Annotated in this window: 109 protein-coding genes (1 of these 109 cut by a window edge); 54 read left to right on the forward strand and 55 right to left on the reverse strand. The window is 64.9% G+C overall.

Features of this window, described 5'->3' with window-relative positions:
- Positions 1-238: 238 nt before the first annotated feature.
- The 3 genes from DFR48_RS16800 to purD all read right to left on the reverse strand — a co-directional run bounded on the left by DFR48_RS16800 (position 239) and on the right by purD (position 4,250).
- Positions 239-2,071 (reverse strand): methyl-accepting chemotaxis protein, encoded by a 1,833-nt coding sequence (locus DFR48_RS16800; protein WP_114364374.1) that lies wholly within the window; start codon positions 2,069-2,071, stop codon positions 239-241.
- A gap of 317 nt (positions 2,072-2,388) precedes the next feature.
- Positions 2,389-2,856, reverse strand: a complete 468-nt coding sequence (locus DFR48_RS16805; RefSeq protein WP_114364375.1) for a plant virulence effector HPE1-like domain-containing protein — start codon at positions 2,854-2,856, stop codon at positions 2,389-2,391.
- 122 nt (positions 2,857-2,978) lie between these two features.
- Positions 2,979-4,250, reverse strand: a complete 1,272-nt coding sequence (purD, locus tag DFR48_RS16810) for a phosphoribosylamine--glycine ligase (RefSeq protein WP_114364376.1) — start codon at positions 4,248-4,250, stop codon at positions 2,979-2,981.
- 146 nt (positions 4,251-4,396) lie between these two features.
- Between purD and DFR48_RS16815 the strand changes: the two genes are divergently transcribed.
- The 5 genes from DFR48_RS16815 to ubiA all read left to right on the forward strand — a co-directional run bounded on the left by DFR48_RS16815 (position 4,397) and on the right by ubiA (position 9,888).
- Positions 4,397-4,591 carry a type II toxin-antitoxin system HicA family toxin gene (locus tag DFR48_RS16815; protein ID WP_114364377.1) on the forward strand — a complete coding sequence of 65 codons (195 nt, stop codon included), beginning with the start codon at positions 4,397-4,399 and terminating at the stop codon, positions 4,589-4,591.
- A 25-nt stretch (positions 4,592-4,616) separates the two neighbouring features.
- Positions 4,617-5,015 carry a type II toxin-antitoxin system HicB family antitoxin gene (locus DFR48_RS16820; protein ID WP_114364378.1) on the forward strand — a complete coding sequence of 133 codons (399 nt, stop codon included), beginning with the start codon at positions 4,617-4,619 and terminating at the stop codon, positions 5,013-5,015.
- Between the two features lie 65 nt (positions 5,016-5,080).
- Positions 5,081-7,393, forward strand: coding sequence for a Tex family protein (locus DFR48_RS16825; RefSeq protein ID WP_114364379.1), 2,313 nt, complete (start codon positions 5,081-5,083; stop codon positions 7,391-7,393).
- 144 nt (positions 7,394-7,537) lie between these two features.
- Positions 7,538-8,794, forward strand: a complete 1,257-nt coding sequence (locus DFR48_RS16830) for a cyclopropane fatty acid synthase (RefSeq protein ID WP_114364380.1) — start codon at positions 7,538-7,540, stop codon at positions 8,792-8,794.
- Between the two features lie 140 nt (positions 8,795-8,934).
- Positions 8,935-9,888, forward strand: coding sequence for a 4-hydroxybenzoate octaprenyltransferase (ubiA, locus tag DFR48_RS16835; RefSeq protein WP_114364554.1), 954 nt, complete (start codon positions 8,935-8,937; stop codon positions 9,886-9,888).
- Positions 9,889-9,998: 110 nt separating this feature from the next.
- Here ubiA and DFR48_RS16840 read toward each other — a convergent pair whose 3' ends face one another.
- The gene (locus DFR48_RS16840; RefSeq protein ID WP_112691608.1) at positions 9,999-10,565 is read right to left on the reverse strand and encodes a DUF6101 family protein; all 567 of its coding nucleotides are present in this window, start codon (positions 10,563-10,565) and stop codon (positions 9,999-10,001) included.
- A 270-nt stretch (positions 10,566-10,835) separates the two neighbouring features.
- Between DFR48_RS16840 and DFR48_RS16845 the strand changes: the two genes are divergently transcribed.
- From DFR48_RS16845 to modC, 4 genes are all read left to right on the forward strand, one after another.
- Positions 10,836-13,022: a DUF1217 domain-containing protein gene (locus DFR48_RS16845; protein ID WP_170141911.1), complete on the forward strand. Its 2,187-nt coding sequence runs from the start codon at positions 10,836-10,838 to the stop codon at positions 13,020-13,022.
- A gap of 109 nt (positions 13,023-13,131) precedes the next feature.
- A complete protein-coding gene (modA, locus tag DFR48_RS16850) occupies positions 13,132-13,926 on the forward strand; it encodes a molybdate ABC transporter substrate-binding protein (RefSeq protein WP_114364382.1) in 795 nt (264 codons plus the stop codon).
- 26 nt (positions 13,927-13,952) lie between these two features.
- Positions 13,953-14,645 (forward strand): molybdate ABC transporter permease subunit, encoded by a 693-nt coding sequence (gene modB, locus DFR48_RS16855; RefSeq protein ID WP_114364383.1) that lies wholly within the window; start codon positions 13,953-13,955, stop codon positions 14,643-14,645.
- Positions 14,642-15,727 carry a molybdenum ABC transporter ATP-binding protein gene (gene modC / locus DFR48_RS16860; RefSeq protein WP_114364384.1) on the forward strand — a complete coding sequence of 362 codons (1,086 nt, stop codon included), beginning with the start codon at positions 14,642-14,644 and terminating at the stop codon, positions 15,725-15,727. The genes modB and modC overlap by 4 nt, the downstream gene beginning before the upstream one ends.
- Positions 15,728-15,754: 27 nt before the next feature.
- Here the strand turns inward: modC and DFR48_RS16865 are convergent, their stop codons facing one another.
- From DFR48_RS16865 to DFR48_RS16875, 3 genes are read right to left on the reverse strand one after another with little or no spacing between them, the layout of a single operon-like run.
- Complete coding sequence (locus DFR48_RS16865; protein ID WP_114364385.1) at positions 15,755-16,138, reverse strand: winged helix-turn-helix domain-containing protein; 384 nt, start codon at positions 16,136-16,138, stop codon at positions 15,755-15,757.
- Positions 16,135-17,559 (reverse strand): FAD-binding oxidoreductase, encoded by a 1,425-nt coding sequence (locus DFR48_RS16870; RefSeq protein ID WP_114364386.1) that lies wholly within the window; start codon positions 17,557-17,559, stop codon positions 16,135-16,137. The genes DFR48_RS16865 and DFR48_RS16870 overlap by 4 nt, the downstream gene beginning before the upstream one ends.
- A gap of 15 nt (positions 17,560-17,574) precedes the next feature.
- On the reverse strand, positions 17,575-18,552 hold the full coding sequence (locus DFR48_RS16875; protein WP_114364387.1) for an L-threonylcarbamoyladenylate synthase: 978 nt from the start codon (positions 18,550-18,552) through the stop codon (positions 17,575-17,577).
- Positions 18,553-18,782: 230 nt separating this feature from the next.
- On the opposite strand from DFR48_RS16875, the gene DFR48_RS16880 reads away from it, so the two are divergent.
- Complete coding sequence (locus DFR48_RS16880) at positions 18,783-19,868, forward strand: diguanylate cyclase domain-containing protein (RefSeq protein WP_114364388.1); 1,086 nt, start codon at positions 18,783-18,785, stop codon at positions 19,866-19,868.
- A gap of 18 nt (positions 19,869-19,886) precedes the next feature.
- On the opposite strand, the gene DFR48_RS16885 is transcribed toward DFR48_RS16880, so the two are convergent.
- Positions 19,887-20,489 carry a DUF6656 family protein gene (locus DFR48_RS16885; RefSeq protein ID WP_114364389.1) on the reverse strand — a complete coding sequence of 201 codons (603 nt, stop codon included), beginning with the start codon at positions 20,487-20,489 and terminating at the stop codon, positions 19,887-19,889.
- 386 nt (positions 20,490-20,875) lie between these two features.
- Here DFR48_RS16885 and DFR48_RS16890 point away from each other — a divergent pair, with 386 nt between their 5' ends.
- The 3 genes from DFR48_RS16890 to DFR48_RS16900 all read left to right on the forward strand — a co-directional run bounded on the left by DFR48_RS16890 (position 20,876) and on the right by DFR48_RS16900 (position 23,837).
- On the forward strand, positions 20,876-22,120 hold the full coding sequence (locus DFR48_RS16890) for an aromatic ring-hydroxylating oxygenase subunit alpha (RefSeq protein WP_114364390.1): 1,245 nt from the start codon (positions 20,876-20,878) through the stop codon (positions 22,118-22,120).
- 1 nt (position 22,121) lies between these two features.
- Positions 22,122-23,207, forward strand: coding sequence for an FAD-binding oxidoreductase (locus DFR48_RS16895; RefSeq protein WP_114364391.1), 1,086 nt, complete (start codon positions 22,122-22,124; stop codon positions 23,205-23,207).
- Positions 23,208-23,402: 195 nt separating this feature from the next.
- Positions 23,403-23,837 carry a BA14K family protein gene (locus tag DFR48_RS16900; RefSeq protein ID WP_114364392.1) on the forward strand — a complete coding sequence of 145 codons (435 nt, stop codon included), beginning with the start codon at positions 23,403-23,405 and terminating at the stop codon, positions 23,835-23,837.
- Positions 23,838-23,971: 134 nt separating this feature from the next.
- On the opposite strand, the gene DFR48_RS16905 is transcribed toward DFR48_RS16900, so the two are convergent.
- The gene (locus tag DFR48_RS16905; protein WP_114364393.1) at positions 23,972-25,864 is read right to left on the reverse strand and encodes a PhoX family protein; all 1,893 of its coding nucleotides are present in this window, start codon (positions 25,862-25,864) and stop codon (positions 23,972-23,974) included.
- A 244-nt stretch (positions 25,865-26,108) separates the two neighbouring features.
- Between DFR48_RS16905 and DFR48_RS16910 the strand changes: the two genes are divergently transcribed.
- Together DFR48_RS16910 and dxs are read left to right on the forward strand one after the other, a co-directional pair.
- Complete coding sequence (locus DFR48_RS16910) at positions 26,109-27,035, forward strand: pirin family protein (protein WP_114364394.1); 927 nt, start codon at positions 26,109-26,111, stop codon at positions 27,033-27,035.
- Positions 27,036-27,148: 113 nt separating this feature from the next.
- A complete protein-coding gene (dxs, locus tag DFR48_RS16915) occupies positions 27,149-29,068 on the forward strand; it encodes a 1-deoxy-D-xylulose-5-phosphate synthase (RefSeq protein ID WP_114364395.1) in 1,920 nt (639 codons plus the stop codon).
- Between the two features lie 84 nt (positions 29,069-29,152).
- On the opposite strand, the gene DFR48_RS16920 is transcribed toward dxs, so the two are convergent.
- Both DFR48_RS16920 and DFR48_RS16925 read right to left on the reverse strand, forming a co-directional pair.
- Entirely contained in the window at positions 29,153-31,126 is a 1,974-nt protein-coding gene (locus DFR48_RS16920; protein ID WP_114364396.1) for a methyl-accepting chemotaxis protein, read from the reverse strand.
- Positions 31,127-31,349: 223 nt separating this feature from the next.
- The gene (locus DFR48_RS16925; RefSeq protein WP_114364397.1) at positions 31,350-32,348 is read right to left on the reverse strand and encodes a DUF4424 domain-containing protein; all 999 of its coding nucleotides are present in this window, start codon (positions 32,346-32,348) and stop codon (positions 31,350-31,352) included.
- 163 nt (positions 32,349-32,511) lie between these two features.
- Between DFR48_RS16925 and DFR48_RS16930 the strand changes: the two genes are divergently transcribed.
- Both DFR48_RS16930 and DFR48_RS16935 read left to right on the forward strand, forming a co-directional pair.
- On the forward strand, positions 32,512-33,261 hold the full coding sequence (locus tag DFR48_RS16930; protein ID WP_170141912.1) for a TlyA family RNA methyltransferase: 750 nt from the start codon (positions 32,512-32,514) through the stop codon (positions 33,259-33,261).
- Positions 33,258-34,508 (forward strand): class I SAM-dependent RNA methyltransferase, encoded by a 1,251-nt coding sequence (locus DFR48_RS16935; protein ID WP_114364399.1) that lies wholly within the window; start codon positions 33,258-33,260, stop codon positions 34,506-34,508. Before DFR48_RS16930 ends, DFR48_RS16935 begins: the two co-directional genes overlap by 4 nt.
- Before the next feature lie 7 nt (positions 34,509-34,515).
- Here the strand turns inward: DFR48_RS16935 and DFR48_RS16940 are convergent, their stop codons facing one another.
- The 4 genes from DFR48_RS16940 to DFR48_RS16955 form a co-directional block, all read right to left on the reverse strand.
- Positions 34,516-34,821 carry a hypothetical protein gene (locus DFR48_RS16940; protein ID WP_114364400.1) on the reverse strand — a complete coding sequence of 102 codons (306 nt, stop codon included), beginning with the start codon at positions 34,819-34,821 and terminating at the stop codon, positions 34,516-34,518.
- A gap of 124 nt (positions 34,822-34,945) precedes the next feature.
- Positions 34,946-35,707, reverse strand: coding sequence for a crotonase/enoyl-CoA hydratase family protein (locus DFR48_RS16945; protein WP_114364401.1), 762 nt, complete (start codon positions 35,705-35,707; stop codon positions 34,946-34,948).
- Between the two features lie 186 nt (positions 35,708-35,893).
- The gene (locus tag DFR48_RS16950; protein ID WP_114364402.1) at positions 35,894-37,672 is read right to left on the reverse strand and encodes an acyl-CoA dehydrogenase family protein; all 1,779 of its coding nucleotides are present in this window, start codon (positions 37,670-37,672) and stop codon (positions 35,894-35,896) included.
- Positions 37,673-37,969: 297 nt separating this feature from the next.
- Positions 37,970-38,428: a GyrI-like domain-containing protein gene (locus tag DFR48_RS16955; RefSeq protein WP_114364403.1), complete on the reverse strand. Its 459-nt coding sequence runs from the start codon at positions 38,426-38,428 to the stop codon at positions 37,970-37,972.
- 260 nt (positions 38,429-38,688) lie between these two features.
- Between DFR48_RS16955 and DFR48_RS16960 the strand changes: the two genes are divergently transcribed.
- The gene (locus tag DFR48_RS16960; protein ID WP_114364404.1) at positions 38,689-39,495 is read left to right on the forward strand and encodes a sulfite exporter TauE/SafE family protein; all 807 of its coding nucleotides are present in this window, start codon (positions 38,689-38,691) and stop codon (positions 39,493-39,495) included.
- Between the two features lie 87 nt (positions 39,496-39,582).
- Here DFR48_RS16960 and DFR48_RS16965 read toward each other — a convergent pair whose 3' ends face one another.
- The 3 genes from DFR48_RS16965 to DFR48_RS16975 all read right to left on the reverse strand — a co-directional run bounded on the left by DFR48_RS16965 (position 39,583) and on the right by DFR48_RS16975 (position 43,182).
- Entirely contained in the window at positions 39,583-41,523 is a 1,941-nt protein-coding gene (locus DFR48_RS16965) for a HAMP domain-containing methyl-accepting chemotaxis protein (protein WP_114364405.1), read from the reverse strand.
- Between the two features lie 466 nt (positions 41,524-41,989).
- Positions 41,990-42,244 carry an exodeoxyribonuclease VII small subunit gene (locus DFR48_RS16970; RefSeq protein ID WP_112691572.1) on the reverse strand — a complete coding sequence of 85 codons (255 nt, stop codon included), beginning with the start codon at positions 42,242-42,244 and terminating at the stop codon, positions 41,990-41,992.
- Between the two features lie 2 nt (positions 42,245-42,246).
- Complete coding sequence (locus DFR48_RS16975) at positions 42,247-43,182, reverse strand: histone deacetylase family protein (protein ID WP_114364406.1); 936 nt, start codon at positions 43,180-43,182, stop codon at positions 42,247-42,249.
- A 216-nt stretch (positions 43,183-43,398) separates the two neighbouring features.
- On the opposite strand from DFR48_RS16975, the gene DFR48_RS16980 reads away from it, so the two are divergent.
- A complete protein-coding gene (locus DFR48_RS16980; RefSeq protein WP_114364407.1) occupies positions 43,399-43,800 on the forward strand; it encodes an acyl-CoA thioesterase in 402 nt (133 codons plus the stop codon).
- A gap of 24 nt (positions 43,801-43,824) precedes the next feature.
- On the opposite strand, the gene DFR48_RS16985 is transcribed toward DFR48_RS16980, so the two are convergent.
- A complete protein-coding gene (locus tag DFR48_RS16985) occupies positions 43,825-45,156 on the reverse strand; it encodes a PQQ-dependent sugar dehydrogenase (RefSeq protein ID WP_114364408.1) in 1,332 nt (443 codons plus the stop codon).
- Between the two features lie 63 nt (positions 45,157-45,219).
- Positions 45,220-45,564 carry a winged helix-turn-helix transcriptional regulator gene (locus DFR48_RS16990; protein WP_114364409.1) on the reverse strand — a complete coding sequence of 115 codons (345 nt, stop codon included), beginning with the start codon at positions 45,562-45,564 and terminating at the stop codon, positions 45,220-45,222.
- A 116-nt stretch (positions 45,565-45,680) separates the two neighbouring features.
- Between DFR48_RS16990 and DFR48_RS16995 the strand changes: the two genes are divergently transcribed.
- On the forward strand, positions 45,681-46,091 hold the full coding sequence (locus DFR48_RS16995; protein ID WP_114364410.1) for a YybH family protein: 411 nt from the start codon (positions 45,681-45,683) through the stop codon (positions 46,089-46,091).
- A 51-nt stretch (positions 46,092-46,142) separates the two neighbouring features.
- Here DFR48_RS16995 and DFR48_RS17000 read toward each other — a convergent pair whose 3' ends face one another.
- From DFR48_RS17000 to DFR48_RS17010, 3 genes are read right to left on the reverse strand one after another with little or no spacing between them, the layout of a single operon-like run.
- Complete coding sequence (locus DFR48_RS17000) at positions 46,143-46,703, reverse strand: biotin transporter BioY (protein ID WP_114364411.1); 561 nt, start codon at positions 46,701-46,703, stop codon at positions 46,143-46,145.
- 34 nt (positions 46,704-46,737) lie between these two features.
- Positions 46,738-47,340 (reverse strand): CbiQ family ECF transporter T component, encoded by a 603-nt coding sequence (locus DFR48_RS17005; protein WP_114364412.1) that lies wholly within the window; start codon positions 47,338-47,340, stop codon positions 46,738-46,740.
- Positions 47,337-48,017: an energy-coupling factor ABC transporter ATP-binding protein gene (locus DFR48_RS17010; protein WP_114364413.1), complete on the reverse strand. Its 681-nt coding sequence runs from the start codon at positions 48,015-48,017 to the stop codon at positions 47,337-47,339. Before DFR48_RS17010 ends, DFR48_RS17005 begins: the two co-directional genes overlap by 4 nt.
- A gap of 360 nt (positions 48,018-48,377) precedes the next feature.
- Here DFR48_RS17010 and DFR48_RS17015 point away from each other — a divergent pair, with 360 nt between their 5' ends.
- Positions 48,378-49,565 (forward strand): winged helix-turn-helix domain-containing protein, encoded by a 1,188-nt coding sequence (locus DFR48_RS17015; protein WP_114364414.1) that lies wholly within the window; start codon positions 48,378-48,380, stop codon positions 49,563-49,565.
- A gap of 249 nt (positions 49,566-49,814) precedes the next feature.
- Here the strand turns inward: DFR48_RS17015 and DFR48_RS17020 are convergent, their stop codons facing one another.
- Positions 49,815-50,429 (reverse strand): HNH endonuclease, encoded by a 615-nt coding sequence (locus DFR48_RS17020; RefSeq protein WP_114364415.1) that lies wholly within the window; start codon positions 50,427-50,429, stop codon positions 49,815-49,817.
- A gap of 179 nt (positions 50,430-50,608) precedes the next feature.
- Between DFR48_RS17020 and DFR48_RS17025 the strand changes: the two genes are divergently transcribed.
- Positions 50,609-52,042, forward strand: coding sequence for a hypothetical protein (locus DFR48_RS17025; RefSeq protein WP_114364416.1), 1,434 nt, complete (start codon positions 50,609-50,611; stop codon positions 52,040-52,042).
- An 89-nt stretch (positions 52,043-52,131) separates the two neighbouring features.
- Here DFR48_RS17025 and ribB read toward each other — a convergent pair whose 3' ends face one another.
- The 3 genes from ribB to DFR48_RS17040 form a co-directional block, all read right to left on the reverse strand.
- Entirely contained in the window at positions 52,132-53,232 is a 1,101-nt protein-coding gene (gene ribB, locus DFR48_RS17030) for a 3,4-dihydroxy-2-butanone-4-phosphate synthase (protein WP_114364417.1), read from the reverse strand.
- A gap of 9 nt (positions 53,233-53,241) precedes the next feature.
- Complete coding sequence (gene aroC / locus DFR48_RS17035; RefSeq protein WP_114364418.1) at positions 53,242-54,336, reverse strand: chorismate synthase; 1,095 nt, start codon at positions 54,334-54,336, stop codon at positions 53,242-53,244.
- Between the two features lie 125 nt (positions 54,337-54,461).
- Positions 54,462-57,596 carry a sensor domain-containing protein gene (locus DFR48_RS17040; protein WP_245415640.1) on the reverse strand — a complete coding sequence of 1,045 codons (3,135 nt, stop codon included), beginning with the start codon at positions 57,594-57,596 and terminating at the stop codon, positions 54,462-54,464.
- Positions 57,597-57,952: 356 nt separating this feature from the next.
- Between DFR48_RS17040 and DFR48_RS17045 the strand changes: the two genes are divergently transcribed.
- Positions 57,953-58,216, forward strand: coding sequence for a DUF1344 domain-containing protein (locus tag DFR48_RS17045; protein WP_114364419.1), 264 nt, complete (start codon positions 57,953-57,955; stop codon positions 58,214-58,216).
- A gap of 51 nt (positions 58,217-58,267) precedes the next feature.
- Here DFR48_RS17045 and DFR48_RS17050 read toward each other — a convergent pair whose 3' ends face one another.
- The 4 genes from DFR48_RS17050 to DFR48_RS17065 form a co-directional block, all read right to left on the reverse strand.
- Positions 58,268-58,858: a histidine phosphatase family protein gene (locus DFR48_RS17050; protein WP_114364420.1), complete on the reverse strand. Its 591-nt coding sequence runs from the start codon at positions 58,856-58,858 to the stop codon at positions 58,268-58,270.
- 25 nt (positions 58,859-58,883) lie between these two features.
- Positions 58,884-59,702, reverse strand: coding sequence for an enoyl-ACP reductase FabI (gene fabI / locus DFR48_RS17055; protein WP_114364421.1), 819 nt, complete (start codon positions 59,700-59,702; stop codon positions 58,884-58,886).
- 123 nt (positions 59,703-59,825) lie between these two features.
- Positions 59,826-60,986, reverse strand: a complete 1,161-nt coding sequence (locus DFR48_RS17060) for a DnaJ C-terminal domain-containing protein (RefSeq protein WP_114364422.1) — start codon at positions 60,984-60,986, stop codon at positions 59,826-59,828.
- 221 nt (positions 60,987-61,207) lie between these two features.
- Positions 61,208-61,657 carry an RT0821/Lpp0805 family surface protein gene (locus tag DFR48_RS17065; RefSeq protein ID WP_425359265.1) on the reverse strand — a complete coding sequence of 150 codons (450 nt, stop codon included), beginning with the start codon at positions 61,655-61,657 and terminating at the stop codon, positions 61,208-61,210.
- A 39-nt stretch (positions 61,658-61,696) separates the two neighbouring features.
- Here DFR48_RS17065 and pdxH point away from each other — a divergent pair, with 39 nt between their 5' ends.
- On the forward strand, positions 61,697-62,344 hold the full coding sequence (pdxH, locus tag DFR48_RS17070) for a pyridoxamine 5'-phosphate oxidase (protein ID WP_280956437.1): 648 nt from the start codon (positions 61,697-61,699) through the stop codon (positions 62,342-62,344).
- 5 nt (positions 62,345-62,349) lie between these two features.
- Here pdxH and DFR48_RS17075 read toward each other — a convergent pair whose 3' ends face one another.
- From DFR48_RS17075 to DFR48_RS17085, 3 genes are all read right to left on the reverse strand, one after another.
- Positions 62,350-63,387 carry a polysaccharide deacetylase family protein gene (locus DFR48_RS17075; RefSeq protein WP_114364424.1) on the reverse strand — a complete coding sequence of 346 codons (1,038 nt, stop codon included), beginning with the start codon at positions 63,385-63,387 and terminating at the stop codon, positions 62,350-62,352.
- A 136-nt stretch (positions 63,388-63,523) separates the two neighbouring features.
- Entirely contained in the window at positions 63,524-64,315 is a 792-nt protein-coding gene (locus DFR48_RS17080; protein WP_114364425.1) for a sulfite exporter TauE/SafE family protein, read from the reverse strand.
- A 67-nt stretch (positions 64,316-64,382) separates the two neighbouring features.
- The gene (locus DFR48_RS17085; RefSeq protein ID WP_114364426.1) at positions 64,383-65,840 is read right to left on the reverse strand and encodes an MFS transporter; all 1,458 of its coding nucleotides are present in this window, start codon (positions 65,838-65,840) and stop codon (positions 64,383-64,385) included.
- A gap of 320 nt (positions 65,841-66,160) precedes the next feature.
- On the opposite strand from DFR48_RS17085, the gene DFR48_RS17090 reads away from it, so the two are divergent.
- Together DFR48_RS17090 and DFR48_RS17095 are read left to right on the forward strand one after the other, a co-directional pair.
- Complete coding sequence (locus tag DFR48_RS17090) at positions 66,161-67,447, forward strand: D-alanyl-D-alanine carboxypeptidase (protein WP_114364557.1); 1,287 nt, start codon at positions 66,161-66,163, stop codon at positions 67,445-67,447.
- 101 nt (positions 67,448-67,548) lie between these two features.
- On the forward strand, positions 67,549-67,884 hold the full coding sequence (locus DFR48_RS17095) for a pyrophosphohydrolase domain-containing protein (protein ID WP_114364558.1): 336 nt from the start codon (positions 67,549-67,551) through the stop codon (positions 67,882-67,884).
- Here the strand turns inward: DFR48_RS17095 and DFR48_RS17100 are convergent.
- The 4 genes from DFR48_RS17100 to DFR48_RS17115 all read right to left on the reverse strand — a co-directional run bounded on the left by DFR48_RS17100 (position 67,853) and on the right by DFR48_RS17115 (position 71,073).
- Positions 67,853-68,530 (reverse strand): HAD family hydrolase, encoded by a 678-nt coding sequence (locus tag DFR48_RS17100; protein ID WP_114364427.1) that lies wholly within the window; start codon positions 68,528-68,530, stop codon positions 67,853-67,855. The genes DFR48_RS17095 and DFR48_RS17100 overlap by 32 nt on opposite strands.
- Before the next feature lie 33 nt (positions 68,531-68,563).
- Positions 68,564-68,998 carry a bleomycin resistance protein gene (locus DFR48_RS17105; protein WP_114364428.1) on the reverse strand — a complete coding sequence of 145 codons (435 nt, stop codon included), beginning with the start codon at positions 68,996-68,998 and terminating at the stop codon, positions 68,564-68,566.
- A complete protein-coding gene (tldD, locus tag DFR48_RS17110; RefSeq protein WP_114364429.1) occupies positions 68,995-70,410 on the reverse strand; it encodes a metalloprotease TldD in 1,416 nt (471 codons plus the stop codon). Before tldD ends, DFR48_RS17105 begins: the two co-directional genes overlap by 4 nt.
- 141 nt (positions 70,411-70,551) lie before the next feature.
- A complete protein-coding gene (locus DFR48_RS17115) occupies positions 70,552-71,073 on the reverse strand; it encodes an invasion associated locus B family protein (RefSeq protein WP_114364430.1) in 522 nt (173 codons plus the stop codon).
- 322 nt (positions 71,074-71,395) lie between these two features.
- On the opposite strand from DFR48_RS17115, the gene coxB reads away from it, so the two are divergent.
- From coxB to DFR48_RS17175, 11 genes are all read left to right on the forward strand, one after another.
- Positions 71,396-72,286, forward strand: coding sequence for a cytochrome c oxidase subunit II (gene coxB / locus DFR48_RS17125; RefSeq protein WP_114364432.1), 891 nt, complete (start codon positions 71,396-71,398; stop codon positions 72,284-72,286).
- A gap of 18 nt (positions 72,287-72,304) precedes the next feature.
- The gene (gene ctaD / locus DFR48_RS17130; protein WP_114364433.1) at positions 72,305-73,987 is read left to right on the forward strand and encodes a cytochrome c oxidase subunit I; all 1,683 of its coding nucleotides are present in this window, start codon (positions 72,305-72,307) and stop codon (positions 73,985-73,987) included.
- Between the two features lie 83 nt (positions 73,988-74,070).
- Positions 74,071-75,027 carry a heme o synthase gene (locus DFR48_RS17135; protein ID WP_114364434.1) on the forward strand — a complete coding sequence of 319 codons (957 nt, stop codon included), beginning with the start codon at positions 74,071-74,073 and terminating at the stop codon, positions 75,025-75,027.
- A complete protein-coding gene (locus DFR48_RS17140) occupies positions 75,027-75,164 on the forward strand; it encodes a hypothetical protein (protein WP_114364435.1) in 138 nt (45 codons plus the stop codon). The genes DFR48_RS17135 and DFR48_RS17140 overlap by 1 nt, the downstream gene beginning before the upstream one ends.
- A gap of 17 nt (positions 75,165-75,181) precedes the next feature.
- Positions 75,182-75,790, forward strand: coding sequence for a cytochrome c oxidase assembly protein (locus tag DFR48_RS17145; protein ID WP_114364436.1), 609 nt, complete (start codon positions 75,182-75,184; stop codon positions 75,788-75,790).
- Positions 75,791-75,848: 58 nt separating this feature from the next.
- Complete coding sequence (locus tag DFR48_RS17150; RefSeq protein WP_114364437.1) at positions 75,849-76,727, forward strand: cytochrome c oxidase subunit 3; 879 nt, start codon at positions 75,849-75,851, stop codon at positions 76,725-76,727.
- Positions 76,728-76,884: 157 nt separating this feature from the next.
- Positions 76,885-77,268 (forward strand): DUF983 domain-containing protein, encoded by a 384-nt coding sequence (locus DFR48_RS17155; protein ID WP_114364438.1) that lies wholly within the window; start codon positions 76,885-76,887, stop codon positions 77,266-77,268.
- Entirely contained in the window at positions 77,261-78,001 is a 741-nt protein-coding gene (locus DFR48_RS17160; protein ID WP_114364439.1) for an SURF1 family protein, read from the forward strand. Before DFR48_RS17155 ends, DFR48_RS17160 begins: the two co-directional genes overlap by 8 nt.
- A 77-nt stretch (positions 78,002-78,078) precedes the next feature.
- Positions 78,079-78,444, forward strand: a complete 366-nt coding sequence (locus tag DFR48_RS17165; RefSeq protein ID WP_114364440.1) for a DUF1304 domain-containing protein — start codon at positions 78,079-78,081, stop codon at positions 78,442-78,444.
- Positions 78,444-79,451: a 4-hydroxy-3-methylbut-2-enyl diphosphate reductase gene (ispH, locus tag DFR48_RS17170; RefSeq protein WP_114364441.1), complete on the forward strand. Its 1,008-nt coding sequence runs from the start codon at positions 78,444-78,446 to the stop codon at positions 79,449-79,451. Before DFR48_RS17165 ends, ispH begins: the two co-directional genes overlap by 1 nt.
- A gap of 1 nt (position 79,452) precedes the next feature.
- Positions 79,453-80,136: an alpha/beta hydrolase gene (locus tag DFR48_RS17175; protein WP_114364442.1), complete on the forward strand. Its 684-nt coding sequence runs from the start codon at positions 79,453-79,455 to the stop codon at positions 80,134-80,136.
- 103 nt (positions 80,137-80,239) lie between these two features.
- Here DFR48_RS17175 and DFR48_RS17180 read toward each other — a convergent pair whose 3' ends face one another.
- From DFR48_RS17180 to DFR48_RS17195, 4 genes are all read right to left on the reverse strand, one after another.
- Positions 80,240-80,464, reverse strand: a complete 225-nt coding sequence (locus DFR48_RS17180; protein ID WP_114364443.1) for a hypothetical protein — start codon at positions 80,462-80,464, stop codon at positions 80,240-80,242.
- A gap of 64 nt (positions 80,465-80,528) precedes the next feature.
- Entirely contained in the window at positions 80,529-80,768 is a 240-nt protein-coding gene (gene rpsU / locus DFR48_RS17185; RefSeq protein WP_114364444.1) for a 30S ribosomal protein S21, read from the reverse strand.
- A gap of 28 nt (positions 80,769-80,796) precedes the next feature.
- Positions 80,797-81,084 (reverse strand): cold-shock protein, encoded by a 288-nt coding sequence (locus DFR48_RS17190; RefSeq protein ID WP_114364445.1) that lies wholly within the window; start codon positions 81,082-81,084, stop codon positions 80,797-80,799.
- A gap of 110 nt (positions 81,085-81,194) precedes the next feature.
- A complete protein-coding gene (locus tag DFR48_RS17195; RefSeq protein ID WP_114364446.1) occupies positions 81,195-81,404 on the reverse strand; it encodes a cold-shock protein in 210 nt (69 codons plus the stop codon).
- Positions 81,405-81,808: 404 nt separating this feature from the next.
- Here DFR48_RS17195 and DFR48_RS17200 point away from each other — a divergent pair, with 404 nt between their 5' ends.
- From DFR48_RS17200 to DFR48_RS17215, 4 genes are all read left to right on the forward strand, one after another.
- On the forward strand, positions 81,809-82,777 hold the full coding sequence (locus tag DFR48_RS17200) for a homoserine kinase (protein WP_114364447.1): 969 nt from the start codon (positions 81,809-81,811) through the stop codon (positions 82,775-82,777).
- On the forward strand, positions 82,774-83,217 hold the full coding sequence (gene rnhA, locus DFR48_RS17205; protein ID WP_114364448.1) for a ribonuclease HI: 444 nt from the start codon (positions 82,774-82,776) through the stop codon (positions 83,215-83,217). The genes DFR48_RS17200 and rnhA overlap by 4 nt, the downstream gene beginning before the upstream one ends.
- Before the next feature lie 115 nt (positions 83,218-83,332).
- A complete protein-coding gene (locus DFR48_RS17210; RefSeq protein WP_114364449.1) occupies positions 83,333-83,641 on the forward strand; it encodes a Dabb family protein in 309 nt (102 codons plus the stop codon).
- A gap of 186 nt (positions 83,642-83,827) precedes the next feature.
- Positions 83,828-84,175 carry a DUF3088 domain-containing protein gene (locus DFR48_RS17215; RefSeq protein WP_114364450.1) on the forward strand — a complete coding sequence of 116 codons (348 nt, stop codon included), beginning with the start codon at positions 83,828-83,830 and terminating at the stop codon, positions 84,173-84,175.
- Between the two features lie 178 nt (positions 84,176-84,353).
- On the opposite strand, the gene DFR48_RS17220 is transcribed toward DFR48_RS17215, so the two are convergent.
- Positions 84,354-84,839 carry a peroxiredoxin gene (locus DFR48_RS17220; RefSeq protein ID WP_114364451.1) on the reverse strand — a complete coding sequence of 162 codons (486 nt, stop codon included), beginning with the start codon at positions 84,837-84,839 and terminating at the stop codon, positions 84,354-84,356.
- A 64-nt stretch (positions 84,840-84,903) separates the two neighbouring features.
- A complete protein-coding gene (locus tag DFR48_RS17225) occupies positions 84,904-85,743 on the reverse strand; it encodes a protein-disulfide reductase DsbD domain-containing protein (RefSeq protein WP_114364452.1) in 840 nt (279 codons plus the stop codon).
- 164 nt (positions 85,744-85,907) lie between these two features.
- Between DFR48_RS17225 and DFR48_RS17230 the strand changes: the two genes are divergently transcribed.
- Entirely contained in the window at positions 85,908-86,513 is a 606-nt protein-coding gene (locus tag DFR48_RS17230; RefSeq protein ID WP_114364453.1) for a YqgE/AlgH family protein, read from the forward strand.
- 42 nt (positions 86,514-86,555) lie between these two features.
- Here DFR48_RS17230 and DFR48_RS17235 read toward each other — a convergent pair whose 3' ends face one another.
- From DFR48_RS17235 to thrC, 4 genes are all read right to left on the reverse strand, one after another.
- Complete coding sequence (locus DFR48_RS17235; RefSeq protein WP_425359266.1) at positions 86,556-89,420, reverse strand: EAL domain-containing protein; 2,865 nt, start codon at positions 89,418-89,420, stop codon at positions 86,556-86,558.
- Between the two features lie 47 nt (positions 89,421-89,467).
- Entirely contained in the window at positions 89,468-90,079 is a 612-nt protein-coding gene (locus tag DFR48_RS17240; protein ID WP_114364455.1) for a GNAT family N-acetyltransferase, read from the reverse strand.
- A gap of 66 nt (positions 90,080-90,145) precedes the next feature.
- Complete coding sequence (locus DFR48_RS17245) at positions 90,146-91,444, reverse strand: M16 family metallopeptidase (protein ID WP_114364456.1); 1,299 nt, start codon at positions 91,442-91,444, stop codon at positions 90,146-90,148.
- Positions 91,445-91,470: 26 nt separating this feature from the next.
- Complete coding sequence (thrC, locus tag DFR48_RS17250; protein WP_170141913.1) at positions 91,471-92,871, reverse strand: threonine synthase; 1,401 nt, start codon at positions 92,869-92,871, stop codon at positions 91,471-91,473.
- A 184-nt stretch (positions 92,872-93,055) separates the two neighbouring features.
- Between thrC and DFR48_RS17255 the strand changes: the two genes are divergently transcribed.
- Together DFR48_RS17255 and DFR48_RS17260 are read left to right on the forward strand one after the other, a co-directional pair.
- Positions 93,056-93,607 carry a hypothetical protein gene (locus DFR48_RS17255; RefSeq protein ID WP_114364559.1) on the forward strand — a complete coding sequence of 184 codons (552 nt, stop codon included), beginning with the start codon at positions 93,056-93,058 and terminating at the stop codon, positions 93,605-93,607.
- Between the two features lie 103 nt (positions 93,608-93,710).
- The gene (locus DFR48_RS17260) at positions 93,711-94,628 is read left to right on the forward strand and encodes a diacylglycerol/lipid kinase family protein (RefSeq protein WP_114364458.1); all 918 of its coding nucleotides are present in this window, start codon (positions 93,711-93,713) and stop codon (positions 94,626-94,628) included.
- A gap of 6 nt (positions 94,629-94,634) precedes the next feature.
- Here DFR48_RS17260 and DFR48_RS17265 read toward each other — a convergent pair whose 3' ends face one another.
- The 4 genes from DFR48_RS17265 to DFR48_RS17280 form a co-directional block, all read right to left on the reverse strand.
- Positions 94,635-95,324: an HAD family hydrolase gene (locus tag DFR48_RS17265; protein ID WP_114364459.1), complete on the reverse strand. Its 690-nt coding sequence runs from the start codon at positions 95,322-95,324 to the stop codon at positions 94,635-94,637.
- Between the two features lie 107 nt (positions 95,325-95,431).
- On the reverse strand, positions 95,432-96,010 hold the full coding sequence (locus DFR48_RS17270) for a TetR/AcrR family transcriptional regulator (protein WP_114364460.1): 579 nt from the start codon (positions 96,008-96,010) through the stop codon (positions 95,432-95,434).
- Positions 96,007-96,351, reverse strand: coding sequence for a DMT family transporter (locus tag DFR48_RS17275; protein WP_114364461.1), 345 nt, complete (start codon positions 96,349-96,351; stop codon positions 96,007-96,009). The genes DFR48_RS17270 and DFR48_RS17275 overlap by 4 nt, the downstream gene beginning before the upstream one ends.
- A 155-nt stretch (positions 96,352-96,506) precedes the next feature.
- Positions 96,507-97,304 carry a helix-turn-helix domain-containing protein gene (locus DFR48_RS17280; RefSeq protein ID WP_114364560.1) on the reverse strand — a complete coding sequence of 266 codons (798 nt, stop codon included), beginning with the start codon at positions 97,302-97,304 and terminating at the stop codon, positions 96,507-96,509.
- Positions 97,305-97,501: 197 nt separating this feature from the next.
- Between DFR48_RS17280 and DFR48_RS17285 the strand changes: the two genes are divergently transcribed.
- The 3 genes from DFR48_RS17285 (at position 97,502) to DFR48_RS17295 (ending at position 99,500) form a co-directional block, all read left to right on the forward strand.
- Positions 97,502-97,831, forward strand: a complete 330-nt coding sequence (locus DFR48_RS17285; protein WP_114364561.1) for an NIPSNAP family protein — start codon at positions 97,502-97,504, stop codon at positions 97,829-97,831.
- Positions 97,828-98,172: an antibiotic biosynthesis monooxygenase family protein gene (locus DFR48_RS17290; RefSeq protein ID WP_114364462.1), complete on the forward strand. Its 345-nt coding sequence runs from the start codon at positions 97,828-97,830 to the stop codon at positions 98,170-98,172. Before DFR48_RS17285 ends, DFR48_RS17290 begins: the two co-directional genes overlap by 4 nt.
- A gap of 197 nt (positions 98,173-98,369) precedes the next feature.
- A complete protein-coding gene (locus DFR48_RS17295; protein ID WP_114364463.1) occupies positions 98,370-99,500 on the forward strand; it encodes a site-specific DNA-methyltransferase in 1,131 nt (376 codons plus the stop codon).
- A 135-nt stretch (positions 99,501-99,635) separates the two neighbouring features.
- Here DFR48_RS17295 and DFR48_RS17300 read toward each other — a convergent pair whose 3' ends face one another.
- Genes DFR48_RS17300 through mutY form a run of 3 tightly spaced genes read right to left on the reverse strand, consistent with a single transcriptional unit; the run spans position 99,636 to position 101,660 of the window.
- Positions 99,636-99,929: a putative quinol monooxygenase gene (locus tag DFR48_RS17300; protein ID WP_114364464.1), complete on the reverse strand. Its 294-nt coding sequence runs from the start codon at positions 99,927-99,929 to the stop codon at positions 99,636-99,638.
- Positions 99,930-99,947: 18 nt separating this feature from the next.
- Positions 99,948-100,562, reverse strand: a complete 615-nt coding sequence (locus DFR48_RS17305; protein ID WP_114364465.1) for an HAD family hydrolase — start codon at positions 100,560-100,562, stop codon at positions 99,948-99,950.
- A 3-nt stretch (positions 100,563-100,565) separates the two neighbouring features.
- Positions 100,566-101,660 (reverse strand): A/G-specific adenine glycosylase, encoded by a 1,095-nt coding sequence (gene mutY, locus DFR48_RS17310; protein WP_114364466.1) that lies wholly within the window; start codon positions 101,658-101,660, stop codon positions 100,566-100,568.
- Between the two features lie 98 nt (positions 101,661-101,758).
- Here mutY and DFR48_RS17315 point away from each other — a divergent pair, with 98 nt between their 5' ends.
- The 7 genes from DFR48_RS17315 to ppdK form a co-directional block, all read left to right on the forward strand.
- Positions 101,759-102,280 carry a DUF721 domain-containing protein gene (locus DFR48_RS17315; protein WP_114364467.1) on the forward strand — a complete coding sequence of 174 codons (522 nt, stop codon included), beginning with the start codon at positions 101,759-101,761 and terminating at the stop codon, positions 102,278-102,280.
- Positions 102,281-102,434: 154 nt separating this feature from the next.
- Positions 102,435-103,214, forward strand: coding sequence for a DsbA family protein (locus tag DFR48_RS17320; RefSeq protein WP_114364468.1), 780 nt, complete (start codon positions 102,435-102,437; stop codon positions 103,212-103,214).
- A 168-nt stretch (positions 103,215-103,382) separates the two neighbouring features.
- The gene (locus DFR48_RS17325) at positions 103,383-106,850 is read left to right on the forward strand and encodes a chromosome segregation SMC family protein (protein WP_114364469.1); all 3,468 of its coding nucleotides are present in this window, start codon (positions 103,383-103,385) and stop codon (positions 106,848-106,850) included.
- Between the two features lie 44 nt (positions 106,851-106,894).
- Positions 106,895-107,296: an Ivy family c-type lysozyme inhibitor gene (locus tag DFR48_RS17330; RefSeq protein ID WP_114364470.1), complete on the forward strand. Its 402-nt coding sequence runs from the start codon at positions 106,895-106,897 to the stop codon at positions 107,294-107,296.
- 133 nt (positions 107,297-107,429) lie between these two features.
- A complete protein-coding gene (locus tag DFR48_RS22010) occupies positions 107,430-107,588 on the forward strand; it encodes a hypothetical protein (protein WP_170141914.1) in 159 nt (52 codons plus the stop codon).
- Between the two features lie 71 nt (positions 107,589-107,659).
- Positions 107,660-109,300, forward strand: a complete 1,641-nt coding sequence (locus DFR48_RS17335; protein WP_114364471.1) for an asparagine synthase-related protein — start codon at positions 107,660-107,662, stop codon at positions 109,298-109,300.
- A 132-nt stretch (positions 109,301-109,432) separates the two neighbouring features.
- Positions 109,433-111,541: the 5' portion of a pyruvate, phosphate dikinase gene (gene ppdK, locus DFR48_RS17340; protein WP_114364472.1), read on the forward strand. Its footprint extends 567 nt past the window's final position; the window shows 2,109 of its 2,676 coding nt (coding positions 1-2,109); its start codon is at positions 109,433-109,435; its stop codon lies off the right edge, out of view.

Consider the following 111,541-nt stretch of genomic DNA (forward strand, 5'->3'; position numbering starts at 1 on the left):
ATGGCAGGCGCGGAAAGCAGCGAGGAAGTGGAAGCGGCGAGAAGGGCGGCGAATACTGCGATGTAGGTCTTCATTGGTCAGTCCTCCGTGTTGAAGATGGGATTATGTATATTCAACACTGGCTGACGGTTGCCTGACCGGTATCTGACGGGAAGCTGACGGGGACAAGAAAAGCGCCCCGCAACGAAAAAAGCCGCCGGATCGCTCCGGCGGCCGTTTGACGTGATCTGGACAGCCGTCAGCTCGCCATGCGCATCTGTTGTGCGACGCGCTGCAGGCCGTAGCCCTGGCTGCCGGAGACCTTGAAGCTGCGGATGAGGGTCAGCAGCTCTTCGGTGTCGTTGGCGAGCGCCTCGGCCGATGCGGTGGTTTCCTCGGCCATGGCGGCGTTGTGCTGGGTCGCCGCGTCGAGCTGGTTCATCGCCGACGAGATCGAACGCAGCGTTGTGTCCTGTTCGACCGCCGAATGGGCGATCTTCGAGACGATGTCGCTCGCCGTCTTGATCTGGTAGGAGATCCGCTTCAGCGCCTCGCCGGCCTGGCCGACGAGCTGCACGCCGTTCTGCACCTGGCCGGTCGAATGCGAGATCTGGTCCTTGATCTCCTTCGCCGCGGCGGCCGAACGCTGGGCGAGTTCGCGCACTTCCTGGGCGACGACGGCAAAGCCCTTGCCGCTTTCGCCGGCACGTGCTGCCTCGACGCCTGCGTTGAGCGCCAGCAGGTTGGTCTGGAAGGCGATCTCGTCGATGACGCCGATGATCTTGCCGATCTCGATCGAGGACTTCTCGATGCCGCTCATCGCGTTGATCGCCTCGGCGACGACGGCGTCCGAGCGGGATGCTTCGCTGGAGACCGTATTGACCCGCTTGGCGGCCTCCTGTGCACCGTCTGCCGTTTGGCGGACGGCGACGGTAAGCTCGTCGAGGGCTGCCGAGGTTTCCTCGAGGTTGGCGGCCTGCCGCTCGGTGCGCTGGGAGAGTTCGTTGGAGGCACGACGGATTTCCTCCTTCGAGCCGCCGATGTCGACGCCCTTGGCGTTCACCTTCGACATCGCCGCTTCGAGATGCGAGAGCGCTTCGTTGAAGTTGTCGCGAAGCGTCGCGTATTTCGGGCCGAGATCACCGCAGCGGATGGTCAGGTCACCGCCGGCAAGCTCTTCCAGGGCCACGCCGATCGTCGCGACGACGTGTGCCTGCTGCTCGCTTTCCCGATGCTGCAGGGCGGCGTTCTGCTGCCGCTCGCTGTCGAGCTCGCGGTCCTGTGCCTCCTGACGCTCGGCCATGGCATGGCGCTCGCGCACCTTGTCCTGCAGTGAAAGCGTGGCCTTGGCCATCATGCCGACCTCGTTGCGCATGTCGGTATGCGGGATCGTAACCGTGACATTCTCGTCGGCGACGGCTTCCAGCGCGTCGTGGATGGCCGTGAGCGGCCTTGTAATGCCGCGGATCACGAAGAACGCTGCGGCAGAACCGAGACCGAAGACGGCCATACCGATGAACAGAGCGTCCATCACGCTCTTCATGACCGTTGCATCGAGATCGTCCAGATAGGCGCCGGTGCCGATCATCAGGCCCCAGGGTTCGAATGTGGTCGAATAGGCGGCCTTGGGGGAGAGCTGGTTCTCGGCCATGCCCGGCTTCGGCCATTCATAGGTGGTCCAGCCGCCGCCCTGGCGGGCCTTCTGCACCATTTCGACAAGGAACTTGTTGCCCGACTTGTCGGTCACATTGGCGAAATTCTTGCCGATGCCCTTTCCATCGAGATAGATCACGCGGTTGACGTCGTAGTCGTAACCGAAGATGTAGCCGTCGGGCTCGTAGCGCATCTTGGCGACGACGTCGTAGGCCTGCGCCTTGGCTTCCTCGGTCGTCAGCTCGCCCTTCACCTCGAGGTCGTGATAGCGCTTGAGAACCGAGACCGCTGCCTCGGTCTGTGTCCGCAGCATCTCGTAACGCTCGCTGTAGATTGCGTCACTCGATGCGCGGATCTGAAAAAAGGTGGCGATAGCGAAGGCGAGCATCAGCCCGCCGATCAGCACCATAAGTTGGCTGGAAATTCTAAGGTTCTTCATCGTGCCTCTCAGACAGGGGCCGGTTCCGCTGCCTGGATGGGGATTGCAGCTTCGACCGACGGTCAGTCGGCGCCTCCTGCGCCCGTCATGTGCTGCATCGCACTCGATATCGACAAATATCGATGTAACTATGAAATTTCCCCTAATTCGCGACGGACTTATACCTTTGGATGATCAACGTGTTGCATCGGGTTTCCGGAAGGCTGGAAAGCAATGCGCCCGGACGGCTGTCCGGGCGCATTTGTCCGCAGTCGCTGCGGCGGATGCCCTTCAACCTGGATCGTGCGGTTGTGGGGCGGGGGATCTCGTAGCAGGCGTCAGGGCAGCCTGAGTTCGAAACCCGACGTGTCGAGCATGGCAGGTCCGGTCGTGGTTGCGGCGCCGGCCTCACCGCCGACGGCAGCCGTGGTGGCTGTCACGTCGATGCCGACGTCGCTTCCGCGGTCCTCGCCCGGTATGGCGGCGGTGACGATCGAGCCGTTCGTTGCCCATCCGTCGGCCTTGTTGACGAAGACGACGGGGGAGCCGCCCATCCAGGCTTCGGTGCGGATGAGCTTGCGTTCGCCGTCCACGTCCCTGATTTCCGCCTTCTGTTCTCCGGCGGGAAGCGTCGGCACGACATAGGCGTTCTTCTTGACGGCGGCCGGCGGCGGGCAATCCTGACAGTGCATCACCTCGACGCTGTGGCTCTCCGCGCGCGGAACGGCGTGGATGACTTCGACGGACGATGCCATGGCCGGGCCGGTGGCCAGGATGGCGGCTGCGGTCAGGATCAGACGACGCATGGTACAAGCACTCCCCGAGCTGTTATCGGGGAGGCTAGACCGGCTTTGTTGATATCCGGTCAGGAGGAATGGTAAATATTGACCGAATTTCGCGTTTTCCGTCCTGAAAACCGCGAAATGGATCAGTTCTTCTCGCGTGCGATCGCCCGCCAGCCGATGTCGCGGCGGCAGAAGCCGTTTTCCCACGCCACCTGGTCCACCAGCGCATAGGCCCGCGCCTGCGCCTCGGCGACCGTCCTGCCGGTCGCCGTCGCGTTCAGCACGCGCCCGCCGGTCGCAACGAGCTTTCCGTCCTTCAGCGCCGTGCCGGCATGGAACACCTTGGCGCCAGCCGTCTCCGCGGGCATGGCTTCGATCGGCGTGTTCTTGTCGTAGGCGCCGGGATAGCCCTTCGAAGCCAGCACCACGGTGAGCGCCGGATCGTCGATCCATTCGACCGAGACCTGGTCGAGCGTGCCGGTCGCGGTGGCGTAAAGCAGCGGCAGCAGGTCGCTCTTCAGCCGCATCATCAGCACCTGGCATTCGGGATCGCCGAAACGGACATTGTATTCGATCAGTTCCGGTCCGTTCGCGGTGATCATCAGGCCGGCGAAGAAGACGCCGCTGAAGGGCGTGCCCATCTCGGCCATGCCGCGCATGGTCGGCTCGATGATCTCCTTCATCGTGCGCTCGACCATTTCGGGCGTCATCACCGGGGCCGGCGAATAGGCACCCATGCCGCCGGTGTTCGGGCCCGTGTCGCCGTCGCCGACACGCTTGTGGTCCTGGGCAGTGGCGAGCGGAAGCGCGTGCTTGCCGTCGCAGAGGCAGAAGAAGCTCGCTTCCTCGCCGTCGAGGAAGGCCTCGACCACGACCTCGGCGCCGGCTGTGCCGAAAGCGCCCTCGAAGCAGTCGTCGATCGCCGCCAGCGCCTCGTCGAGCGTCATCGCAACCGTCACGCCCTTGCCGGCGGCGAGCTCGTCCGCCTTGATGACGATCGGCGCGCCCTGGGCCCGGACATAGGCCTTCGCCTTCGGCGCATTGTTGAAGCGCTGATAGGCGCCGGTCGGAATATCGAAGCGGGCACAGAGATCCTTGGTGAAGCCTTTCGAGCCTTCGAGCTGGGCGGCGGCGGCGGACGGCCCGAAGACGGCGATGCCGGCGGCGCGGAGCACGTCGGCAAGTCCCGCCACCAGCGGCGCTTCCGGTCCGACGACGACGAAGTCGATCGCCTTCTCCTTGCAGAAGGCGGTGACGGCGCCATGATCGTCGATGTCGAGGGCGACGAGCACCGCATGCTCGGCGATGCCCGGATTGCCGGGTGCGGCGTAGAAGGCCTCCATCAGCGGCGACTGCGCCAGCTTCCATGCCAGCGCATGTTCGCGCCCGCCCGACCCGATCAACAGAACCTTCATCGCTCGTCTCCGAAATCCTTTGATAGCCGGGCGTTAAGGGCAGGGGGGCGAAAGGTCAAGCATCCACGTCCCGGTGGCGGTAGATTTCGCGTTTCCTTGACGGTTGAAGCCAATGTACGTATAAATACATACATTGGAGGCGAGCCTTGAACAGTGGCGATGTGATCAGGCGACTGCAGGTGGAGGGCTGGCTTGAGGTTGCGCAGAAAGGCAGCCACAAGCACTTCAAGCATCCGACCAAGCCCGGACGCGTGACGGTGCCACATCCGAAACGGGATATTCCGGTCGGCACGCTTCGCTCGATCTGTCGGCAGGCCGGCTGGGAGTGGCCGCCAAGGTGACAGCGATGATACAGGGACATTGAAAATGCAGATAGTTGCGCTGGTACATAGAGAGGACGGCAGCTACGGGCTCTCTTTTCCCGATCTTCCGGGGTGTGTTTCGGCGGCGACCTCGCTGGACGAGCTTCTGCTGGACGGCAAGGAGGCGCTTGATCTTCACATCGAGGCAATGCTCCGGGATGGTGAGGAGCTTCCGGAGTTCCGTAGCCTGCAGCAACTGCAGGCCGAGCCTGCCTTCGGGGAGGACTTCGCCACAGCCGAACTCGTGACGCTTCTGCCTGTGGATATTCCTGGCCGCTCCGTGAAGGTCACGATCACGATGGAAGAACACTTGCTGGCCCGGCTGAACAAGGCAGCCGAGCGGCAGGGCTATACTCGCTCCGGCTTCATTGCCGAGGCCGTGAGGCGGAAACTGGCAAGCTAGCGAGGCTTGCATTGCCGCATTCCCTCGCTATGGTCCCGCCTCCATCGAGACGAGACGGAAGACCCATGGCCGACGACATCAAATCCATTTCCGCGATCATCGCCGCCGAGATCAGTGCACGCCCCGACCAGGTGGTGGCGGCCGTCGGCCTGCTGGACGAAGGCGCGACGGTGCCCTTCATCGCGCGCTACCGCAAGGAAGTGACCGGCGGCCTCGACGACACCCAGCTGCGCAACCTTTCCGAACGGCTGATCTACCTGCGGGAGCTCGCCGCGCGTCGCAAGGCGATCGTCGAGTCGATCTCCTCGCAGGGCAAGATGACTGACGAGCTTGCCGTGAAGATCGCAGGCGTCGCCACCAAGGCCGAGCTGGAGGACATTTATCTCCCCTACAAGCCGAAGCGCCGCACGCGCGCCGAAATCGCCCGCGAACGCGGCCTGGCGCCGCTCGCCGAAGCGATATGGGCGGACCGCACGGCCGATCCGGCGAAGCTCGCCGAAGCCTATCTCGGCGACGAGGTGCCGGACGTGAAGGCGGCGCTCGAGGGCGCGCGTGACATCGTCGCCGAAGGGATCGCCGAGAACGCCGACCTGCTCGGCCGGCTGCGCAACGACCTCAAGGACCGGGCGCTGCTCTATTCGAAGGTGGTCGAGGGCAAGGAACAGGCGGGCGAGAAATTCGCCGACTATTTCGATCATTCCGAACGCTGGGCGACGGTTCCCGGCCACCGGGCGCTCGCCATGCTGCGCGGCTGGAACGAGGAAGTGCTGACGCTCGCAATCGAGGCTGATCGCGACGACCCGTCGCCGGTCAAACCGGCGCAACGGATGATCGCTGCCGCCTTCGCCATTGCCGACAAGGGCCCCGCTGATCGCTGGCTGATGGAGGTCGCCGGCTGGACCTGGCGGGTGAAGCTGTCGATGTCGCTCTCCCTCGATCTCATGCGCGAACTCCGCGAGCGGGCTGAGGAAGAGGCGATCCACGTCTTTGCCCGTAACCTGAAGGATCTGCTGCTCGCTGCACCCGCCGGCTCGCGCGCGACCATGGGGCTCGATCCGGGCATCCGCACCGGCGTGAAGGTCGCTGTCGTCGACGGCACCGGCAAGGTCGTCGACACCACCACCGTCTACCCGTTCCCGCCGAAGAACGACGTTCGCGGCACGCAGGCGGAGCTGGCGAGCCTCATCCGCAAGCACAAGGTCGAGCTGATCGCCATCGGCAACGGCACCGGCAGCCGCGAGACGGAGAAACTGGTCGCCGACATGCTCGCCCAGATGCCGGCGCCGAAGCCGACCAAGGTGATCGTTTCCGAGGCGGGCGCCTCGGTCTATTCGGCCTCCGAGACGGCGGCGCGGGAGTTCCCGAACCTCGACGTTTCGCTGCGCGGTGCCGTCTCGATTGCGCGCCGCCTGCAGGACCCGCTCGCCGAACTGGTGAAGATCGAGCCGAAGTCGATCGGTGTCGGCCAGTACCAGCACGACGTCGACCAGGCGAAGCTCGGCCGCTCGCTCGACGCCGTGGTCGAAGACGCGGTGAACGCCGTCGGCGTCGACTTGAACACAGCTTCCGCGCCGCTGCTCGCGCGCGTTTCGGGCCTCTCCAATTCGATCGCCGAGGCGATCGTTTCCCACCGCGACGAGACCGGCCCGTTTGAGAGCCGAAAGGAACTTCTCAAGGTGTCCCGTCTCGGTGCGCGCACCTTCGAACAATGCGCCGGCTTCCTGCGCATCCCGAACGGCAAGGAGCCGCTCGATGCCTCCTCCGTCCACCCGGAGGCCTATGGCGTGGCAAAGAAGATCGTCGCCGCCTGCGGCCGCGACCTGCGCACGCTGATGGGCGACAGCGCCACCTTGCGAAACCTTGACCCGCGGACCTTCATCGACGAGCAGTTCGGCCTGCCGACCGTCAAGGACATCATCGCCGAGCTCGAAAAGCCCGGCCGCGACCCGCGTCCGAGCTTCAGGACCGCGACCTTCGCCGAGGGCGTAGACGAGATCACCGACCTGAAGCCCGGCATGCTGCTCGAGGGAACGGTGACGAACGTCGCCGCCTTCGGCGCCTTCGTCGATATCGGCGTGCACCAGGACGGCCTCGTCCACGTCTCCCAGCTCGCCGACCGTTTCGTCAAGGATCCGCATGAGGTGGTGAAGGCCGGCGACGTCGTGAAGGTCCGTGTCGTCGAAGTCGACGTCAAGCGCAAGCGCATCGCGCTCACCATGCGCAAGGACGGAGGCGAGGCGCCGCCGCCGTCTGCCCGTGACAACCGCGGATCGGGCCCGTCGCGTCCCGGCGGCGGCAAGCCGCAGACCCGGCAGGAGGCACGCCCCCAACAGGGCAGCCTCGGCGCAGCACTGGCGGAAGCCTTCCGCAAGAAGTGAGGCAGAGGGCGGCGCAAAGGTGCCGCCCGTCCCCGGCTTCAAGAAATATGAAGCATCGATAATAATCTCGCGCTTGTCCAAGCCGATAAAAGCGTTAGATTTTTTCTCGTTTCATATTCGTTGATAGCAGATTGGGGGCATGGAATGACCTCGAAGCTTGAGGGATTACTGAATCGCATAATCAGAACCGGTACACTGACCGCTACCACCGCAGACGGGCAATCCAGGACGTACGGAGACGGGACGGGCGAACCGGTCGCCATCCGCTTCACCGACGAGAAGGCCGAGGACGAACTCGTCGATGATCCGCAGCTGAAGCTCGGCGAAATCTACATGGACGGCCGCATGGTCATGGACGCGGGGGACATCTACGATCTCCTCGCGCTCGTGAAATCCAACACGCTTGCCGAGGACTTGAGTTTCGGCATGATCTGGCGCGGGGTAGCCCGGCTGGCGCTCACCCGCCTGCAGCGCCTCCTTCCCGTCAACCACAACCGGCGCAACGTTGCGCATCATTACGACCTCTCGGCCAAGCTCTTCGACCTCTTCCTCGACGCCGACTGGCAATATTCCTGCGCCTATTTCGAAACGCCGGAGACTTCGCTGGAAGAGGCTCAGGTCGCCAAGAAACGCCACATCGCCGCCAAGCTGCTGCTCGGCGAAGGTCAGCGCGTGCTGGAAATCGGCTCCGGCTGGGGCGGCATGGCGATGTATCTCGCCGAATCCTCCGGCGTCGACGTGACCGGCATCACGCTGTCCACGGAACAGCTGCGCGTCTCGCGTGAACGGGCCGAGAAGCGCGGGCTCTCCTCCCGCGTCCGCTTCGAGCTGCAGGACTATCGCACGATGAAGGCGAAGCCCTTCGACCGCATCGTCTCGGTCGGCATGTTCGAGCATGTCGGCCCCTCCAATTACGGCCGGTTCTTCCGCAAGGCGGCCGAGCTGCTGGACAAGGACGGGGTCATGCTGCTGCATTCGATCGGCCAACCGACACCGCCGCTCGTCAACAATGCCTTCTTCGAGAAGTACATCTTCCCGGGAGGTTACATTCCCTCGCTCGCCGAGGTGCTGCCGGCGGTCGAGAAGGCGGGTCTCTTCATCCGTGACATCGAGATCATGCCGCGCCACTACGCCCGCACCCTGCGGCACTGGCGGGAGCGGTTCCTCGCTCGCAAGGAGGAGGCGGTCCGGCTCTATGACGAGCGGTTTTTCCGCATGTGGGAATTCTATCTCGCCGGTTCGGAGATGGCGTTCACGCATCAGGGCTTTTTCATCTTCCACATGCAGATCGTCAGGAACACGTTCGCGGTTCCCGACACGCGCGGCTACATGGCCGAACGCGAGGCGACCCTCGCGGACTTCGACGCCGCCCGTCCTCCCTTGGAGAAGGTGATGTACTGAGGAGGACGGCCGGGCCGCCATCCCGTAAACAGCCCAGTGCCGGCCGACGCACCGCCGGCCGGCACGGGGAAGGGCAGGGAGTGTGCGAACGGCGGAGCGCTCTTGTTTCCTTCCGCCGGGCTTTGGTTTATCAATCCGGCATGAACACGTTCGCCGACAATACCGGGCGCGTCGCGGATGCGCCCTCCGACAACTGGGTCTACCGCATCCTGCCGCGCGCAGCCTGGCCCTATGCACAGCTTGCGCGCTGGGACCGGCCGATCGGCTGGCAGCTCCTGATGTGGCCCTGCTTCTGGTCGTCGGCGCTCGCCGCCAACGTCCTGCAGGCGGAGGGGCGGCTGAGCGTCTCGCTCTTCGTCTTCCACCTCGCGCTCTTCTTCATCGGTTCGGTCGCGATGCGCGGGGCAGGCTGCACCTATAACGACCTCGTCGACCACGAGATCGACATGGCGGTCGCCCGCACCCGGTCGCGCCCGCTCCCCTCCGGCCGCGTCAGCCGCCTGCAGGCGAAGCTCTTCATGGCGGCGCAGGCTTTCACCGGTCTTTTCGTCCTCCTGTGCTTCAACGGCTTTGCGATCGGCCTCGGGGTGCTTTCGCTTGCGGTGGTCGCGATCTATCCCTTCGCCAAGCGCTTTACCGACTGGCCGCAGTTCTTCCTCGGGCTCGCCTTCTCCTGGGGCGGATTGATGGGTTGGGCCGGGCTCTTCGGATCGCTGTCGCTGCCGGCGGTGCTGCTTTACGCCGCCGCCGTCGCCTGGACGATCGGCTACGACACCATCTACGCCCATCAGGACAAGGAGGACGATGCGCTGATCGGCGTGCGCTCCACCGCCCGGCTCTTCGGCGAAAATACCCGCGCCTGGCTCGTCGGCCTCTACGGCCTGACCCTTCTCCTGCTTGCCGCCGCCTTCTTCGCGGCCGGGGCCGGTTTCCTCGCCTTCGTCGGCCTCCTCGTTGCGGGCGGTATGCTCGCCTACCAGATCGCCGTGCTCGACATCGACGATGCGGCACAGTGCCTCGCGCTCTTCAAGTCCAACAGCCGGGTCGGCGCGATCATCTTCATCGGGCTCCTTGCCGCGCTACCCTTCGCCTGACGGGAGTCGCTGGCCCGAAACGAAACAGGCCCCGTATCGTGACGAGCGGGGCCTTGTGTCCGGGCGGTTGCCTGATTGTCTCGAAAAGAACCGGATGACCGGTCCTTCGCTCAGTTGCGGGCGATGATTTCCTTACCGGAGATCTTCATGGCCACGCCGAGGCTGCCGGTCGAGCGGCGGACCAGGAAGCGCGGGCGGCGCTGGGCGAAATAGGAATGGCGGCGGCGCGGCTGGGTGGCGCGGGCCTTGACGTCCCCGAGATGCTCTTCGAGCGGGCGGGCAACGCCGTCGGCCTCGACCATCAGCATCGGGATCCGGAAGGCGTCCGCCCATCCGCGCCAGTCGGCCGCGATATCGCAGAGGTCGTGTGCCACCAAAAGCGGGATGCACAGGTCCGGATCGTCGTGATGCAGTTCCAAGGTTACCGTTACCTCTCCGTCTCCATGGTCGATTGCCCGCGCTGCAACGCCCTTGAAAGCGCGAGCCGGCAGGGCGAAGGAGAGCGGCAATCCGCTCGAAGGCAAGACCTTTCGCAGAATGGCGCCGCGTTCGTCAATGGTGATCGTGACATCGCCGGCCGCTTCGCGCAATGCGTAAGTGATCTGATGCGGGAAACGGGACGGATCCAGTCTCAGCGTCGCACCTGCCCAGGCAGGCTTCATAACCGTGTTCGTCATCATCATTCTACCCTTGTTCTACCTCGAGAGCCGTCATGGCCATCGCTTCGGGACTTTGCGTCCTCTGATCGGGAAGATAGTCGCACCCCCTTCCGGGCAACTTAAAAATTGCGGTTAAGAAAACTTTGCATCCTCAGATGGTTAGCGAAGTCCAACGGCTCAGGGTTTCGAGAACGTGAACGCAAGTGGCCGCCTGTGTGCGCCTAAAGCCCGGGGCAAGGCTCGGCAGGCATGGTGGCCGCGCCAGTGTTCTCGTCCGGGAGTTGCGCCGTGGTTTCCACCTATCTCAGCTACGACCTCGTCACCAGGGATCTGAAGTCGAGTCTCAACCGTGTCGCCTCGGATGCCGAGACGGAGCGGCTCGCCGCCTATTACAAGGACAACATCGACAAGGTGACGTCGGTCGACGAGTTCCTCGACGACTACCGGCTCTACAGCTATGCGATGAAGGCCTACGGCCTCGAAGACATGACCTATGCCAAGGCCTTCATGAAGAAGGTGCTTGAAAGCGACCTCAACGATTCCGAGAGCTATGCGAACAAGCTCACCGACGAGCGCTACCGGAATTTCGCGCTCGCCTTCCAGTTCGTCGGGCAGATCAAGGATGTCCAGACGGATGCGCAGGAAACGGCGATCATCGACGGATACAAACAGGCCCAGGTCGATCTCGCCGGGGACGTCGAAACGGAGACGAAATACTACGAGACGGCGATCGATACCGTCACCAGTGCGGACCAGCTGGTCAAGTCGAAGCGCCTCTTCGATTATGTCCTCGAAGCCTACGGCATCGACCGCGGCTATTATACCAACGACCACTTCGTCAAAATCCTGACGAGCGACACGTCCGACCCGAACAGCTACGTCAACCAACTGGTCGCCAACAACGCCGCCAACTCGGCCGCATTTCTCAAGATGGCACAGGCATTCAATTTCAATGCCGACGGAAGCCTTTCGGCTGCAACCGCCCAGACGGCGGACCAGAAGGAAGCGACCGTCTACCTCTATGTCGACGGAACACAGAACTATGTGTCCGAATACACGCTCGCGCGGGAGAAAAAGTATTACGCCGCCAAGATGGCGACCATCACCTCGGTCACCGAACTCACCTCGGATCCGCGCCTCTTCGACTACGTGAAGACGGCCTTCCAGTTCGACGCCACCATGACCTCGTCGGTTTTCAAGTCGATCGTCACCAGCGATCTCACCGACCCGAACAATTATGCCGTCACCAACGGCGGCGCGGCCTGGGTGGCGGTCGCCCAGAAGTTCAACTTCGACACGTCTGGCAACGTCAAGGCCGGCTACGCCGCCCAGCAGGACGTCCAGCTCATCGAGACGAATTCGGCCTATGCCGAGTTCTACGACGACAAGGACGTCGAGCGGATGAACAGCATGATCGACTATTACAAGAAGAAGCTCTCCGATCTCACCGACGTCGACGTCCTGCTCGGCAATGCGGCGCTGCGCCCGATCCTGCTCAAGCCCTTCGGCATCGAGGCCGGTGAATTCACCGACGCCGAACTGCGCAAGGTTCTGACCAGCGACGCCACCGATCCGACGAGTTATGCCAACAGGTCGCGGGACGAGCGTCTGGTGAAACTCGCCGAGGCTTTCAATTTCGACGGTAACGGCGATGCCGACGTGCCTCTTCTCGCACAGAACCAGCTGACCATCACCCGTACGGCGAAGGACTATATCGTCAACAAGATCCGCTTCCTCGAGGGTGACGACAAGACGAAGGCGAAGACCGCTGCCCAGGAGGAGACCACGTACTATCAGGAGAAGATCCAGAGCATTCGCACCGTCGGCGATCTCCTAGCCGACCGGCGGGTCATGGATGTCGTGCTCGGTGCCTACGGCTTCGATCCGGCCAACGTGTCCAACGACTTCCTGAAGCAGATCTTCTCGTCCGACCTCGAGGACAAGAAGAGTTTCGTCAACCAGCAGACGGACGAGAACTGGGCCGAGCTCCTGGCCTCCTTCAACTTCGATGGCGACGGCAATCTGACGCGCGAGACCGTCGGGACCGTGCAGCAGCGCGGTACGGCGCTCGAAACCGCCCACAAGTACCTGCGGCAGAGTCTCGAAGAGAGTGAAGGCGAGAGCAACGAGGGTGTGCGCCTTGCCCTCTATTTCGAGCGGATGGCGCCGACGCTCACCGACGCCTACGGGCTGATTGCCGACAGCGCGCTGCTTGAGGTCTTCCGTGTGACCTACGGCTTCTCCTCCGAGTTCTCCAGCATGGATGTCGACGTGCAGGCGAAGATCGTCAAGAAGAACCTGGATCTCTCCGAGATGCAGGATCCCGACAAGGTCAAGCGTCTGCTGCAGCGCTTCACCGCCATGTACGACATGGAGAATTCCACGACCGATCCGGTGCTCGGGGTTTTCGGCGACGGCAGCGCCGGCATCAGCGGCGATCTCCTGATGTCTCTCGCTGCCTTGAGGCCCGCCTGATCCCAGCTTCGGGTCGCGCGCCGCCTGTGGTGCGGCCCTTGCGCGTCGACCTTTGATCAGTTACCGATATATCCACCGGAATATATCGATGATCAGAGGGGTTTCACAAATGAAAGTCTTTGCAAGGGCATCTCGTCTTCTCGGTGCAGCGGTCGTCGCCGGTGCCGTCTTCCTTTCGCCGCTTGCCGCGTCGGCGGCCGATGCCGTGACGGTCTTTGCGGCGGCGAGCCTCAAGGATGTGCTCGGTGAAATCGCCGCCGACTGGAAGGCGGAAACGGGCGGGGAGGTCACGCTCTCCTTCGCCGGCAGCTCCGCACTTGCCAAGCAGATCGGGGAAGGGGCGCCCGCCGACCTCTTCATCTCGGCCGACCTCAAGTGGATGGATTACGTCGAGAAGGCGGGTCTGCTCGCCGAAGGCACCCGCGTGAACCTGCTCGGCAACCGGATCGTGCTGATCGCTCCTTCCGACAGCACAGTCTCGCTTTCGATCGGCAAGGACTTCCCGCTTGCAAGCACCCTCGGCGACGGACACCTCGCCATGGCCAATACCGATGCCGTGCCGGCCGGCGTCTACGGCAAGGCGGCGCTCGAAAATCTCGGCGTCTGGGACAGCGTCAAGGATCGCGTCGCCCAGGCGGAAAACGTCCGCGCCGCGCTCCTCCTCGTTTCGCGCGCCGAGGCGCCGCTCGGCATCGTCTACGAGACGGACGCCAAGGCCGATCCGAAGGTGAAGGTGATCGACCGCTTCCCCGAAGGCAGCCATCCGGCGATCGTCTATCCGGCCGCCGTGCTCAAGGATGCGGAAAACGCCGATGCGGCGGCATTTCTCTCTTACCTTCAGTCGCCGAAGGCCTATGATCGCTTCACGGCTGCCGGTTTCACGGTGCTTGCCAAGACGAACTGACACCGGAGACCGAGGGTAACGCCGCCGTGACGCTATCGCCGGAAGAACTGACGGCCATGCTTCTCAGCCTGAAGGTCGCGGCGACAGCCGTGGCCTTTTCCGTGCCGGCCGGCGTGGCTGTCGCCCTTCTGTTGTCGCGCGGCAAGTTCTTCGGCAAGGCGCTCCTGAACGGCATCGTCTACCTGCCGCTCATCCTGCCGCCGGTCGTCACCGGCTACCTCCTGCTCTTGACCTTCGGGCGCAAGGGGGCGGTTGGCGCCTTTCTCGACCAGTGGTTCGGCCTCGTCTTTTCCTTCCGCTGGACCGGGGCGGCGCTCGCCGCCGGCGTCATGGGTTTTCCGCTGCTGGTGCGTTCGATCCGCCTCTCGCTCGACAATGTCGACCGCAGGCTGGAGGCGGCCGCCTCGACGCTCGGCGCCAGCCGCGCGTGGGTCTTTGTCACGGTGACTCTGCCGCTGATCGTGCCGGGCATCGTCGCCGGCGCGGTGCTCGCCTTCGCCAAGGCGATGGGCGAGTTCGGCGCGACCATCACCTTCGTCTCCAACATTCCCGGTGAGACCCAGACGCTCGCCTCGGCGATCTACACCTATACCCAGGTGCCCGGCGGCGAGTTCGCGGCGATGCGGCTCACACTCGTGTCGATCGTGATCTCGCTCACCGCCGTGATCGCCTCCGAGCTTCTGGCGCGCCGCCTCGCCGCCGGCACGGGGGCGCAATGAGGCTGCGCATCGACGTCCGCCATCGCCGCGATGGCTTCGCACTCATCGCCGATCTCTCAATCGGCGCCGGCCTGACCGCCCTTTTCGGTCCCTCCGGCTCGGGAAAAACCACATTGGTCAATCTCGTCGCCGGGCTCGAAAGGCCGCAGGAGGGGCGGATCGCCTTCGACGGCGAGATCTGGAGTGATGCGGAACTGGGGCTTTTCGTACCGCCGCACCGGCGGCGGATCGGCTATGTCTTCCAGGAAGGACGGTTGTTCCCGCACCTGACCGTCCGGCAGAATCTCGCCTACGCCCGGCGCTTCACGCCGGCCGCCGAGCGCCGCGAGTCGCTGGAGCGCGTCGTCGATCTCCTCGGCATCGGCCGCCTGCTCGACCGCCGGCCGGCCAATCTATCGGGCGGGGAAAAGCAGCGCGTGGCGCTCGGGCGCGCCCTGATGACGAGCCCGCGGCTGCTCCTGATGGACGAGCCGCTCTCGGCGCTGGACAATGAACTGAAGGCGGCGATCCTCCCGGACATCGAGCGCATCCGCGACGAGGTCGGCATCCCGATCCTCTATGTCAGCCACGCGATCGAGGAGGTCGCCCGCCTCGCGACCCGAGTGGTCGTGCTCGCCGGCGGCCGGGCCACCGCGATCGGAGCGCCGGACGAGGTGCTCAACATCGTTCCCTCGGCGACGGGCGTCCTGCAGCCGGGCAACTTTCTCCACGCCGTCGTGACCGGCCACAGCCCCGACGAGGGGCTGACGCTCGCCGACAGTCGCGCCGGACCGCTTTTCCTGCGTCAGGCCGATATGGCGGTCGGCACGCATATCCGCGTCTTCGTGCCGACCAGCGAGATCGTTCTTGCGACGACGCTGCCGGACGGCATATCGACCCTCAACCGGCTTTCGGGGCATGTGGCGGCGCTTACTGATTCCGGCCATTCCGTCATGGTGACGGTCGATTGCAATGGTGAGCGGCTCGTCGCCGAAGTCACGCGCCGCTCGGCTGCAGACCTCGAACTGGAACCGGGAAAGCCCGTCCACCTTCTCTTCAAGGCGGTGTCGATCGCCACCGAAGGCCTGTTCCGTCAGGCGTGACGAATGTCGGGGACCGCGTGCCGCCCCTCAATCGTCGCCGTCCACGTCGGCGGCACCATGCGGACGATAGGCCATGTCGAGCGCGCCTTCTACCCAGGCGAGATCATGTTCGAGCGCGCGCCGGCTCTCTTCCTCCATGCGCCGGCAGCAGGAAAGCAGCCTCTCCCCGAAAGGGGTCAGCTCGGCGCCGCCGCCGCTTTTTCCCCCGTGCCGGGTGACGATCGAGGGTTCCTGGAACATGCGGTTGATCTCGTCGGCGAGCAGCCAGGCCCGGCGATAGGACATGCCCATGGCGGCACCGGCGGCGCGGATCGATCCATGCTCGACAATGTTGGCGAGAAGCTGTGCCTTGCCGGGGCCGAGCCGCGTGCCGTTCGGCAGGTCGATCCGGAGCGTCAGCCGCGCGGTCATTGCGGCAGCACCATCTTGCCGGGGTTCATGACGCCGGCGGGATCGAAGGCCTGCTTGATGCGGTTCATCAGCTCCGTCTCGATTGCCGGGCGCGTGGCGATCAGCTCGTCGCGCTTCAGCTGGCCGACCCCGTGTTCGGCGGAGATCGACCCACCCGCCTTGCGGACGATTGCATGCACGATCGCGTTGATCTCCCGCCAGCGGGCGATGAAGGCGGTCTTGTCCGCCCCGACCGGCTGGCTGATGTTGTAATGGATATTGCCGTCGCCGAGATGGCCGAAGGCGCAGATGCGGGCGCCGGGCATCGCCGCCATTACCGCCGCGCCGGCCTCCTCGAGGAACTGCGGAATCCGGGCGACCGGCACCGATACGTCGTGCTTGATCGAGCCGCCCTCCGGCTTCTGCGCCTCCGACATGCTTTCGCGCATGTGCCAGAGCGCGTCCTGCTGGGCGAGCGAGGCGGCGATCACGGCGTCCTGAACGAGGTCCACCTCGAAGGCCTGTTCCATCAGCGTGGTGATCATCGCCTCGGCGGTCTCTGCCGAGTCAGACGTCGAGATGTCGATCAGCGCATACCAGTCATGGGCGGTGTCGAGCGGATCGCGCACCCCCGGAATATGCCGTGTGGTGAATTCGACGCCGATGCGCGGCATCAGTTCGAAGCCGGTGAGTGCCGTGCCGCAGAGAAGCGAGGCACGCTCGAAGAGTGCCAGCGCATCGGCGGGAGACTTCAGTCCGGCAAAGGCGACCTGCCGCCCGCGCGGCCTTGGGAAAAGCTTCAGCACCGCGCCGGTGATGATGCCGAGCGTGCCTTCGGCGCCGATGAAGAGGTCGCGCAGGTCGTAGCCGCTATTGTCCTTCTTGAGCCGCCGCAGCCCGTCCCAGATCTCGCCGGTCGGCAACACCACTTCAAGCCCGAGGCAGAGCTGGCGCATGTTGCCGTAGGCGAGCACGGCGGTGCCGCCGGCATTGGTGGAGAGATTACCGCCGATGCGGCAGCTTCCTTCCGATCCGAGGGAGAGCGGGAAGAGCCGCTCATGCGCCTCCGCTGCCTTCTGGACGTCGGCGAGGATGCAGCCGCCGTCGACGACGATCACGTCGCCCACGGTGTCCACCTCGCGGACGCGGTTCATGCGTTCGAGCGACAGCACGACGTCGCGGCTTTCCTCCCGCGGCACCTGCCCGCCGACGAGGCCGGTGCGTCCGCCGGCCGGGACGATCGGTGTGCCGGTCGCGCTTGCAAGCTTCAGGATCGCCGCGACTTCTTCCGTCGAGCCGGGCTTGAGGACGAGCGGCGAGGTGCCGTGGTAGAGGCCGCGACCCTCGACGAGATAGGGCTCGATGTCTGCGGCCGCCGTCAGCGCATGGGCGGGGCCGACGATGTCGATGAACTGCCGCAGGAGGGCATTTGCTGAATCCATCTTTCCTCTCCCTGGCTAGCTCTCTCTGGGGGCGGCCGCCCGCTTCAGGCGGTCGTTGATCGCCTCGCCGAGCCCGCGGTTCGGAACGGGCGTGACGGCGATGTGCGCAGCCCCGCTCGCATCGGCCTTCTTCATGTAATCGAAGAGATTGGCGGCTGCTTCCGCAAGATCGCCGCGGGGGCTGAGGTCGAGCACCAGCCTTGCGTCGTCCTCGCCCTCGACAGACACGCCGGCGAAGCGGATCAGCGCATCGCCCGGTGCGATGCGCCGTGCCTCGAGCTGCATCGCGGCATTCGGCGCGTAGTGGGAGGCGAGCATGCCCGGCGCTTCGATGGCCGCGCCGGCGCCGGCCGGGCGTTCAACCGGCAATCCGCTTGCCTCTTCGAGCGCGTCGACCGCGATCCCGCCCGGACGCAAAAGCCGGAGCCTGTCGGGTTCGACGCGCACGATCGTCGATTCGACCCCGACCCGGCACGGGCCGCCGTCGAGCACGAGTTCGATCCGCCCGCCGAGATCGTCGAGCACATGGCGCGCGGTGGTCGGGCTGATCTTCCCGGAGGAGTTGGCGCTGGGTGCGGCCAGCGGGTGGCCGAAGGCGCGGATGAGGTCGCCGGCAAAGCCCTGCGGCACGCGCACGCCGACCGTGTCGAGGCCCGCGGTCGCCAGCGGATGGATGCCGCTTTCCGGCTTCAGTGGCAGAACGAGGGTCAGCGGGCCGGGCCAGAAGCGTTCGGCGAGCCTGCGCGACACCGGATCGAAGACGGCGTAGCGCTCGGCCATCTGAAGGTCTGCCATATGGCAGATCAGCGGATTGAAGCGAGGACGTCCCTTGGTCTCGTAGATGCGGGTGATCGCGGCGGGATCGGTGGCGTCGGCGGCGAGTCCGTAGACCGTCTCGGTCGGCACCGCCACGGGCAGGCCACGCGACAGCACCGCCACCGCCTCGGTGATCGCCTCCTGCCGGGCGGTTTCGATTGAGATGCATCTTGCCATGTCGCCGCTCGCAACGTCCTGTTTTCCCGTCAATAGCGTGTCTTGCATGCCGGGACCAACCTCTTTTTGCCCTTCCGGGCGGAGCCTGCGCGGCCTTTGTCCACAGGTGGGAGAACCGCCTCGCGGACGGTCGCTAAAACTTTATCCATCGGCGTAACCGAAAGAAAGAATTCTGCCTCTTATAGTCGGCTCGAACGACAGATTCGCCTCGAAATGCCGGAACAACAAACATGCTTCCTCCGAAGAACCCCGCCTCCAGTATTGCCCTGCGCGTCGCCACCGCAATGCACCAGATGGGCATCGACGGCCTGCCGCGGAACTACGAACTGGTCTACGAGGCCTATGCCGGCAGCAACCCCGAACTCGTCCGGGAATTCGTGGCGCTCGGCAAGAACAAGACACAGGACGCGCTCGATGCGCTGGGGCGGAAATACCTGCCGCACCACCACGAAGCAGGTCTTCTGAGCCGCCAGAACGGCCATGTCCGCGCCGAGATGAGCAATTTCATCAGCCTGCTGAACGAGGAGAAAGTCTCGCTGACCGATTACGGCCGCCTGATCGGCGATGCCTCGCGGGTGATCCTGGCCGACGGCGACATCGACCACGTCGAGCTCGGGCAATCGATCACCGCGCTCAAGGTCGCGACGGAGAAGCGGGCGACCCAGAACAGCACCGTCGTGCGCGCGGTCGTCAACAAGACGGCGGCGCTTGCCGACCTGCAGCGCGAGGCGGAAGAGGCGGAAACGGCGAAGTTCGTCGACGCGCTTACCGGGCTCGGAAGCCGCCGCGCCTTCAACAAGGCGCTCGCCAAGGTCTATGCCAATCCCAACATGCCGGTACTGTCCGGGCTCGCCGTCGGCGAGATCGACGACTACGGCCGTATTTCCGAACAGATGGGCGCCACCGTCGCCGAGCGCTTCCTGAAGCAGGTGTCGAAGATCGTGCAGGCGGTGACGAACGGCGGCGACCTCGCCTGCCGTTTCGACGGTGCGCGCTTCGGCATGCTCTTCTATACCTCCGAACAGGAGGAAGTGAGCCGCATTGTCGATCTGGTGCGGGCGAAGCTTGCCTCGACGGCGGTCGTCAATAGTGGCTCCGGCCGTTCGCTCGGCCAGGCGCAGATGTCCTTCGGCATCTGTTTCTCCGAACAGGCGCCGAACGCCTTCGACCTCACGAGCTATGCGGAGCGGGCACTCGCCACTTCGAAGGCTGCGGGTGGTAACACCGTCACGGTCTATGGTGCGGGCGAGGGCGGCTTCGTTCCGAAGGATTGGCTGATCTACAGGAAGCAGTCCGTCGGCGGCTTCGGCGGGTGACGATCACAAGCGCCGTCGTCAGAGGGCGGCGATGATCTTGCGCAGTTCGACGTCGCGGGCACCCAGCATCAGCACGTTCTTCAGGGCTTCCTTGGGGTCCCGGGTGCGGAAGAGCACGCCGTTGTCGCGGACCGAGCGGTCGATTGCCATCGAGCGGCTGTCGCGATCGGGCTGGATCGCGACGGCGAAATACATGCGCGAGAAATCCGGACGGATGCGCTCGAAGAACTGTTCGGTGCCGCCGATGTCGGCGAAGAAATTGGTGAGGTAGAACGCCCACTTCACATCGGCAAAGCGGGCGAAGCTGGTGCGTGCCGACGTCACGTGGCAGTAGCCGAGATGCGGCTGGTTCTCGAGCGTGCGGTGAAAGATGAGTTTCGGGAAACGGATCGACCGGTGAAAGGCGTTGATCCGTTCGTGGGTCGTCTCGCCCGCGGCCTCCAGCTTGCGGCCGGTGCGTTCGGCGACCTCCGCGTGGGTGAGGTAGCGGCGCTCTTCCGGCACCCAGTCCTCACGCCGCCGCGAGATTCGCCCCGTGCGCAGGAATTCGCTGTGCACGGCCTTGAGCGCCGACGGCGGGGCATCGCTTTTCTTCAGTGCGAAATATCTGAACTTCGGCATGTTCCAACTTCAGCAGCAAGGGCGAGGCTCTGAACGAGCCTCCGGCAAGTCGCCATTATGGAGCGCATTCGTTACGCGAAGCTTGCGTCGCCATTGGCTGCCATTGCCCGTTTCCGCGCCGTCGCCCGCTTGCCAATTTGCGCCAATCCGCTTCTTCGAAAGAACTTTGATTGATGGTTTAAGTGCAGGTTTAAAAACGGTTATTCGCGAAATCTCGATTTGCTTCCAGGGCCGGTTTGCGATGTCGTGATTGCTTGAGGCGATGTCGTTTCGCAGCGCAGCAGAGACATGTCGCCTGTGGTTAGATAATCGAAGGACGGCGTCAGCATCCAGTCTGTACCGCCGGCCAGCACCTTTCTACCCACGCCCGTCGAACGAGGACACCAATGGATCTGCACGGTTCCGTGTTGCGTCAACTCAAGAGCCGCCGCGAAGGCTTCAGCCTCGCGCAGCCCTTCTACATCGATCCCGACTACTTCAAGCTCGACATGGAGATGATCTGGTATCGCGACTGGCTGTTCATCGGCCACGACTGCGAGGTCCCGCGGGCGGGCAATTATTTCACCGCCCAGATCGGCGACTATCCGGTGGTGGTCGTGCGCGGCAAGGACGGCGCGATCCGCGCCTTCCACAACACCTGCCGCCATCGCGGCCACCGCGTCTGCACCTCCGATCGCGGCGCCTCCGCCAAGCTCGTCTGCCCCTATCACCAGTGGACCTACGATCTCGACGGCTCGCTCGTTTTCGCCCGCCAGATGGGCGAGACCTTCGACAAAAGCGAGTTCGGCCTGAAGTCCGTTCATTGCGAAAGCGTCGGCGGCTACATTTTCGTCTGCCTCGCCGACGATGCGCCGGATTTCGCGCCGGTGCGCGCCACCATCGAGCCCTACCTGAAGCCCCATCGGCTGTGGGAGGCCAAGGTCGCCCATCGCAGCACGATCATCGAGAAGGGCAACTGGAAGCTCGTCTGGGAAAACAACCGCGAGTGCTACCACTGCGCCGGCAACCATCCGGAGCTTTGCCGCACCTATCCGGAAGCGCCGACGGCGACGGGCGTACAAGGCGCCAAGGACGATCCCTTCATCACCGCGCACTGGGCGCGCTGCGAGGGGGCCGGCCTGCCGAGCGAGTTCCGGATGGATCCGACCGGCCAGTTCCGCGTCGCCCGCATGCCGCTGATCCAGGAAGCCGAAAGCTATACGCTGAGCGGTAAACCGGCCGTCCGCCGTCCGCTCTCCGCCGACGTGCCGATCAGCCATGTCGGTACCATGCTGCTCTTCCACTATCCGACGACCTGGAACCACATCCTCGGCGATCACGCGATTTCCTTCCGCGTGCTGCCGCTGTCGGCGGAGGAGACCGCCGTCACCACCACCTGGCTCGTCAACAAGGACGCCGTGGAAGGGGTGGACTACGATCTCGACGAACTGACCCATGTCTGGACCATGACCAACGACCAGGACCGGGCGATCGTCGAGGAGAACGCCTTCGGTATCCGCTCACCGGCCTATGAGCCCGGCCCCTATTCGCTGGAACACGAAGGCGGCGTCATGCAGTTCGTCGAGTGGTACTCGAACTTCATGGTCAACCGTCTCCAGGGCGACAAGGCCCGTCTTTCCGCGGTCGCCTGACATGAACATCGCCGTCACCAATTACCGCCACGTCGACGAGATGCGCCCCTGGTCGGATCGGGAGCACAAGCTCACCTGCGTCGCCGTCACGCCGGAAGCGCCCGACGTGATGACCTTCACCTTCCGGCCGGATCGCGCCGGCCTCTGGTTCCGTTATCTGCCCGGCCAGTTCGTCACGCTCGAACTGCCGGTCGGCCAGGAGCCGGTGCTGCGCACCTATACGCTCTCCTCCAGCCCGTCGCGGCCCTACACGGTCGCGGTGACGGTGAAGGCGCAGAAGGATTCGGTCGGCACTCGCTGGATGTTCGACCACCTGAAGCCGGGTATGGTGCTGAAGGCGATCGGCCCGCTCGGCGATTTCTCCTATGTTCGGCATCCCGGCCGCAAATACCTCTTCATTTCTGCCGGCTCCGGTATCACGCCGATGATCTCGATGACCCGCGACCTGGGTGACCGCGCGCCCGACAGCGACGTTACCTTCGTGCACTGCGCCCGCACGCCGGACGACATCATCTTCCGTGCGGAGCTGGAGGCCAAGGCCCGCGAGATGGAGAATCTCACCCTCGGCTTCATCGTCCGGCAGACCGCCCGCGGCCAGCTGTGGTCCGGCCTCAAAGGGCGGATCGACAAGGCGAAGATCGCGCTGCTCGCGCCCGATTTCCTCGACCGAACCGTCTTCTGCTGCGGACCGGAGCCGTTCATGGCAACGGTGCGGGAATCGCTCGCCAGCGCCGGCTTCGACATGAAGAACTATCACGAGGAGGCCTTTCAGCCGGTGAAGCCGGAGCCTCCGGTGGTGGTTGCCGATCCCTCGGGCGAGGTCGTGCCGACGAAGGTCACGTTCGCGATGTCCGGCAAGGAGGGCACCTGCGAGCCCGGCCACACCCTCCTGCAGGCGGCCCGTGCCGCAGGCGTGCGCATCGGTGCGGCCTGCGAATCCGGCCTCTGCGGCACCTGCAAGGTGATGAAGCTCTCCGGCGAGGTGGAGATGAGCCACAATGGCGGCATCCTCGACGACGAGGTCGACGAGGGTTACGTGCTCGCCTGCTGCTCGCGCCCGAAGGGCGACGTCGAAATCGAGGCCTGAGCGTCGCCGTTCCGGAACAACATGGCGCGCCCGGACGTTTTCCCGACGTCCGGGTGGCAGAACGCGCATGAACGCGTCGTTCAGGATGCCTTTTCTATCCCGGCGGGTATCTTGTTGCGACAATACTACGCTTTCGTTTTCCCGGCAAAGTCGTGGTATGATGTCGAACGTGAACTAGGATGGAGTGAGAGTGTCATGAATACGACCGTTAAGCGCTGGGCCGCGCTTGCTCTGGCCTCCGCCCTGACGATGGGCGTATATGTACCCGCCGAGGCGGTGACCATGCCCGTGCCCGCTCCGAAGGTGGAGACCTCGGGCGACGTGCTCCAGGTCCATTACCGCGTCTACTATCGCGCGCCTTACTACTACTATCGCGGCTATCGCGGCTATCGTCACCCGCGCCCCGGCTATCGTTACTATAACGGCTACTGGTTCCCGCTCGCCGCCTTCGGCGCCGGTCTCATCATTGGCGGTGCGCTTGCCACGCCGACCGTCCCGCGCGCCGGCATGGGCCTCAACCCGCGGCACTATCAGTGGTGCCGGGCACGCTACCGGTCGTACGACCCGTACTCCAACACCTTCCAGCCTTATCACGGGCCGCGCCGCCAGTGCTTTTCGCCGTACTACTGAGCAATTGGCGCTCGCATCGACTTCGAAACATGCCCGGCTTCGACCGGGCATTTTCGTCGGCGGACATCTGACCTGCGACGAAAAAGGGGCACCGGCCTGAGCCGATGCCCCTCCAGAAGCGGTGAGCGTGTCCGTCAGCCGATCATCGCGTTGTCGTCGCGCTTGATCGCGATGACGGTCGAGCGCGGCAGCTTGCCTTCGCCGTCCGGGAAGGGCGCGTCGGGATGCTGGATGCCGACGAAGTGGGTGCGCTTGTCGGACGACCAGGTCTGGCCGGTGACTTCCGATCCCTTCGGCGCCGTCAGGAAGCGCTCGATGCGGCCCGTGGCCGGATCGCCCGCAAGCATCTGGTTGTTGCCCTGGCCGGCGAAGTCGCCTTCGTTCGAATCCTCGCCGTCCGTCTGGATCCAGAGGAGGCCGGTGGTGTCGAACATCATGCCGTCCGGCGAGTTGAACATGTTGCCGGAATTGATGTTCGAGGAGCCGGCATAGGCGTCCTTGTGAACATCCGGGTTGCCGGCCATGCAGAACAGGTCCCACTTGAACTTGCCGTCGGCATGGTCGTCGTTTTCCGGATACCAGCGGACGATCTGGCCGTATTCGTTCTCGGCGCGCGGGTTCGGGCCGCCGACCGGCATCTCGTCGCCGCCGGCATTCTTCTTGATGCCGCGCTTGCTGTTGTTGGTCAGCGCGCAATAGGCCTCGATGGCCACCGGGTTGATGGCAACCCATTCCGGACGGTCCATGGTGGTCGCGCCGACCTTCGAGGCGGCCTGGCGGGTGAAGACGCAGATCTCGTCCATCTTCATGCCGGTCGTCTCCGGCGTCAGCGCCAGCCATTCGCCGTTGCCGTCGTCGGAAAACTTCGCGACGAAGAGCGTGCCCTCGTCGAGCAGCTTCGAGGTGTCGCCGCCCGGAACGTAGATGCCGTTCGAGACATACTTGTAGAGGAATTCGCCGCGCTCGTCGTCGCCCATGTAGACGACCACGCGCCCGTCACGGGCGATCACCACGGCGGCGTTCTCGTGCTTGATGCGGCCGAGCGCCGTGCGCTTGACCGGGGTCGACGTGGCGTTCGACGGATCGATCTCGACCACGTAGCCGGCGCGGCGCGGCTCGTTCGGGTTCTTCGAGAGGTCGAAGCGCTCGTCGAACTTTTCGTAGGCGTAGCGGGTCTCGGCCGTGATGCCGTAGCGGGCATAGTCCTCGGGCAGGGCGAAGTTCGCATCCGTCGAGCCGAAGTAGCCGTTGAAGTTCTCTTCGCAGGTGAGATAGGTGCCCCACGGCGTCCGGCCGGCGCCGCAATTGTTGAAGGTGCCGAGACTGTCGGTGCCGTTCGGATCGGCCGCGGTCTTGACGAGGTCGGAACCGGCGGCCGGACCCGAAAGCGTCATCGGCGTGTTGTGATGGATGCGGCGATTGAACGGGCTGTCGAGCACGATCTGCCAGCCGTCCTCGCCCTCGGCGACTTCCATGACGGTCACGCCCTGCATGTTCTGCAGGATCTTCACGTCGTCGGCCGATTGCGGAACGCCCTTTTCGGTGTGCGGAAGGTTGATTTCCGGGTTCACGTATTCGTGGTTGATGGCGATCACCTGATGGCCGCCGATCACGAAGAGCTCCATGCCGTCGGTATTCTCGCCGAAGACCTTGTCGGAGTTTTCGAGGCTGACGCCCTTCGCCGGATCGACGTCCGGAACGTTTGAGAACAGCGGCTGGCCCCACTTGGCGAGCGGCTGCCAGCTATAGCCTTCCGGAACGTGCACGGTATTGTCGGTCGCGATCGGAAGCGGCTTGAACTGGAAGCGGGAGGCTGCTTCCTGGGCTTCCGCCGAGGTCGAGCTCATCAGGTTGCCGAGCGTGCCCATGGCGGCGGCGGCCGAACCGAAGGCGAGAACGCCGCCGAGGAAACCGCGGCGCGAGATCGCCCGCTCGACGACGCGGTCGAAGTCGGTTTCGGCCGGCGGCGGGTTCTGCAGTTCGTCCCATTCGTCCCAAGACAGCTTGCTGGTGTCGACATCAGTCATGGCTTGCTCCTGTGTTGGCGCTGTTCACGTGTCCGAACTGCGGGTTACCGGGCTGCCGTTACAGTTCTGTGACGGGTCGGGGCTGCGGCTGTCGAAATCGCCGGAGAGGCGGCGAGCCATCCCCTCGGCAGTTTCTAGGTTGAACGGTGTGTCACCCGCCGATGCCGCGGGTGAACCGGATTTTTCCTGTCATCGTGCGGTCTTCGCGCGTAGGTTGGCAAAAGCCAGTCGATCGGAGACCCTCATGTCGTTCTTTCCCGGAATCGATCCAGCCGCCGGCGACGCACCGGCCTGCGACGCCATCGAGCACCTGATCATTCCGCGCACCAGCGACATCGGCGGGCTGGCCGTGCGCCGCGCCTTGCCGACGGCGAAGCGCCGTCTGGTTGGGCCCTTCATCTTCTTCGACCGCATGGGTCCCGCGGTGCTGAAAGCCGGCGAGGCGCTCGACGTCTGCCCGCATCCGCATATCGGCCTCTCCACCGTCACCTATCTCTTCGACGGCGAGATCAAGCACCGCGACAGCCTCGGGACGACGCTCGTCATCCGTCCCGGCGACGTCAACCTGATGACCGCAGGCCGCGGCATTGTCCACTCCGAACGCACGCCGGAGAACCTCCGCGGCAGTCCGCTCTCGATCTCCGGCCTGCAAACCTGGATCGCTCTTCCCGACGAGAAGGAGGAGATCGATCCCGCCTTCGCCCATACGGGGCGTGACGCGATGCCGGTCTTCGACGACCGCGGCGCCAGCGGGCGGGTGGTGATCGGCAGTCTTTCCGGCATGACCTCGCCGGTCGGGGTCTTCTCCGACACGCTTTATGTCGACCTGGCGCTCGTGCCCGGCGCCAGCTTCCCCTTCGACGCCGGCCACGAGGAGCGCGCCGCCTACGTCCTTTCCGGCGAGGTCGAGATCGCCGGGGATCGCTTCGGCGCCGACCAGTTGCTGGTTTTCCGCCCCGGCGACGCGATCACGCTGAAGGGTGGTGTCGAAGGCTGCCATGTCATGCTTTTCGGTGGCGCGGCGCTTGCCTCCCCGCGCCACGTCTGGTGGAACTTCGTTTCCTCATCGAAGGAACGCATCGAGAAGGCCAAGGAGGAATGGCGCACCGGCAGATTCGACATCGTTCCCGGTGACGAAGACGAGTTTGTCCCTTTGCCCGAAGGCCGTTAACTTCTATATAAGAAAGGCATGGGCTGTTCTGCGGCATTGCCGGGCCGGACATTTCGGCTTCGGGCGCAGAACCCTTGAGAACCGACGACATAAGAAGAATGAGGCCTGAGCCCGTGACATTGCTGCCCGAGACCCCCTTGCTCGACAAGGTGAAGCTGCCTGCGGATCTGCGTGAACTGGATGACCGCGACCTGCCGCAGCTCGCCCGCGAAGTCCGGGATGAGATGATCGATGCGGTGTCGCGGACCGGTGGGCATCTGGGCGCGGGCCTCGGCGTCGTCGAACTGACGATTGCGATCCACAAGGTCTTCAACACGCCGCACGACCGGCTGATCTTCGACGTCGGGCACCAGTGCTATCCCCACAAGATCCTCACCGGCCGGCGCGACCGCATCCGCACGCTGCGGCAGGAGGGCGGCCTTTCCGGCTTCACCCGCCGTGCCGAGAGCGAATACGACCCCTTCGGTGCCGCGCATTCTTCGACCTCGATTTCCGCCGGCCTCGGCATGGCGGTCGCCGCCGAACTCAGCCATACGGAGCGCAACGTCATCGCGGTGATCGGCGACGGCGCGATGTCGGCCGGCATGGCCTACGAGGCGCTCAACAATGCCGGAGCGCTGGACGCCCGGCTGATCGTCATCCTGAACGACAACGACATGTCGATCGCGCCGCCGACGGGCGCCATGAGCGCCTATCTGGCGCGGCTCGCCTCCGGCCGCACCTATATGGGTTTCCGCGATTTCGGAAAGAAACTGACCGCCTATCTCGGCAAGAGCATCGACCGGGCGATCACCCGCGCAGTCGAGCACGCCCGCGGCTACGTGACCGGCGGCACCATGTTCGAGGAGATGGGCTTCTACCACATCGGCCCGATCGACGGGCACTCCTTCGACCACCTGTTGCCGGTGCTGCGCAACGTCCGCGACAATGGCAAGGGTCCGGTACTGATCCATGTCGTGACCCAGAAGGGCAAGGGTTACGCCCCGGCGGAGGCCGCTGCCGACAAATATCACGGCGTCAACAAGTTCGACGTCATCACCGGCACGCAGGCGAAGGCGAAGCCGAACGCACCGAGCTATACCGCCGTCTTCGGCGAGACGCTGGTGCAGGAAGCGGCCCTCGACGAGAAGATCGTCGGCATCACCGCGGCCATGCCCTCCGGCACCGGAATCGACAAGTTGCAGGAGGCGTTTCCGCACCGCACCTTCGATGTCGGCATCGCCGAGCAGCACGCCGTCACCTTCGCGGCGGGTCTTGCGGCGGAAGGCTACAAGCCCTTCTGCGCGATCTATTCCACCTTCCTGCAGCGCGCCTACGACCAGGTCGTTCATGACGTCGCGATCCAGGGGCTGCCGGTGCGCTTCCCGATCGATCGCGCCGGCCTCGTCGGCGCCGACGGGCCGACCCATGCCGGCTCCTTCGATACCGGTTTCCTCGCCTCGTTGCCCGGTTTCGTGGTGATGGCTGCGGCCGACGAGGCGGAGCTGAAGCACATGGTGCGCACGGCCGCGGCTTACGACGAGGGCCCAATCTCCTTCCGCTATCCGCGCGGCGAGGGTGTGGGCGTGCAACTGCCGGAACGTGGTTCCGTTCTCGAAATCGGCAGGGGCCGGATCGTCAAGGAAGGCACCAAGATCGCCCTTCTCTCATTCGGCACGCGGCTTGCGGAATGTCTGCTGGCGGCGGAAGACCTCGATGCCGCCGGACTTCCGACGACAGTGGCCGACGCCCGCTTCGCCAAACCGCTCGACCACGACCTCATCCGCAGGCTCGCCCGCGAGCATGCGGTGCTGGTGACCGTCGAGGAAGGCGCCGTCGGCGGCTTCGGCAGCCAGGTCATGCACTTCCTTTCGGGCGAGGGCCTGCTCGACCACGGGCTCAAGATCCGCTCCCTCGCGCTCCCCGATATCTGGATGGAGCAGGGCAAGCCCGAGGCGATGTATGCGAAGGCGGGCCTCGACAGCCGCGGCATCGTCGAGACGGTGTTCCGCGCGCTCGGCCAGAAGGGTTTCGGCGTGAACGCTGCGGGCTGACCCCGGCGACTTGGTTCACACTCTAAAGAAAAGGCCCGGATCGCGGTGGCGGTCCGGGCCTCTTTCATGTCTGCGTGAAGACGGTCAGAACTCTGACCACTCCTGCTTGACGGCGGCCTGGGACGAGCCTCCGCCGAAGGCTCCGGCGACGCGGTTCGCGAGCGCCCGGGCCGGCGATGCGGCAGGACCGCTGCTTTCCGTTGCCGCCTGAGGTGCCGGACGGCGACCGGCCGGCCGTGACGCGGGAGCGGCGGTGCGGGCGGCGGCGCCCGTTTCGGCGAGCGTGAACTGCGCAAGCAGGCTGTTCAGCGAGGCGGCTTCCGTTGCGAGCGAGTGGCTGGCGGCGGTCTGCTGCTCGACCATGGCGGCATTCTGCTGCGTGCCCTGGTCCATCAGGTTGACGGCGGTGTTGATCTCCTGCAAGCCGGTCGCCTGCTCGCGGCTCGCGGTGACGATCGCCGCGACATGCTGGCTGATGTCCTCGACGGCGGAGACGATCTTTTCCAGTTCCGAGCCGGTCTCGCCGACCAGCGCGACGCCGGTGCCGACATGGGCGCTCGAGGTGGAGATCAGCGACTTGATCTCCTTTGCCGCATTGGCCGAGCGCTGGGCGAGCTCGCGCACTTCCTGGGCGACCACGGCAAAGCCCTTGCCGGCGTCGCCGGCGCGTGCCGCCTCGACGCCTGCATTGAGCGCCAGGAGGTTGGTCTGGAAGGCGATGTCCTCGATGACGCCGATGATGTTGCCGATCTCGCCGGAAGACTTCTCGATCTCGTTCATCGCCGCAACCGCGTTGCGGACGACTGTGCCGGAACGCTCAGCACCGCTGCGGGTGCGGGCGACGAGTTCGCCGGCGTTTTCCGCGCGCATGGCGGTATCCTTGACGGTGGTTGTCACCTGTTCGAGGGCGGCTGCGGTCTCCTCGACCGAGGCGGCCTGCTGTTCGGTGCGCTTGGCGAGATCGTCGGCGGCGGCACGGATTTCTGCTGCACCCGCATTGATCGCCGCGGCATTGTCACCGACCGAGCGGAGCGCACCCTGGAGCTTTTCGAGCGAGTCGTTGAAATCGACGCGCAGCGGATCGAGCCGTGACGCGAACTCGCTGCGGATCCGGTAGGCGACGTTGCCTTCGGAGAGTGCGGTGAGGCCGGCAGCGAGCTTGTCCATCGCAAAGGCGATTTCTTCGGCTTCGCGGGCCTTTTCGATTTCCGCGGCGCGGCGTTCCTCTTCCGAGCGCAGGCGCATCGCCTCGGTCTCGCCGGAAAGGCGCAGCTTCTCGACGGCGGCGTCCTTGAAGACGACGACGGCCTTCGCCATCTGGCCGACCTCGTCGCCGCGGTCGAGTGCGGGGACCGCGATATCGTGGTCGCCCTCAGCGAGCCGCGTCATCGCGGCGGTCATGCCGACGATCGGGGTGACGATCGAGCGGGCGAGCAGCCAGATCAGTGCGACGGCCATGCCGCCGGCGACAACGCTGCCGAGGACCAGCGCCATCTGGATGTCGCTGTGGGCGCCGGCCTGTTCGGCCCGCTTCGCCTCCAGCATCGCGACGACCTGCTGCTTGATGCTGGCGGCGGCCTCGCGGAAGGCGTCGAGCTGCCCCTTGGAGGCATTGCGGCCGATCTCGATGATCTCGGCAATCGGCGCCTCGGTGTTCTTGCGGGCGGCGAGCTGCGGCTCGGTCAACTGGGTATGGAAGACGTCGGCGGCCTTCTTCATCGCATCGAGCGACGCGACCAGCGCCGGGTCTCCTGCGGCGAGGGTCTCGGCGTCGGCGATCGACTTCAGCATGCGTTCGCGATGCGTGAAGACGTCGTTGTAGGTGCTCTCGCTGCGGAACAGCAGGTAGCCACGCTGGTTCACCGCCTGCTCCAGCATGGATTCCAGCGCGGTGTCGACGGCGGCGAGGATCTGTTCGGCGCGCTCCTGCTCCTGGGAGGCGAGCTTGGCGTGCCAGGCCTGCAGGAAGACGATGGCGGAGGCGACGAAGCATCCGGCCATGATCGCCATGAACGTCACGATCAGTTTTTTGCTCAGCGACAAGTTCTTGATGGACATGCCAAAGGATCTTTCACGCTCGAATGTCGGTCGATGGGCGCACGGCCCGGCCGAACCGGCTTTGCGGGAGGGCATGATCTGGCCTTCGCCAGCGCAGCCGTCATGGCGCGCGTCAGACAGGGGCGGAACCGACGATCGGCTCACCCTGTAACGGATTACCCTTACAATCCGTTAGCGACCGCTGATGAAATTGACGGAACCGAAATCCAGCGCGAAAAAAGAGCTATTCGGAAGGCACCAGCAGCAGAAAATCGAGGTCCTTCTGTGGATAGAAGTCCTCGGCCGTCATCTCGAATGTCGTCGGGCCGACCTTCTTGACGCCTTCGCCGCAGAAGCTGATGTAATTCTTCGGACTTCCCTTGTCGACGGTCAGCTTGAAGTGCTTGATCGCGCCGCCCCAGTTCGCCCCGGTGGTGAGCACGTAGGAGACCCAGCTTTCCATGTAGTAGGGCCCGGACTGGTCGCTTGCCGCCCTCTCGAGCTTGGTCGCGGTCTTCACGAAACCGTCGTCCATGCAGTACTTCTTGACGTACTCGTCGTAGCTGTAGCCCGGCTTTCCCTCCTGGATGAAGGAGAGGCCGGCGGTGCCGCCGACGCCCGGCTTGTATTCGTGATGGACGCGCACTTCCTTGCCTGCCGGGAAGGTCGTCTTCCACCAGTAGGCCGATTTCAGCGTCCAGAGCGGCATCGGGTGATGCTCCCAGCCCTTTCCGGCGTCGTAGGCGTCATCGAAGATGAGGCCGCGCGCCGTCCAGTCGGAGAGCACCTCCGGCGGAAGTTTTTCGAGCGCCGCATAGGTCGCGTCGCTGAAGGGCAGGAGGGGGATGCCGCGGGCGGTTACCTCGTCCGTCATGTCGAGCCCGGTCGCATAGACGCGCTGCTGCAGGTCGGGCGTGATCTCCTCGCCGTCTTGCGTCACCGTGAAGCCGAGGAAGTTGTCGGACTGGGCGTCACCGATTGCGACGTTTGCGTCCGGCCCCGCCGTCAGGTCCGGCATCGGGAAAGCGACGTAGGATTCGACGTCCTTGTCGGAGCCGTTGCGGAATACGTAGTCGACGGTGACCTTTTCCGGCGAAATGAAGAGGTCTTCGCTCTCCATCGAGACGTCGGTCGTCTGGACGTAGACGAGGCCGCCGGCCTTGAGTTCGGCCATCGTGTCGTTGGCAACGGCCGCCGGTGCGGCGGCGACGCTGGAAAGGAGAACCAGGAGAGCTTTCTTCATCGCGAGAATCCTTCTGCCGCGTGCTGGCTACAGTTAGCGGCGAATGCGAAGGAGCGTCAATCGTCCGCAAAGTCACACCAGAAATGGCCCCTCGGCGGCAGCCGGGATACGGAACGGAACAAAAGGCTTGCCACGGCCTCCTTTGCGGGTCATGGACAGCCGCATGACCAAAGCCGATGAACAACGCCTCGACCAGTTGCTGGTCGCCCTAAATCTCGTCGCCAGCCGCTCGCGGGCGCGCGATGCGGTCCAGCGCGGCACCGTGAAGGTCGACGGCAAGGTCGTGACCAAGCCGAGCCTGACCTTCTCTTCCGAGGTGGCGATCGAGATCGACGACCCGGCGCAGGACTATGTCTCGCGCGCTGCCCTGAAGCTCGTGGCCGGTCTCGACCACTTCGGCCTCGATCCGTCCGGGCAGGAATGCCTCGATGTCGGCGCCTCCACCGGCGGCTTCACCGAGGTGTTGTTGAAGCGCGGCGCCGCCCACGTGACGGCGATCGACGTCGGCCATGACCAGATGCATCCCCGCGTCGCCGCCGATCCCCGTGTCACCAACATCGAGGGGCTCAACGCCCGCTATCTCGAGAGCGAGGATATCGGCGACCGGCCGATTTCCTTCGTCGTTTCGGACGTCTCCTTCATCTCGCTGAAGCTCGCCCTGGCGCCGGCGCTCGACATGGCGGAACCGGACAGCCGTTGCCTGCTGCTGGTCAAGCCGCAATTCGAGGCCGGGCGCGAGGCGATCAGCAAGGCGGGCCTCTTGAAGGACCCGGCTTCGGCGCCGGCGGTCGCAGCCGAACTCGAGCGCTGGCTCGTCGAAGACATGGGCTGGCAGAGCCTCGGCCTCATTTCCTCTCCGATCGCCGGCGGCGACGGCAACCAGGAATTCCTCCTCGCAGGACGCAAACCATGAGCACCGAAACCGTCACCATCACCAGCCTCGGCGCCCAGGGCGACGGCATTGCTCACGGCCCCGCCGGTCCGATCTACGTCCCCTTCGCGCTGCCCGGCGAGACCGTCGCGATCGCCCGCGTGAAGAACCACGGCACGGTGATGTCGACGAGCGTCGCCTCGCCCGACCGCATCCAGCCCGCCTGCCGGCACTTCGGGCCGGAAGGCGTGGGCGGCAGCTGCGGTGGCTGTTCGCTGCAGCACCTCGCGCGTCCGGCCTATGGCGCCTTCAAGCGCTCGCTGGTGATCGCGGCGCTGAAGTCGAAGGGTCTGGAGCCGGAGGTCGGTTCGCTGGTGGAGGCGGAGGCCGGTCAACGCCGGCGCGTCGTCTTCGCCGCCCGTCGCACGGAAAAGGGCCTGCTCGTCGGCTTCAACCAGGCCGAAAGCCATCACATCGTGCCGATCGAGGAATGTCCCGTCATCTCGGCCGGCATTTTCGCGCGGCTGGAAGCGGTGCGGACGATCGGCTTTGCCGCCGCCGGCGCGGATGCCTTCCGCATCACGGTGATCGAGAGCCTCACCGGCCTCGACATCGCGATCGACGGCGTCAAACAGCTCTCAGACCGCCAGCGCCGCGACGTGACGGAGGCCGCGTTGAAGCTTCGCGGCATCGCGCGTGTCTCGGCAAACGGTGAAATCGTGATCGAGCCGCAGAAGCCGCTTCTCGATTTCGCCGGCGTCAGGGTTTCCCCGCCGCCCGGCGCCTTCACCCAGGCGACGATTGCCGCCGAAGAGGCGATGGCGAAGCTTGCGCTCGACTATGTCGGCAAGGCGAAGCGCGTCGCCGACATGTTCGCCGGCATCGGCACCTTCGCGCTGCGGCTCGCGCGCGCCGCCCAGGTGCACGCCGTCGAATCCGACGAAAAGGCGCTGAAGGCACTCGATCACGCCGCCCGCAACACGCAGGGGCTGAAGCCCGTTTCGGTGGAGAGGCGCGACCTCTTCCGCCGGCCGCTGATGGCGCAGGAGATGAAGACCTTCGACGCGGTCGTCTTCGATCCGCCGCGGGCCGGCGCCGAGGCGCAGTGTCGCGAGCTTGCCCGCTCGGCGGTGAAGAAGGTGGTGGCGGTGAGCTGCAATCCGCTGTCGCTCGCCCGTGACCTCGCAATCCTCGTCGACGGCGGCTATGCGATCACCGGCGTCACGCCGATCGACCAGTTCCTCTGGACGCCGCATGTCGAGGTTGTCGCGACCCTCGTCAGACGCTGAACGCGCCTCAGTAGGCGTAGAGCGTACCGCTTCCGACCATGCCCGCACAGCGGCAGCGGCCGCCGACGCGGCCGGGTCTTGCGGGACACGACCACTTGTCGTCGGTTTCGGCGCTCGCCGGCGGATCGATCACGCAGTAGAAGCGCTGCGGCCGCATTCCGGGCGGAGGCGCCGGCCTGTTCGACTCGCTGTTGATCGTCCCCGACCCGTTGTCCTGCACGAGGTGAAGCAGGCCGTCGCCGGTCGTGACCTGTCCCGGCAGGGCAGTTCCCGCCGTCAGAGCAAAGGCAAGGCACAGGATCATTGCACGCATCGGTCTCATCCTCCAGCTACAACGCTCGTTGTTTTAGCCGGCAGGAATTAAAGAAGCGCGAAGAGGCGGTTTTGTGATGGCGGACAGGGAGGCCGCGGCCTCGGACGGCGCCCGCCGACATTCTTCAGCTCTTTGCCTTCAGGAAGGCCTCGAAGGCGGCGCGTGCTTCGGCGCTCTTCAAGCGTTCGACGAAGAAGGCGAGTTCCTCTTCCATGCGCACGAACAGCTCGGCGCGGTCGCCGCGGATCAGGTCGCGGGCGATCCGCATCGCCTCCGGTGGCTTGGCGGCGATCGACGCGGCGAGCGTCAGCGTTTCCGCCTCGACCGCTTCCGGGGCGACGACCTTCCAGATCAGCCCTGCGGCGCGCGCCTCTTCAGCCGAAAAGCCTTCGCTGGCGGCGAGCATCGCGAAGGCGCGCTGGTGGCCCATCATCCGCGGGGCAAGCAGGCTCGATCCGGCTTCCGGAACGAGTGCGAGATCGACGAACGGCGTCTTGAACAGGCTGCGGTCGGAGGCGATCGTCATGTCGCAATGCATCTGGATCGTCGTGCCGATGCCGATCGCCAGCCCGTCGACGCCGGAGACCACCGGCTTCGAGACGCTCCAGAGCGCCTTGAGAAAGCCGAAGGCAGCCGGTTCGCCGACGGCGCCGGCCATGGCGAAAGCAAGGAAGTCGGCCATGTCGTTGCCGGCGGAGAAGCAGCCTTCGGTGCCGAGGAAGGCCACGCAGCGGATCTCCGCATCGTCCTCGGCGGAGAGCAGGCCGTCCGTCATCTTCGCATACATCGCCTGGGTGATGGCGTTCTTCTTCTCCGGCCGGTTGAACCGGATCACCAGCACGCCCGGATAGGCTTCGGGGCGCTCGATCAGAATGAGGTCGGTCATCTGGGTTTTCCTAGTTGTGGCTCGGATGCTGAGCCAGGAAGAAAGTTCAGCCAAGAAATGCCCCCTCTGGCCTGCCGGCCATCCCCCCCACAAGGGGGAGAAAGTCGAGGCGAGCTTTCCGCATCCCTCAAACGGTAGCGGACGTTCAGCCCCTCCCCCTTGTGGGGAGGGGTTGCGGAGGGGTCTTCAGGCAAAAAGCGCACGCGCCGCCGTCAGGCTCGCTTCGCCGTTGACGACGCGGTCCTTGAGGGCCGCGGTCTCGGCGATCAGGTTTTCCGCGGCGAAGCGGCAGAGCGCGATGCGGTTGTCGCGGCCGTGGTCCTCGTCGGCGAGCGCGCCCTTGGCGAGATAGGTTCCTGTCAGCGCGAGGCCAAACAGCCGCTGGTAAGGGGTGGCGCCGGCCAGGGCCGCGGCCACATTGCCTTCAGCCAGGCGGGCGAGCAGCCATTCCGTGGTGTCCTCGAGATCGGCGAGGCTCGCATCGATGCGGTCGGCGGTGGTGCCGAAGCCTTCGAGGTTGGAGGCGCGCACGGCCTTGGCGATCTCCTTCAGTTCGGCGATGAAACCGCGCACCTGGGCGCCCTCCGACAGGGGAAGCTTGCGGGTGACGAGGTCGGCGGCCTGGATGCCGTTGGTGCCTTCATAGATCGGGGCGATGCGGGCGTCGCGCAGGTAACGGGCGGCACCGGTCTCCTCGATGAAGCCCATGCCGCCATGCACCTGGATGCCCATCGACGCGACGTCGACGCCGGCATCGGTGGCAAAGGACTTGGCGATCGGGGTCAGCAGCGCGCCGCGCTCGGCCCACTTCTTCGCGTCCGCGCCGTCCGTGTGGTGAGACATGTCGATCGCATGGGCGCAGGAATAGCAGATGGCGCGCGAGCCTTGGGTCAGCGCCTTCATGGTGATCAGCGTGCGGGCAACGTCCGGATGCTCGATGATCGGGCTCATGCCGGAACCGGTCCAGCCGGGCGCCTTGCCCTGGGTACGTTCCTTTGCGTATTCGACCGCCTTCTGGGTCGCCGCCTCGCAGATCGCGACGCCCTGCATGCCGACGGCGAGGCGCGCATTGTTCATCATCGTGAACATGCAGGCGAGCCCCTTGTTCTCCTCGCCGACGAGGTAACCGATCGCGCCCGGCTCGTCGCCAAACTTGCCGTCGCCATAGATCATCGTGCAGGTCGGCGAGCCGTGGATGCCGAGCTTGTGCTCTAGCGAATGGCAGTGGAGGTCGTTACGGGGCCCAAGCGAGCCGTCGTCGTTGACGAGGAACTTCGGCACCAGGAAGAGCGAGATGCCGCGGGTGCCGGCCGGGGCGTCGGGAAGGCGCGCCAGCACCAGGTGGACGATGTTGTCGGTGACTTCGTGTTCGCCCCAGGTGATGAAGATCTTCTGGCCGAAGATGCGGTAGGTGCCGTCGTCGCGGCGCTCGGCGCGCGTCTTCATGACGCCGAGGTCGGACCCGGCATGCGGCTCGGTGAGGTTCATCGAGGCGGTCCACTCGCCCGACACCATCTTGTGCAGGAATTTTTCCTTCAGCGCCTCGCTGCCGTGGGCGGCGAGCGCCTCCGAGGCGCCCATGGTGAGCGTCGGACCGAGCGCGAACGCCATCGAGCCGGAATTCCACATTTCGAGCGCGGCGACGTTGAGCATATGGGGAAGCGCCTGACCGCCGAATTCTTCCGGGGCGACGAGCGCGTTCCAGCCCCCCTCGGCCCATTGGCGATAGAGGTCGGCCCAGCCGTCCGGCACCATGACCTTGCCGTCGACGAGCCTTGCGCCCTGCCGGTCGCCGATCTCGGCAAGCGGGGCGACCTCGTCGCTTGCAAAGCGCCCGGCTTCGGAAAGGATCGCGTCCACCAGGTCGTCGCTGAGGTCTCCGAGGCGTCCCTCGTCGATTGCCTTGGAAAGGCCGGCCACATGCTTCAGGGTGAATGCGATCTCGTCTACCGGCGCCTTGTACATGCGCATGCTCCTCCTGCTGACGTCCCGTCATTTCCGCGGCCGGTCCTCCGGGCCTGATGCGGAAATCGTGTCCTTTGGCTAATTGATTTTTACGTAAACGTCAAACCGTTTTGCCGTCGGAGAGTGTGTGGCTGTAGTGGCCAGCACCAACCGGTCTGAGGGTTTGCAGGCCGCAAGGCCGTTGCGTCACCGCCCCGTCTGCATCCTTGGACGGAAACGCCACTCAGGCAGGGCGATTGCCGCCGATGGGGAACTGCCGGCAAAGCGACTCGCATGTGGATGTTGGTTCGTGAACGGTCAACGCGACAATCCGAACTGGATCTCGATCCGGTGATAGGGTGCGCCGGGTCCTCGCCAGTCGTGATAGACCTCGCGGCTCTCGCCAGAGAAGTGATGGCGTGACATTTCGATCTCGGCGACGAGCGGCGCATATCCTTGGGTAAACAGGGTTCGCAAGGGCCCCTGATGGACGCGGGCCGCGACCATGATGGGTTCGAAGTGGCAAAGCTCGATCGAACCGGTATAGGCGACGGGTCTGGTGACAGGCCGGCATATCTCCCAGTCGAAAGGCGTCTTGCCGTTCTTCGGCAGGTGGTGCGAAACGAACAGCCACGGACCGTCGGCACTCAGGCCGGCCGCCTCGATCTGCCGTTCGATCAGGGGCGCACACTCGGCTGCCGCCTGCTTGACCTCGGGAATGCGCAAGCGCCTGCACAGGCGCAAAACCCACATGTCGGGCGTCTCTTTGATCTGCATGGCGAACTCCTTCGACCTGCAGGTAGATCGCCGGGCGTTTGCCGACAAATGCGATAGAAGCATGATATTCTAAATTTTCGCTTGTCTTCGCGTATTAAAGGAAAATTCTTCCGCCTCCTGTCCGCGGACCGATGGGAAACCTAGGAGACCGGTTTCGCCACAGCCAAAAGGGAGCGTCGCCGCGCAAGGAGCAGTTGCAGAGCGGCCGGTTTGCCTGCATAAAACCCTCACTGCGTGATATTTTTGAGGATATAACGATCATGGTCGACTCTGCCGATGCGCCTGTATCCCGAGGTCGATCTGCCGCATTCGGGGGCGGTGCAGTCATCGGTGCCCTCGGTGGATTGATCGGTCTCGGCGGTGCGGAATTTCGGTTGCCGCTGCTGATCGGCCTCTTCAACTTCGCCGCCCTGGAAGCCGTCATTCTCAACAAGGCCATGAGCCTCGTCGTCGTCGCTTCCGCCTTGCCGTTCCGGGCGGCAACGATTCCATTCAGTGAGATTGCCGCGCACTGGCTGATTGTGGTCAATCTGCTCGCCGGAAGTCTTGCCGGAGCGTGGTTCGGGGCGGGGTGGGCGACGCGCCTGAAGTCGGAAGCACTCTACAAGGTCATTGCGGTTCTGCTCGTGATCATCGCGGTCGTGCTGGCCGTCGGTCATGATGCCGTCGCCGGGCAACCGCTCCTGAGCGGGACGGCGCAGGTCGTTGCGGGCGTGGTGGCGGGCGTCGTCATCGGGATCGTCGCCTCGCTGCTCGGTGTGGCTGGTGGGGAACTGCTGATTCCGACGCTCGTGCTGCTGTTCGGAGCGGATATCAAACTGGCTGGAAGTCTTTCCCTCGCAGTGAGCCTTCCGACCATGCTCGTCGGCTTCACCCGATACAGTCGCGACCAGAGCTTTGCCGTTCTCGGCCGCAACAAGGCGTTCCTTCTCGTGATGGCGGCAGGGTCGATCGTCGGGACATTTGTCGGTGGGCGGCTGCTCGGTCTCGTGCCCAATGTGGTCTTGCTTCCGGCCCTCGCGGTGATCCTTCTGATTTCTGCCTTGAAAGTGTGGCGGCACCGATAACGTCTCGACGAAGACCCTTGCGGGCAAAGAAAAACCCCCGGTGTTCAGGCCGGGGGTTGAGATCGTCTGGAGCCTGAGCCTCTCGGCTCAGAATTCTTCCCAGTCGTCGACGGCGAGTGCCGCATTGCCACGGGTATAGGTGGCCTTCGGGGCAGGGGCCGACTGCGGGCGCGATGCCGGTCGGGTGACCGGGGCGGCACTGGCTAGCGGGCGTGATGCCGTGGTGATGGCGCGTTCCCCGGCGGCGAGCCGGAACTGGCCGATCAGTTCGCGGAGCTTGGCGGTCTCCGTGGCGAGGCTCGAGCTTGCCGCCGTCGATTGCTCGACCATGGCGGCGTTCTGCTGGGTCGTCTGGTCCATCGAATTGACGGCGGTATTGACCTCGGCAAGCCCGATCGACTGTTCCTTTGCCGCGGTGGCGATCGAATCCATGTGCTGGTTCATCTCGGTGATGAAGCCGCTGATCGCCTGCAGCGCCACGCCGGTGTCGCGCACCAGCTTCACGCCGTTTTCCACTTCGTCGGACGAGTTCTGGATGAGACCCTTGATCTCGCGGGCCGCCTGGGCGGAGCGCTGGGCGAGCTCGCGGACCTCCTGGGCGACGACGGCGAAACCCTTTCCGGCCTCACCGGCACGCGCCGCCTCGACGCCGGCGTTGAGCGCAAGCAGGTTGGTCTGGAAGGCGATCTCGTCGATGACGCCGATGATGTTGGAGATCTGCTGCGAGGACCCCTCGATGCGCCGCATCGCTTCCTCGGCGCTGGCGACGACACCCGCCGATTTCGCGGCACCCTGGTTCGCCTGGGTGGCGACGGCACGGGCGTCTTCGGTGCGGCGGGTCGAGGAGTTGACGTTGGCAGTGATCTCGTCGAGCGCGGCAGCCGTCTCCTCGAGCGAGGCGGCCTGCTGCTCCGTACGCTTCGAGAGGTTCTCCGCGGCGTTCGCCATTTCGCGGGCGCCGTTGTCCATGGTGGAAACGCTGTGCTGGATGACCTGCAGCGTCGAGGAGAGCTGCTGGACGGACTGGTTGAAGTCGCGGCGCAGTTCCTCGAAGTCGGCGGCGAAGGCCTCGTCGAGCTGGAAGGAGAGGTCGCCGGAGGCGAGCCGCTTCAGCCCGGCGGCAAGGCCCGAGGTCGCAACCCGCATGCGCTCGGCGGCTTCCGCTTCGGCGCGCTGCTGGCTGGCGATCCGGTCGAGTTCCGCCTGCCGGCGGTTTTCTTCGGCCTCAGCCTCGAGACGCTTGTTGGTGATTGCCGCCTGCCGGAAGACTTCGACGGCGCCGGCCATCTGGCCGATTTCGTCGGTGCGGCCGGCATAGGGGATCGACGCATCGGTGTCGCCGTCGGCGAGCCCGCGCATGGAACGGGTGATGCGCTGGATCGGGTTGGCGACCCCGGTGACGGTGAACAGCATCGCCGCACCGGTGATGAGCATGGCAAGGACGCTCACGGAAACAATCAGGACCTCAATGAAGTCGAATTCGGCCTTCATCTCGTTGTGCACGGCATCCGCCTGCTCGACATAGTGATCGACCATCGTGTCGATTGCCTGGTCGCTTGCGTCGCCATACTTCTGCAATTCGTCGGCGAAGGCGGCTTTGGCTTCGTCGTTCTTGTTCTCGCGGGAAAGCGCCAGCACCTTTTCGCCGTGTTGGACGTAGGCATCGAGGGTTGCCGTCACCTCGCCGATCAGCTTTTGCTCTTCGGCATCCCTGACGAATTGCTCGTTCTGCTTGCGGATCAGCTCACGCTGGAAATCCACATAGGTCTTGATGTCCTTTTCGGCCGCGGTCATGGCCTCCGGAGTGACGCTCATGATGTGCCGGGCATAGGAAAGCCGGACGTCGACCATGCCCTTGTCCATTAGTCGCACCTGGTTGATCGAAGGCAGCATCCTGTCGGCAACCTCGCTCCCGCGATCGAAAATGGTGGAAATGCCGGAGATGGCGGCGAAAGCGAGGCCGCCGGTGATGACGGCGATCGACGCCAGGCTGAGGATCAGCGAAGTCTTGACGGTGGGGCGCTTCATGGAAATTCCTTCTGAAATACGGTTCCGCGCACCGGGGAGGGCGGCATGCGGAGATGGCTGTGATCGGAAAACATGATCGGCCGGAAGCGGCTCCTGGAGGACGGCTTCCGGTAGGCGACGGCCCTGCGCGCGGCCACTTCATCTCGCCTGCCTCGCGAAATTGCGGGGCAATACTGTTCTGCAACGGAATGGTTGAGAAGCGGTTAACTGCGGTTGCATCGATAAACTAAACTGCACGCAGAAGGTTTTCCTGCGATCACTATTGCACAACCGCAACTGTTAAGTTCTGTAGCGCTGATATAGTATCTTCTGGATCAATGTCCGCTTGGAAAGAAATTCGCGATCGGGACGATATTCCGTCAGTAAACTTGGAAATACTGGAAAATGGAAAGCCGCGTTGCAGGCGAGCGCAAGCATCTCCCGTCCTGCGGACGGAAGCGCCGGGCCTGCATTCGGGTTGCGGGTATTACTCGCGGTCGAGAGGCTCGGTGCCCTGCGGCTTGCCGGCACGGTCGAGGCGGATCTTCTCGATCCGGTTTTCGGCGGCGGCCAGCAGCGTCTCGCAATGCTTCTTCAACTGTTCGCCGCGCTCGTAGATGGCAATCGACTCGTCAAGCGCCACATCGCCACGCTCCAGTCGCGCCACGATGCTCTCCAGCTCGGCGACGGCCTTCTCGAACGAATAGCCGGAAAGATCGGCCTGGGGGGCGCTTTCGGTCATGATCAACCCTTCATCAGTCTCATGATATGCATGCCCGCCGATTCGGCGAGGCCTTCGAGATCATAGCCGCCTTCGAGAAGGCTGACGACCCGGTTATGGGCGAATTTGTCCGCCACTTCCATCACCCGCCCGGTCGCCCAGTCGAAATCCTCGCCAACGAGATTGAGCTGTCCCAGCGGGTCGCGGTGGTGCGCGTCGAAGCCGGCCGAGATCAGGATGAGGTCGGGCCGGAAGCTTTCGAGTGCCGGCAGGACGCGCGCCTTGAACGCCTCGCGGAAATGCTCGCTGCCGGTGTTCGGCGACAGCGGCGCGTTGACGATGTTGCCGAAGGCGCCGGTCTCCTCCTTCTTGCCCGTGCCGGGATAGAGCGGCATCTGGTGCGTCGAGCAGAAGAGTACCGACCGGTCGTCCCAGAAGATGTCCTGCGTGCCGTTGCCGTGGTGCACGTCCCAGTCGACGATCGCCACGCGCTCGACGCCGTGATGCCGCATCGCGTGGCGGGCGGCGATGGCAATGGTGTTGAACAGGCAGAAGCCCATGGCCGTCGCCTTCTCCGCATGGTGGCCGGGCGGGCGGCAGGCGACGAAGGCATTGGTGATCTCGCGTGCCATCACCGCGTCGACGGCGGCCATTGCCCCGCCGATCGCCGTCAGCGCCGCCTGCAGGCTTTTCGGCGAGACATAGGTGTCGGTCTCCACCCGGTTGATCTCGCCCTCTTCCTCGGGGATCTGCCGCTTGATTGCGGCGAGGTGCTCTTCCGGATGCACCAGAAGCACCGCATCCTCGTTCGCCTGCGGCGCCTGCGTCCGCTGCAGCGGCGCGAAATTCGGATGTTCGAGCGCAATGTTGATCGCGCGCAGCCGGTCCGGCCGCTCCGGATGGCCGGGGGGCGTCAGGTGCTCGAGGAAAACCGGGTGCTCGTAGAGGCGTGTGGTCATGGTCGTTCCCGGGTCAGATGGTATTCTCGGCCGGTCGGCCCGAAGTAGCTTTCTCCGTCTTCGCGGGCCATTCTAGGACCGCGCGGCGCGTAGCGCCACCGCTCCGCCACCTCGATTGACGACTGTCAACAGAAGCCCGCCGTTCCCGCCGCTCCTTGTTCTTCCTCGCCGAATGAACGTATAAATGCCTTGCACATGGGAGAGGGCAGGCAGGCCATGGACGACATCGAGCGCGTCGAAGTGACGGAAACCATCGTTCCCTATCGCGACATCGATATGACGGGGCGGATGCACAATGCCGCCTATCTCGCCCATGCCGAGACCGCGCTCAGCCATTTCTGGCGCTATCGCCCGCCGCTTGAGGACGAGCCGCACTTCCAGCCGACCAAGATCGAGATCCGCCTGCACGAGCCCCTGCATCTCGACGATCGGGTGAAGCTTACCGTCCGCGTCGACAAGATCGGCATGAAGTCGGTCGGCTTCGATATCCTCGTTGAGCGCGGCGAAACGCTTGCGGCCGAGGTCGAGATCGTCTGGGCGGCGACCGGCAGGGACGACGACGAGCCGGTCACGCTGCCGGAAACCCTGCGTGACTGGCTCTACAGCTATCTCCCGTGACGAACGGCTGCGCGGTCGGCTTGCTCACGCCCCCGTCACGCGCCAGATGACGTCGCCGACATCGTCCGCGACGAGCAGTGAACCGTCGGGCCCGATGGTCACGCCGACCGGGCGGCCGTAGGAGAACTTCTCGTCCGGCGAGAGGAAGCCGGTCAGGATGTCGCGCGGCGGACCCGACGGCTTGCCGTTCTCGAAGGGCACGAAGATCACCCGGTAGCCGGAGAGCGTCGAACGGTTCCACGAGCCGTGCTGGCCGATGACCATGCCGTCCGGGAAGCCGGGCAGGGTGCCCGCCGGCAACCAGCAGAGGCCGAGCGAGGCGGTGTGGCCGCCGAGCGCATAATCGGGCCGGATGGCGGTGGCGACGAGGCTTGGCGCTTGCGGCACGCGGTCGTCGACCGTCTGGCCCCAGTAGCAATAGGGCCAGCCGTAGAAGCCGCCATCCTTCACCGAGGTCAGGTAGTCGGGCGGCGTCTCGTCGCCCAGCCCGTCGCGCTCGTTGACCACCGTCCAGAGCGCGCCGGTGGCCGGCTCGAAGGCGAGCCCGACGGGGTTGCGCAGGCCGCCTGCGAATATGCGGCTCTTCCCGGTCCTGAGGTCGATCTCGTAGATGCAGGCGCGGCCTTCCTCGGCGGCGAAACCGTGTTCGGCGATGTTGCTCAGCGAACCGACGCCGACATAGAGCTTGCTGCCGTCCGGGCTCGCGAGCACGCTGCGTGTCCAGTGGCCGGCCGGCTTGAAGTCGGCGATCTTGCGGCCCTCTGCGGCGATGCGGGTGGCACCCTCAGTATAGGGATAGGCCATCAGCCCATCGGTGTTGCCGACATAGAAGGTGCCGTCGAGCAGTGCCATGCCGAAGGGGTGGTTGAGCCCTTCCATGAAGGCGTGGCGGACCTCGGCGGTGCCGTCGCCGTCGTTGTCGCGCAGCAGCGTGATGCGGTTCGGGCTTTCGCCGACGGCCGCCGCCCGCTTCATCGTCGCATACATCGCATAGTCGAACGGGGTGCGCATGCGCCCGCCGTCGACGCCGAGCGCCTCGGAGGCGAGCACGTCGCCGTTCGGCAGCACGTAGATCCAGCGCGGGTGCTTGAGCCCCCTGGCGAAGGCGTTCACCTTCAGCCCCGACGCGGCCGTCGGTGTGTGGCCGTCGGTCCAGCCCCTGGCGGTCGGCATCTTGAGGGTGGGGATCCGCTGCGGTTTCGCTTCCGGGATGATCGGTGCGCCGCCGAGGGCCGGCTTGCCGTTACCCGCGCCGCCACGGCGCATGAGGATCATCGCGGCCCCGATCAGGGCGACGAATCGACCGAACAGTTCCAGCATGCCTGCACTCCTCTTCGAGATGTCCTGCGGCACCATAGCCGAAGCGCTGGCTGCGAGAAACTGACCAAACGCAAATTCTGTCGTCGAAACAGCGACCTTTCACTCTTCCTTGGCGAGCCGTGGCTTCACGTGGGTTTCCGACCAGACCCACAGCGCCTTCAGAAGCGGTTCGAGAGTCATGCCGAAGGGCGTCATCGAATACTCCACCTTCGGCGGCACTTCCGGATAGACCGTGCGGGCGATCACGCCGTCGGCCTCGAGCTCGCGGAGCTGGTTCGTCAGCATCCGCTGGGTGAGCCCCGGCAGCAGCCGGCCGAGTTCGTTGAAGCGCTTGGTGCCGTCCATGATGTGGAAAAGCAGGACCACCTTCCACTTGCCGCTGATGATGTCCATCGCCGCTTCCACAGGGCAGTTGCCGTAGATCTTGTGGCGCTGCTTGCGCATGTCTTTCCCTCTTCCGCGCGCACAAATGGCGCCGTAACGGCGCTATTTGTGCGTACTGGCGCAATTTTTTCGATCGGTTAAGGCTGCAGACATCAACCCCGAACCAGGAGAACGTGATGTCCGAAACCCCCGCCGAAGTCCATCCGGTGATCGATCTCGAAAAGGCGGCCCTTGCCCGCTGGTGCAACGGCGATCCTTCCGGCTTTCTCGAAATTTCCGCGCCGGAGGTCGTCTATTTCGATCCCTTCCTCGACAAACGCATGGAAGGGCTGGAAGCGCTCACCGGCTATTACGAGGCGATCCGTGGCACGGTCTTCGCGGAACGCTACGAGATGATCGAGCCGAAGGTGATCGAGATCGGCGATGCCGCGGTGCTGACCTTCCGCTTCCTCTCCTATGCCGGCAGCGAAGGCGCGCGGATGCACTGGTACTGCACCGAGGTCTATCGCCGGCAGGCCGACGGCGCATGGCGGATCGTCGCCACCCACTGGTCGCTGATTTCCGATCAGGCTTCGTCCGGCGGCTGAGAGGCCGTCGGGTAGACGGGCCGCGGGTGATCGCCCGCGGCCGCGCATATCTCAGGCGCGGTGCGGCAGCAGCGGATAGCCGACCATCACGGCGCGGCCGGCAAGCGCTGCGATCGCCGCCTTGATGAGGTCGCCGGGAATGAAGGCGAGCGAACCCATGAAGGCCTTGGAAAGGCCAAGCCCGGCGCCGAAGGCGAGATAGCCGATGCCGAAGAGATAGACGACGACGATGCCGCCGATAACCGAAGCGGCGAAGAAGCCGAGCGTCTGCGGCAGGGCGTCCATCGCCGGCTTGCCGAAGCGTTCGGCGATCTGCCCGGTCACATAGGCGCCCGGCACCCAGCCGATCAGGAAGCCGACGGTCGGGCCGGCGAAGACGGCAAGGCCGCCGCGCCCGCCGGCAAGCACCGGCAGGCCGATCGCCACCAGGATGATGACGAGAACCGGCGCGAGCGCCCCGCGCTTTGCCCCGAGGATGACGCCGGCGAGCATGACGCCGAGCGTCTGGGCCGAGATCGGCACGTTGAACGGCAACATGATCGGCGGCACCAGGCCGAGCGCCACGATGATCGCGGCAAAGAGTGCAACGAGAACGAGATCGCGGGTATTCATGGCAGCCTCCTTGGGAAATCCCCTGCTTTCCTGCTCATTGACCCCGAATTCCCCTGGCGTCAATGGCTGCGGCGATGCTGTCGGCATCCTTGAGCGTCTGGATGATCAGCGGACCGAGCAGGGTGGAGGGCCGGACGGCAAGCCCGCGGGCGGCATGCGCCTCGCGGATCGCCTGGTAGCGGGCGAGGATTTCCGGCACGAAGCGGATGACGAGGCCGACGGAAAGCCCGATGTCGGAGGCCTTGACGAGGCCCGCCCTTTCGAGCGGTCGGGCGGCGGCAGCGATCGTGTCGATGAAATCGGAAATGCCGGTCGTCGCGGTGACGGCCGCCGCCATCAGCACCAGCGCCGAGAGCCGCAGAAGCGTCAGCAGCGCGTCTTCCGCGGAATTGACGAGAAGGTTGAAGAGCGCGACGACCGCCACGGTGGCCAGGATCGGCAGCAGCGGCCGCATCGCCGCCCGGAGCGGCTGGCCGAGGCCGAAATAGGCAAGACCGGCGAGACCGAGGGCCGCTCCCGGCACCACGGGATTGCGGGTCACGAAGACGGCCGCCGCGAAGACCGCGAGCGCGCCAAGCTTGATCGCGGGCTTCAGCCGGTGCAGCCAGGTATCGCCGGCGATGTAGAGGCTCCTCATCGCAGCGCGATCTCCCGGTAGAAGCGGATCGCCTCTTGCGCCGCGCCGTCGAAGACGAGCTTCGCCCGGTCGAAGACCAGCACGCGCGGAAAATCGGCGATCAGCGAGAGATCGTGGCTGATGACGATGGCATTTTCTTCCAGCCCGCGGATCGCGGTTTCGACCAGCGCCCGGTTCTTGAGGTCGAGCTGGTTGGTCGGCTCGTCGAAGATGACGATTTCGGGCCGCATCACCATCACCGCCGCGAGGGCGGCCAATTGCACCTCTCCGCCGGAGAGTTCGTGCGGCCGGCGGTCGGCGAGTTCGGTCAGCGAGAAGCGGTCGAGCACCGCGTTGACCGCCCGGTCGAGCGCCTCGCCCTTCACCCCGCGGCTCTTCGGCCCGAAGGCGATGTCGTCGCGGATGATCGGCAGGATGATCTGGTTTGCCGGGTTCTGGAAGATGAAGCCGACACGGGCGAGAACCGCCTTCGCGTCATCGACCGTGTCCAGGCCGTCGACGGTGACCTTGCCGGCACTCGGCTTGACGAGCCCGTTGATCAGCCGCGCGAAGGTGGTCTTGCCGGAGCCGTTGAGCCCGATCACGCCGATGCGGCGCTCGCTGAGCGAAAGGCTGAGCGGCTCGAGCGCCACGCGGGCGCCGTAACGCACTTCGGCCCGGTCGAATGTGATCTGCAATGCTCGGGTCCCCGTCCTTGGTCCGCGCTCTCTATAGACCGGCGGGACGGCGAGGGGAATATGCGCCGGCACGGTCGGGCGGCGTCGCCCATCCGCCGCCGCGACCGTTCTCGCTGCCCCTCATCCGGCTGCCGCCACCTTCTCCCCGTGAAAGACGGGGAGAAGGAGACAAGCGGCACCGCCGGGCACGTCCCCTCTCCCCGCGAGCGGGGAGAGGGTTAGGGTGAGGGGCAATTTCCCCGCCATACAGGGAGAGGGCCAGGGTGAGGGGCAATTTCAATCCAGAACCAGATGGAACACACACGGCCCAACTCGATCCACCCATTGAACATACCAAGAACATTCGCTAGCCTGCCGTGCATGGCGATTCCGATCAGCAACCGGCAGGCACGGCGTATCTTTCTCGAACGGCAGGGGCTTTCGCGGCCGCCGAACCGCATGCTCGGCAAGGACGGGCTCTGCGCGCTGATCCACGACCTCGGCTTCGTCCAGGTCGACAGCATCGCGACGGTGGAGCGCGCCCATCACCAGATCCTGTTTTCCCGCAACCAGACCTACCGGCCGGAACACCTGACAGCACTTCTCGAAAAGGACCGCGCGCTCTTCGAGCACTGGACGCACGACGCCTCGATCATTCCCTCCGCCTTCTTTCCCTGCTGGAAGCACCGGTTCACCCGCCGCGAGGGCCATATCCGCGAGAACTGGCGCAAGTGGCAGGGGGAGGGCTTCGACCGGGCCTTCGAGGAGACCTACGAGCGCATCCGCGAGACCGGCCCGGTCATGGCCCGCGACGTGAAGGCCGAGGACCACAAGTCCGGCGGCTGGTGGAACTGGCACCCGTCGAAGACGGCGCTCGAATTCCTCTGGCACACCGGCAAGCTTGCGATTTCAGCGCGGGAGAATTTCCAGAAGGTCTACGATCTCGCCGAGCGGGTGATCCCCTCCGAGCACTTTTCCGCCGAGGTCGACCACGACGCCTTCATCGACTGGGCCTGCCGCGGCGCGCTGACGCGGCTCGGCTTCGCCACCCATGGCGAGATCGCCGCCTTCTTCGACCTCGTCACCCCGCAGGAGGCGAAGGCCTGGGTGGAGCGCCACCGCGACGAACTCGAGGAAGTCTCGCTCGAAACGGTCGACGGCAAGCCGCGCGCCTCCTGCGCCCTTGCGGAAAGCCTGCCCACACTCCTCGACCCGCCGGAGCCGCCGGCCCGCATCCGCACCTTGAGCCCCTTCGACCCGCTGATCCGCGACCGCAACCGCACCGAACGCCTCTTCGGCTTCGTCTACCGCATCGAGATCTTCGTGCCCGAACCGAAGCGCGAATACGGCTACTACGTCTTCCCGTTGCTCGAAGGCGACCGCCTCGTCGGCCGCATCGACATGAAGGCGGACCGCAAGACGGGCGTGCTGGCAGTCCGGCGCCTCTGGTGGGAGCCGGGCGTGAAAGCCTCGTCCGGCAGGATGGAAAGGCTGGAGGCCGAGCTTTCCCGGATCGCCAAATTCGCCGGCGTGGAGAAGGTGGAGTATGGCGAGGGATGGACGGGGTGAGGGGGCGGCAGGGCGTTGAGGTTCTGTCCGTTATTGATGCTGTCCGACGTGATATAAAACCCAACTGCTCGTTCCCCGCCTAATACCCCTTATGCTGTGGCAGAGGCCGGACCAGAAGACCGCATGCAATGCTGGATGAACGGTCTGGGCGTCCCACATCGACCCTACCTATGGCGCAATGCGTCCACGAAGGATGTCAAATACCTTCCCGCGAAAATTTTCAGTTTCCGTGAGCCCGCTCCCGACCGCTTACCTAAGCCTGCGCTTCAGGTCAGATACGGAAGAGGCGCCAAGGTGCAACATAGCGTGGCAATTGGGGCATACTGGAACAAGGTCTTTCACTGGATCGACCTCGTATTCGTCGCCGATCGACGCCAATGGCACGACGTGATGCACATGAATGAAGCCTGTGCCGATCTCGCCATAGCGGCTTCCAAAGTCTAGTCCGCAAACCTTGCAGTCGGTTCCATGGAAATCAATGCAAGCTTGCCTAGCTTTTCGATCTCGTTCGTACGCATTGACTTTGATTTGCTTTAGTGCGCCCTCGATGTAGGTTTGCGCGGGTGCCTCAACTGCATCTTCGCCATAGGGATAATCAACTCCAGACACGCGATAGATACCGTGATCAACGCGTTTAAACTTGGCTGCATAACGCGACGGATCAAACCCCGCTGCCTCCGGGCAGTAGTTTTCAATGATGCGCTGGATTGTCATGCGAAATGAACGTTCGTTCTGGTACTGCTCGGGTATGCGGCCACCGCAGAACTGTTGAAGCACCGCGTTCTGAATTTCGATAGCGCGTGCTTGTCCTCCTAGTTCAATAAGCACAGTCTCAATATCGTCGACATTTGCGATGTATCGCATCTGACCTCCACAGCAGTAATTTCGATGAAAATCCGGATGGCATATTAAAGACACTCACATGCCGTGGGTACTACGAACCCAATTCGACGGTGGATAACTATGCGGCTTTCACGACGCGGGTTGCAACCATAAGTTATTTGGTGGACTATTTTCTTGAGCACTGAATTGCGAGCATCACAATGGCGTCTTTTTCAAATCCTCTTCTCTTTTCAACTCATTTTGGTGTCGCCGCTGTAGAGCTTGAGAAAGCGGGGCTTATCGACCCGTTTCTGACGGTAGACACACAGCTGTTTGTCGACCCTATCCTACTCGATAAATCGGCGAATAGGATTATACGAGAAGAGGGATACGAGGCCTTTAGAAAGCACTTCGAGAATGTGATACGGCTGCTTGCTATATCCAAGCGAGAAGGTGATGCCGCTTGGAAGGCCGCCCAACAGTTATTCAGTCTTCGTGAAGCGCCCGCTAACGGATTGGGTTACGGTAAGAGCGACCGTCCGGGCACTTCGCGTCCAGATGAAATTCGTGACGCCATCCTTCGCACAGCGAAAGAGGTTGTGGAGCTTGGCTCTCAAGACCCTGAAATGATATCGCTAATGGGCTTCTTCGAAGAGCAAGTAGGGCCTGATACCATCAGCGACCTAACGTCCAGGGTGATAGAGCCTCAACTCGCGCAAATTACATCCGATTTCTGCAGACCTCTCGGTATCGCCCTAAAGACATCTGAGGCTACTCCTCTCATTCCACTGCCGCACTATATGCCCACAAGCGGAAAAGAACGGGCGATTGTACTCGTTCCGAGCGACATCGTTCGCGAGCTACCAGTTGCAAACGACTGGTCGGATATAGATGCTGCCATTAACGCTAACGCAGCCATCAGGTCGAGGGTAAATCATCTGCTGGCCAGCATAGCGCGTCCGACAGTAGCTGATAGAAAAGAAGCAATTAGGGAGGCAGCTTTACAGTCAAAGCAGCTATTTGAGGCTTTCATTGCCGCCGTCAAGGATACGGCAACGTATTATGATCCAAATAGCGACGCGCTCGGATACTATAAGCTTAAGGAAATTCTTAGAATTGAAGAGGAGAATTTTAAGTCAGTTACTAATTACGAAATTCAAAAAGGAATTGAGCATATTAAGAGAGTTGTGTCTGATACGTTGGATATGTTTAAACATCATGTGGAGAAAGGAAATCTTTGGGAGGCGCTTTGGATTGATGGGAAGCCCAAGAAGGAACGTGCGGCCCAACTTATATACTATGCGATCACAGATTGCTTTTGCAGAGCAAACAACATCGACATATCGCCTGAAGCGAACATGGGCGGTGGCCCAATCGATTTTAAGTATTCCAAGGGTTACAACGCTAGGGTTCTTGTTGAAATGAAGCGGTCTTCGGGGACCGTCGTGCATGGGTATGAAAAACAGCTTGAGATTTACAAAGATTCATCACGAACGAACCACGGGGTGTTTGTCGTGCTCGACTACGGCGATCTGGGCGAGAAACTTACCACTATTCAGACCATTCGGAACGAGAGACTGAAGCGAGGGGAGCCTGCTTCTGATATTGTTGTAATTGATGCCACCCAAAAAATCTCCGCGAGTAAGAGAAAGTAACTCCGGCATTGATGGGCGTGCCTCTCTATTCCCTCCCGTTTGCAAAGGCGTGCTGGCTACGCGTTACCGGGACCGCGAGCCTCGCCCCCTCACACAATCTCCGTCCCGCTGATCCGGATGCCGAACCCTTCGAGCCCGACATAATGCCGTTCGCGTGAGGCGAAGAGGCGGATGGAGGTGACGCCGAGGTCTTTGAGGATCTGCGCGCCGAGGCCGATTTCCAGCCATTCGCTTTCGCGGGCCTGCGCCTGTTCGTGCGCCTCGCGCTCGTGGTGGCCGGCGCGCGCGGTGGTCGAGACGCCGACGCCGACGGAGCCTTCGCGCAGGTAGACGATGACGCCGCGGCCCTTCTCGGCGATCTTCTTCATGATGTCGTCGATCTGGCGGCCCTTGCCGAACACGTCCTGGCCGACATGTTCGAGATGCAGGCGCACCGGAATGTCGACGCCGTCGCGGATGTCGCCGAAGACGACGGCGAGATGCTGCATCGGGTCCCAGGGCAGCGAATAGGCATGCGCTTTCGCCGGGCCGTAGGGCGTCTCGATGGCGAAGCTCGAGGCGAGCTGGATCAGCGTCTCCTTGCGCTGGCGGTAGGCGATGAGGTCGGCGACGGAGAGCAGCTTCAGCCCGTGTTCGGCGGCGAAGCTTGCGACCTGCGGGCCGCGCTTCACCGTGCCGTCGTCGTTGACGAGCTCGGAGATCACGCCGATCTGCGGCAGACCGGCGAGCTTGCAGAGGTCGACGGCGGCTTCGGTATGGCCCGAGCGCATCAGCACGCCACCTTCGCGGGCGACCAGCGGGAAGATGTGGCCGGGGCGGACGAAATCGGCGGCGCCGACATTCGGATTGGCGAGGTTGCGCACGGTGAGCGTGCGGTCGTCGGCGGAAATGCCGGTCGTGGTGCCGTGCTTGAAGTCGACCGAGACGGTGAAGGCCGTCGTATGCGCGCTGTCGTTTTCGGCGACCATGGCGCTGAGGTTGAGGCGTTTGGCCTCCTCGCGCGGCATCGGGGCGCAGACGATGCCGGAGGTGTGGCGCACGATGAAGGCCATCTTCTCGGCCGTGCAGTGGACCGCGGCGACGATCAGGTCTCCCTCGTTCTCCCGGTCGTCGTCGTCGACGACCACGACGATCTCGCCCGCCTCGAAGGCGCGGATGGCATCGACGACGCGGCTCTGGTCATAGCTCATGGAAAATCCTCACTTCAGCCGGCCGGTCTGGCCGCGATCTCGCAAGTAATGATCGGCGATGATGCATGCCAGCATCGCCTCGCCGACGGGAACGGCCCGGATTCCGACGCAGGGGTCGTGGCGGCCCTTGGTGCGCACGTCGACATTGTTGCCGTCGGCATCGATGGACTTGCGTTCGGTCAGGATCGAGGAGGTCGGCTTGATGGCGAAGCGCGCGACCACCGGCTCGCCGGTCGAAATGCCGCCGAGGATGCCGCCGGCGTGGTTCGACAGGAAGAGCGGCTTGCCGTCATTGCCCATGCGCATCTCGTCGGCATTTTCCTCGCCGGTGATCTCGGCGGCGCCGAAGCCGTTGCCGATCTCGACGCCCTTGACCGCGTTGATCGACATCAGGCCGCTCGCGATGTCCTGGTCGAGCTTGCCGTAGATCGGTGCGCCGAGCCCGGCCGGTACGCCCTCGGCGACGAGTTCGATCACCGCGCCGACCGAGGAGCCGGCCTTGCGGATGCCGTCGAGATAGTCTTCCCAGACCGGAACGATCGCGGGATCGGGTGCGAAGAACGGGTTTTCGCCGACCTGCGCCCAGTCCCAGTTGTCGCGGTTGATCCTGTGCTTGCCGATCTGCACCAGCGCGCCGCGGATGGTGACGCCGGGGATGACGAGGCGGGCGATGCCGCCGGCGGCGACACGGGCGGCCGTCTCGCGCGCCGAGGAGCGCCCGCCGCCGCGATAGTCGCGGATGCCGTATTTGACGTCATAGGTGTAGTCGGCGTGCCCGGGGCGGTATTGCCGGGCGATCTCGCCGTAGTCCTTCGAGCGCTGGTCGGTGTTCTCGATCATCAGCGAAATCGGCGTGCCGGTGGTGACGAAGGAGCCGTCCTCCTGCGGCATCACGCCGGAGAGCACCTTGACCAGGTCCTCCTCGCGCCGCTGCGTCACGAAACGCGACTGGCCGGGCTTGCGCTTGTCGAGAAAGGACTGCAGGTCCTCCTGCCGGAAACGGAGGCCGGGCGGGCAGCCGTCGACGACGGCGCCGAGTGCCGGCCCGTGGCTTTCGCCCCAGGTGGTGACGCGGAACAGGTGACCGAAGGTGTTGTGCGACATGTCTCAAAGGTCCGGAACTTGGGCGGCCGGGCCGCCTTCTCGTATCGGGGCACACACATAGTGGAAAACCGCCGGGAGAGGAAAGGCTTTCTTTCCGGGCAGGTCCCGGCGGAGGGCGATTGCCGTCATGCCTTCAGCGCGGTTGTCACGCCTGCGCGGCGGGCGGCGAAGCGGGCGAAGTCGGCGAAGGGAAGGGGCTTCGCAAAGGCGTAGCCCTGCAGTTCGTCGCATCCGAGTGTTCGCAGGAGCTCGGCATGCGCCGGCGTTTCAACCCCTTCGGCGATCGTCTCCACACCGAGCGAGCGGGCGATCTCGATGATCGAGCGCACCAGCGCGCGCTCCTGCGGCGAGGTGAGGATCGGCATGACGAGCTGCCGGTCGATCTTGAGCCGCTTTGGCTTCAGGCGCAGCAGGCTGACGATCGAGGTATGGCCGGTGCCGAAGTCGTCGATCTCGACGTCGATGCCGAGCGCCTTGATGTCGGCGAGGTTGGCGCTCGCCGGATCGTCGCTGTCGTCGAGGAAGATCGATTCGACGAGTTCGAAGGCGACCTCGCCCGGGCGGATGCTGAGGCCGCGAAGCTGGTCCACCAGTGCCGGATCGTGCAGCCGCCGCGAGGAGACGTTGACCGAGATCCGCGGCAGGTCGATGCCCTCGGCCATCCAGCGCATCTTGTCGCGCAGCGCCGTTTCGAGCACCAGCTGGTCGATGCGCGCGACAACGTTGAGCTCCTCGGCGAGCCGCAGGAACCGCCCCGAGGCAAGGATGCCCTGGTCGGGATGGTTCCAGCGCACCAGCGCCTCCGCCCCCGTCAGCCGCATCGTCGTCGCATCGAATTGCGGCTGGTACCAGACGGTGAATTCGTCGCGTTCGAGGCCGGCGAGGATATCGTCGGCGAGCCTCTTTCGCGTCACGATGTTCGCCTGCAGCGCCTGGGAGAAGAATTCGTAGCCGTTTCGCCCCTTTTCCTTGGCCTGGTAGAGGGCGATGTCGGCGTTGATCAGCACCTTGCGCGGGTCGGAGCCGATCCCCTGCGAGCGGGCGATGCCGATCGACACGCCGCAGCGGCAGGAGAAGCCCTCGAAGTCGACGGGCCGGCCCATCTCCTCGATGATCCGCTCGCTGAGCAGGCAGAGCGCCTCCGTGGTCACAGGACGGGTGATCAGGATCACGAACTCGTCGCCGCCGATGCGCGCCACCAGGTCGTCCTTCTCGACGGCCCGCGACAGGATCTCGGCGGTGTGCGTGAGAACCGCGTCGCCGGCGGCGTGGCCGAGCGTGTCGTTGATCTCCTTGAACCGGTCGAGGTCGAGATGCAGGATCGTAAAACGCGTCCCGCTCGCCGGGCCAGCGCGCCCGAGCCGGTCGAGTTCCTCGTCGAGCTTGCGGCGGTTGGCGAGCGCTGTCAGCGGATCGTGAAGGGCGTTGAATTCGATCCGGGTCTTGGCGAGTTCGAGTTCGATGTTGCGGGCGTCGGCCTCCGCCTTTGCCGCCCGCAGCTCTTCGGCGAGAAGCGCGTCGGCGGTGACGTCGAAGGCGATGCCGATGATCTTTTCCTTGCCGTCCTTGCCGACATGCAGCTGGCCGACGGAGCGCACATAACGCGGCTCGCCGTTCGGCAACAGGATCTGCTGCAGCGTGTTGATCGTCGTTGCGGTTTCGAGTGCCTTGTTGGTGGCGGCGAGGACCCGCTCGCGGCAGTCGGGGTGCAGGCAGGAGAGCCAGCCGTGCTGGTCGAGGCGCCGCGGACTGTAGGGAATGCCGTAGAGCTGGTGCATCCGCTCGTCCCACAGTGCCGTCGCGGACACGGGATCGGCCTCCCAGATGCCGCAATTGTAGGAGGCGAGCGCAAGGTCGAACTTGTGTGAAAGCTCCGAAAGCTCCTGCTCGCGGCTCGACAGTTCATCGAGCGCCAGTTCGAGTTCGGCGTTCTTGATGTCGCTCGTCTGCTTGGCGTCGCGTAGCGTCTGCGTCATCCGCGCGTCGGCGGTGACGTCGAGGACGACGCCGATCAGCCTGCTCTCGCCCTCTTCGCCGACCGAATGGGCACCGACTGATCGAAGGTGGCGGACGGTGCCGTCGGGAAGCACGACCCGGTAGGTCATGTCGGCGGTTTCCGCGACCGCGATACAGCTGTAGGCGAAGGCCTGTGCCTCGATCCTCTCGCGGTCTTCCGGGTGGATCGATGCGGTCCAGTCGCCGATCCGGTCCTCGTCGTCCCCGAAGCTGGGCGCGCGTCCGTGGAGGGCCGCGCTCCGGTCGTCCCAGAGAAGCACGTGGCCGTCGAGCTTCACCTCCCAGATGCCGATGTCGGCCGAGTCCATCGCAAGACTGAGGCGTTGCGACAGTTCGAGCAGCTTCTTCTCTCGCCGCTTGAGTTCGGCAACATAGCGGTTGCGATCGCGAAACAGGATACCGGTGACGACGGCGGGAATCATGATCGCCGCGCCGGCGAGGAAGATCGCCAGGCGGATCGTGATGCGGTTCTCCGGAGACGTGTTCCAGCCGCCCTGCGGCGCGGCAACAATTTCGAAGGCTCCGCCGCCCGGCAGGTCCAGCCGCGACACCGAAGGAGCCGCATCGGTGGCGAAGACCGGGCCGAGATCGAGGGGGGCGGCGTCCGGTGCCACATGTCGCACCGACCATTGCAGGTCGGCAAGCGGGAGAGGCCTCGCCTCCGGCATGCTTCCATCCGGAAGCAGAAGCCCGCTCGCCTGCAGAAGCCCCCGGGTTTCGAGCGTCATGGCGACGAAGCCGCCGCCGGTCGCGCCGGCCTGCCCGACGGGTACGGTGAGCCGGAAGGTGCCGCTTCCGATCCGGAGAAGCCGTCCCCCTTCGGGAGAGCCTGGCAAAGTGGCCGGCGCGGCTACCGGCGCATTGGCGCGGGAATAGAGCGTCTCAGCGGGAGCAGCGGCGTTCGCCGCGTACTCAAACGAGCGGATATGGTCCTTGCCGCGGCCGAGGATCGCTGCCGCCGTGCGAAGCTGGGCGGGATCGGGATCGATGGCGGCTTCCAATGCGAGATGGCGGACCGTCGCGAAATCGGCGGAGATTTCGGTCTGGAGCGCAAAGCGGATGACCTGCATTCCGTCACGCACGTGCTGCTCCAGAGCGGTCCGGTGGGCCGTCGTATAGCGCTGGTCGGCAAGGACTCCTGCTGCGGCGATGACGCAGGCCAGCATGCCGGAGCCGAGCAGGAACGAGCCGGCACTTTGTGTCCGCGCCCTGCGCCATCCGGGGGTGTGGCTCGGCAAGTCCAAGTTTCGACGTCTCCTTCGTCCGAATGCGGGGCCGCGATGGTCCTCCCGGCGTCCGCGTTCGTCCTGCGGTCGCGTGCGGTCGAGGATGGCGGGCAGCGGCACGGATACTACGCGTGCGCGGGTTAATTTAGGATTTCGGACTGGGAAATGGTCGGAAGGATAGCGTCCGCTCGCAGGGTGACCGCCGAAAACTGTTGCCCGTCCACCGGTCTCTTTCACGGGTGCTTGATCGCGGCCGTGTTCCCGTGCCAACAATCGCATGGAAATGTCATTTTTGCGGGCAACTTCTGCCACATTCGGGAGGCTTACTTTTGTTCAATGTTTTTAATGCACTAATAGCGGCAAAGGTTTTCCGGATGCGTTTCGTCATGGCAGTCCTGCTCGGCACCGCGAGCTTCTTGTCCCCGCTGAGCGCGCTCGCGGGCAGCAATGACGTCGAGGCGACGATCCGTTCCCTCAATGCCGACCAGCTCACGATGACGCTGGACGACGGGAAGACTTATGTCCTGCCGCAGGAATTCAACTTCGAGGGTCTGGAAAACGGCGTCAAGGTGATCGTGTTCTTCACCGAGGTCGACGGCAAGCGCATCGTCGACGATCTCCAGGTCGTCGGCGAATAAGCCCGGCCGAGAGGGGTGCACAAGGCGCCCCTTGCTCCCCTGTCCTGGCGCTCAGAGCCAGGTGACCGTCCCGCCGTCGCGGTCGATTTTCAGGATCCGGTCCTGGGGAACGTTCATGTTGCAGGCGGCATCCTGTGACCACTTGCCGATGAGCCGGAAGACGCTGCGCACAACGCCGCCGTGGCTGACGCAAACCGTCGGGCGGTCGACGGAGGTGAGCCATGCACCGACGCGCCAGGAGAGGATTTCATAGCTTTCGGCGGCCTCTCCGGGCGGGATGAAATCCCATTTCTCCCGTTTGCGGGCTTCGACCCGATCGGGGGCCTGCCGGCGCAGTTCGGCGAGCGTAAAGCCCTGCCAGTCTCCGAAGGAAAGTTCCATCAGCCGCGTTTCCGTCCGGTAGGCCGCTGGATCGAGGCCCATGGCGGCGCGCACGCGCTCCATGGTCTCGCGGGTGCGCCCGAGCGGGGAGGAGACGTAGTCGTAGGTTTCAGCCGCGTCGCCGAGTTCGGCCGCAAGCCGTTCGCCGTTGCGGCTCGCCTGGCTGCGGCCGAGGGCATTGAGGGGCACGTCCTGCTGCCCCTGCAGCCTTCCCTCCGCGTTCCAGTCGGTCTGGCCGTGGCGAATCATGTAGATGAACACGGCAGACCACTCCAGAAGCGGGAGACTATTCCTTGGATACGGAGATGTCCGGGGCGTCGACGGCCTTCATGCCGACGGTGTGATAACCGCAGTCGACGTGGTGGACCTCGCCGGTGACGCCGGTCGAAAGATCAGAAAGAAGGTACATGCCCGACTTTCCGACTTCGTCCGTCGAGACGTTGCGCTTCAGCGGCGAATTGTACTCGTTCCACTTCAGGATATAGCGGAAGTCGCCGATGCCGGAGGCTGCGAGCGTCTTGATCGGGCCGGCGGAGATCGCATTGACGCGGATGCCACGGCCGCCCATGTCGACGGCGAGGTAGCGCACGCTCGCCTCGAGCGCGGCCTTGGCGACGCCCATGACGTTATAGTGCGGCATGACCTTTTCGGCGCCGTAATAGGTGAGCGTCAGCAGCGAGCCGCCGTCGTTCATGATCCGCTCGGCGCGTGCCGCGACCGCCGTGAACGAATAGACGGAGATATCCATCGTGCGGGTGAAGTTGTCGCGCGTCGTCTCGATGTAACGGCCCGTCAGTTCATCCTTGTCGGAGAAGGCGATCGCGTGGACGACGAAGTCGATCTTGCCCCACTTTTCTTCGAGATTGTTGAAGACGGCGTCGATGCTTTCGAGATTGGTGACGTCACAGTCGCCGGCCATGAAGGCGTCCAGCTCCTGCGCCAGGGGTTCGACGCGCTTGCGCAGGGCGTCGCCCTGCCACGTCAATGCGATGTCCGCGCCCGCGTCACGGCAGGCCTTAGCGATACCCCATGCGATGGAACGGTTGTTTGCGACGCCCATGATCACGCCGCGCTTGCCTGCCATAAGGCCGGAACCTTGAACCATGTTTTGTTTCCCTAAGACTTTCGATTGAAACTGCCTATGGCATAGCCCGCATCACGGTTCAAGATTGACCGGGATCATCTACTGTTAGGCTGCGTAACAAAGGGTGTGATTGTCACAAATACTTCACAAGAACAAGCCGTGGCGCATCAGCCGCATGAGGTCGGTGACCTTTTCGTCCGGCTTCTCCCAGAGCAGAACGCGAAGCTCCACGGCGAGCACACCGCGTTTTCCCTCTGCGTCCGCAAGACCGAGATCGTCGATGCGGATGACCTGGTCCGAGCCGGACCACGGCGGAATGGTGACCTGCACCGGTTCCGTCGGCGTCTCGACGGTCGCCTCGCAGCCGAGAACGGCATCCTCGAGCGTGATCGGTAGCACGGTGTGGATGTCGTAGCCCTCGGTGCGGAATTTCTCCGTCTTCTGGACGCGGATCGTCACGGCGACGTCGCCGCGCAGCATGCCCTGGACCTTGAGGCCCTGGCCCTTCAGGCGAACGACGTCCCCGTCCTTCAGTCCGCCGTCGAGGTTGACGCGGAGGTCGCGCCCGTCCGGGAGCGTGACCGTCACCGGGGAGCGGTTGAGGAGGTCGCTGATTGCGACCTGCGCGTCGACAAGGATGTCGGGCGCCGTCTCGGGCGGCGGCTGCACGCCGCGCAGGCGACGCACCAGTGCGCTGATGAGTTCGATCGGCCGGAGGGGAGCAGGGCCGGAGAGGCCGCCGTTCTCTCCCTCGGTCTTGGCAGCCTGGTCTTCCCGCCGCAGGCTCTCGGCGACGGCGGCCGCCTCCGGACTGTCGCCGAAGATGCGGGCGACCACGTCTTCCGGGCTCTCGGCGCCGGCCTTGCCGGCGGGCTTTGCCTTCGCCTGCGATTGCGGCTGAGGCTGAGGCTGAGGCTGCGGTTGCGCCTGGGAGGTCTGGGATTGTCTTTCGGCCTTCGCCTTTTCAGCCTCGGCCCGCTGCAGTTCGGCGAGAATGCGCTCGGCGTTCTCCTTGGCTTCCTTCGCGCGCTCGGCCGCCTCGCGCGCGGCCTGTCGCTGCTGCAGGATCGTCTGTTCGCGCATGCGGTTCTCCGCCTTCTCGCGTTGCCGGTCGTAATGGGTGCGCTTCTCAGGATCCTTGAGGATTTCGTAGGCTCGGCCGATCTCGGCGAAGCGATGGCTCGCCTCGGGATCGTCCTGGTTGTGGTCGGGATGAACGGATTTCGCCTTGTTGCGCCAGGCCGTCTTTATCTCGTCGGCTCCCGCATTCCGCCGCACGCCGAGCACTGAATAGAAGTCGCGCATCCAGATCCCCGATGACTTGGCGTGGCACGCTCCGCATCCGGAGGGGCCGGCCATTGAAACCTTCGGCGCGGACGACCTCCGTCGTGCGCGCAGACAGCCCGATCATCGCAAGAAGTTGCTAATTAGAAGTTACACCGGGCGCGGTGGAGCGAGGGCCGACGTGAATCGGCCGCCGACCGGGATGGCGACGAGTTCGGTTTTGCGAAGCGTCTTCCGGCGCCTCAGGGCTGGCGGTCGAAGCTCACGAGCTGCCAGCCGGGCCCGACCGCACAGGTCTTGCCGTTGAAATAGGCGATGCCCTCGTAGGAGTGGCGGGTCGTCGAAAAATGGCGGCAGACGCCGCCGCCCTGCTTCTGCTCACGGATCGCGGTGACGACGCCCGAGCTGCCGGTCGAGGCGTTCGCCCAGGGCAACGGATCGGAGCCGAGCTTGGAAAGATCTGCCGAAGAGACGGCGTTCTGCACGGTCATTTCGTCGGAGCTGCCGTTCACATGGCTGCCCGTGACGGTGCCCGTTGCGATCGAGCGATCGACCTTGTCATCCCCGAAGAGGCCGAGCCCTCCGGCCATGCAGCCGGTCAGCGGAAGTGCGAGAAGGGCGACGGCGACAATCCTGCCGAAGCCGGGCGTCGTGCCCTTTGTGCCTGTCTCTGACTTTGCTATGTCTCTCAATGGGCGTCCTGTCCAGCGCTGAAAACCTGGGCATTGGTGATGAACTTCAGGAGCATTCGACTTAATATGTCTGAATCGAAGTTAACAAGCGGTGACTTTACAGAAGAGAATGAGCCATTCACCCTTTTCGGGACGTGGCTGAAGGACGCGGAGTCCTCGGAGATCAATGATCCCAACGCTGTAGCGCTCGCGACGGTCGACGAGCACGGCCTTCCGAACGTCCGCATGGTGCTGTTGAAAGAGTTCGATACCCGCGGTTTCGTCTTCTACACGAACTTCGAGAGCCAGAAGGGGCGCGAGATCCTCGGCCAGAAGAAGGCGGCGATGTGCTTTCACTGGAAATCGCTGCGCCGGCAGGTGCGCCTGCGCGGCGAAGTCGAGGTCGTCTCGGACGAAGAGGCGGACATCTATTACCGTTCCCGTCCGCTCGGCAGCCGCATCGGCGCCTGGGCGTCCAAGCAGTCGCGCCCGCTGGAGAGCCGATTCGCGCTCGAAAAGGCGGTCGCCGAATACACCGCCCGTTACGCGCTCGGCGACGTACCGCGGCCGCCGCACTGGTCGGGCTTCCGCATCCGCCCCGTCTCGATCGAGTTCTGGCACGACCGCAAGTTCCGCCTGCACGACCGGATCGAGTTCCGCCGCGAGACGGTCGATTCGCCGTGGACCAAGGTCAGGATGTATCCCTGAGGGGCTCAGCCCTTCAGGCGGAAGGGAATGCCGGAGGCGAGCGCGGAGACGTAGCGCTTCTTCTGGTAGAAGCCGTTCAGCGAGATCCGCGGTAACCGGAAGAGCCGCTCGGCAGACTGCGTGCTGAGCGTGCCGGGGGATGTCGTCACCGCGAGGCGGAGACCGGCATCCTCGACGGCGCGCACGCTCGCGTCCGTGACGCTGCGCCTGTCGCCGTAGGGATAGGCGAAGGCCAGCGGGCGCCGGCCGGTGATCTCCTCCACGTAGTCGGCAGACCGGCGCACTTCGTCCGAGACCGTGGCCGGATCGAGGAAACCGAGCGAGCGGTGGCTCACGGTATGGGCTCCGAAGGTGACGAGCGGATGCCTCGCGAAGGCTGCGAGCTCTTCTCCCGACATCACGAGATCCTCGACGATCGCCTTGGGGTCGATGCCGGCTGCCGCCGCCGCGCGGTCGAGTTTCTCGATCATGGCCTCCTCGCCGTGGGCGCAGATCGCCTCGGCGATGTGGTCGAAGGCCGCGCGCTTTTCGGCGCGTGTGCGGAGGTCGTAATGGACCGGCTCGCCGCCGTCCTTGAGGTCGACGCCCCTGAGCCTGTCGAGGATGGCCGAGGCCGTCTCCCACCAGATCGTGTGGGTGCGTTCGGAAAATCCGCGACAGACGAAGACGGTGAAGGGAACGCCGTGCCGTTCGAAGACGGGCAGCGCGTGGTCGCGGTTGTTGCGATAGCCGTCGTCGAGCGTGAAGGCGGCAAAGGGCTGCTGCCCCGGTCCGGATGACTGGAGGAGGGCAGGGACGTCCTCGAGATGCACGAAGCGGTATCCCTCGGCCTTCAGCTGCCGGATGGCGGCGTCGAGGAACTGCGGCGTCACCTCGAGGTGATCGTTGACATTGGTGAGCGTCGGGACGAAGGGCCGGACATGGTGCAGCGTGAAAATCGCTCCGAGTCCGCGCGCCGACGCCATCGCGCCCGCTCGTCGCAACAGGTGCGACGCTTCGAGCCCGGCAGTGATGACGCCGCGTCTGGCCAGCTCCCTCAGCATGCTTCCTTCCGTCTTTCACTCCTGCCGGTCGCGGCACCCGGAGTGCCGTTCCGTTCGGTGCGGCGACCGTAGCCAATCGGCGTTAAGCGGGAGTTGCCAGAATACCCAAGAATCTATGGGGAGTTACATTCCGCCCTCAGCGTAGCAGACCGTCGAGCAACGGCAAGCCGATGATCGCGGCGGCGGCAATGAGCCCGTAACAGATACGCCGGAACACCTGGTCGTCGGTCTTGCCGAAGAGCCGCGACCCGGCAAGCACGCCGAGGCCGAAGACCGGGCCGGCGACGAGCGACAACGCAAATGCCGGCAGGCCGAAAAAGCCGGCGAACACGTAGTTGACGCCGGTGATCAGCGAGCTCATCGCGAAATAGAAGACGAGATTAGCGCGCACCGTGGTCGCCGGCAGCGCTCCGCCGAGCCAGTAGGCGACGACCGGCGGTCCGCTCACCTGTGCTGCCCCGCCGAAGACGCCTGCAACCGCGCCCACGCCGATGGTGAGCGGCGCCGTAGGCTTGCCGTGATAGCGCCAGCCGGAGACCAGCAGAGCGAGCAGCGAAATGACCACGGCGATGATCGCCCAGCGAACGGCGAGCGGATCGGCGCGGGCGAGGATCAGCGTGCCGAACGGTACGCCGGCGAGCGCCCCGACGAGCATGATGCCGGCTTCCCGCTTGTCGGCCTGGCGCACGGCGCCGGGGATCATCGGCAGGGTCATCACCAGGTCGATGATGAAAAGGATCGCCACGGCGAGCCGCGGCTCGACCACGGAGCTTGCCAGCGGAACGAAGATGAGCGCGCCGCCGAAGCCGGAAAAGCCGCGCGCCAGGCCGGCGACCAGCGCCGAGGCAAGAAGGAAGGAGAGCGTGCCTGTGCTCTGGCTGCCGATATAGGCGGGGATGGCTGCAAGCGTGATGTGCGTCGGCTCCATGCCCGTCGTCCTCTCTTCGTGCGGAGGCTCTCCTTAGCAGAGTCGCATCGCGGGAGGGCAGCCGGTTTCAGCGGGCGTTTCCCCGAGGGTTCCGAAGCAGCCGGACGGCACGCCAGGAGACGAGGGCGGCCGGCAGCGACCACAGGAAGGCGAGGACAAAGGCGGTGGCGAGCGGCCCGCGCAGGTCCTCTGCGCCCTTCGCCGCCGCAAGCCCGGCGGCGTTTGCCGTGAGCCCGGCAAGCGCGCCGCCGAGCGCGTAACCGGCCGATTGCAGCGTCGGCAGGAGCGTCGAGGTCTTGTCGCGCTCGTGTGCGGGGGCGGTGTCCATCAGCATCTGGCTGAGATACCCCCAGCTCACGCCGAAGGCCGCGCCGATCGCCACCTGCGCGACGACGAGCAGGGCGATCTTGCCCGACAGGAGCGATGCGACCAGCAGGCCGAGCCCGCCGACGAGGAGCAGCGGACCGATCCAGATCATGCTGCGCTTTCGGCTGTCCGACCGGAGGTTGGCGACGCCGATCGCCGTCAGGCTCCAGCAGATCGCCATCAGCGCGCTCATCCCGCCGGCGGCCGTCGGGGGGAAGTGCCAGAGGTTCTGCAGGCTGAAGACGAGATAGACGCTGCTCGTCGCCTGGGCGAGCGACATCAGGAGGACGGCCCAGAGCCCGAGCCCCAGCGCGGAGCCGAGTGAAAAGGCACCCGCCGGCAGGACCGTCTCCTTCGCCCGGCGGTCGAGATGCAGCGAACCGGCGAGCGCGAGGACGGCGACCACGAGGGCGACGGCCGCCTGCGGCAAGGCACCGGACAGGCCGGCGACCAGCACCGTCACCAGCGCTGTGGCGAGAAGGGCGAGCCGGAGCCCGGGAAAGGCCGTGCTCCTAACCTCGCGGCCTTGCCGGTTCGGCACGATCGTCACCGCCATCAGCACGAAGATCGCGATGATCGGCACGTTGACGAAGAAGGCGGCACGCCAGGAGATCGTTTCCGTGAGATAGCCGGCGAGCACCGGGCCACCGAAGGCGGCGAGCGCCCAGACCAGAGCCTCCGCGCCGAAGACCTTCGGCACCAGGCGGGGCGGGAAGATTTCCGGGATCAGCGCATAGCAGATCGCCGCGACCACCCCTTCGCCGAGTCCCTGGCCGATGCGCCCGAGAAGGACGGCGGCCATAGTCGTCGCGGTCGCCGCAAGCAGCGTTCCGGCGAGAAAGACGAGTGCAGCGGCGGTGAGGACGAGGCGGGCGCCAAAGCGTTCCTTCAGCATGGCCGCGCTTGTCCCGGCGATGATCGAGGCGGTGAGAAAGAGCGTCAGCGACCAGGAAATCACCGCCTCGCCGCCGAGTTCGGCGACGGTCGTCGGCATCACCGTGCTGACGAGAAAGCCGTTGAAGGCGTAGAGCGCCACGCCGAGGCAGAGCATCGCGGTGGCGACGAGATAGCGAGGTGCGAGCAGGTCAAGCCAGCGGCCCCCGTCGCTTTCGGCGACGGCGGGCGTCAATTCGGTGATCTCTCTCTCGTGGACGGTCATCGGTCGTTGCTTTCCTTTGCGGGTCCTTGAAGATGATTTGCGGACGCTACGACCTCAACCGCGATTGAGGTAAAGGGGGATTTTGGGTTGCCGGCGCCGCCTGCGTGAAAGGGAACGTTAACCACGATCGGCGGTTTCTGTGCGCCGCTTTGCCCGCCCGGCCGGCACCAGCGTCGGACCAGCTTCACCGATCAGATTATGGCTGTATTGCTCGATTGTCGCCGCATTCTTCGTCTAGGCAACCCCGGTCTTCGAATCGGCCCGCCGATTCCTGTCACCCGGACATTCTCGCGTTTCTGATCCGCTCCCGTGGAGGAATGATGAATAAGCTGTTGGTCGCGCTCTCGTTTTTCGTAGTGATCGGCTGTTTCACCAGTTCTGCAAATGCCGGCAGCGCCCAGTTCCTTCTCGACGCGCGGACCGGAAAGGTTCTCGCCTCCGAAAACGGCGACATGCTCAACCATCCGGCGTCCCTGACCAAGATGATGACGGTCTACATGACCTTCGAGGCGATCCGCAGGGGCGAGCTCTCTTGGGACAGCCCGGTGCCGTTTTCGAAATACGCTTCCTCCCGCCCGCCGACCAAGCTGCGCGTCAAGGCGGGTGATGCGATCACCGTGCGGGAAGCGGTGCTCGGCATGATCGTCCAGTCGGCCAATGACGCTGCGGTGGCAATGGCCGAGAAGCTCGGCGGCTCCGAGCCCGCCTTCGCCGAGATGATGACCCGCAAGGCCCGTTCGCTCGGCATGCCGAACACGGTCTTCGTCAACGCGTCCGGCCTTCCCGACGACCGCCAGATCACCACGGCGCGTGACATGTCGACCCTCGGGCTGGCGCTGATGCGCGACTTCCCCCGGGAATACAAGCTCTTCTCTACCCGCTCCTTCGCCTTCCGCGGCCGCACGATCAACGGCCACAACAACCTCATGTACCGTTACAAGGGCATGGACGGCATCAAGACCGGGTACACCAATGCCTCCGGATACAATCTCGTCAGCGCCGTTGTGGATGGCAACCGTCGCGTAATCGGAGTCGTGATGGGCGGCCGCAGCGCCGCCGGTCGCGACAAGCTGATGGCAAGCCTCATCGACGGCAATATCCGCAAGGCCTCCGGCGGTTCCAAGCTGGTCGCCAGCAACGGTCCCGGTGCAGTGATCGCCCGCCTCGGCAACGAAGTGCCGGTTCCCGTCGTCGCACCGGATCATGACGCCGTCGCGGAACTGATCAGCGATGCCGCGCCGCTTCCCGAAAGCCGTTACGGCACCGCCTTTGCCGACACCCGCAACGTCTCCGGGGCGGTTGCCGCCGTCGAGAGCGTCGCCCAGCCCAAGCCCGCAATGCCGGTGCGGGGCGGCGGGAAGTGGCAGATCCAGATCGCCGCTGCGGTAAGCGCCGAGGCGGCCATGGGGCTGCTGTCCGATGCCAAGGCGAAGATCGGCGAACCGCTCGCCAATCGCAACGCCTATACCGAGCGCGTCTCGCGCAACGGCAGCACCTTCTACCGCGCTCGCTTTAGCGGCTTCGACAGCAAGGTCGACGCGCGCCGCGCCTGCGAGAAACTCGTCGAAAACCGCTACGACTGTGTGCTGATGCCCGTGAACGGGTGACCGGCGGCGGGAAGTCAGTCGACTTGCCCCTTCTTTCACTGATGGGAATTGCCCGCCCGCCGGAATCGCGCCATGTTCTCCATGAACAGATGGAGAACGCAATGTTGCAGGAGCTTGCACTGCGATTTGAAACCGCATCGGTAACCTACGCCGAAGCGCATGCCGTCGAACGGGACGCCGACTGGTTCTTGATGAAGCTGATGGAGGAAGCCGGCGAGGTCGTGCAGGCGGCCAACCGGCTGAGCGGCCGCAGCCGCCGAAAGGGATTGGACGAATCTGAGCTGCGGCGATGTCTGGCCGACGAGACGGCAGACCTGCTCGGGCACGTCCTGCTGTTGGCTCATCACCACCGTCTCGACCTTCAGGCGGCGATCATGCGGAAATGGCGGTTCGCTCCTGAAGAGCCTACGCCCGCTCTGCCGCCAGCGGATCGGTGAAGAAGGCACAGCACTCCTCCAGACTGCCGGCGACACGCGCGCAGAGCGCGACGATCTCGTCCGTCGGGGCGAGCAGGTCGGGCACCATCACCGCCATCATGCCGGCGGCGGCCGCCGAGCGGATGCCGTTGTGAGAGTCTTCGAGCGCAAGGCAGTCCGCCGGCGCGACGCCCAGCCTTTCCGCGGCGGCGAGATACGGGTCGGGCGCCGGCTTGCCGCGGGCATAGTCGCCCTGGGCGACGACGTGGTCGAAGCGCGGCAGGAGGCCGAACCCTTCGAGATGGTGACGCACCTGGTGGTGGGCCGAGGACGTGCAGATCGCCCGCGGAATGCCGTGCTGGTCGAGCGTGTCGAGAAGTGCCGTCACGCCGGCCTTCAATTTCAGTTCGGTTTCGATCAGCCGGTTGAAATGGTCGATCCAGATGATGCGGAAGGCATCCGGGTCGAAGTCCTCGCCGTAGTGATCAATCAACAATTGTGCGATACCGGGCCAGGGTTGCCCCATCATCGCCTCGTAGATCGAGGGGCCGATCGGCAGGCCCTCTTCCGTCGCCGCGGAGATCACCGACTTCCGGTAGAGGATTTCGCTGTCGAGGATCAGGCCGTCCATGTCGAAGACGACGGCGCGGGGCAGGCGGGGCAGCATCTTGTCTCGGTTTCCTTCGGTCTCTTTATTCTGTCATGTCGTTCTAGCGGCCGGCCGGCTGCCGCGATCCTCGTAGAGGCGCAGCAGGTAGCCGTCCGGGTCTGCGACCATGAACTGACGGTTGCCGACTTCCCGATCGTCGCGGCGATACCATTTTTCTTCCAGAGAAAGATAGAGACTGATCCGGGCCTTCTCCAGACGCCGCAGTATGGGCTCCACGGCCGGCACCCGGATCTGCAGGTTGAGGCCGCGGCCGAAGGGCCGTTCGATCGGTGCGCCCTCCAGCTCGAATGTGCGTCCGAGCCCGATCTCGTCGATCATCAGTTGCGCATCGCCGAGATGCAGGAAGCTGAAGCCTTCCTCGGGTCGCTCGTAGGCAACCTCGAAGCCGATCAGTTCGGTGTAGAAGGCACGGCTGGAGCGCCAGTCGCTGACAGCCAGCTCCGGAACGAGGGCGTTTCCGCTCACGCCCGCGTGCCGCCGACGGTCACCTGGTCCATCCTCAGATGCGGCTGGCCGACGCCGACCGGTACCCACTGGCCGCCCTTGCCGCAATTGCCGATGCCGGTGTCAAGCTTCATGTCGTTCCCGACCATGGAGATACGCTTCATCGCCTCCGGGCCGTTGCCGATCAGCATCGCACCCTTGACCGGCGCGCCGATCTTGCCGTCCTCGATCATGTAGGCCTCGGTGCAGCCGAAGACGAACTTGCCCGACGTGATGTCCACCTGGCCGCCGCCGAAGGAGACGGCATAGATGCCGCGCTTCACCGAGGCGATGATCTCTTCCGGGGACTTGTCGCCGCCGAGCATGTAGGTGTTGGTCATGCGCGGCATCGGCTGGTGGGCATAGCCCTGCCGGCGGCCGTTGCCGGTCGGCGTCATGCCCATCAGCCGGGCGTTCTGCCGGTCCTGCATGTAGCCGACGAGCCGGCCGTTCTCGATCAGCACATTGTATCCGGAGGGCGTGCCCTCGTCGTCGACGGTGATCGAGCCGCGGCGAAGGTCGATCGTGCCGTCGTCGACGATCGTGACGCCGGGGGCTGCGACCATCTCGCCCATCAGGCCTGCGAAGGCGGAGGTCTTCTTGCGGTTGAAGTCGCCTTCGAGCCCGTGGCCCACGGCCTCGTGCAGCATGACGCCCGGCCAGCCGTTGCCGAGCACGACGTCCATGGTGCCGGCCGGCGCATCGATCGCGTCGAGGTTGACGAGCGCCTGGCGCAACGCCTCGTCGGCGCCGTTCTTCCAGCTCTCCTCGGTCAGGAAGTCGCCGAAGCCGACGCGGCCGCCGATGCCGAAGGAGCCGGTTTCCTGGCGGTCGCCCTCGCCGGCGACGACGGAGATGTTGAGTCGCGTCATCGGGCGGATGTCGCGCACCCGGTGGCCGTCGGCGCGCAGGATTTCCACCACCTGCCAGCTCGCGGCGATCGATGCGGTGACCTGGCGGACCTTGTCGGTCTTGCCGCGCAGATAGGCGTCGACCTCGGAGAGAAGCTTCACCTTCTCCTCGAAGGTCGGCGAGCCGATCGGGTTCTCCTCGCCGTAGAGCTTGCGGTTGGTGCGCTGGGGTGCCGCGGCATAGCTGCCGCCATGGCCGCGGGTGACGGCGGAGACCGCCTCGGCCGCGCGCGACAGCGCCGAGAGCGAAAGCTCGCCCGCGTGCGCGAAGCCGACGGCTTCGCCGGCGACGGCGCGCAGCCCGAAGCCCTGGTCGGTGTTGAAACTGCCGCCCTTCAGGCGGCCGTTGTCGAAGGTCAGTGATTCGGCCTGCGCGTGCTCGACGAACAGCTCGCCGTCGTCGGCGCCCGAGAGGGTCTCGGCCAGCACCGAGCGCAGCTTCGTCTCGTCGCAGTCGAAAAGGTTGAGAAGATCGGTATCCATCAAAGCTCCTTGGGCGCGGGCGGCGGACGCGCTCCTTCGAACCCGATGTAGGTCCGGCAGGGGGTGGAGGCAAGCCCGTCCGCCCGAAGAGCCGGGCGGGAAGGGCGGTGCGCCGTCAGATCGTTCGTTGCCGGCCGGTGCTCAGGGCAGGGAGTCGTAGCCTTCGGCAAAGCCGGTGAGCTCGATCGGAATGCCCACACGGTCCTGGTCGGCCGATTCGCGGAGCGCGAAGACCGCGCTCTTGCCGGCCCGGAGTATCTTCATGAGCTCGTCGTCGATCTCGACCTCGACATAGCAGCCCTCGGCGAAGCAGCGGGTGAAATAGGCCCGGCCGATATTGTTGCCGTCGACGAAGAGCTCCATGCCGTCCTTCAGCAGCACGCCGAGCGGCGCGAGGATGCGCAGCACCTTCGCCTTGCGGTCGGCGGTCTTGAGGATCACCACCGAGAGCCCGACTTCCGGCCGGTCGTCGGCGACGACGTTCTGCATCAATGCGCATTGTTCGACGGAGGCACCCGCCGGCGTATCGCAGATGATCGACCAGGCGCCGTGATTGGAGCGCACGGTGCCGGGCTGTTGCGGCGTCTGCGCAAAGCCCGTTCCGGCTGCTGCGGCAACGGCCAGCGCAAGCACGCCCGACCTGAGAAGTGCTGGAACACCCATGGATACCTCTGGAATTCGAATCATCGCCGCCATTCTTGTCGTCGGGCGCGGTATTGAAAAGCCCCGGAACGTCTTTTCCCCCGAGTGCGGCATATTTGGGACCGGCAAGACGTATCTGCGGTCGAAAAAGCGGGTTTTGGAGGCGCAGTCAAGCTCCTGCGGGACATGGGCCCGCGACAAATTGACGTAGCGCAAAAACGCCGCAGCGCCATTCGGTTAGGCGTATTGCGGTCGGAGACAAACTGTGATTTTAAACAAAAACCCATAGCATGGATTTTGCGTTTCCATTTGATGTGGATCAAACGCTCGAGGGAGAGACACCGTGATTAAGAGAGCTTGCGCAGCGCTGGTCGCCACGACCTGTCTGCTTTTTGCTTCCGCCGGCTTTGCCGACCAGCCTGCACCCTGGCAAACCGATCTCCAGCCGGCGGCGACGCCGATCATGGAGCAGATCCGGTGGTTCGAGCACTATACGCTCTGGTTCATCGTGCCGATCACGTTGCTCGTGCTCTTCCTGCTGATCGTGGTGGTCCTGCGTTTCCGCTCCGGTGCAAATCCGGTGCCGTCGAAGACCAGCCACAACACGATGATCGAGATCATCTGGACCCTGGGACCGGTCCTCGTGCTTCTCTTCTTCGCGATTCCCTCGTTCAACCTGCTCTCTGCACAGCTCACCCAGCCGGAAAGCCCGGACGTCACGATCAAGGCGACCGCGACCCAGTGGCAGTGGAATTACGAATACCAGGGCGACAAGCAGGTCGCCTTCGATTCCTTCATGCTGAAGACGGATGACGACCGCGCCGCCGCCGGCAAACAGGACAAGGCGCTCTATCCGCGGCTGCTCGCCGTGGACAACGAAATGGTCGTTCCGGTCGGCAAGACGGTCCGCGTGCTCGTGACCGCCGCTCCGACCGACGTCATCCACGCCTTCGCCATGCCGTCCTTCGGCATCAAGATCGACGCCGTTCCGGGTCGTCTCAACGAAACCTGGTTCAAGGCCGACCGCGAAGGCCTGTTCTACGGTCAGTGTTCGGAGCTCTGCGGCAAGGATCACGCCTTCATGCCGATCGCCATCCGCGTGGTCGCCGAAGACAAGTATGCAGCCTGGCTCGAAGCTGCGACCACCAGCGTGGAGGACGCCAACAAGGCTCTGATGGCCGCGGTCGACGGTGCGGACAAGTCCGTACAGCTCGCCGATAACGTTTCGAAATAAGGAAGGGGAGTGCGGACAATGGCTGGACCTGTTGCCCACGAAGAGCACGCTCATGGTCAGGGCGCGCATCATGACCATCACGACCACAAGCCGGGCTTCGCCGCCCGCTGGCTGTTCTCGACGAACCACAAGGACATCGGCACCCTCTACCTGATCTTCGCGATCATCGCCGGCATCATCGGCGCGGCGCTCTCGGTCGCCATGCGCATGGAGCTGCAGGAGCCCGGCATCCAGATCTTCCACGGCCTGGCGTCGATCGTCTACGGCTTCGAAGGTGACGCCGCGATCGACGGCGGCAAGCACATGTTCAACGTGTTCACCACCGCGCACGCCCTGGTCATGATCTTCTTCATGGTCATGCCGGCGCTGATCGGCGGTTTCGCCAACTGGATGATCCCGATCATGATCGGCGCTCCGGACATGGCTTTCCCGCGCCTCAACAACATTTCCTTCTGGCTGCTCGTCCCGGCCTTCCTCCTGCTCATCCTGTCGATGTTCGTCGAAGGTCCGGCAGGCGGCTACGGCGTCGGTGGCGGCTGGACGATGTATCCGCCGCTTGCGACGTCCGGCCAGCCGGGTCCTGCGGTCGATCTCGCGATCTTCGCGCTCCACGTTTCGGGTGCGTCGTCGATCCTCGGTGCGATCAACTTCATCACCACCATCCTCAACATGCGCGCCCCGGGCATGACGCTGCACAAGATGCCGCTCTTCGCCTGGTCCGTGCTCGTCACTGCCTTCCTGCTCCTGCTGTCGCTCCCGGTTCTCGCCGGCGGCATCACCATGCTTCTGACCGACCGCAACTTCGGCACGACCTTCTTCGCGCCGGAAGGCGGCGGTGACCCGATCCTCTACCAGCACCTGTTCTGGTTCTTCGGTCACCCGGAAGTGTACATCCTGATCCTGCCCGGTTTCGGCATCATCAGCCACATCATCTCGACCTTCTCGCGCAAGCCGATCTTCGGCTACCTCGGCATGGCTTATGCCATGGTCGCCATCGGCGCCGTCGGCTTCGTCGTCTGGGCCCACCACATGTACACGGTCGGCCTGTCGCTCGGCGCCCAGCGCTACTTCGTCTTCGCCACCATGGTCATCGCGGTACCGACCGGCATCAAGATCTTCTCCTGGATCGCGACGATGTGGGGTGGCTCGCTGTCGTTCCGCACGCCGATGATCTGGGCGATCGGCTTCATCTTCCTGTTCACCGTCGGCGGTGTAACCGGGGTGCAGCTGGCGAACGCCGGTCTCGACCGCTCGCTGCACGACACCTACTACGTCGTGGCTCACTTCCACTACGTTCTGTCGCTCGGCGCCGTCTTCGCCATCTTCGCCGCCTGGTACTACTGGTTCCCGAAGATAACCGGCTACATGTACTCGGAAACGATCGGCAACATCCACTTCTGGGTCATGTTCGTCGGCGTGAACATGGTGTTCTTCCCGCAGCACTTCCTCGGCCTTGCCGGGATGCCGCGCCGCTACATCGACTATCCGGAGGCTTTCGCTGGCTGGAACTACGTCTCTTCGATCGGGTCCTATATTTCGGCCTTCGGCGTGGTGATCTTCCTGTTCGGCGTCTTCGAGGCTCTCGCGAAGAAGCGCGTCGCCGGTGACAATCCGTGGGGCGTCGGTGCGACTACGCTGGAATGGCAGCTGAGCTCTCCGCCGCCGTACCACCAGTGGGAGCAGCTGCCGCGCATCAAGTAAGCGGCGCACGCTGAAACGAAAACGGTTGCCGCGCTCCGGAGGGGGCGCGGCGGCCGGAAAACAAGAATATCGGGACGGAAACAATGACGGTTGTCGACAACTGCGAAGCGCTGGGCATGGAGGGCGAACTGCGCCTGTCCGAAGCCGGTGCACGCGACTACTTCGCGCTCCTGAAGCCGCGGGTCATGTCGCTCGTCGTCTTCACCGCGTTTGCTGGTCTAGTGCTCGCACCTGGACACATCCATCCCGTGCTCGGCGCCATCGCCATTCTCTGCATCGCCGTCGGGGCAGGGGCCTCGGGCGCGCTCAACATGTGGTACGACGCCGATATCGACGCCGTCATGAGCCGCACCGCCCGCCGCCCGATCCCGGCCGGCCGCATCCTGCCCACCGAGGCGCTCGCCTTCGGCCTCACGCTTTCGGTCTTCTCGGTCGCGATCCTCGGGCTCGCGGTCAACTGGTTTGCCGCAGGCCTGCTCGCCTTCACCATTTTCTTCTATGCCGTCGTCTACACGATGTGGCTGAAGCGCTCGACCCCGCAGAACATCGTCATCGGCGGTGCGGCCGGCGCCTTCCCGCCCATGGTCGGCTGGGCCTGCGTGACGGGTGGCGTCTCGCTCGACAGCATCCTGCTCTTCCTGGTGATCTTCCTCTGGACGCCGGCCCACTTCTGGGCGCTCGCGCTCTTCAAGATGCGTGATTACGGCGCCGTCGGCGTGCCGATGCTGCCGAACGTCGCCGGCATCCCGGCCACCAAGCGGCAAATCGCGCTCTACGCGGTGCTGACCGCGGCAGCCGGCGTCGCGCCGGCCCTCACCGGACTGTCCTCGCCCTTCTACGGCGCCTTCGCGGCCGTTCTCGGCCTGGGCTTCGTCTACTATTCGGTCGGCGTCTGGCGCATGCCGGAAGGCGACGAGAAGATGGTGGCGGCCAAGAAGCTGTTCGGCTTTTCGCTCGTCTATCTCTTCGCGATCTTCCTGGCGCTCCTCGTCGACCATTACGTCGTGACATTCGCGACCCTTCCTGGAGGGGCACACTGATGGAAACCGTCAAGCTCAACGACAGCCAGAAGAAATCCCGCCGCGGCCGCAACATCGCGCTCGGCATCGTTCTCGCTGCGCTGGTGGTGCTGTTCTACGTCGTGACGCTGGTGAAGATCAGCGGCGTGGCCCAGTGAAGGACGGAGGTCGGACCTTGGCAGAGAGCACGAAAATTCCAACCGGCAAGGGGCGCAGCAATGCGGCGATCCTCGTCGCCTGCGTCGCCTTCGTCGGCGGCATGGTCGGCATGAGCTTCGCCGCCGTCCCGCTCTACCGCATGTTCTGCCAGGTGACCGGCTACAACGGAACGACCCAGCGCGTCGAGCAGGTTTCGAGCGTCATTCTCGACCGGACGATGCGCGTCACCTTCGACGCCAATGTCGCGCCGGGGCTGATGTGGAAGTTCAAGCCGGTCGAACGCGAGGTGGCGCCAAAGATCGGCGAAACGGTGAAGGTCCATTTCACCGCCACCAACCATTCGTCCGAGCCGAAAAAGGGGCAGGCCGTCTTCAACGTGACGCCGATGGAAGCCGCCGCCTATTTCAACAAGATCGAATGCTTCTGCTTCACCGACATCGAGCTGAAGCCTGGCGAAACGAAAGACATGCCCGTCGTCTTCTTCATCGATCCGGAGATCGTGAACACGGTGGAGACGAAGGATATCGGAACGATCACCCTGTCCTACACCTTCTATCCGCAGGAGGAGACGAAGCCGGTGGCGGTTCTGCCTGCCGGAAAGTCGGACGGGAACCAGAAATTGTGAGAGGAGGGGTCCGGCCCCGCCGGACCTCAGGAAAGATTGACATTCGGGGATTGCTGACATGGCCCAAGCGCATCAGAAGAATCACGACTACCACATCATCGATCCGAGCCCGTGGCCGATCCTGGCCGCAATCGGGGCGTTCCTGCTGACCTTCGGTGGCGTCGGCTACATGCGCTATCTCTCGGGCGGGTCGTTCGAGCTCTTCGGCCTCGAGCTCGCCACGCCGTGGCTGTTCTTCATCGGCCTGGCGATCATCCTCTACACGATGGTCGGCTGGTGGTCGGACACCATCAAGGAAGCCCATGAGGGTCATCACACCCGCGTGGTGTCGCTGCACCTGCGCTACGGCATGATCATGTTCATCGCTTCCGAAGTGATGTTCTTCGTCGCCTGGTTCTGGGCCTTCTTCGATGCCAGCCTGTTCTCGGGCGAAGTGATCCAGTCCGCCCGCGTCGAGTTCACCGGTGGTCATTGGCCGCCGAAGGGCATCGAGGTTCTCGATCCCTGGCACCTGCCGCTCTACAACACCATCATCCTGCTACTCTCCGGCACCACTGTCACCTGGGCACACCATGCCCTGCTGCACGGCGACCGTCGCGGCCTCGTCTCCGGCCTGACGCTGACCGTCCTGCTCGGCGCGCTCTTCTCCTTCGTGCAGGGATACGAATACGCCCACGCTCCGTTCACCTTCAAGGACTCGATCTACGGCTCGACCTTCTTCATGGCGACGGGCTTCCACGGCTTCCACGTGCTCGTCGGCACGATCTTCCTGATCGTCTGCCTGCTGCGCGCGCTGAAGGGCGATTTCACCCCGAAGCAGCATTTCGGCTTCGAGGCCGCCGCCTGGTACTGGCACTTCGTCGACGTGGTCTGGCTCTTCCTCTTCTTCTCGGTCTACATCTGGGGCGGCTGGGGCGCACCGCTCGCCCACGGCTGATCGCCGGAAGAACTTTCGACTATCGGAAAAGGCGGCGGCACGACTGCCGCCTTTTTCGTTGAGGGGGCTGGCGGGGAACCGAAGCCGCCACGGAGGATTTGCCCCGGTGCCGGGCATCCTCTAAGAGAAGCGTAATATCAGCAGCAGAGGGACCGCCATGAGCGACGACAATGCGATGTATCCGCCGGTCGATCCGGTGAAGGCGGCGCTCAGTGCCTGCTGCCCCCGCTGCGGGCAGGGCAAGCTCTTCGACGGGCTGAGCAAGATCAAGCCGCGCTGCACGAATTGCGGCCTCGATTATACCTTCATCGACGCCGGCGACGGCCCGGCCGTCTTCGTCATCCTGATCGCCGATTTCATCGTCGTCGGGCTCGCCGTCTGGACGGAGATCAACTACCAGCCGCCGGCCTGGCTGCACGCGCTCCTCTGGGGGCCGCTGGCGATCGGGCTTTCGCTCTGGCTCCTGCGCACCATCAAGGCGCTGCTGGTGGCGCTCCAGTACAAGAACAACGCCTCGCAGGGAACGATCGACCGTGGCTGAGGGGACTGCGGCGGGGCGCACCAAGTTCGTCGTCAGCCTCGTCCTGCTGGTCGTCGCACTCTCCGTGCTCGTCTCGCTCGGCACCTGGCAGGTCCGGCGCCTCCACTGGAAGGAGGCGCTGATCGCCGACATCGAGGCGCGTCGTACACAGCCGCCGGCGCAGTTGTCCGAGATCGAGGCGATGGCTACGCGCGGCGAGGACTTCGAATACCGACCGGTCCGTGTCGAAGGCCGCTTCCTGAACGACAGGGAACGCCATTTCTTCGCGACGTTCGACGGGCGTACCGGCTACTACGTCTACACCCCCTTCGAGCTCGACGATCGCCGCTTCCTCTTCGTCAATCGCGGTTTCATCCCCTACGAGATGAAGGACCCGGCAAGCCGCCGCGAGGGCCTGCCTGAAAGTCGCCAGACGGTGACCGGGCTCGCCCGGGCTCGCCTTGCCGGCAAGCCCTCCTGGGTGGTGCCCGAGAACGACGTCGCCGGCGACATCTTCTACTGGAAGGATCTTTCCGCCATGGCCGCCAGCGCCGGGCTCGCCGAACAAAACGTCGTCCAGTTCTTCGTCGATGCGGATGCGACGCCCGTTGCCGGCGGCTGGCCGAAGGGTGGGGTGACGCAGATCGATTTGCCGAACGACCACCTGCAATATGCGATCACCTGGTACGGCCTCGCCGTCGTGCTGCTAGTGATCTCGATCACCGCCTTCCTGCGCGGCCGGAAGCAGGAATAGCCGCGACGTGGGCAGGTGTTTTCCTCCCGCCGACATCGCGTGATAGAAGACAAAACCACTTGGCTGGAGGGGAACTGATGAAACTGCTCGCTGATCTGCTCACCGCGCTGGTTGCGCTCGAACATCTTTGGATTCTCGTGCTGGAGATGTTTCTCTGGACGAAACCGACCGGCCTCAAGGCCTTCGGCATGAAGCCGCAGCAGGCGGAGGCGACGAAAGTGCTCGCCGCCAACCAGGGGCTCTACAACGGCTTCCTCGCGCTCGGGCTCGGATGGGCGCTCGTCCAGCCGGTTCCGGAATTCGCTTTTGAGCTCAAGCTCTTTTTCCTTGGCTGCGTCTTCGTCGCCGGCCTATATGGAAGCGCGACGGCGTCGCGGCGCATTCTCTACATCCAGGCGCTGCCGGCCGTCCTCGCCCTGATCCTGGTTCTCTTGGCTGGCTGATGACGAACACGACCCCGACCCGACCGAAACTGACGATAAGGCTCTGCGGGCCGCGCGGCTTCTGCGCCGGGGTCGACCGCGCCATCCAGATCGTCGTGCTGGCGCTGAAAGGGTATGGCGCCCCGGTCTATGTGCGCCACGAGATCGTCCACAACCGCTATGTGGTCGAGGGGCTGGAGGCCAAGGGTGCGATCTTCGTCGAGGAACTGGACGAGATCCCCGAGGAGCATCGCGCCCAGCCGGTCGTCTTCTCCGCTCACGGCGTGCCGAAATCGGTGCCGGCGGATGCGGCCGCGCGCAACCTCTTCTATCTCGACGCCACCTGTCCGCTGGTCTCCAAGGTCCACAAGCAGGCGATGCGCCACCAGCGGCTCGGCCGCCATGTGATCCTGATCGGGCACGCCGGCCATCCGGAGGTGATCGGCACCATGGGACAGTTGTCGGAAGGCAGCGTCTCGCTGATCGAGACGGTCGAGGACGCCGCCGCCTACCAGCCTGCCGATCCCGACAATCTCGGCTACGTCACCCAGACGACGCTCTCGGTCGACGATACCGAAGGCGTGATCGCCAAGCTCAAGGAGCGTTTCCCCAATCTCGCCGATCCGGCCGCCGACTCGATCTGCTATGCCACCACCAACCGCCAGGAGGCGGTCAAGCAGGCCGCTCCGGGCTGCGATCTCTTCCTGATCGTCGGCGCACCGAACTCGTCCAATTCGAAGCGGCTCGTCGAGGTGGCGCTGAAGGCGGGGGCGAGACAGTCACTGCTCGTGCAGCGTGCCTCGGAGATCGACTGGGATGCGATCGGCACGATCGGCACGCTCGGGCTCTCGGCCGGTGCCTCGGCGCCGGAAGTGATCGTCAACGAGATCATCGAGGCCTTCAGGGAACGCTACGACACGACGGTGGAGCTTGCGGAATTCTCGGTGGAGAACGAGCACTTCCTCGTCAACCGTGAGCTGCGGTCGATCGAACTCACCCACGACGACATGGCCTGGGTGAACGGCTGAGATGCCCTTGCCGAAAGAGGGAGACAACGCTTTCGAAGTCACGGTGTTGCAGCCGGCGTCGGCGAGCCGATGCATTCTTTTCGCCGCTGGGCGCGGTGGAAATCCCCTGCGGCATCTGGGACTTCTGCAGACCCTCGCCGACGAGGGGATGCTGGTCGTCGCACCCCATTTCGACATGCTGGCATCCCCCGTTCCGACCCGGGCCGAACTGTCGGAGCGGATGCGAAGGCTCTCGCTGGCCGCAGCTCGACATTGCCCGTCCGGACTGCCGGTCGCAGGCTTGGGGCACTCGATCGGAACGGTGGTGTTGCTGCTGCTCGCCGGAGCCGAAGCCGATACGCTGGCGGGAGAGCGGGTGAGGGCCGTGCCGGGGTGTCCGATCGACCGGCTGGCGCTGCTGGCGCCGCCGACTGATTTCTTCCGGCGGCCCGGTTCGCTGGCGTCCTTGACGGTGCCTGTTGAGGTCTGGGTGGGGGATAGGGACACGATCACGCCGCCGGCACAGGCCGCGTTTCTGAGGGAAGCCATCGATGGTGCGATCCCGGTCGATATTCGCGTGGTCGAAGGCGCCGGGCACTTCACCTTCATGAACGAACGGCCGCCGCACGTCACCGACACGCATGCCGATCGCGATGGTTTCCTGCGATCGCTGGCGGATGAACTCCGCGGCTTTCTGGCTGTCTGAGGATGGTCGCCGCCGTCCGGTACCGGCGTGATGTGCCTGTGCACCGGCTCCCGTTTCGCAAAGGGGAGCAGGCCTGCTCGGCAATGCCGGTTTCCCGCAATCCTCAGGAGTGGTGAGGGGCGGCCTTGCGCGTCTTGCTCTTTTGAGTTTTCGCCGGCTGGATCTGCACAGGCTGTGCCATCCGCAACGCGCGCAGCGTCTCGGTCTTCTTTTCGCGCGCCTGGGCTTCCGCAGCGAGAATGTCGCGCGCGGTCGCGTCGGTCTGTTCCGCCTTCTCCTGCGCGGACATTTTCTTGGGCTTGAAGAATGCGTCCTTGGTCGCAACCATGTCTTACTCCCTGGCTGGAGGGCAAATTGCGGCCGCGTGCGGCCGCTCTGCGACGTTCGAGCGCTTAGCGCGCTCGCACGACCTTCTTCTTCGGGGCAGGCAGCAGGCCTTCGCGCTGCGCTTTCTTCCGGGCAAGCTTGCGAACTCTGCGGATGGCGTCAGCCTTTTCCCTTGCGCGCTTCTCCGACGGCTTTTCGTACGCGCTACGGGCGCGCATCTCCCGGAAGAGGCCTTCCCGCTGCATCTTCTTCTTGAGCACCCGAAGTGCCTGATCGACATTGTTGTCCCTGACGAGTACCTGCAAAACATCTCCTTACGCCGCATGGCGGCTGTTATTTTCTGGTCCTGATCGAACCCGGATTGATCCATCGGCCGTCACCGGCGAAGGATGCGGAAGGTGCGGTGCCCCGCGAAGAAGCCGGCGTTTCCGCTCTGTCGACGTCGGCCTCCGTGATGTGCCGGGCGAAGCATTCGTCGCTGAACTGAACGCGATACTGGGCGAGCCCCTGCGCCTCCGGAAGCACGGCGCTGATGCTGCAGCTTCGGTAACGTTCATCCTTGCGGAAAACGCCCCGCTTCAGGACGACGGTGTCGCCGGCGCGATAAGCAGGCTTGCCCATCAAGCTTCCCTCGTCGGTCGAAAAACAAAAGGCCGGGTTTGATCCCGACCTTCCACTTCATTGCCCCGGCGTGCCAGTACATCCGTGGTCACGCGGACAATGAGAAATCCTCAGGCAGCCTGCAGATTGTCTGCGGAGCTCTTGCCGGACCGCTTGTCCTGCACGATATCGTAGCTGATCTTCTGGCCTTCGGTGAGGCCGCGCAGACCTGCGCGCTCGACAGCGGAAATATGGACGAAAACGTCCTGGGAGCCGTTGTCAGGCTGAATGAATCCAAAGCCCTTGGTGCTGTTGAACCACTTTACTGTACCTGTATTCATGACAATTCCTTTCAATCGCATGTGGGCCCGGCCGGATGGCCGATCTGATAAATCGACGATGAAGGGAAATCTGAAAGAGCCGCGAAGGCCCTGTACAAAAGTCGCTAGCAAGGTGCGATGGCGCTAAGATATGGCTTTCCTGAAAAAATACAAGGGCTTTTCCGAATTTCTATCTCGCTTCTTCTTTCCTGAACCCCTGAGAAATGTTGGATTTTCGCATGAGTGACGGAAATTGTATCAACGTTTTCAATGGAAATTCATGAAGACGATTTTGTCGTGCCTGTGCATCTTCCGGCTGCGATATCAGGGGCGTCAATTCCTGTGCCCCGACCCGCCGCAGGGCTGGTGCTCGCCATCCGCCCGCTGTATGCCTTCACGAAGCACCGACAAACCGACGACGGATCATGGCAGTCTATACCGATATCAACGAGGTCGATCTCAAGGCCTTCCTGCGGCAGTACGACGCCGGCGAACTCATGTCCTACAAGGGCATCGCCGAGGGCGTGGAAAATTCCAACTTCCTGCTGCACACGACCGCCGGCTCGCTGATCCTGACGCTCTACGAGAAGCGGGTGGAGAAATCCGATCTGCCGTTCTTTCTCGGGCTGATGCACCATCTCTCCTCGCGCGGCGTCAACTGCCCGCTGCCGCTGCCGCGCCATGACGGTGCGCTGCTCGGCGAATTGTCCGGCCGCCCGGCCGCCCTCATCACCTTCCTCGAAGGCATGTGGCTGAGAAAGCCCGAGCCCGCCCATTGCCGCGAGGTCGGCAAGGCGCTTGCCGAGATGCATATGGCGTCGGAAGGCTTCGCGCTTCGTCGGCCGAATGCGCTCTCCCTCTACGGCTGGAAGGCGCTGTGGGCGAAATCCGCCAGCCGGGCGGACGAGGTACTGAGCGGCCTCGAGGAGGAGATCGGCGGCGAACTCGCGTTCCTCGAAGGGGCCTGGCCGAAGGAGCTGCCGGAGGGTGTCATCCATGCCGACCTCTTTCCGGACAACGTCTTCTTCCTCGGCGACCAGCTTTCCGGCCTGATCGACTTCTACTTCGCCTGCAACGACATGCTCGCCTATGACGTGTCGATCTGTCTGAACGCATGGTGCTTCGAGAAGGACGGCTCCTACAACATCACCAAGGGCATGGCGCTGCTCGACGGCTACAATGCCGTACGTCCGCTGAGTGCGGCGGAGATCGCCGCCCTGCCGGTGCTCGCGCGCGGCTCGGCGCTGCGCTTCTTCCTGACGCGGCTCTACGACTGGCTGACCACGCCCGAAGGCGCGCTCGTCGTCAAGAAGGATCCGATCGAATATCTGCGGAAGCTGCGCTTCCATCGCCAGGTGGTGTCTGCCGCCGAATATGGGCTCGCAAGCGCATGAAGCATGTCGAGATATTCACCGACGGCGCCTGCTCCGGCAATCCCGGCCCCGGCGGCTGGGGCGCGGTCCTGCGCTACAACGGCGTCGAGAAGGAACTCTCCGGCGGCGAGGCGGAGACGACCAACAACCGCATGGAGCTGATGGCGGCGATCAGTGCGCTGAACGCGCTCAAGTCGGCCTGCGAGGTCGACCTCCACACCGACAGCAAGTACGTGATGGACGGCATCTCCAAGTGGATCTTCGGCTGGCGCAAGAACGGCTGGAAGACCGCCGACAAGAAGCCGGTGAAGAATGCCGAGCTCTGGCAGGCGCTGGAGGAGGCGCGCAGCCGCCACAAGGTGACCTGGCACTGGGTCAAGGGCCATGCCGGCCATCCGGAGAACGAGCGCGCCGACGAACTCGCCCGCCTAGGCATGGAGCCCTTCAAGAAGGGACGCTGAACCTGCGGGCGCTTTGCCGCCATCCACTGCTTTCGGCAGCCGCGGTGATTTGGCGGCTTGTCAAAGCCCGAGCCGCCCCTATTGTTTGCGCTGACGTGACGGAGGGGAGGTCAGCATGATCCGGCATTGCGTATTCCTGCGCTTCAAGGCGGCCACGCAGGCGGCCGAAAAACAGGCGATCTATGCGGGCATCGCCGCGCTGAAGGACGTCATTCCGGGCATGACCGAAGTGGTCTGCGGGCCGAATGTCTCGCCGGAAGGGCTCGACGGCGGCTTCGTCGACGGCTTCATCGTCACCTTCGAGGATGCCCAGGTGCGGGACTACTATCTCCAGCATCCCGCGCATGTCGAAGTCGCGGAGCGGCTCGTGCGCGCGACCGACGGCGGGTTGTCGGGCGTCCTCGTCTTCGACATGGAGGTCTGAGAAGCGGCGGATCGCTCCGCCGCTCCTGACCCACATGTGGAAACCAGCTACATCGTGACGCGCTATCCGCTGGCGGAATGGACGTCGTGGATGGTTTAGCTTGCCGAGCATATCCCGGTGAAACATTCCGAATGTCCAACCGTCGTAGAACATCCGATTTTGCGACAGAGAAAGCAGGAGAATACCGTGCATCGAGACAGGCTTTTTCTCTTGCTGCCCGACTTTGAAGATCCCGCCTATCCCGGCCAGAGGTTCTATTGCTGGCATTGCGCTCTCATGGAGGGGGTTCTTGCGTCCTTCCCCGATTTGGCCGGGCGGCTCGATGTCGAGCGGATTGCATGGCCGCGGCCGAGGCTTCCGGTGATTGAGTTGCTCGGTGAGGAAAACCAGTCCTTGCCCGCGCTGGTGCTGGCGGATGGCGAGACATCCTCTCATCAGACCGGCACATACAAGGGGAGGGCTTTCATCTCCGGCAAGGACAAGATTCTGGCGGCTCTATCGGAAAGACACGGGTTTCCTGATCCTCATCCATAAAGGACGCAAGACAGGTTCATGGGTCCAGTCAATATCTCTGTCGCGACCCCAGCCATTTCCCTGCCGCCAGACGCAGACGTCCGAGTTCTGCGACCGACATTTGCGACAGAGAGTATTCTCCATTCAGATCAGGGGCGGCGGATCGTTCCGCCGCCGTCTTCGACCCGACCGTGGGATGTCAGAGCTGCCCGAGCATCGTTGCGGCGGAGGATACCGTCGCCTGGCTCGGTACGTCCTCGACGTTCAGCGTCTTGACCCTGCCGTCCTCGACCAGCATCGAATAGCGCTTGGAGCGCACGCCGAGACCGCCGACGGAGAGATCGGTATCGAGACCGAGCGCCGTGGTGAAGGAGGCGTCCCAGTCGGCGAGGAAGTGGATCTTGCCCATGCCGCCGGAGGATTGCGCCCAGGCGCCCATCACATGCCAGTCGTTGACAGAGACGACCGCGATGTCGTCGACGCCGCGGGCGAAGATAGCGTCGCGGTTTTCCAGATAGCCGGGCAGGTGATTGGCAGAGCAGGTCGGCGTAAACGCGCCGGGAACCCCGAAGACGACCACCCGCTTGCCCTTGAAGAGCGCGTCGGTGGTGAGCTCGACCGGGCCGTCCGGCGTCTTTTCCTTGAAGGTGGCCGAGGGCAGCTTGTCTCCGACTGCGATGGTCATGGGCGTCTCCTCTTTTGGGGAATCGTGATGCCGGTGGGGCGTTTCGGGGGAATATAAATTGACGTCAGTCAAAGGCAAGAACGGTCTCGATCGCCCGTCCGCCGGCAATCACCAGCGCGTCCCAGCGCTTTCCGGCGATTGCGTAATTCTTCGGAAGTCGTCCGACGGGCACCTCGATCACCGTCTTGCCGCCGGCCCCGGCGGCGGGTGCGGAGGCGAAGAAGACATAGCCGGAAGGACCCGTGACGATCGCCTGCACGTCCTTCGCACCTTCGGGAAGCGCGACCTCTAGCGTCAGGCGTTTGAGGTCGGCGCTCATCGCATGCCGCTCGACCGCGAAATCGGATGTGGCCTTTCCGGGCAGGCTGGCAAGGGCATCGGCCACGATTTTGGCCTCCTCGGCATCGGCCGTCTCGGTTGCCGGCAGATCGACGGTGAGCGCCGCCTGGAAGGGAATGCAGATGTTCTTGCAGAGGCCGATGAAGGCGGTCGCCTCCAGTCTCGTTTCATTTCCCGCCGGCGGACCGGAAAGCGAAATCGGCAGGGCGACGGCATGGTCGTAGCCGATGTCGGTGAGATCGCCGGCGTCGATCCGCTTCGGTACGGGAAAGTCGATCCGGTCGAGCGTAAAGCCGCTTACGGGCGCCACCGTCACGGCGGGCGGCACGCCGCTGTCGCCCGGTTCGCGCCAATAGGTGATCCAGCCAGGTTCCGGCTCGATCTGCAGCACGGCCTGGCGACGGCCTTCCGCACCGGCGGGCAGGACGACGAGCCGCATGCGGCCGCCCTCGTTGCGTGCCCAGTCGCTCGATGCCGCACGGGCAGGCAGCGCCGGTGCGAGCGCGACGGCAGGGAACGCCGCGATGACGGAGAGCAGGAGGCGGAAAAGACGGGGCGCGAACATGTCACATGGACTTAGCGCCCATTTTGGGTCAATTCTAGTCACGCTCGATAGCCCGTGATCATTTTTGGTTGATAGATCGCGGCCGATGCCCCATCTTCTCTTTAACGCATGTCGAAGACCGAGCGCGTGGCGCCGAAAGCCTCGTAGAGGCAGTTGGAGGTAGGATGCCCTTCTCGTCTTTAACAAAGAACCGCGAGCGCAGCTATCTCGACGGGCAGCTGCTCATTGCCATGCCCGGCATGGCGGACGGCAACTTCTCCCGCTCGGTGGTCTATATCTGCGCCCATTCGCAGGCCGGCGCCATGGGCTTCATCATCAATCGCCCGCAGTCGCTGACCTTCGCCGACGTGCTGCTGCACCTCAACATGATTGACCGTGCCGATGCCATCATGCTGCCGGAGCACGCCCGCGACTTCCCGATCCAGAGCGGCGGCCCGGTCGAGGTCGGCCGCGGTTTCGTCCTCCACACTGACGACTATCTCAGCGACTCCAGCATTCCGGTCAGCGACGACATTTCGCTGACGGCGACGCTGGACATCGTGCGGGCCATTTCCGACGGCCGCGGGCCGCGCCGGGCGACCATGCTGCTCGGCTATGCCGGATGGGGGCCGGGCCAGCTCGAACACGAGATCGCCAACAACGGCTGGCTCAACTGCCCGTCGACCGAGGACATCATCTTCGATCGCGCGCTCGAAGGAAAATACGAGCGTGCACTCGCCCTGATGGGCGTCACGCCCGCCATGCTCTCGATCGACGCCGGCCACGCCTGAGGGGCAGGACTGTCCCCGATAGCGCGCTAGTCCGCCTCGCCCTCACGCCCGCTTGGTCAGCGGAAAGCGCTCGCGCAGCAGTTTCTGGACGGATTCGGCGCCGATCGGCGGGCCGAGGAGATAGCTCTGGCCGTACTGGCAGCCGAGGTCCGCGAGCGCCTTGGCGGCTTCGTCGGTCTCCACGCCTTCCGCGACCAGCGTCATCTCCATCTCGCGCGCCATGCCGACCACCGAGCGCAGCATCACCTCGCGTTTGTCTCCCTCGGCGCAGACGAGCGCCCGGTCGAGCTTGATCGTGTCGAAGGGGAAGCGCGTCAGATAGACGAGCGAGGAATAGCCGGTGCCGAAGTCGTCGAGCGCGAGACTGATGCCGAGTTCCTTGAGCTTGCCGAGCACGAGGCGCGCCTGCTCCGGGTTCGCCATCATCACCGTCTCGGTAAGCTCGAGCTTGATGCGGTTCGGTTCGCACTGGGTTTTCGCGAGCATCGAGCGGACATCGTTGTAGAGCTCGCTGCTCAGGAGCTGGGCGCTCGACAGATTGACCGAGACGAAGATCGGCACGTGACCGGTGTGCCGCTCCCACTCGACCAGATCGGAGGTCGCGCGTTCGAGCGCGAACATGCCGAGCGGCTCGATGAGGTCCGAGCTTTCCGCGATCGGGATGAACTCGGACGGCGGGATCGTTCCGCGCTTGGGGTGGTCCCAGCGCATCAGCGCTTCGAAGCCGGCGATCTCGCCGTCGGCAAGTGTGACGATCGGCTGATAGACGATCGAGAGCTCCTTGCGCTCGATGGCGCGGCGAAGGTCGGTTTCCAGCTGCAGCCGGTCGGTGCCGGAGGTGCGGAAGGCCGGCCGGAAGGGTTCGACACGGTTGCCGCCGGCACGCTTGGCCCGGTACATGGCAAGCTCCGCATCGGAGAGGAGGCCGACGGCGTTCTCCTGCTGGTCCACCCACGAGACGAGGCCGACCGAGGCCGTCAGGATCACCTCGCGGTTGGCGAAGCTGATCGGCACCATGATCGCCTTGCTGACGGCGTCGGCGAAATCGGCGACCTTGGCCGGATCGCGCTCGGAGACGAGGATGAGGCCGAACTCGTCGCCGGAAATGCGCGCGAGCGTATCCTGCGGCTTCAGAAGCCGTCGCAGCCGCCGCGTGAGCGCAATCAGGATGTTGTCGCCTGCGGCGATCCCGAGCGAGTCGTTGACCTGCTTGTAGCGGTCGATGTCGATCGCCATGACTGTCGGGCGAATGGCGTCGCCGTCGTTGGCGAGCGCCAGCACCGACTGGAGCCGGTCGAGGAAGACCTCGCGGTTCGGCAGGCCGGTCAGGTTGTCGTGCATCGCATCCTGCATCAACCGGTCGATCGAGTTCTTCTGCTCGGTGACGTCGACGATGGTGCCGACGCAGCGGATGACCTCGCCGTTGGAGCCGAGCACGGGGCGGGCGCGGATCTGCAACCAGTGGAAATGGCCGTCCTCGGCGCGCAGGCGGAATTCGTGGTTGAGCCGGCCCTTGCGGTGCTCCAGCAGTACGTCGAGTGTTGCGCGGAAGCGGTCGCGGTCGTCGGGGTGGAGGCGCGGCAGCCAGTTGCGCGCCGGGCCGTGCATCGTGCCCGGCGAAAGGCCGAGCCGCACCGAGATGTCGGGGCTCGTGACGACGCGGTCGCGCGCGACGTCCCAGTCCCAGACCGTGTCGCCGGAGCCGCTGAGCGCCAGCGCCTGCCGCTCGAGGTCGGAGAACAGGCCCTGCTGGTAGGCGCCGCCGGCAAAGGCGTGCTGCATGACGGTGAAGCCGATCAGAAGCACGATCAGCACCAGTCCGCCGCCGAGTGCCGGCTGGATGATGTCGTTGTCGAGCTGGCCGGTGACGGTGAGCCAGCCGCCGAACAGCCAGACGAGGATCAGCGCCCAGGAGGGCACCAGCAGGATCGCCCGGTCGTAGCGGTTGAAGCCGAGATAGACGATGAGGACGATGCCGGCCGTCGCCGTCAGCGCGAAGGAGAGGCGGGCAATGCCGGCGGCGATCGACGGGTCGTAGATCGCCACGCCGAAGAGGAGGCCGAGGCCCAGCACCCAGGCGAAGGTCGCGTGTCCGAGATGAACGTGCCAGCGGTTGAGATTAAGGTAGGTGAAGAGGAAGATCACCAGGCTGGAGGCCAGCGCCACCTCCGCGCCGGCGCGCCATATTCGCTGGTCGACAGTGGTGATGCCGATCAGCTTGTCGATGAAGCCGAAGTCGACGCAGATATAGGCGAGCACCGCCCAGGCGAGTGCGGCGGCCGCCGGCAGCATCGAGGTGCCCTTCACGACGAAGAGGATCGTCAGGAACACCGCGAGAAGGCCGGCGATGCCGAGCACGATGCCGCGGTAGAGCGTGAAGGCGTTGACCGTGTCCTTGTAGGCGTTCGGTTCCCAGAGATAGATCTGCGGCAGGTTGGGCGTCGCGAGTTCGGCGACGAAGGTGATGACCGCACCGGGGTTCAGCGTGATGCGGAAGACATCTGCCTCGTCGCTCGGCTGCCGGTCGAGGGCGAAACCTTCCGACGGCGTGATCGCGATGATGCGCTGAGAGCCGAGATCAGGCCAGAATAGCTTGGACTTGGCGAGCCGGAAGTGTGGCGCGACGATCACGCGCTCGAGCTGCTCTTCCGAGACGTTGGCAAGCGCGAACACCGCCCAGTCGCCCTGGTGGTTTTCCGAACTGGCGCGGACCTCGATGCGGCGGCGAATGCCGTCGGCACCGGCGGCCGTCGAAACCTGGAAGGCCTCGCCCTGGCTGGTGTAGATTTCCGTGGTCGGGGTGAGGTCGAGCGCGGTGTCGTCGCGCGAGATCTTCACCGGCTCCGCCGCCCGCGATGTGCCGGCGGCAAGGCTCGTCAGGCCGCACATCAGGACGGCAAGAAGCATCACCAGCCGGCGTCCGCGGGACGCATGGTCATTCCGGAGCCAGGTCATCAACGCTCTTTGTCCCTGTTCCCGCCGGCGCTCTCGGCCAGTCTGGAATACAGGGCGTGATCGCGCCACTGACCGTTGATTTTCAGATACTCGCGCAAAAGGCCTTCCCGCTGAAATCCGGTCCGTTCGAGCAGCCGGATGCTTTTTTGATTGTCTGGAATACAGGCTGCTTCAATTCGGTGCAACTCGAGGACCCTGAATATGTACGGAATAGCCAGCTGAAGTGCGGCAAACATATGACCGTGTCCCGCATGGCGTTCGCCCATCCAGTATCCGATCATGCAGTTTTGCGCCGCACCGCGCCGGATGAGCCCGACGGTCAGGCCGCCGAGCAGCGTGTCATCGGAGCGTGAAAAAAGAAAGAGCGGTACCGCGAGCCCGGCATAATATTCCTGCTCGTTGCGCAGCACGCGGGCGCGGAAGGACCGTTCGGTGAGGTCGTCGGGGCGCCAGCTCGGCTCCCACGGCTGCAGGAAGCTGCGGCTTTCCGACCGCAGGACGTGCCATTGCTCGAAATCGCTGTAGCGGGGCAGGCGCAGGCGATGCACCTCGCTCGCAAGATCAGGCTTGTCCGGCTGCCGCGACAGAAACCGAAACACCGATCGTCCCATCGATCACCCCCGGATCGGCGGCAGGTCACTCCGCCGCATGTGTCGTCGTCGGCGGTTGCTCCCGCCTTATATGGCGGCCTTGCGGGCCGATTGACTGCCGAGCGACAGCGCGCCGGCGATCTCGTCCATCGGCGCGAGCTGTTCCAGCGGGCCGATTGCGGAGAGCGTCGGCACCGTATCGAAGAACAGCCGGCCGGCGAGGTCGGTGAGGCGCTCGGTGGTGATGCCTTCGAGGCGCTCCATCATCTCCTGGTTGGAGATCGGGCGGCCGTAGAGCATCATCTGGCGGGCGATCTGGCCGGCGCGCGCCGCCGGGCTTTCCTGCCCCATCAAGAGCTGCGCGCGGATCTGGGCGCGCGAACGGTCGATTTCCTGCTGCTCGATCGACTGCGAGGCCTTGCGCAGTTCCTCGATGATGACGGGCACGAGTTCCGGCAGGTTCTCGCCGCCGGTCGCCGCATGGATGCCGAAGATGCCGGTATCGGAAAAGCCCCAGTGGAAGGCATAGACCGAATAGCAGAGGCCGCGGAACTCGCGCACCTCCTGGAAGAGGCGCGAGGACATGCCGCCGCCGAGGATGTTGGCGAGCACCTGCGAGCAGTAGAAGTCGCGGACATGATAGGCGCGTCCCTCGAAGCCGATCAGCACCTGCGCATCCATGAGGTCGCGGGTCTCGCGCGCCTCGCCGCCGGTATAGCGGGCCGGCTCCATGACGGGCGTGGCCGAGGCCTTGGTCGGCAGGGAGGCGTAGCGCTCCTCGACCTGCCGGACGAAGGCGTCGTGGTCGACGGCGCCCGCCGCGACCACGAACATGCGGTCGGTGGTGTAGTTGCGCGAGAGATAGCCGCGGATCTCGTCGCTGGTGAAGGCCTTGACCGTGTCCGGCGTGCCGAGGATCGGCCGCCCGAGCGTCTGGTCGCGGAAGGCGATCTCGGAGAAGCGGTCGAAGACGACGTCGTCCGGGGTGTCGTTGGCGGCGCCGATCTCCTGCAGGATCACATGCTTCTCGCGGGCGAGTTCGTCCTCGTCGAAGACGGAGTCGGTCAGGATGTCGGAAAGAATGTCGACAGCGAGCGGGACGTGGTCCTTGAGGACGCGGGCATAGTAGGCGGTGGTTTCGGTCGAGGTCGCGGCGTTGAGTTCGCCGCCGACATTCTCGATCTGCTCGGCGATATCGCGGGCGCTGCGGCTCCTCGTGCCCTTGAACGCCATGTGTTCGAGGAGATGGGCGATGCCGTGCTCGTCCGGCGTTTCGTTGCGGGCGCCGGATTTGATCCAGGTGCCGAGCGCCACACTTTCAAGGTGCGGCATCCTCTCCGTTACGACGGTCAGCCCGGAGGGCAGCCGGGTACACTCAACCTTCATATTCGTCTTTCTACGCCTCGTTACGTTTACGCGCGGGCATGCTGGCCGATGAAGGTTTCAACGGCTTTAAGCTCTGCATCGAGGATGTCGAAACGCTCCTCCCGGTCCATCAGGTCAGCAAGCCACGTCGGAAGCGCCGGGTCAATACCGCTTGCGGATTTTACGGCGGCCGGGAATTTTGCCGGGTGCGCGGTCGCGAGCGTCACCATCGGGCTCGCCGACCGTTCGAACTTGGCGGCAGCGAAAACGCCGACGGCGGTGTGCGGATCGAGCAGGTAGCCAGTCTCGGCGAGCGTCGTGCGGATCGTCTTCGCCACCTGCTTTTCGCTGGCGCGGGCAGCACGGAAATCCTTGCGGATCGCCTTCAGCGCCCGCTCCTTGATCTCGAAGCCGCCGGATTGCCGCAGGCTCTCCATCGAGGCGCGAACGGCGTCGTCGTCGCGGTCATAGGCTTCGAAAAGCAGCCGTTCGAAGTTCGAGGAGATCTGGATGTCCATCGAGGGCGAGGTGGTCGCCGCAACACCGCGCATCTCGTAGCGGCCGGTCTTGAGCGTCCGCGCCAGGATATCGTTCTCGTTGGTGGCGATCACCAGCCGGTCGATCGGCAGGCCCATCTTCTTCGCGACATAGCCGGCGAAGACGTCACCGAAATTGCCGGTCGGCACGGTGAACGAGATCTTGCGGTCCGGGCCACCGAGGGAGAGCGCGGCGGTGAAATAATAGACCACCTGCGCCATGATCCGCGCCCAGTTGATCGAGTTGACGCCGGAGATGCGCAGCTGGTCGCGGAAGGCCGCGTCGTTGAACATCGCCTTCACGAGGTTCTGGCAGTCGTCGAAATTGCCGCGGATGGCGAGCGCATGGACGTTCTCCGCCTTGCATGTGGTCATCTGCCGCTGCTGGACGGGCGAGACCTTTTCGTGCGGGAAGAGGATGAAGACGTCGGTGCGGGAACGTCCGGCGAAGGCGTCGATCGCCGCCCCGCCGGTGTCACCCGAGGTGGCGCCGACGATGGTCGCCCGCTCGCCGCGCTCGGTGAGCACATGGTCCATCAGCCGCGCCAGAAGCTGCATCGCGACGTCCTTGAAGGCGAGCGTGGAGCCATGGAAGAGTTCGAGCACGAAGGCGTTCGGCCCGGTCTGCACGAGCGGGGTGACGGCGGGATGCCGGAAGGTCGCATAGGCCTCGTCGATCATCGTCCGGAAGACATCGGCCTTGATCTCGTCGCCGACGAAGGGCCACAGCACCGCGAAGGCGACCTCCTGGTAGCTCTTGCCCCGAAGCGCGCGAATCTCCTTCTTCGAGAGCTTCGGCCATTCGCGCGGCACGTAGAGACCGCCGTCGCGGGCAAGCCCCGCAAGAAGGGCATCGCAGAAGCCGAGGCTGGGGGCCCGCCCCCGGGTAGAGATGTATTCCAAGAGTGTCATCCTTGCTGTCGGGAACGAAGGCATGCCTTCGAGGGCGTGCACGAAGCCGACGATCGACGCAAAACGCCGGCTACTCGATTTTTCGCTGCGCCGCTGATATAGACCATCCGCAAGGGTCGTGAAAAGGCCTCAATTGGAATGGTTTTTGGCTGCGAGCAGCCTGAAATGGGGAAGGTTCGGAATCGTGTCTTTGAAAGTCTCGCGCGGGATCTTGGCCGCATCCTTGTTGACTGTGCTGGCGGGCTGCAATGCCGGCAATCCCGGTGCCGCTCTCGGCGGCGGCGCCGACAAGCCGGCTGCCACGCCCGCCGTCGCTCCCGTCGTGCAGGGCATCTGCCCGACGATCGCGCTGCGTGACGGCACGGCCTACTACCGCACATACGCCAAGGGCGGCATGGACGACCCGGCGAAGGTGGTCTACCAGGCCTCGCTCGCCGACACGACCCGCTCCTGCAGCCGCGACGAGACGCAGCTGACGATCAACGTCATGGTCCAGGGCCGCCTGGTCGCCGGCCCGATGGGCAAGGCGGGCACGCTGAAGATGCCGATCCGCGTCGCCGTCACCGATGGCGAGAAGGTCGTTTACACCGAGCTCACCCAGTTCGAGGCGAGCCTTGCCGATGCCGCACAGGCGAGCCAGTTCCTCTTCACCAAGCAGGTGACGGTGCCCGGCGACGTCTCGGGACTCGCCAAGGTGCAGGTCGGGTTCGACGAAGGTCCTTACAAGACCAAGTAATCACAAGGAATTTCGCGGGGCGGCCGGTTTTCGCCGGCCGCTTTCCGTGCGGATCGTCCGCCTTTGAGGGGAGGCTGCGGTCCTTTTCAAGTCGGGGGCAGGGGTGAAGGTCGCCATCATCAGGAATCCCGTCTCGGGTGGCCGCTCGGGGCAGGCCGGCTGGCTGCGCGTCAGGCGGGAGCTCGACCGGCATTTTCCGCTGATCGAGGAGCATGAGACCGTCGCTGGGGGCACGCCGCTCCTGGCGCGGCGTGTCGTCGAGGCCGGTGTCGATCTCGTGATCGCGGTCGGCGGCGACGGGACGATCAGCGAGGTTGCCGACGGCATTCTCTCGTCCTCGCGTCCCGAAACGCCGCTTGCCTTCGTTCCGGCCGGAACGGGCAGCGACTATGCCCGCAATTTCGATCCGCCGCACCAGCCGGCCGCAATCGCCGCGGCGATCGCCCGCGCACCCCTGCGGAAGGTTGACGCCGGCTTCCTGCGTTGCCGCGCGGAAGATGGCACGACCACCGGGCGTCATTTCGTCAATATCGCGAGCTTCGGGGTCTCGGGTGAGGTCGTGCGCTCGGTCAACGGGGCCGAGCGCGGCGGCTGGCTTCCCGGGCCGCTGCGTTTCTTCGTCCATTCGCTGCGGTCGATCCTGCGCTACCGGCCGCGCCGGGTGCGGCTCGTGCTCGACGGCCGCGAGGTGCATTCCGGACCGGTGACCGCGGTGGCGATCGCCAATGGCGGCTGGTTCGGCGGCGGCATGCATGTCGCGCCGGCCGCGGACCTTTCCGACGGGCTCTTCGAGGTCGCGGTGCTCGGCGGCGCCCCGACGATCGAGACCCTGAAGCTGTTGCAGAAGATCTATTCGGGCGCCCATGTCGGCGATCCGAAGGTCCGTTTCTACCGGGCGCGCTCGGTCTTGGCCGAGCCGCTCGACGACCGGCCGGCGCTGCTGGAGGCGGACGGTGAGACGCCGGGAAGCATTGCCGCCTCCTTCGAGATCAAGCCGGCGGCGCTGACGCTGAAGATCTGAGAGAGATCAGGCGAGGCCCGACCAGCTCTCCATCGCGGCGATAACCGCCGGCAGGTCGACCATGCGGGAGATCACCGTCTCGGCGCCGGCATCGGTCAGCCGGTCGGCATGGGAGGGATAGGTGTGCGAGGCGCCGGTGAAGCCGATGACGCGGATGCCGGCGTCGCGCGCGGCGTGCACGCCGTGGACGGAATCCTCGACGACGACGGCCTTCTTCGCCGCGACGCCCATCTGCGAGAGCGCGTGCAGATAGATGTCCGGTTTCGGCTTGACGCGGTCGGGACCGAGTTCCTTCGCAGAGAAGATGTTCGGCGCGAACTGCTCCTTGAGGCCGACCTTCGTCAGCATGCTGTCGAGACGGTGGACCGAGGAGTTGGAGCAGATGCAGCGCGGCCCTTCGATGCGCGCGAGCGCGAAGCTGACGCCCTCGATGATCTTGACCTCGCGGGCGAGCCGCTGGTCCAGGAGCGTTTCGGATTTGTCGAGCAGGCTCGCCGAAAGGGGAATGTCGATTTCCTTCTCGACGGAGAGCAGGATGTTCTTCCAGGTCATGCCGGCGAAGCGTTCGCCCATCTCTTCCACGGAGATCGGATAGCCTGCCTCGTTGAGAAGTTTTGATTCCACCTTCGCAGCGATGATCTCGGAATCGACGAGTACGCCGTCACAATCGAAAATGGTCAGCTCGAAACCGCTCATGGAAAGATCCGTCCTCTGCCTCGGGAAGGTCGCCTGACTACACGATCGGGCGAGGAAGGACAATCATTCCGGATGCATGGCTGCCTCCCGCCGACGCGCTTTCGCCTTCACCCGCCGGCAAGCGCGAGCAGCTCCGCCTCGAAGCGCTGCGGATAGCGCCGGAGCCCGCCCTCTTTCTCCAGCATGTCGGCGAGCCAGATGCCGTCCGCGGCGAGGCGGACCACGGCGAGCGCCGGCGTGTCGTCGGTTTGCCGGTGCCGGGAAAGCCGCTGGTCGAGCCAGGCCGTCCAGAGCGCCCGCAGCGCCGGTTCGGAAACGATGGCGACCGAGAGCGCCGCCCACAGGCTCCTCGCGCCGAGCAGCCGGTCGGAGAAGCCGGCGCGGACATAGGCGCGGGTGAAGCGGCCTTCCGGCTTCGGGTCGTTTTCCATCGAGCGGTCGATCTCGCGGTCGAGCTGGTCGAGGAGGTCGGCGAAGACGGCCGCGAGCAGTGCCTGCTTGCTTTCGAAGTGGTGCAGCAGTCCACCCTTGGTGACGCCGGCGCGCTCCGCCACCGCCTGGATGGTGATCGCGGCGGCCCCGCTCTCTGCCGCGATCTGCGCGGCGCAATCGAGCAGCGCCCGGCGCACCTGTTCCGGTTGCTTCGGACGGTGATAGGCGGAGAGGGCGGCTAGAGGCGCGCTCAATGGCTCACCGACCCGGACAACGTGTTCATAACGATGACGCCGGCGACGATCAGCGCGATCCCGGAAAGGGCGGCGAAATCGAGCGTCTGCTTGAAGACGAAGACGCTGATCAGCGCCGTCAGCACGATGCCGAGCCCGCCCCACATCGCATAGGCGATGCCGAGCGGCATGCCCTTGAGCGCGTGCGTCAGCAGGTAGAAGGAGGCGGCATAGAACACCACCATGCCCGCGGTCGGCAGCAGGCGGGTGAACTGCTCGGACCGCTGCAGGAGCGTCGTGCCGATCACCTCGAGCACGATGGCGCCGCCCAGTGCTCCATAGGCGGTAAAGACGGGGTTCATCGCAAAATACTCTCGCACAGGTTCATCGTTTTAACAAAGATACCGTACGGTTGGTTTCTTTGCAAGCCGCGTGATGACGCCGGATGCGGCTTCCTCTTCTCCCCGCCGGGGAGAAGAGGGAGTGGGCGGTTCCGTTCGTGCGAAGAGACAACGCGCTAAAGCGAAGCCCGCTTGCGCTTCTTGAACGCTTCGAAGTCAAAGGGACGCGGCTCGCCCGACTGTTCGCCTTCGATCAGTGCGTTCTCCAGAGAACGGACGGCAAGATGGTGCTCGGATATCGGAAACATCGCCCGGAACCGCCGTTCCCCTTCCGGCGAGAACGTAACCACGCGGCTGCCCTCCACCTGGCGTGCTTCGCCGCGGTCGAGGAAATGCGTGAGCAGCGCCTTGCCGAGCGAGCCTGCGAGATGGGTGCGGCGCTCGCTCCAGTCGAGGCAGGCGCGGCAGAGTGGCCGTCGTCTCGCCTTCAGCGCAGCAAAATCGATTCCGTGGCCGGAAAGCAGGCTCTCGCCCTTGTCCGTCAGCCGCAGCGCGTCGTCGCTCGCCTCGATCGCGCCCCGGGCGATCAGGCTGTCGAGCATGCGCACGCCGTAGTCGCCGGCGAGATGGTCGTAGCAGATCCGCGCCTTGCGCAGGGCCGGCTCCTTCGGCCCGACGCGGTGGCGCAGATGCCCCCGGCTCGCGGCAAAGCCCATCAGGCTCTCGATCATCGCGCCGACATGATCATCGGCGAGCGCGAAATAGCGGTGCCGGCCCTGCTTGCGCTGGCAGAGCAGTCCGCCGTCCTCGAGTTTCGCGAGATGGGAGCTTGCCGTCTGCAGGGTGACGCCGGCCACTCCCGCAAGCTCGGTTGCGGTGAGCGCCCTGCCGCCGAGGAGGGCGAGCAGCATGTTCGACCGCGCCGGATCGCCGATCAGGGAAGCAATGCGCGCAATGTCCGGGCCTTCTGCCATGATGCACCTCGCGTTGTTCTCGGTCATTCGATGACGGTATCTTGTGTAGCACATGCTTCGGCAAATATCGAACCATGTTCGTCGAAGCCGTACCTGCATCATGCCCTGTTACGGCCGGCGACGCTTCGACCGCGGTCGAAGCAAATTCGTCCGGGGTCGTGGCACATCGGGGCTCCCGAGACCGCAAGGAGCCCACCATGATCACCTGCATCATCCGCTATCGCATCGATCCCTTCGCCCGAGAGGATTTCGTGACCTATGCCCGCAACTGGGGCGAGGCGATCCCCCGCTGCGGGGCCGATCTCGTCGGCTACTTCGCCCCGCACGAGGGTTCGACCACGACCGCCTACGGCATCTATCATGTCGAGAGTCTCGCGGCCTACGAGGCCTACCGGGCGAGACTTGCCGCCGATCCACTCGGCCGTGCCAACTATGAATTTGCGCGCAATGCCCGCGTCATCCTCGAGGAGGACCGGCTGTTCCTGAAGAACGTAAGCCGTCTACCGTCGGCGGAGGTGCAGCCATGATCGCCGTCATCTTCGAGGTCGCTCCTGCGGAAGGGCGGCGGACGGCATATCTCGCCCGTGCACAGATCCTGCGGCCGCTGCTGGAGGAGGTCGACGGTTTCATCTCGATCGAGCGGTTTGAGAGCCTCTCCGAACCGGGCAAGCTTCTCTCGCTGTCCTTCTGGCGGGACGAGGAGGCCGTGGCCGCCTGGCGGCGGACGGAGGAGCACCGGCAGGCGCAGGAGGCGGGCCGCGCCGGCACGTTCGCCAACTACCGGCTGCGGGTCGCCCATGTGGTCCGCGACTACGGCCTTGCCGCCCGCGAAGAGGCGCCCGCCGACAGCCGTGTCCTGCACGGGTGAGTGGAGGCTGTTCCGTTGTCTCCGCGCCGGTCGCAGCCGTCGCGGAGGAGACACGTAAACCATGTTCGTCAGGACCTGCGGCGCGAAAATGCCGGGGCGCGCGGAAAATCGCCTGAGCCGTTCAATCTTTGGTAACCAAGTTCGGTAACCATGAGCCTCGTTATCCCGTGCTGCGTCCGCGTAACAGAGAGTAGAACATGGCTTCTGTATTTCCGCTCGCCGAACTTCGCCGTTCTTCGGACCCGTTCTCCTGGGTCGACAGTATCATCAAGGGCGATTGCGTCGCCGCGCTCGAAGCACTTCCCGACAAATCCGTCGATGCGATCTTCGCCGATCCGCCCTACAACCTGCAGCTCGGCGGCATGCTGACCCGTCCGGACCAGTCGGTGGTCGACGCGGTCGACGACGAATGGGACCAGTTCGCCTCCTTCGAGGCCTATGACGCCTTCACCCGCGCCTGGCTGCTTGCCTGCCGCCGCGTCCTGAAGCCGACCGGCACGATCTGGGTCATCGGCAGCTATCACAACATCTTCCGCGTCGGCGCGACGCTGCAGGACCTGAATTTCTGGATCCTCAACGACATCGTCTGGCGCAAGACCAACCCGATGCCGAACTTCAAGGGCCGCCGCTTCCAGAACGCCCACGAGACGATGATCTGGGCCTCGCCCGATCCGAAGGCCAAGGGCTACACCTTCAACTACGACGCCATGAAGGCCGCCAACGACGACGTGCAGATGCGCTCCGACTGGCTGTTCCCGATCTGCGGCGGCGCCGAGCGGCTGAAGGGCGACGACGGCAAGAAAGTCCATCCGACCCAGAAGCCGGAAGCGCTGCTCGCCCGCGTCATCATGGCCTCCACCAAGCCCGGTGACGTCGTGCTCGATCCGTTCTTCGGCTCCGGCACCACCGGTGCGGTCGCCAAGCGTCTCGGCCGCCATTTCGTCGGCATCGAGCGCGAACAGGACTACATCGACGCGGCCGCGGCGCGCATCGCCGCCGTCGAGCCGCTCGGCAAGACGGAACTGACCGTGATGACCGGCAAGAAGGCCGAACCGCGCGTCGCCTTCAACACGCTGGTCGAGAGTGGCATGATCCGTCCCGGCCAGGTGCTCACCTGTGGCAGGCGCCGCCATTCGGCGATCGTCCGGGCGGACGGAACGCTGGTTTCCGGCGGCGAGGCGGGTTCGATCCACCGCGTCGGCGCAAGGGTGCAGGGGCTCGACGCCTGCAACGGCTGGACCTTCTGGCACTTCGAGGACGGCAAGGCGCTGCGCCCGATCGATGAATTGCGGGCGGTCGTCCGCAGCGGAATGGCGAAGCTCGATTGACGATCCGGCGCGCTTCGCCTGCATGTGAGATCCTCCTTCCGGTTCCAGTACCTTCAGTCCCGGAAGGAGTGCTTGACGCCCGGTCCCGAAAGGGAACCGGGCGTCATCTTTTTCTGATCGGTTCCGCAGCCGTCCTCAGGCGGTAACGCCGGTGCGGATGGTGAAATGACGCTGGATGCCCTCGGTCACTTTGAACCAGTCGGAGGCGCGCATGCGTGTCTGATGTGCGTCAAAGGCCGTCTGGTCGACGAATATCTCCGAAACGTCCAGCCGTCCGGCCTCACTTTCGCTAACGGTGACCTCGAATTTCAGGCAACCGGGTTCTGCCCGGGTCAACGCGATATGCTGCGGCAGGGCTGCCATGACCGCTTCCAGTCGGTCGGACGGGATGTCGAGATGTCCATCGAGATAGATTTTTGTGTCCGTCATTCGTTCGTCCCAGTGTCCTCAGATGGCAACGCCGTGGGCGGCGAGATCGCGGCGCAGCTTGTCGGCGCCGGTGAACTGCACCGCCTGCCAGCCGGCCGCTTTCGCCCCTTCCACGTTTGCAGGCGAATCATCGATGAACAGCGTGTGCTCCGGCTCCAGCCCGTGCGCCGCCGCATGGGTCTGGTAGATCGCGGTATCCGGCTTGATGAGCCCGACCTCGCCGGAAACCGTAATCCCCCGCGATGTGGTAAGGAACGGATACATCTCCTGCGCCTCGCGGAAGGTGTCGGCGGCGAAATTGGTGAGCATGGTGACGTCCCGGCCGCTGTCGATCAGCGCGCGCAGCAGCGTCACCGTGTCCTCGTAGGCATAGGGCACCATCTCCCGCCAGTTGATCCGGAAGGCGCGGATGTGATCCGCCCGCTCGGGGAACTTGGCGATCAGTAGGTCCTCGGCTTCCTGCCAGGTCCGGCCGCGATCCTGCTCGACATTCCAGTCATGCGTGCAGACATTTTCGAAGAACCAGCGGCGTTCCTCGGGATCGGGGATGATGCGGGAAAAGGGCAGGTCGGGATCATAGTGGACGAGCACCTTGCCGATGTCGAAGACGATGTGGCGGATATCTGCAGGCATTGGTTATCCCTTGTTGGTCGGAAAGGCGTTCGGAATAGCCTGAACGATTGCTTTTTTCATGACGGTCGGCAGCGCCTGGTCATCAAGTTTGGTCACCGGTTCCCAAAATCCGTGAACGCTGGAGGGGATGCTGAGCGGTCCCGCGCGGTAGACCGAAAGCCTGAGCTCGAAATGGGTGAAGACGTGGGTGACGATGCCGGCCGGCTGCCACTCCGCGGAAAAGGGGGCGGCGGTCACGCCGGTCTCGCCGTCCGTCCGCGCCGTCCAGCCGGTGGTCGGCACCTCCGTCATGCCGCCGAGCAGGCCCTGTTCGGGCCGCCGCCGCAAGAGGATGAGCCCGTCACCCGAGACGGCGACGAAGGCAGCGCCCTGCCGCACCGGCCTCTCCTTCTTCGCTGCCTTCACCGGAAAGCGTTCCGGATCGTCGCCGTCGAGCGCGAGGCAGTCCCCGCGGAAGGGACAGAGCGCACAGGCCGGCCGTTTTGGCGTGCAGATCGTCGCGCCGAGATCCATCATCGCCTGGGCGAAATCGCCCGGCCGTTCGGCAGGCGTCAGCGCCGCCACATGCCGCTTCATCTCCGGTTTCGAGCCGGGCAGCGGCGCATCGATCGCATGGAGCCTCGAGATCACCCGCTCGACATTGCCGTCCATCACTGCCGCCGGACGGTCGAAGGCGATCGCCGCGATTGCCGCGGCGGTATAGTCGCCGATGCCGGGCAGGGTTCTGAGCCCCTCCTCGGTATCGGGGAAGACGCCGCCATGCGCGCCGGAAACCACTTCCGCGCATTTCTTCAGATTACGGGCGCGCGCATAATAGCCGAGGCCCGCCCAGGCGGCCATCACGTCCTCGTTCGGTGCGGCGGCGAGGTCGCCGACGCTCGGCCAGCGGTCCACGAACTTCGCGAAATAGCCCTTTACCGCCTGCACGGTGGTCTGCTGCAGCATGACTTCGGACAGCCAGACATGGTAAGGGTCCGGCCTGAGGCCTTTGGCCGCCATGGCCGGCGTCGTGCGCCACGGCAGCTCGCGATGGTGGCGGTCGTACCAGGCAAGCAGTGCCCGGGCGGTCGGATTTGCGGAGGATTTCAAGGTCGCCATTTGCTGATGAGGGGTAAACTCGCCTATATCTGGCCAAATCGGTATTTGGTTCAAGGCCGGATCGGCCGGCAGAGGCAAAAGGTTTGAGGCGCGCCGCGATGAACAGTCAGAAGAAGAGCGCCGCGCCGAGAAGGGGTGTCTTCCAGATATCCGAGGTGGCGAACGGCATCATCGATCCGGTGCTCGCGCGCCGCGCCGGCATCAACACCGCGCTTCTCGGCTCTTGGGACGAGATCGTCGGCGACAGTTTCGCCGATTGCTCGCGGCCGGAAAAGATCGCCTGGCCGCGGCGCGGCGAACCGGGCGAGGAGGGCGGTCACCGGCCGGGCGTGCTGACGATCGCCTGCGACGGGGCGAGGGCGCTTTTCCTCTCCCACGCCCAGGGCGAACTGATCGCCCGCATCAACGGCTTCTTCGGCTATCCGGCGATCGGCCAGATCCGCATCGTGCAGAAGCCGGTCTCGCAGGCGGCGCTTCACCGCCCCAAGCCGCGAAAGCTCGAAGGCGAGCGGGCGCGCCGGCTCGCCGACATGATGGAAGGCATCACCGACGAGAAACTGCGGGCGGCAATCGAGCGGCTCGGCACGGCGGTCCTCTCGCCCAACCGGCGGCCGCGATAGCCGTCGTGCCCGTCCGGTTGCGTTTCTTTGCCGTTCTGGGCTTCAGGATGTCACAATTCTTTGATGAAACAGCAGCTTCCCCGCCTTGTTTGCCGCCGGCCGGCAATATAACGGTTGTGGCAAAGTCCAAACTCTGAACGAGACAGGTGCCCCGATGCAAATTTCCGAACTGAACCTCACCAAGCGGCGGCTGCTCGGCGGGATCGCCGTGACGGCGCTCGGCGCGCTGCTCGCCTCCTGCTCGGACAGCTCGGAGGAAAAGCCGGCCGAAACCAAGACCGCCCCCGCCGGCGAAGAGGCGAAGCCCGCCGCCGAGAAGCCCGCCGAAACGGCACCGGCCGAGGCACCCGCCGCCAAGGTCGAGGTCCCGCAGCCGGACGGCACGGTCGACATGGCCGACGTGCTGAAGCCCGGAACGCTGCCGGAAATGGCGATGGGCGACGCGAATGCGCCGGTGAAGATCGTCGAATACATGTCGATGACCTGCCCGCACTGCGCCCATTTCCACGAGAACACTTTCGACGCGATCAAGACGAAGTATATCGACACCGGCAAGGTTTACTTCGTCCTTCGCGAGTTCCCCTTCGACCCGGCGGCCACCGCCGCCTTCATGCTGGCGCGCTGCGCCCCGCAGGACCGCTACTTCCCGTTCGTCTCCACCTTCCTCAAGCAGCAGCGGGCCTGGGCGGCTCCCGCCGACGGCGATGTTCGCGGCGCGATGCTGCAAATGTCGAAACTTGCCGGTTTTACACAGGAGAGCTTCGAGGCGTGCTTGACGAACGCGAAACTTGCCGCTGATGTGACGGCTGTGAGAGACCGTGCGGCCAAGGATTACAACATCAAGTCGACGCCGACCTTCCTCATCAATGGAAAGAGCTATTCCGGAGACATGTCGGTTGAAACCATGTCGGCACTCATCGACAGCTTCCTCTGACCGGCGCGCATTCGAGACTGTGGCCGGCGGGAGCCCTCGTGCGGCCGTTTTTTACCTCCCCCTTGATGGGGGAGGTCGCGCGAATGCGCGGGTGGGGGTGACGCTGCTGGCGGTCACCCCACCCCGGAGCTTTGCTCCGACCCTCCCCCTCAAGGGGAGGGTGAACCCATGAAATTCAACCGTCTCCGCCTCGTCGGCTTCAAGTCCTTCGTCGAACCGACGGAGTTCGTGATCGAGCGCGGACTGACGGGCGTCGTCGGCCCGAACGGCTGCGGCAAGTCCAACCTCGTCGAGGCGCTTCGATGGGTGATGGGCGAAAACTCCTACAAGAACATGCGCGCGTCCGGCATGGACGACGTGATCTTCTCCGGCTCGGGAAACCGTCCCGCGCGCAATTCGGCCGAGGTCGGCCTCCATCTCGACAATTCCGACCGCACGGCGCCCGCCGCCTTCAACGACGCCGACGAGATCCAGGTGACGCGCCGCATCGAGCGCGAGCAGGGTTCGGTCTACCGCATCAACGGCAAGGAAGCGCGCGCCAAGGACGTGCAGCTTCTCTTTGCCGATGCCTCCACCGGCGCGCGTTCGCCCTCGATGGTCGGGCAAGGGCGGATCGGCGAACTCATCCAGGCGAAGCCGCAGGCGCGGCGCCAGCTCCTCGAAGAGGCGGCCGGCATTTCCGGCCTGCATTCGCGCCGGCACGAGGCGGAGCTCAGGCTGCGCGCCGCCGAAGGCAATCTCGAACGCCTCGAAGACATCACCACCCAGCTCGAAAGCCAGATCGAGAGCCTGAAGCGTCAGGCCCGGCAGGCGAACCGCTTCAAGATGCTCTCGGCCGACATCCGCGCCAACGAGGCGATGCTGCTCCATGTGCAATGGGTGCAGGCCAAGGAGGCGGAAGGGGAGGCTGAAAGTGCGCTGAACCAGGCGACCTCGATCGTCGCGGAAAAGGCCCAGCTTCAGATGGAGGCCGCGAAGACGCAGGCGATCGCCAGCCTCAAAATGCCGGAACTGCGCGAGGAGGAGGCCAAGGCCGCCGCCGCGCTGCAGCGCCTGCAGATCGCCCGCTCGCAGCTCGAAGAGGATGCCGGCCGGCTTCTGAAGCGCCGCGACGAGCTCGCCCGCCGGCTCGCCCAGCTCGACGAGGACATCCGCCGCGAGGAGCGGCTCGTCGCCGACAATGCGACGATCCTCGAACGGCTCGACGTCGAGCAGGCCGAGCTTGAAGAGGCGCTTGCCGATTCCGGACGCCATGCCGAGGAGACGCGCGAGGCCTTCGAGGCCGCCGCAGCGACGCTCGCCGAAAGCGAGAAGCAATCTGCCGCACTCACCGCCGAACGCGCCGAGGCGGCTGCCGGACGCACCCAGCTCGAACGCTCGATCCGCGAACTCGGCGATCGCCGCCAGCGCCTGCAGCGCCAGGCGGAAGACGCCACCCGCGAGATCGCCGACATTGCCGCCCGCGTCGCCGGCCTGCCCGATCCGGACGAGAAGCGGGAAATGGTCGATGCCGCCGAACAGGCGCTCGCCGATTGCGAGGCCGCGGTGGTCGAGGCGGAGGCCGACCTTGCCGGAGCCCGGCGCGACGAAGGCCTTGCCCGCACCCCGCTCGAAGCGGCGCGCGCACGGTTGAACGGGCTTGAAACCGAGTCCCGCACGATTTCCAGGATGCTGGCCTCCGCGGCGGCTTCCGGCGAATTTTCGCCCGTCGCCGAGGAGCTGCGCGTCGACCGTGGCTTCGAAACGGCGCTCGGGGCGGTGCTCGGCGACGACCTCGATTCGCCCACCGATCCGCGTGCGCCCGCCCACTGGAGCGAGAACGGCGCCGGCTCCGACGACCCGGCGCTTCCCGCCGGCGCCATGCCGCTGATCGGCCATGTCGCCGCACCGCCGGCGCTGACGCGGCGCCTGCGCCAGATCGGTGTCGTTGCGGCCGAAGAGGCACACCACCTGATGGGGCTCCTGCAGCCCGGCCAGCGACTCGTCACCCGCGAGGGCGCCGTCTACCGCTGGGACGGTCATGTCCGCGGCTCCGAGGCGCCGAGTGCGGCGGCACTCCGCCTCGCCCAGAAGAACCGGCTCGCCGAAATCGAGGCCGAGATCGGCGAGGCCCGCGACCAGCTCGCCGAGGCGGAAGATAGGCTTGCCGAGGCGGTCGAGGCGATCCGCATAGCGGACGCAAGTCTTGCCGCCGCGCGCGAGACCCAGCGCCTCTCGCTCCGGCGCCTCTCCGAGGCCCGCGATGCGCTCGCCCAGGCGGAACGCGCCTCCGGCGAGCTGCTGCGCCGCCGCGACGTGGTGGAGGAGGCGCTGAGCGGCCTGAAAGCGCAGGTCGAGGAAATTCTCGCGCAGGAAGAGAATGCCCGCATCGAACTCGAGGATGCGCCGGACCTTTCCCATCTCGACGAGCGTCTGCGCCTCAGCCAGCTCGAGGTGGCGACCGGCCGCGGCCTGCTCGCCGAGGCCCGCGCCCGCCATGAAGGGCTCGACCGCGAAAACGAACAGCGCCGGCGCCGCATTGCCGCGATCGGTCACGAACGGGCGACCTGGATCGCCCGTGCAAGGAGCGCCGAGGAGCATATCGCCACCCTGCGCGACCGCGAGCTCGAGGCGCGCGAGGAGGTGATGTCGCTCGAAATGGCGCCCGACGAATTCGAGGAGAAGCGCCGTGCGCTGCTCGCCGAACTCGACAAGGCGGAAGCCGCCCGCCGGGCCGCCGCCGACAGGCTCGCAGAAGCCGAGACCCGCCAGCGCGAGGCCGATGCAAAGGCGGTTTCCGCCCTCGCCGAGCTTGCCGAAAGCCGTGAGAAGCGCGGCCGCGCCGAGGAACGCCTGATGTCGGCGCGCGAGCGCCGCAAGGAGACCGAAGCGCGCATCCACCAGGCGCTCAACGTCGAGCCCCACGAGGCCTTCCGGCTGACCGGTCGGAACGCCGGCGACGGCCTGCCGGACCTGCGCGCGATCGAGCGCGATCTCGACCGGCTGCGCATCGAGCGCGAGCGCCTCGGCGCCGTCAACCTGCGCGCCGACGAGGAGCAGAGGGAGCTTTCGGAAAAGCTCGCTGCGCTCATCAGGGAACGCGACGACGTGATCGACGCGATCCGCAAGCTGCGCGGGGCGATCCAGAGCCTGAACCGCGAGGGCCGCGAACGGCTGATCGCCGCCTTCGACGTCGTCAACGCCCAGTTCCAGCGCCTCTTCACGCATCTCTTCAACGGCGGCACGGCCGAGCTGCAGCTGATCGAGAGTGACGACCCGCTGGACGCCGGCCTCGAAATCCTCGCCCGCCCGCCGGGCAAGAAGCCGCAGACGATGACGCTGCTTTCGGGCGGCGAGCAGGCGCTGACGGCGATGGCGCTGATCTTTGCCGTCTTCCTCACCAACCCCGCGCCGATCTGCGTGCTGGACGAGGTGGACGCGCCGCTCGACGACCACAATGTCGAGCGCTACTGCAACCTGATGGACGAGATGGCGGCCTCCACCGAGACCCGCTTCGTCGTCATCACCCACAACCCGATCACCATGGCGCGCATGAACCGGCTCTTCGGCGTCACCATGGCCGAGCAGGGCGTCTCCCAGCTTGTTTCCGTCGACCTGCAGACGGCGGAGGCCCTGCGGGAGCGCGAGGCGGTGTGACGGGTCGGCTCCGGCAATGCCGCAGGTCTTTCCGGCCGGCCGCCATGGCCGCGGCCGTCGCCTTTGCTCTGGCCTTTCCGCTGCATGCCGAGGAACCGGCCCAAAGCCTTTCCGGCAATTTTCTGCCCCAGGTGATCGCCATGTCCGCGCCCCATCGCGAGGCGCTCGAAACGCTGCTGCGGGGGCGTCGCGGGCTTCCGTATTGGATACGTAGCATGGTCGTCCGCCCCAAATACATCGCGCTCGCCTCGAAGAGCGTCGCGGTCGACGGCAAGGAAATGCAGCTCTTCTCCGCCTGCGAGGCCGGGCGGTGCGCCGAAAGCCGTCTGCGGGCGCTCTTTTCCGCCGACGGCAAGCGGGTGACGGTTTATATCCACGACGCCCGGCAGGGGCATCTGGTCTTCGGCGACCCGACGCCGGCGGAACGGCTCGCCGGCGACTTCTGATCGCATTCTCGTTCCGGATGCATTGCCAGCTCCGGTTGACATCGCAAGCATGAACATGCAATCTAGAAGTGTTTAGATTGGGTGGCGCAATCTTGACGAGCCTAAACCTATCCCAACTCAAAGGAGAAGCTCTATGGATACCACCAAATCCACCCGCCCGTCGGCAACGCTCGGCGCTGAACTCGACGTCTTCGCCAAGGCGCCGCGCATCGGCCAGACCCCGTCGACGACCGAGATTTCCGCCATGATCAAGGGCGGAAAGCCGGGCGACATGGACAAGCTCGACGTATGACACCGGTCGGTGGCCGCCCTTCGGGGCGGCCATTCGGCTGAGGCGGTGCGCCTCGCACGGAGACCGGATGCATGTTCGTCGGACGACTTGAACGGACGGTCGCCGCCGGTTGCGAGCGGTGGGCGGTCGACAGACTGCGGGTGATGACCCATCCACTGCTCGAGCACTTCCGCTGGGAGGGGCCGGATCTTTCCGTGCTCCTTTGCCGTGAGCGCTCTACGACCGGAGGGGCGGGCCTTCCCCCCGCATCCGGTGCAGGTGAGGCCGAACTGCGTGCCTTCCTCACAATAATGGAGGCCTGGCCGCTCGACTGGCAGGCGATCGTCGTCGACCATCGTCGTGCGGCGGTCACGGTCCGCGCCGGGCATGGCGGCGTGGCGCCGCTCTATGTCCGCCCCTCGGCATCCGCGATCGAGGTCTCCTGGGATTTTGCCGATTTCTACGCGGATGCGGCCGCAGGCGACGTCGATCCGGCCTGGACCGCCTTTCGCCTCACCGGCAATCCACCCTATGCGGCGGCGACCCTGTTTTCCAACGTCTTCATGGTGACGGAGCGCGCCGCCCTGCACGTCGATGTGGGCGGCAAAGTCACCGTCGAATACCCTGCACCTGCCCCCTATTTCCTGCCGACGCCCGTCCGCGAGGACGTGGACATTCCCGCAGTCGCCTCCGATCTCGTGGAGGCGCTGCTGCGGCGCTGGCCGCTCGACGCTCTGGAGGTCGCCGCCGAATTCAGCGGCGGCATGGATTCGGCGGTGATCGCCGGCGTGCTCGCGCGCGGGGCCGCGTTGCCGCCCGTGACTGCGGCACTCGAAATTACCGGCGCTGCGGCATTCCAGCAGCGCGAGAGGCGCGAGCTGGCGATCGCCCGTCTCGGTTACCGGGATATGACCTGGCCGGTGGAGCGCACGGCGATGGTCCCGTCCGGTTTTTCGGCAGCGAGCGACTACGTGGCGACACCGCGCAATGCCGACCTGCAGCGGCCCTTACGGGGCCTCATCGCCGCACTCGTGCGCGAAAGGGGCACGCGCGTGATCGCGACCGGAACTGGCGGCGATGAATTACACATGCTGCATGCCTTCGAGCAGGACGCCGAGCAATGGGCGAGGAACGTCAGCGACGCCTACCTGCCGCAATCGCCCGCCTCGGCGATCAGGCCGACCTACCGCAACAGCTTCGGCGATTACGCCCGCCGTTGCGAGCGTGCCCCGTTTCCGGTCTTGCCGATTTCCGTGCTCGAAGCGCAGGCGGCCCGCGCGCCGCTCTTCGCCGAGAACGGGCTCTGGCCGGTCAGCGCCTTCGCCCAGCCGGAGTCGGTCCGCTTCTATCGCAGCCTGCCGCGTGAGTGGCGTGCCGGAAAGGCGCTGCATCGCCGGATGCTCTCTCATCTCGGTTACCCGGACGCCTTTCTCGACGTGCCGCTGCGCGAGAATTTTGAGACCTATCTCACGACCTCGCTCGTCGCCGCTGCCGGGGGTATCACCCGCGATCTGCGCCGTGAATGCCGCCTGCACGATCTCGGCATCGTCGACGCGGACGCCCTGATCCACGCCGTCTCGGGGATCGGCAGCGCGAGCGGCCTCGATGAGGTCGGTTTCGTCTTCCATGCCTTCAACGTGGAAACGATCCTGCGCCGTGTCGGCACGAGGCGGCAAGGCGGCTGGGACCGCCGAGCGACCGGCAGCGGCGACGTGGGATCGACCGCCGCCTGACACCTTGTCCGAAACTTCTCCACGACCCTGCCGCAATTATGATGCAATGCAACATAAGTTGCAGGCGGCGGCGTTTCCAATCCGGCTAGATTGCTGTAAATGATGGAAAAAGCCTATGGGTGGAGAGAGGGCATGAGGAAGTGGGTCTATACCTTCGGTGACGGAAAGGCCGAAGGTCGCGCGGGCGATCGCGAGCATCTCGGCGGCAAGGGCGCGAACCTTGCGGAGATGGCGAGCCTCGGCCTGCCGGTGCCGCCCGGCCTCACCATCGTCACCGACGTCTGCTCCTATTATTATGACAACGGCCGCACCCTTCCGGACGCGATGAAGACCCAGGTGCTCGCCGGCCTGAAGGGCATGGAGGAGATCACTGGCCGCGGCTTCGGCGATACCACCAATCCGCTGCTGCTCTCCGTCCGCTCCGGCGCCCGCACCTCCATGCCCGGCATGATGGACACGGTCCTGAATCTGGGCCTCAACGACGAGACCGTCGAGGCGCTCGGCCACAATGCCGGCGACGCGCGCTTTGCCTGGGACAGCTACCGCCGCTTCATCCAGATGTACGGCGACGTCGTCATGGGCCTCGGCCACGAGGCCTTCGAGGAGATCCTCGAAGACGAGAAGGCCCGCCTCGGCCACGACCTCGACACCGACCTCTCCGCCGTCGAATGGCAGCATGTCGTCGGCCTCTACAAGGCGCTGATCGAAGACGAGCTCGGCGAGCCCTTCCCGCAGGATCCGCTGGTCCAGCTCTGGGGCGCGATCGGCGCCGTCTTTTCGAGCTGGATGAACCCGCGGGCGATCACCTATCGCCACCTGCACGCCATCCCCGCCGAATGGGGCACCGCCGTCACCGTCCAGGCCATGGTCTTCGGCAATCTCGGTTCGACGTCTGCGACCGGCGTCGCCTTCACCCGCAATCCCTCGACCGGCGAGAAGGCGCTCTACGGCGAGTTCCTGGTCAATGCCCAGGGCGAGGACGTCGTCGCCGGCATCCGCACCCCGCAGTCGATCACCGAGGCGGCGCGGATCGAATCCGGCTCCGACCGGCCCTCGCTCGAGAAGGTGATGCCCGAGGCCTTCGCCGAGTTCCGCTCGATCTGCGACAAGCTCGAATCGCACTACCGCGACATGCAGGACCTCGAATTCACCATCGAGCGCGGCAAGCTGTGGATGCTGCAGGCCCGCTCCGGCAAGCGCACGACGAAGGCGGCGATGAAGATCGCCGTCGACATGGCGGCCGAAGGGCTGATCGGCGAGGAAGAGGCGGTGATGCGCATCGAGCCGTCCTCGCTCGATCAGCTCTTGCACCCGACGATCGATCCGCGCGTCGAGCGCGACGTCATCGGCTCCGGCCTCCCGGCATCGCCGGGGGCCGCGACCGGCGAGATCGTCTTCACGGCGGAAGAGGCGGTCGCCGCCGAGGAGGAGGGCCGCAAGGTGATCCTCGTCCGCGTCGAGACGAGCCCGGAAGACATTCACGGCATGCATGCGGCCGAAGGCATCCTGACCACCCGCGGCGGCATGACCAGCCACGCGGCGGTGGTCGCCCGCGGCATGGGCATCCCGTGCGTCGCGGGCGCCGGCAACCTGCGCGTCGACCTGCGCAACGAGGTGCTGATCGGCGCCGGCGTGACGCTCGGAAAGGGCGACGTCATCACCATCGACGGCTCCACCGGTCAGGTGCTGAAGGGCCGGGTGCCGATGCTGCAGCCGGAGCTTTCCGGCGATTTCGCCCAGCTCATGGACTGGGCCGACCGCACCCGGCGCATGACGGTGCGCACCAATGCCGATACGCCGACCGATGCGCGCGCGGCGCGCTCCTTCGGCGCGGAAGGCATCGGCCTCTGCCGCACCGAGCACATGTTCTTCGAGGGCATGCGCATCCAGGTGATGCGCGAGATGATCCTCGCCGCCGACGAGGAGGGCCGCCGCCGCGCACTCGCCAAGCTCCTGCCGATGCAGCGTTCCGACTTCACCGAGCTGTTCGAGATCATGCACGGGTTGCCGGTGACGATCCGTCTCCTCGATCCGCCGCTGCACGAATTTCTGCCGAAGACCGACGAGGAGATCGCCGAGGTCGCGGACGCCATGGGCCTCGAGCCGCAGGTCCTGCGCCAGCGGGTCGACGCGCTGCACGAGTTCAACCCCATGCTCGGCCATCGCGGTTGCCGCCTTGCGATCTCCTATCCCGAGATCGCCGAGATGCAGGCGCGTGCAATCTTCGAGGCCGCGATCGAG

The organism is Ciceribacter lividus (assembly GCF_003337715.1).
GTDB classification, from domain to species: Bacteria; Pseudomonadota; Alphaproteobacteria; order Rhizobiales; family Rhizobiaceae; genus Allorhizobium; species Allorhizobium lividum.

Bases quoted from the DNA above. Each gene is read 5' to 3' on its own strand.
- DFR48_RS16990 (WP_114364409.1), bottom strand. From the start codon at position 45,564: ATGCGCAAGCAGCGCCACAAGATCTACGGCAACTGCCCTGTGGAAGCG.
- DFR48_RS17280 (WP_114364560.1), bottom strand. From the start codon at position 97,304: ATGGCAGAAGGCCCGGACATTGCGCGCATTGCTTCCCTGATCGGCGAT.
- aroC (WP_114364418.1), bottom strand. From the start codon at position 54,336: ATGTCGCACAACACCTTCGGTCACCTGTTCCGCGTCACCACCTGGGGC.
- DFR48_RS17285 (WP_114364561.1), top strand. From the start codon at position 97,502: ATGATCACCTGCATCATCCGCTATCGCATCGATCCCTTCGCCCGAGAG.
- ribB (WP_114364417.1), bottom strand. From the start codon at position 53,232: ATGAGCTATGACCAGAGCCGCGTCGTCGATGCCATCCGCGCCTTCGAG.
- DFR48_RS17320 (WP_114364468.1), top strand. From the start codon at position 102,435: ATGCAAATTTCCGAACTGAACCTCACCAAGCGGCGGCTGCTCGGCGGG.
- DFR48_RS16880 (WP_114364388.1), top strand. From the start codon at position 18,783: ATGCTTCCTCCGAAGAACCCCGCCTCCAGTATTGCCCTGCGCGTCGCC.
- DFR48_RS16885 (WP_114364389.1), bottom strand. From the start codon at position 20,489: ATGCCGAAGTTCAGATATTTCGCACTGAAGAAAAGCGATGCCCCGCCG.
- DFR48_RS17165 (WP_114364440.1), top strand. From the start codon at position 78,079: ATGAAACTGCTCGCTGATCTGCTCACCGCGCTGGTTGCGCTCGAACAT.
- DFR48_RS16955 (WP_114364403.1), bottom strand. From the start codon at position 38,428: ATGCAGATCAAAGAGACGCCCGACATGTGGGTTTTGCGCCTGTGCAGG.
- thrC (WP_170141913.1), bottom strand. From the start codon at position 92,871: ATGACACTCTTGGAATACATCTCTACCCGGGGGCGGGCCCCCAGCCTC.
- DFR48_RS17240 (WP_114364455.1), bottom strand. From the start codon at position 90,079: ATGGGACGATCGGTGTTTCGGTTTCTGTCGCGGCAGCCGGACAAGCCT.
- DFR48_RS17265 (WP_114364459.1), bottom strand. From the start codon at position 95,324: ATGAGCGGTTTCGAGCTGACCATTTTCGATTGTGACGGCGTACTCGTC.
- DFR48_RS16965 (WP_114364405.1), bottom strand. From the start codon at position 41,523: ATGAAGCGCCCCACCGTCAAGACTTCGCTGATCCTCAGCCTGGCGTCG.
- ispH (WP_114364441.1), top strand. From the start codon at position 78,444: ATGACGAACACGACCCCGACCCGACCGAAACTGACGATAAGGCTCTGC.
- DFR48_RS17245 (WP_114364456.1), bottom strand. From the start codon at position 91,444: ATGAAGGTTGAGTGTACCCGGCTGCCCTCCGGGCTGACCGTCGTAACG.
- DFR48_RS17235 (WP_425359266.1), bottom strand. From the start codon at position 89,420: ATGCTTCTTGCCGTCCTGATGTGCGGCCTGACGAGCCTTGCCGCCGGC.
- DFR48_RS16960 (WP_114364404.1), top strand. From the start codon at position 38,689: ATGGTCGACTCTGCCGATGCGCCTGTATCCCGAGGTCGATCTGCCGCA.
- DFR48_RS16910 (WP_114364394.1), top strand. From the start codon at position 26,109: ATGTCGTTCTTTCCCGGAATCGATCCAGCCGCCGGCGACGCACCGGCC.
- DFR48_RS22010 (WP_170141914.1), top strand. From the start codon at position 107,430: ATGGATACCACCAAATCCACCCGCCCGTCGGCAACGCTCGGCGCTGAA.
- fabI (WP_114364421.1), bottom strand. From the start codon at position 59,702: ATGGTTCAAGGTTCCGGCCTTATGGCAGGCAAGCGCGGCGTGATCATG.
- DFR48_RS17335 (WP_114364471.1), top strand. From the start codon at position 107,660: ATGTTCGTCGGACGACTTGAACGGACGGTCGCCGCCGGTTGCGAGCGG.
- DFR48_RS16900 (WP_114364392.1), top strand. From the start codon at position 23,403: ATGAATACGACCGTTAAGCGCTGGGCCGCGCTTGCTCTGGCCTCCGCC.
- DFR48_RS16995 (WP_114364410.1), top strand. From the start codon at position 45,681: ATGTCCGAAACCCCCGCCGAAGTCCATCCGGTGATCGATCTCGAAAAG.
- DFR48_RS17180 (WP_114364443.1), bottom strand. From the start codon at position 80,464: ATGGTTGCGACCAAGGACGCATTCTTCAAGCCCAAGAAAATGTCCGCG.
- DFR48_RS16980 (WP_114364407.1), top strand. From the start codon at position 43,399: ATGGACGACATCGAGCGCGTCGAAGTGACGGAAACCATCGTTCCCTAT.
- DFR48_RS17230 (WP_114364453.1), top strand. From the start codon at position 85,908: ATGCCCTTCTCGTCTTTAACAAAGAACCGCGAGCGCAGCTATCTCGAC.
- DFR48_RS17195 (WP_114364446.1), bottom strand. From the start codon at position 81,404: ATGAATACAGGTACAGTAAAGTGGTTCAACAGCACCAAGGGCTTTGGA.
- DFR48_RS16895 (WP_114364391.1), top strand. From the start codon at position 22,122: ATGAACATCGCCGTCACCAATTACCGCCACGTCGACGAGATGCGCCCC.
- DFR48_RS17000 (WP_114364411.1), bottom strand. From the start codon at position 46,703: ATGAATACCCGCGATCTCGTTCTCGTTGCACTCTTTGCCGCGATCATC.
- DFR48_RS17095 (WP_114364558.1), top strand. From the start codon at position 67,549: ATGTTGCAGGAGCTTGCACTGCGATTTGAAACCGCATCGGTAACCTAC.
- DFR48_RS17100 (WP_114364427.1), bottom strand. From the start codon at position 68,530: ATGCTGCCCCGCCTGCCCCGCGCCGTCGTCTTCGACATGGACGGCCTG.
- DFR48_RS17015 (WP_114364414.1), top strand. From the start codon at position 48,378: ATGGCGATTCCGATCAGCAACCGGCAGGCACGGCGTATCTTTCTCGAA.
- ctaD (WP_114364433.1), top strand. From the start codon at position 72,305: ATGGCTGGACCTGTTGCCCACGAAGAGCACGCTCATGGTCAGGGCGCG.
- DFR48_RS17330 (WP_114364470.1), top strand. From the start codon at position 106,895: ATGGCCGCGGCCGTCGCCTTTGCTCTGGCCTTTCCGCTGCATGCCGAG.
- purD (WP_114364376.1), bottom strand. From the start codon at position 4,250: ATGAAGGTTCTGTTGATCGGGTCGGGCGGGCGCGAACATGCGCTGGCA.
- DFR48_RS16970 (WP_112691572.1), bottom strand. From the start codon at position 42,244: ATGACCGAAAGCGCCCCCCAGGCCGATCTTTCCGGCTATTCGTTCGAG.
- DFR48_RS17060 (WP_114364422.1), bottom strand. From the start codon at position 60,986: ATGCGCGACTTCTATTCAGTGCTCGGCGTGCGGCGGAATGCGGGAGCC.
- rnhA (WP_114364448.1), top strand. From the start codon at position 82,774: ATGAAGCATGTCGAGATATTCACCGACGGCGCCTGCTCCGGCAATCCC.
- DFR48_RS17210 (WP_114364449.1), top strand. From the start codon at position 83,333: ATGATCCGGCATTGCGTATTCCTGCGCTTCAAGGCGGCCACGCAGGCG.
- DFR48_RS17175 (WP_114364442.1), top strand. From the start codon at position 79,453: ATGCCCTTGCCGAAAGAGGGAGACAACGCTTTCGAAGTCACGGTGTTG.
- DFR48_RS17140 (WP_114364435.1), top strand. From the start codon at position 75,027: ATGGAAACCGTCAAGCTCAACGACAGCCAGAAGAAATCCCGCCGCGGC.
- DFR48_RS16820 (WP_114364378.1), top strand. From the start codon at position 4,617: ATGCAGATAGTTGCGCTGGTACATAGAGAGGACGGCAGCTACGGGCTC.
- DFR48_RS17135 (WP_114364434.1), top strand. From the start codon at position 74,071: ATGACGGTTGTCGACAACTGCGAAGCGCTGGGCATGGAGGGCGAACTG.
- modC (WP_114364384.1), top strand. From the start codon at position 14,642: ATGAGGCTGCGCATCGACGTCCGCCATCGCCGCGATGGCTTCGCACTC.
- DFR48_RS17045 (WP_114364419.1), top strand. From the start codon at position 57,953: ATGCGTTTCGTCATGGCAGTCCTGCTCGGCACCGCGAGCTTCTTGTCC.
- DFR48_RS17155 (WP_114364438.1), top strand. From the start codon at position 76,885: ATGAGCGACGACAATGCGATGTATCCGCCGGTCGATCCGGTGAAGGCG.
- DFR48_RS17225 (WP_114364452.1), bottom strand. From the start codon at position 85,743: ATGTTCGCGCCCCGTCTTTTCCGCCTCCTGCTCTCCGTCATCGCGGCG.
- DFR48_RS16875 (WP_114364387.1), bottom strand. From the start codon at position 18,552: ATGGCAAGATGCATCTCAATCGAAACCGCCCGGCAGGAGGCGATCACC.
- DFR48_RS16940 (WP_114364400.1), bottom strand. From the start codon at position 34,821: ATGCGTGCAATGATCCTGTGCCTTGCCTTTGCTCTGACGGCGGGAACT.
- DFR48_RS16905 (WP_114364393.1), bottom strand. From the start codon at position 25,864: ATGACTGATGTCGACACCAGCAAGCTGTCTTGGGACGAATGGGACGAA.
- DFR48_RS17025 (WP_114364416.1), top strand. From the start codon at position 50,609: ATGGCGTCTTTTTCAAATCCTCTTCTCTTTTCAACTCATTTTGGTGTC.
- DFR48_RS16870 (WP_114364386.1), bottom strand. From the start codon at position 17,559: ATGGATTCAGCAAATGCCCTCCTGCGGCAGTTCATCGACATCGTCGGC.
- tldD (WP_114364429.1), bottom strand. From the start codon at position 70,410: ATGGATACCGATCTTCTCAACCTTTTCGACTGCGACGAGACGAAGCTG.
- DFR48_RS17090 (WP_114364557.1), top strand. From the start codon at position 66,161: ATGAATAAGCTGTTGGTCGCGCTCTCGTTTTTCGTAGTGATCGGCTGT.
- DFR48_RS17300 (WP_114364464.1), bottom strand. From the start codon at position 99,929: ATGACGGACACAAAAATCTATCTCGATGGACATCTCGACATCCCGTCC.
- DFR48_RS16930 (WP_170141912.1), top strand. From the start codon at position 32,512: ATGACCAAAGCCGATGAACAACGCCTCGACCAGTTGCTGGTCGCCCTA.
- mutY (WP_114364466.1), bottom strand. From the start codon at position 101,660: ATGGCGACCTTGAAATCCTCCGCAAATCCGACCGCCCGGGCACTGCTT.
- ubiA (WP_114364554.1), top strand. From the start codon at position 8,935: ATGAACACGTTCGCCGACAATACCGGGCGCGTCGCGGATGCGCCCTCC.
- DFR48_RS17085 (WP_114364426.1), bottom strand. From the start codon at position 65,840: ATGACCGTCCACGAGAGAGAGATCACCGAATTGACGCCCGCCGTCGCC.
- DFR48_RS17075 (WP_114364424.1), bottom strand. From the start codon at position 63,387: ATGCTGAGGGAGCTGGCCAGACGCGGCGTCATCACTGCCGGGCTCGAA.
- DFR48_RS17325 (WP_114364469.1), top strand. From the start codon at position 103,383: ATGAAATTCAACCGTCTCCGCCTCGTCGGCTTCAAGTCCTTCGTCGAA.
- DFR48_RS17020 (WP_114364415.1), bottom strand. From the start codon at position 50,429: ATGCGATACATCGCAAATGTCGACGATATTGAGACTGTGCTTATTGAA.
- DFR48_RS17190 (WP_114364445.1), bottom strand. From the start codon at position 81,084: ATGGGCAAGCCTGCTTATCGCGCCGGCGACACCGTCGTCCTGAAGCGG.
- DFR48_RS17150 (WP_114364437.1), top strand. From the start codon at position 75,849: ATGGCCCAAGCGCATCAGAAGAATCACGACTACCACATCATCGATCCG.
- pdxH (WP_280956437.1), top strand. From the start codon at position 61,697: ATGAACTTCAGGAGCATTCGACTTAATATGTCTGAATCGAAGTTAACA.
- DFR48_RS16945 (WP_114364401.1), bottom strand. From the start codon at position 35,707: ATGACCGACCTCATTCTGATCGAGCGCCCCGAAGCCTATCCGGGCGTG.
- DFR48_RS17305 (WP_114364465.1), bottom strand. From the start codon at position 100,562: ATGCCTGCAGATATCCGCCACATCGTCTTCGACATCGGCAAGGTGCTC.
- DFR48_RS16985 (WP_114364408.1), bottom strand. From the start codon at position 45,156: ATGGTGCCGCAGGACATCTCGAAGAGGAGTGCAGGCATGCTGGAACTG.
- DFR48_RS17295 (WP_114364463.1), top strand. From the start codon at position 98,370: ATGGCTTCTGTATTTCCGCTCGCCGAACTTCGCCGTTCTTCGGACCCG.
- DFR48_RS17200 (WP_114364447.1), top strand. From the start codon at position 81,809: ATGGCAGTCTATACCGATATCAACGAGGTCGATCTCAAGGCCTTCCTG.
- modA (WP_114364382.1), top strand. From the start codon at position 13,132: ATGAAAGTCTTTGCAAGGGCATCTCGTCTTCTCGGTGCAGCGGTCGTC.
- DFR48_RS17115 (WP_114364430.1), bottom strand. From the start codon at position 71,073: ATGGGTGTTCCAGCACTTCTCAGGTCGGGCGTGCTTGCGCTGGCCGTT.
- DFR48_RS16830 (WP_114364380.1), top strand. From the start codon at position 7,538: ATGACCTCGAAGCTTGAGGGATTACTGAATCGCATAATCAGAACCGGT.
- DFR48_RS17080 (WP_114364425.1), bottom strand. From the start codon at position 64,315: ATGGAGCCGACGCACATCACGCTTGCAGCCATCCCCGCCTATATCGGC.
- DFR48_RS16890 (WP_114364390.1), top strand. From the start codon at position 20,876: ATGGATCTGCACGGTTCCGTGTTGCGTCAACTCAAGAGCCGCCGCGAA.
- DFR48_RS17005 (WP_114364412.1), bottom strand. From the start codon at position 47,340: ATGAGGAGCCTCTACATCGCCGGCGATACCTGGCTGCACCGGCTGAAG.
- DFR48_RS17290 (WP_114364462.1), top strand. From the start codon at position 97,828: ATGATCGCCGTCATCTTCGAGGTCGCTCCTGCGGAAGGGCGGCGGACG.
- DFR48_RS16805 (WP_114364375.1), bottom strand. From the start codon at position 2,856: ATGCGTCGTCTGATCCTGACCGCAGCCGCCATCCTGGCCACCGGCCCG.
- DFR48_RS17220 (WP_114364451.1), bottom strand. From the start codon at position 84,839: ATGACCATCGCAGTCGGAGACAAGCTGCCCTCGGCCACCTTCAAGGAA.
- DFR48_RS16935 (WP_114364399.1), top strand. From the start codon at position 33,258: ATGAGCACCGAAACCGTCACCATCACCAGCCTCGGCGCCCAGGGCGAC.
- DFR48_RS16800 (WP_114364374.1), bottom strand. From the start codon at position 2,071: ATGAAGAACCTTAGAATTTCCAGCCAACTTATGGTGCTGATCGGCGGG.
- DFR48_RS16920 (WP_114364396.1), bottom strand. From the start codon at position 31,126: ATGTCCATCAAGAACTTGTCGCTGAGCAAAAAACTGATCGTGACGTTC.
- DFR48_RS16865 (WP_114364385.1), bottom strand. From the start codon at position 16,138: ATGACCGCGCGGCTGACGCTCCGGATCGACCTGCCGAACGGCACGCGG.
- DFR48_RS16840 (WP_112691608.1), bottom strand. From the start codon at position 10,565: ATGACGAACACGGTTATGAAGCCTGCCTGGGCAGGTGCGACGCTGAGA.
- DFR48_RS17275 (WP_114364461.1), bottom strand. From the start codon at position 96,351: ATGAACCCCGTCTTTACCGCCTATGGAGCACTGGGCGGCGCCATCGTG.
- DFR48_RS16825 (WP_114364379.1), top strand. From the start codon at position 5,081: ATGGCCGACGACATCAAATCCATTTCCGCGATCATCGCCGCCGAGATC.
- DFR48_RS16975 (WP_114364406.1), bottom strand. From the start codon at position 43,182: ATGACCACACGCCTCTACGAGCACCCGGTTTTCCTCGAGCACCTGACG.
- DFR48_RS16950 (WP_114364402.1), bottom strand. From the start codon at position 37,672: ATGTACAAGGCGCCGGTAGACGAGATCGCATTCACCCTGAAGCATGTG.
- DFR48_RS17315 (WP_114364467.1), top strand. From the start codon at position 101,759: ATGAACAGTCAGAAGAAGAGCGCCGCGCCGAGAAGGGGTGTCTTCCAG.
- DFR48_RS16925 (WP_114364397.1), bottom strand. From the start codon at position 32,348: ATGAAGAAAGCTCTCCTGGTTCTCCTTTCCAGCGTCGCCGCCGCACCG.